The sequence below is a fragment of the Hyphomonas sp. genome (assembly GCF_041398385.1).
GTDB lineage: Bacteria > Pseudomonadota > Alphaproteobacteria > Caulobacterales > Hyphomonadaceae > Hyphomonas.
This window is the reverse complement of record NZ_JAWKUW010000002.1, coordinates 216727-326529: the sequence shown is the minus strand read 5'-3', so window position 1 is coordinate 326529 and position 109803 is coordinate 216727. Positions and strand designations below refer to the sequence as shown.

Genomic DNA, 109803 nt, shown 5'->3' with positions numbered 1-109803 from the left:
TGCGCCCACCAGGCATAGCCCGCCGGCGCCGCAACGATCAGCACCAGCGGCAGGAGATTACCCCACGGTCGCGGGCCCTTCCCGGGAAAACGGGACACTCAAGACGCTACTTCTGAACGCACTCGCCGCCGACCCGCGTATACGGCCGATTACATTCCCAATCCGTCTGCATGTAGTTGATATGCGCGTTGTCCGGCACCGCCAGTTCATGACACTTCATGCTCGACGCGACATAGCCGCGCTCACACTTCCATCCGGGTCCGGAAGATTCGTCGGACAAATAGGCGTTTTCGGGCAGGTCGATCTTCATGCACACGCTCCCGTCCCGGCGATATCCACGGTCGCACGCCCATCCATCGTCATAGGATCGACCGGTCAGGTAGGCATTTTCCGGCACGATTATCTTGCGGCAGTCACCACCGGAAGACGCGTATCCGCGCGAACAGGACCAATTCGTCCCCGACGCTTCAAGATAGGCGTTGTCCGGGACGAATATCTTGCGGCAGGCCGCGTTCACGACTTCATATCCATAATGACAGTCCCACCCCCGGCCGAAATCGCGCCCATTCAGGAAGGCGTTTTCAGGTACCCGGATCGGTTGGCATGTTCCGTCCTTCTCCTGATAACCTGCATCACAGGTCCAGCGGGAACCATATTGGCTCATGGTTGCGTTCTCAGGCGTAACGCTCTGGGCGAACGCGGCCGGGGCCAGGGTCAGCAGGATCGCGCAAAGGCGCAAACGAGCGCCTCCGCGGGCGGGGCGCGGGCCACCAGATGGATAACGAAGCATGGGATTTCTTTCAAGGCGTGGCCAGAATCCGCCACTCCAGCAACCGTGCCATTACAATAGTGTTCAAATTAAGTTTCGCGCGTCCTGTGGCGTGGTTTGGGCGTCTATTCGCCGATATCCTCGCTCCAGAGGATCCGGTTTGCTGCGATGAAACCGCCCATCATCCGAATGCAGTCAGGATCGTCCATGTCCCGCACCTCGACGCCGGCCAGGGTCAGCACGTCCTGGAAGCCCTTGAAGTTGCGGCTCTCGCCGACCACGACGCGCGGCACGCCGAACTGGATGATGGTTCCCGTACACATCATGCAGGGCGACAGGGTCGTATACATCACCGTGTCGCGATAGCTGCGCTGGCGACCGGCATTGCGCATGCAGTCCATCTCTCCATGCAGGATCGGATCGCCCTTCTGCACACGCTGATTGTGCCCGCGCCCGATAATCTCGCCGCCGCGCACCAGCACGGCGCCGATGGGCAGCCCGCCTGCCGCCAGCCCCTTCTGTGCCTCGGCATAGGCTTCACGCAGGAAGTCTTCGTCGCTGGCGCTCATCCGGGTCTCCCTGATTTCCCGCTGTAAACCTAGCTGTTCCGGGGGGACCGGGGCAATCGCACATCCCCTTTGACAACCTTGTCGCGCCGCGCCAATCATAACCGGAAGACCGTGACGAGGGAGGAAAACCATGACGCGCGCCCGTGTCGCTGCAGGCCTGTCGGCCCTGCTTCTGGCCATTGTGCCGGCCGCTTCGGCGAAGGAGCTCACCCAGGAAGAGCAGGACTATCTCGCCGCGCTCCAGGCGGCCCTGCCCGGCCCCCTGATGAACAATCCGCTCGAATCCCCGCTCACCACCTATGGCGAAGGCTTCAGCGCCAAAATGGTGCGCGACAAGACCGTGCCGGGCGGTGCAGCCTATCGGGTCAGCATCAAGCAGGCCCATCCGAATGCCTGGGACGTGTCCACAGTCGGCACGCTGACCGGCGGCATCTCAGCGGGCGAAGGGGTCAGCGTCACCTTCTGGGCGCGCGCCGAGAAGACCGACAAGTCCGGCGCCGGCCACCTCACCGTGCGCCTTCAGGAAGCAACGGCGCCTTACACGGCCGTCGTCGAATCGCAACTGGACATCAGCAAGGACTGGCAGCTTTATGAGGTGAAGGGCGTCTCGCCGCTGACGCTGGCGGCCCAAGACATGACGCTCGCCTTCAACTTCGCGGACCGCAAGCAGACGCTGGACTTCGGCGAATATTTCATCGTCAATCTGGATGCGGAGTAATCCGCCTACCCTATTTCTCGCCGAAAAGGCCTGACTGCTGGCCTCCCGGTGACGGCAGGCCGAGCCGCTCATAGGCAAGCGGCGCCGCAACACGGCCGCGCGGCGTGCGGGCGACATAGCCCTTCTGCATGAGGTAGGGCTCGATTACGTCTTCCACCGCATCGCGCGCCTCTGACAGCGCGGCCGCCAGCGTCTCGACCCCCACCGGCCCGCCGGCATAGGTGTTGACCAGCGCGTGCAGATAGCGCCGATCCAGCGCATCGAGCCCGTCAGCATCGATCTCCAGCCGCTTCAAAGCGCTTGCCGCCGCCGCCCGGTCGATCGCCGCTCCCTCGGCCTCGGCAAAGTCCCTCACCCGGCGCAGGAGACGCAGCGCAATCCGCGGCGTGCCACGCGCCCGGCCGGCGATTTCTACCGCGCCCTCTTCCGTGATCGGAGCGTTCAACTTGCGCGCCGCCGCCATCACGATCCGGCCCAGCTCCTCCGGCTCATAGAAGTCGAGCCGCACCGGAATCCCGAACCGGTCCCGCAGCGGCGTCGCCAGCAATCCCGCCCGCGTCGTCGCCCCCACCAGCGTGAACGGCGACAGGTCCAGCCGAACAGACCGGGCCGACGGCCCCTCCCCGATCACAATGTCGAGGGCGTAGTCTTCCATCGCGGGATAGAGGATTTCCTCCACGACCGGTGGCAGGCGGTGGATCTCGTCAATGAACAGAACATCGTTCGGCTCAAGATTGGTGAGGATCGCGGCGAGGTCGCCGGCCTTGGCGATCACCGGGCCGGAGGTCGCGCGGAACCCGACTCCCATTTCGCGCGCAAGGATCTGCGCCAGTGTCGTCTTGCCGAGGCCCGGCGGGCCGAACAACAGCACATGGTCCAGCGCCTCGGCCCGCTTCCGCGCCGCCTCGACATAGACCTTGAGGTTCGCCTTCGCCTTGCGCTGGCCGACATAGTCGTCGAACGTCTGGGGGCGGAGCGCCCGGTCGAGCGCATCGCCACCCTGCGCATTGGGATCGGAGAGGCTGCCCTCGCGGCTCACTTCGCAAGCTCCTTCAGCGCCGCCTTCACCAGCCCGCCGACTTCATCGCCCGCCGTCTTCGCTGCGGCCGCCACGGCGCGGGCCGCATCGGATTGGGAATAGCCGAGATTGACCAGCGCCGAGATCGCTTCGCCGCGTGGGCCGGTCGTTGCGGCCACCGGCGCGCTCGCCATTCCGGCGGCGCTCGCGGCGTCGAAGCGTCCGAACCGGCCCATCGGCGGCGCCTTCCCGGCAAGCTCGCCGACGATCCGCTCCGCCAGTTTCTTGCCGACGCCCTTGGCGCGGGTCAGCACATTCGCATCGCCCAGCGCAATGGCGTCCATCAGTTCCGCCGGCGTCAGCGCATCGAGAATGGCCATCGCCGCCTTGCCGGCCACGCCATGCACATCCTGCAGGCGCACGAACCAGGAGCGCTCTTCATCCGTGCCGAAGCCGAACAGCGTGATCGAGTTTTCCGTCACCCGCGTCTCGACATGAACCGTCACCTTCTCGCCGGCATGCACCCGCGACAAAAGCCGTGTCCCGCTCATGCAGACATAGCCGACGCCGTTCACATCGATCAGCACATGGTCGAGCCCGAGGGCTGCCACCTCGCCTGTCAGCCGTCCGATGATCATGCCGCGCCCCGCTTCATCTCAGTCGGCAGATGATGCGCCGCACAGATCGCGCAGGCCAGCGCGTCGGCGGAGTCGGACTTCAAGTCGGTCACCTTCGGCAGCAGGCGCTTCACCATGAACATCACCTGTTCCTTGTCGGCCGTGCCGGTGCCGACCACGGCGAGCTTGATCTTGCGCGGGGCGAATTCGGCCACCGGCAGGCCGGCCATGGCGAGCGCCGCCATCGCCGCGCCGCGCGCTTGTCCGAGCTTCAACGCTGCGCGCGGATTGGCATTCACCAGCGTCTCCTCGACGCCCGCCGCCATAGGCTCGTGATAGCGCGCAAGTTCACCCACCGCCTCAAAGATGCCGCCCAGCCGTTCGGACATCTCCAGCTTCGGATCAATCGAGATCACGCCATGGGCAATATGTGTCAGGCGCATCCCGGTCAGCTCGATCACGCCCCAGCCAGTATGGCGAAGGCCGGGGTCGATCCCGAGAATCCGAATCGTGCTTGTCATCCCGCCACGTTTGAAGGGTCGTCGTTAAGGAACTCCTACTATATTCCCGATTTGTTCGCGCGGTCCAGCCGCCCTCACCGCAAGCCGCAGATGTCCGCATTGCCGGGCATGCACGCCTTCTGATGAAAGCGCACGACGAGGTCATGGGTCGGGGCGACGGCGAAGCAGAACGAGACCTTCGTGTTCACATCATTCTCGATGGTGATCCGATTGCCGGAGACCTTCCAGCGGCCGCCAGCACGATCCGCATGAATGTCTCCAGGGGAAATGAGGATCGACTTCGCTCTGCGCCGCCTGGCTTTTCAATGGGCCTTGGGAGGCCCGATCCGCCCGATATGGCTGGGTGAACGGGGCAGCGACGGCCGGGGCCTTCAGGGCCGGCAATGGCAGATGCAGGCCGTCGCGGCTTCCGCAGCCTCAGAATGCCGGCCGCGCCACCATAAGCCACAGGATCGCGAGTACGGCGAAAAAAGCGGGAAAGCCGCAGATGAACCAGATGCGATAGAGCCTGAAATACCGCTCCGGCAATGGCACGCCGTTCGCCTCGGCCTGCCGGGCGAGGTCTCTCAGCTTGTGCTGGATCCACACGACGGGCAGCCAGAACGCACCCGTAAAGACATACAGCGCCAGCGCCGCGAGGATCCAGCCCTCCGTCAGGCGCCAACCCATTTCGAGCGCCAGCAACGTGCCCGTCACCGGCTGGGCGATCACCGCGGAAGCGGTGAAGATCCAGTCCGCGATGACGACGATGGAGGCCGTGTGCGCGATGAGGCGTGCGTCCCGTGTCCGGTGCGCCATCACCATGAAAAAGGCGATCCCCGCCCCGGTGCCGAGCAGGACGGTCGCCCCGATAATGTGCGTCCACCGCAGGAAGTGCATCCAGTCCATCAGCGCGACTCCGTCAGCCCCCAGACAATGAGCGCCAGCGCCATCGCCGGGAAGACCTTGACCATCGGCCCCAGCGGGTCCGCCCAGAGATAAGGCACCAGTAGCGCGCCACCGGCCAGGTAGGCCGCACTCACAAGAATCGAAAACAGCGCCGCCGGCCGGGTCAGCGGCCTGACGAGCAGTGCCACGCCAATCGCAACATCCACCATGGCCCCACCAAGGACAGACACCCTCGCCGCTGCCGCCGGCATCGACCCGTCAAGCACCGCCATCGCCACATCCTGCCGCAGCCAGCCGATCACGCCTGATAAGACCCAGAAGACTGACAGGACCTGCAGCAGGACCGGATAGAGCAGCGCCGCCCGCGCATAGGTTCGTTCCTGTACGGTCGATGGCAGGGCCTGCAGTGCTTCCGTCAACGACCGCACCGGCGAGGCGGCGGGATCGCCGTCAACGCCTTTCGCCAGCACGCGGAGCGAGGTTGTCCGCAAGGCCGGGCGCCAGCCGAGCCATCCGGCCAGGTCGCCCAGCCGCGCCACCATTCCGCCCAGGAAAAGAGGTGCACGGATTATGACAACCGGTGGAGGGAAACCCAGCCATTTCCGGATTGCAAGGATCAGGTCTTCAAGGCGGGTTGCGTCCGGCGACACAAGATCGGCATCGACGCCCGTGATCTTCTCATCCACCGCCCGCACGATGGCTGCGGCGACATCATCAACATGCACGGTACGGATCCTCGCGTCCGCCAGCATGACCGGCTGGACCAGCGGCACGGCGGCCAGCTGGCGCAGGAGCGCGGTGCCGCCATAGGCCTGTGGCGAGAGGACGAGCCCCGGCCGGAAGATGACCCAGCCGGTCCCACTGGCCTTCACCGCCGCATCGCCCTCGGCCTTGGACCGGTAAAACACCGTATCCGCACTTTCCGAAACGCCGGGCGCGGAAATCTGGATGATCTGGCGCACGCCTGCGCCCTTGCAGGCCGCCACCATGGCCCGGACCGCATCCCGCTGCACGGCCATGACGCGGTCATTCATTCCGTCCTGCAGCACACCGGCCGCGTTGACGACCACATCCACGCCCGCCACCACATCCGCCCATGCGGATTCATCCGTCATCTGAGAAAGATCGCGCGAAACCCAGTCGGCCTCGGGTGCAGCCGCGCGGCCCTTACCGGCAGACCGGCCAAGCCCGGTCACCTCATGCCCGGCGGCCAGAAGCGCCTTCGTGATCGCAAGGCCAATCAGGCCGTATCCACCGAGAACCAGAACCCTCACGCCACCCCCTGCGCCCGGCCCTTGAGGCCTCAGCTCATCCAGCGCAGCGTGCGCGGTTCGATCGGGTTGACGAAGTCGCGCTCTTCGGTGCGGGCCTCGGTCCATTCCCGTTTCAGGCGCTGGTACCATTTGGCCTGCACGTCGATATCGTCGATCCAGAGCATCGCCTTCTGGTGCGCCATGCCGACATTCTGCAAATTCACCATCGTGCCGTCCTGGTCGAGGAACTTGCGGCCCGCGGGCTTTGCAATCGGAATGGCGAGGTTCAGCAGCGGCGCGCCGGTCCACCAGGTGAACTGGGTGATGCGCGTCTTCTTCGGCGCTTCGGGGGTAAGACAGGTCAGCGTCAGCAGGCGCGCGGTGTCGTTCGACACGATTTCCCAGCGATAGCCCGGCAGCTGGAAGCGAATCTCGGTCTGAACATCGCCGCCGAAGACCCAGCGATAAAGCTTGGAATTCGTCGAAGGCGAGTGCCGGTCGATGGCCCAGCCGCGATCCGTCGGAACGAACGGCTTTTCTTTCAGCTTCAGGCCAGCCGATGGCGGGCGCCACCACCACTGATTGTGCACGAAGGGCACATGCGCCGGGTCCATCAGCCCGACGACGGCGTCATCCATATGCGCGTTGAACACGTCATGGATGATGAATTTGGGCTTTGCGGGAAGCGGTCCGAAATCCGGCGGCGGCACAGCCGGTGTCCCGTCGAAGCGCGGATTGTGCGACACATAGAGATACACTGCCCCGTTCGCCTCATGCGTCGGATAGCGCCGCACCTTCACCTTCGACGCGTCATAGGGCGAATCCGGCGTAAGGCTCGGCATCAGCTTGCACACGCCGTCCCCTGCCCCGAAGCGCCAGCCATGATAGGGGCACTGCAGCGTCCACTCGCCGTCCGTCTCGACCTGGCGGCCAGCCGACAGCGGCACCAGCCGATGCGGGCAGATATCCCGCAAGGCAAAGGCTTCGCCTGCCGGCGTGCGGCCCACCACGACCGGCTCGCCCAGCACCATGATGTGCTGGTGCTTGCCCGCCTTCAGCTCCGCCGACGGCGCTGCGAGATACCAGCAATCCGTCAGCCAGCCTTCTTCGGTGATACCGGTCTTTTCCTGCGGAGGGATCTGCGTGTCAGCCATCTGCCTCCTTTACCGGCACCAGCCCGTTGTAACAATAAGCGGGACCACGTAGCAGGCCTCCATGACAAGCACCCAGGCGGGGACCGGTTTTGATTGCCAAGCGGGATTGCGGGGCTAATCTGCCCCTTTTTACGGGCAATCAGGGCAGGATTCATGTCGGGAACACCAGCAGTCGTGCCGCAACAGAAGGGCTTTCTTGCCTGGGTCGAACGGACAGGCAATCGCCTGCCGGATCCGGTCTTCATCTTCTTCTACCTCATTGTGGCTCTCGTCCTGATCTCCGTCGTCTGCGCCATGCTGGGTGTGTCGGCCCTGCACCCCACCCGGCTGAATGCCGATGGTACGCCGGTCGTCGAGCGTGCTGTCAGCCTGCTCGCGCCTGAAAACATCCAGCGCCTCTGGGTCGAGATGCCCGCAACCTTCACCCACTTCCATCCGCTGGGCTATGTCCTGGTCGTGATGCTTGGCGCCGGTGTGGCGGAACGGTCCGGCCTGTTCGCCAGCTCCATCCGTGCGGCCGTCCGCAATGCACCGAAATTCCTGCTCACCCCGGCCGTCGCGCTCGTCGCCATGCTGTCGAACCATGCCGCCGATGCCGGCTATGTCGTGATGATCCCGCTCGCCGCGATCCTCTTCGCTTCCGCCGGGCGGCACCCGCTGGCGGGCATCGCTGCGGCGTTTGCCGGCGTCTCGGGCGGCTTCTCGGCCAATATCGCCCCCGGCCAGCTCGACGCACTCCTCTTCGGCATCACCGAGACGGCCGCGCGCGGCGCTCAGATCGGCGGCGGCTGGACCGTGAACTTCGCCGGCAACTGGTACTTCATCTCAGCGCTCCTCTTCCTCTATCTGCCGATCATCTGGTGGGTGACGGACAAGATCATCGAACCGCGCCTCGGCAAATGGAAACCGGACGCCGAACAGGCGAAATCCTATGGCGACGAAGACAAGCCCCTGACGCCGGGGCAAAGGAAGGGCATGCGCAATGCGGGTCTCGCCTGCCTCGCCGTGATCGCCCTCTGGACCTTCATGACCATCGGGCCCGGCACGCCGCTCTATCTCACCAATGCCGACTTCGCCGCCCTCGGCCAGAGCCCGGAACAGATTGCGGGCAAGGAATGGTATGATCGGCTCGCCCCGTTCTTCCGTTCGCTGGTCGCCGCCTTTCTCATTCTCTTTCTGGCCGCCGGCTGGGCCTATGGCGCAGCGGCCGGCACGATCAGGAACCATCGCGAACTCGTTGGCATGATGGCCGAAGCGATGAAGGACATGGGCTATTATCTCGTGCTCGCCTTCGCGGCTGCGCATTTCGTCGCCATGTTCAACTGGTCGAACCTCGGCCTCATCACCGCCGTGCATGGCGCCGATGCGATCAGGGGCAGCGGCCTGCCGCTCCCGCTGGTCCTCGGCCTGATCGTGCTGTTCTCGGCGCTCCTGAACCTGTTTGTCGGGTCGGCCAGCGCCAAATGGGCACTGATGGCACCTGTCCTCGTCCCGATGTTCATGCTGCTCGGCGTCAGCCCGGAGGGCGCGACCGCCGCCTATCGCGTCGGTGACGGGGCGACCAATATCATCACCCCCCTGATGGTCTACTTCCCGCTCATCCTCATCTTTGCCCAGCGCTGGCAAAAGGATTTCGGCCTCGGCAGCCTCACGGCAATGATGCTGCCCTATTCGCTCTGGCTGCTGGTTTCCGGCACGGTGCTGATGGTGCTGTGGATCTATCTCGGCATCGATCTCGGCCCCGGCGCACCGGTCCACTTCGCCCTTCCCGAGGCAACCGGCTGAGCCCTACTCCTCAGCCGCAACCGAGACCCGGATGGACCATGTGCCCTCCGGGGCCTCGCCGGCCTCCAGTTCCCACGGCCGGCCCTCGACCAGGTCCAGCGTGCCGGTGCCGGGCGCGGTGGCCGTGAAGTCGAACGAAAGATAGTGATTGCCGCCGGTGAAGCCGGGCTGGTTCTGCACCTCGGGATCGGTGGGACGTGTGTTCTCACCGGCCAGCTCCAGGAATTCCGGTTGTGATGTCACAATCCAGAGATAGCCTGCCGTCGGGATGGATTCGAGTTCGACACGGAGTATCTCGCCGACCTTCATGTCGACGGTCTTCCCCGCCATGTCCGCCCCGGCATAGTGCATGGTCACCTCTTCCGTTCGGGTATCAGCCGCCGGCGCGTCGACCTTGCATCCACCGAGCAAGGCCAGTCCCGCAAGACCCAAGACCAGATTGCGCATCCCACCCCTCCATCTGTTTCCCGCGGAAACTACTCCCGCGCATGGCAAAGGGCCAGCCACATCAGTTCTGGATCGTGCCCTCAAACGAGACCGTCGCCCCGCCGGCAGCAAAATACTCCTTCCAGAACGTCCGCACCCGGAAGTCCACATCCGGGTCCAGCGGCGGGCGCCCCGGATCATGCGACCGGCCGAAACCGACAATATGCACGTCGGCGCCCGGCAGGTCCGGTGTCAGGCGGTACTTCTCCACCGTCTCCATCGAGGCTTCCGGCTCGCTCGCCTTGAACTCGCGCCACGGCAACACCTGGCTGTTCTCCAGCATGTCCGAGAAGATGTAGACCGTCGAAAAGGCGCGACCGCCCGGCGGGTTCTGCGTCCACTGGGCCACCGTGCGCACGATGTCGGAAGTCTTTGCCTCTTCCGCATCCGTCGTCACCGGCTCCAGCGCCTTCACCAGCTGGGCCATGAAGACGCGTTCGTCCGCCTTGGCCTGCATGGCGCTGCACTGGCCGAGCATGTAGTCGACGGCACCCTGATTATCCGGACAGCCCGGCTTGCAGGCATTCACCAGCCGCTCGGTCCCCGTATAATGCTCGCCAATCGTCGCCACCACGATCCGGTCACCATGGCCGAGCCCGTCGACCACGGTCGCGAGACTGTCCATCATGACTGACTTGTCCATCGAGTCGGCCGGCGTCGTGCGGTCGATCAGGAACAGCGAGTTGGTCTTGCCCGCGGCGCAATAGTCATAAGGCCCGCCCGCGCCTTCATGCGGCGAACAGGCCGACAGCAGGGCGAGCCCTGCAGCAAGGAAAAGGTATTTCATGGCAGAGCCCCTCAAGCCGGATCAGCCCGCGATGCGACGCAGCTGGTTCGCGTGGCGGCGCTGCTCGGCAGCTTCCGCTTCGGCGATCTGGGTGCGGATGGCGGCAACCGCCTTCTCCGCCTTCTTGCGCTCGACATCCGCCTTCTGGAAGTCCGGATGCCCGTCATGACAGAAGAACGCCGCCGACACGCCGACCAGCACAACCGCGAGGTTGATGAACAGGAAGATCCAGCCTTCCAGCGTCAGCGCCGCATGCAGCGTCAACATTTCCAGGCTGCCGCCGCCGCTCATGGCATCGGCAAAGCCGATGTCCGGCTGCACTGCCGCCGCAAGGAAGCCCTGACGCAACACAGAAAGACCATAGCAAAGCGCCCCGATCAGCGCCGTCACGACCAGAACCTGGCTGAGTTCAACCTTCCAGCCATGGCGCTTGGCGAAATAGCCGAACCGGCAGAACAGCATGCCCACGCGGTGCGACAGGGCCACCAGCACACCGCCCACCAGCAGGGACACGACCAGCGAAATCGCCGGGCTTTCCCGGAAGAACAGTTCGAAGCTGAGGCGGTTGATCGGCACTTCGGCAATCGCCAGCGCCACCATGAAGGGCATATAGAACCAGGGGCTGGAATAGCGCGGCTGGCGGTTCACCTCACCCTGGATCTCGTCCCACAGGGCATTCGCCCGGTAGGCCCGCGACATCGCATGCGTCAGCTTCGCCTCATGGCGCTTGTTGATAGCGGCAATCCGCCGGGAATGGTCCAGTTCGAGGCCAACTTCCTCGGCCGGTTCGTCATAGCCGTCAGGCAGCCGCCGGGCGGTCAGTTCGCCGGGATCTTTCGCTGCGGGAAGGGTCTCGGAATCAGCCGGGGCGGAGGACACAACCGAGAACGTGTCCTTCTTCTGGCCAAGGGTCTCCGTGGTCATAGGGCGCAATTTCTCCAGTCTATCGCCCCTTAACGCCTCATTAACCTCATATTGTGGCCGGAATACGCTCGACCGGGGAAAAATGCACGGGCCCCCGCCCTGCCCGCAGGCCAACCGTTCAATAAGGCTTTCCGCCCTTCGCGCGCGCGGTTATATCGCGCGGATGACCCCACGCGACAAAATCCGCAATTTCTCGATCATTGCCCATATCGACCATGGCAAGTCGACGCTGGCCGACCGCCTGATCCAGACCTGTGGCGGCCTGACCGACCGGGAAATGAAGGAACAGGTGCTCGACTCGATGGATATCGAGAAAGAGCGCGGCATCACCATCAAGGCGCAGACCGTGCGCCTGAACTACACGGCGAAGGACGGGGAAACCTATGTCCTGAACCTGATGGACACGCCCGGACACGTCGACTTCGCCTATGAAGTCTCCCGCTGCCTTGCCGCCTGCGAAGGCGCTCTGCTGGTGGTCGATGCTTCCCAGGGCGTCGAGGCCCAGACCCTCGCCAATGTCTACCAGGCCATCGACCAGGATCTCGAGATCGTTCCCGTGCTGAACAAGGTGGACCTGCCGGCCGCCGATGTCGACCGTGTGAAAGAGCAGATCGAGGAAATCATCGGCCTCGACGCCTCGGACGCCATCGAGACCTCCGCCAAGACAGGCCTCGGCATTCCGGACGTGCTGGAAGCCATCGTGAAGCGCCTGCCCCCGCCGAAGACGGGCGACGCCGCCGCCCCGCTCAAGGCCGCGCTCGTCGATGCCTATTACGACCCCTATCTCGGCGTCGTGGTCATCGTGCGCGTGCATGACGGCGTGCTGAAGCCGAAGCAGAAGATCCGCATGATGCGGACCGGCGGCACCTACGAAATCGACAAGGTCGGCACCTTCAACCCGAAGCTCACCGAAGTCGCCGAGCTCGGGCCGGGCGAGGTCGGCTATTTCGTCGCCTCCATCAAGGAAGTCGGCGACACCGCCATCGGTGACACGATCACGGAGGAACGCCGCCCGGCCGAAAAAGCCCTGCCCGGCTATAAGGATGCAGCCAGTCGTCTTCTGCGGCCTCTTCCCGATGGATGCGCCACTTCGACGATCTGCGCGCCGCGATGGGCAAGCCAGCCTGGAACGACGCCTCCTTCACCTGGGAGATGGAAACCAGCGCGGCGCTCGGCATGGGCTCGCTGCGGCTTCCTTGGCCTCCTCCACCTCGAAATCATCCAGGAGCGCCTCAGCCGCGAGTTCGACCTCGACCTGATCGCGACGGCCCCCTCCGTGGTCTACGAATGACCATGACCGACGGCACCGAGATCGAGCTGCACAACTGGCCGACATGCCGGAAGTGACCAAGATCAAGGAAATCCGTGAGCCGTGGATCAACGCCACCATCTACACGCCGGACGAATATCTGGCGCCATCCTGAAACTCTGCCAGACCGCCGCGGCATCCAGACCGAGCTTTCCATGTCGGCGGGCGCGCCATGGTGAAATACGAACTGCCGCTGAACGAAGTGGTGTTCGATTTCTATGACCGCCTGAAATCCATCAGCCGCGGCTATGCCAGCTTCGACTATGAGATCGTCGGCCACCGCGCGGAAACCTCGTAAAGCTGCAGATCCTCGTGAACGACGAGCCGGCTGGACGCGCTCGCCATGCTCGTCCACCGCGACCGCGCCGAAAGCCGCGGCCGCCAGATGTGCGAACGGCTGAAGGAGCTGATCCCGCGCCAGATGTTCAAGATCCCGATCCAGGCGGCCATCGGCGGCAAGGTCATCGCGCGCGAAACCCTCAGCGCCCTGAGGAAAGACGTGACCGCCAAATGCTATGGCGGCGACGCGACCCGGAAACGCAAACTGCTCGACAAGCAAAAGGCCGGCAAGGCCCGCATGCGCCAGTTCGGCAAGGTCGAAATCCCTCAGGAAGCCTTCGTCGCGGCCCTCCGGATGGACGGGGATTGATCCGGACAGGCTGACCCGGCGTCCGGTCTGTTCGGCCTATGCCCAATCCGCTAGGCTTGCCGTCTAAAAAGACGGGAGGCGCGCCATGTCCAACGAACAAATCATCCGGGACTTCATCGCAGCCTGGTCGCGGCTCGATGTGGACGAACTGGTCGCCTATTTCACCGAGGACGGCATCTATCACAACATGCCGATCGCGCCGGTTCAGGGCCACGCGGCCCTCAAACCCTTCATCGCGAATTTCCTCAACGGCTGGAGCCAGACGGATTGGGAAATCCTCACCCTGATCGCCCGTGACGATACGGTGATCGCCGAACGCGTCGACCGCACGGTCGTATACGGAAAGAAAGTCGACCTGCCCTGCTGCGGCGTGTTCGAGCTGCGCGACGGAAAGATCGCCGCGTGGCGCGACTATTTCGACATGGGCACTTATCTGAAAGCGCTGGGCGGGTGAGCCATGTCTGATCCGCTCCGCGCCATCGCTGCGCAGGCTGAACTGCATCACCAGTATTTGCTGGGCCTCGAACTGATGGTGGCGACGCGCGAAGGCCCCGCGGTGGTCGGCGACTGGATGTTCCGCCTCTTCCGCGCCCAGCACGAAGAGAAATTCCTTTCCTCCTTCCGCAAGCTCGGCCTCGACGGCCTGCCGGATGCGGTGGCCTGCGCGAAATACCATGTCCTGTCCAACGGCATGGGCGGCGTCCGCGTCGAATACATGGAGGAGAGCGACATCAAGGCGTGGGTACGCTTTCGCTATCCGCGCTGGATGTATGACGGCGCCGCGATCTGCGGCGTACCGGTCGAGGCAAGCCGGGGCTTCCTGCGCGGCTGGTACGCGCAGAATGGCGTCTCCCTCGGCAATCCCCGCCTCGGCTTCGTCTGCGTCTCGGAGGACATGACCGGCCAGTTCGGCCTTTGCGGCTATTTCCGCGAATATAATCATGAATTGTCAGAGGACGAACGGCTTGTCTTTGCACCGGATGAGCGCCCGCCGCCTTTCGACCCGGCAAAGCAACCCGCCCCGCCCGATGCAGAATGGAGCGAGGAACGCCTCGCCAAGGCCAGCCGCAACTATGCCGTCGACTATATCCGCAACGGCATCCGCGAACTGGCCAACGTCATCGGCGAGGCCCGCACCCTGGAACTCGGCAAGCTGGCGGCCCGCCTCACCGGCCTGCAGCATTATCCCCGCATGGCGGCGGAAATCGGCGCGGTCGATGGCGGGCCGGACGATGCAGCCGCCTTCCTCGCCACCCTGTTCGCCGGCATGGGCGACGAGGCCGGCCTTCAGCATGACGGCGACAGGATCACGCTGACCCAGTCCGGGCTGCGCATCGTGCGCGGCCTTGAAGGCGACGAACGCACGCGCCTGCTTGCCTGCTGGGCCGAACTCTGGCGCGGCGCTATTGCCTCACACCGGCACTTCATGGACCTCACCGTTGTGCCGCAGGCGGACAGCCTCATCTGGACACTGACGGATCGCGCCTGACGCCGGACCGCGACACAATCGTCATTTCCTGGCGGCGTCCAGATCGGCAATCTCCGCATCGAGCTTCTTCGCGGCCTTGTGGTTCAGCCAGGCGATGACGGCAAACATCGCAGCCATCAGGCCGATCATGAAGCCGAACTGGCCGAGCTTCGCCGCCAGCGGAAGCGGATTGTCCGGCGCGAAGGAAATCCCCGCATTGAAAACGAGGAAGCCCGGCAGGAACGGCAACAGATACCAGCGCCACACGGTGGAGAGCGCATGGCGCTGGCGCAGCAATTCGCCGCGATGGAACTCCGCCAGCGTCTCGCTTCCGTCCGGCTCCCACTTCACGGCAGGCGCCTTCCGGTGCAGGGCGATGGCCACGTACAGCGCCGCCGCCGCGATCAGCACGGCCCCCGCCCGTGCCACCGGCAAGGACATGGTTGCCGCCGACCACAGGAACACACCGATCACGATTGCAGCCGCAACATATTCGGTGATGTTCCGCATCCGGACCTTCGACTGGAGGCGCGTGGAGCGGGACTGAATCTCAGCGAGGGACATGGAAAACTCTTCCTGTTGCTGGCTGGTCCAGAGGGTCTGAAGCGGATCCCGGTCAGTCATGGCTCTGCTCCCTGAATTCCTGTGCGAGTTGCGCCTTGAGGCGCGAAATACGGGTGGCGACGGCGCCCGGCGAAAAGCCGGCGATCTCTGCAATCTCCGCCGCCGCGAGGCCTTCGAGGTACAAGGTCAGCACTTGCCGGTCCGGCGGCTTCAGCCTGCGGATCCAGGCGTTCAGCCGGTCGAGGGCGTCTGCCTCTTCGACCGCCGACGCAAGGCTCCGCCCGTCGGCAAGATGCGGCACATCTTCCAGCCCGACCTGGCCGGCATTGTGCCGCCGCTCGCGCCCGGCATGGCTGGCGGCAACATTGTGCGCCACGCGCCAGACCCAGGTGGAGAGGCTGCAGCGCCCGTCGAACAGGGCGAAACTCTGCCACAGGGCGACATGCACATCCTGCAACAGGTCGCGCCGCCGCTCGGGATGGGCCTCGGTCGCCCGCGCAAGGCGCTGCAGCGCGGGCCCGAAGGCCTCCGCCGCCGCAAGGTATTGCGCATCCTGGTCAGATCCCTGTGTCATGAAGGCTATAGTCGGACGCGCCGCGGATTTCTTACAGGAAAAACTGCGCCTTGCCGCAAAAGAGGCCGCGGCCTATGCCGTGGCCCCATGACGACACCTGACATCCAGCGCCTCTCGGCCCCTGACCTGCCGCGCGTGGCCGCACTCGCCCGCACGATCTGGCCGGTCGCCTTCGAAGGCCTGATCCCGGCAGACGAAATCCCGAAAATCGTCGACACGATCTATTCCGATGCCCAGCTCGAAGCGGACATGGAGGCCGGCCATGCCTTCTGGATCGCCCGGATTACCGGCCGCGACATGGGCTTCTGCGCAGCCTTCAGGGAAGGCGAGACCATCTGGCTGAAAAAGCTCTACATCCTGCCGGAAGCGCAGGGCAGCGGCCTCGGCACAGTACTGACCGAAACCGCGATCCGTCAGTTCAGCCCGGCCCGAGAAATCTCCCTCTTCGTCAAGAACGACAATGAGAAGGCCATCGGCTTCTACCAGCGGTCCGGCTTCCGGGTTGCCCGGGAGGTGCCGGTCGTCATGGGCCACATGCACTTCACGGATTTCGTCATGACCCGTCCGCTCTGAGCGGCAGTCAACTTCGCCCGCTCCGGTCCGCTGTTTTGCGGTAAGTCCGGTCAACGCTGTCTACCTGCGCAGTCACGCTATGGTCATGCCCCGGACGGCTTCTGCTGCTGGCTATTCGACGGTATAGGCGGCCCATGACCCGCGCCCTGACCGTCCTCGGCATCGAAACCAGCTGCGACGAAACCGCTGCGGCCGTCGTGCGCCTCCTGCCCGGCGGCACGGTCGAGATCCTGTCGGAAACCGTGCACACCCAGCTTGAGGAACACGCCCCCTATCTCGGCGTCGTGCCGGAAATCGCCGCCCGTGCCCATGCGGAACTGGCCGACGAAACGGTCCGGGCGGCCATGGTGGCTTCTGGCGTAACTTATACAGATCTGGACGCAGTGGCGGCGACCTCCGGGCCCGGCCTGATCGGCGGCGTCCTCGTCGGCATGATGACCGGCAAGGCCATCGCACAGGCGGCGGGAAAGCCCTTTCTGGCCGTGAACCATCTGGAAGGCCACGCCCTCAGCCCCCGCCTCACGCACGACTGCCCCTTCCCTTACCTGCTGCTGCTCGTCTCCGGCGGGCATTGCCAGTTCCTCGAAGTCCGGGGCCTTGGCGACTATCGCCGCCTCGGCTCCACCATCGACGACGCAGCCGGCGAAGCCTTTGATAAGACAGCAAAACTTCTGGGTCTCGGCTTCCCCGGCGGGCCGGCAGTCGAGCGCCTGGCGGCGGCCGGCGATGCAAAGGCGATCGACTTTCCGCGCCCCCTTCTGAACCGGCCCGGCCTCGACATGAGCTTCGCCGGCCTCAAGACCGCTGTCGCCCGCGCTGCCGGCGCCGAGCCCCTGACCGAAACCCGGATGGCCAACATCTGCGCCAGCTTCCAGGCGGCAATAACAGATGTGCTGGCAGAAAAGACGCGCCGCGCGCTCGACGGGTTCGAGCCCGGCGAAGGACAGACAAAACGGCTGGTTGTTGCGGGGGGCGTGGCGGCAAACCGGTCGATCCGGGAAGCGCTCGATTCTGTCGCGGCATCAGCAGGATCGGTGCTTCTCGCTCCGCCGATGCGCCATTGTACGGATAATGCCGCCATGATCGCCCTGGCCGGGGCGGAGCGGTTGGCAGCGGGCCTCGAAGACGAGGCAGGAGACCTTGGCGCCGGTGCAAGACCGCGCTGGCCGCTCGATGAGACGGCGGCGAAGCTTGATCCGGCCTATGTAACGGGCCGTAGGGGTGCCAAGGCCTGAAGAGCCTGATTTTTCGGGGCCACGTCTCAGACCACGAATTCGGTGAGCGACAGGGTCAGCGTGATCAGGGCTGCCGTCAGCGGCAGGGCTGCCATGAAGGCAAACAGCGACTGGCGGGATTCGGTTTTCGAGAGGGTCATCTGAGTAGTCCTTGCTTGCGGGAATGACGACTGCCGCCATTCCATGACCTACATATAGCAAGGCACTGAATAAAAATCAATGAACGATTTTAAAATTATTCAGCGGTCAGTATTTCCACGTATCACGGTACCTTCGCATCCGCCGACAGACCCGCCAGGAGCAGGTCCAGAACCCCGTCCAGCTCCCGCTTCAGCTTCGGCAGGGTGAGGTGCGAAAACAGCTGCGGGAAACGGAATTTCATCAATGCGGCCTGCATGAACTCGGCTGTCTCTTCCGGCCGGTCGAGCCGCCGGAACACCCCGTCCCGCATCCCGTCCTCCAGCACCTGCACCAGGTAAACGCGCTCCTGCGCCATCTGCTCATTGAAGAACAGCGGGCGCTCTTCAGACAGGACTTCCGCCACTTCCAGGATCTTCGCTTCCTGTTCGATGGTGTCGAACGTGTGCCGCATGCTGAAATCGAAGTATTTTCTCAGCCTTTCGGGCGCCGGCGTCTTCTCCCGCGCGATCGCCGCATAGGACTGGTACATCTCGGCGTTGAACTTGCGCGCCATGGCTTCGGCGATATCCAGCTTCGACGCGAAAAAGCGGTAGATGTTGCCGGCCGACATGCCGCAATCCTTGGCAATCTCGGACATGGTTGTCTTGCCGTAACCGTAATGCTTGATCCGCTGCATGGCGGCTTCAAGGATCTGCTGGCGGGTATCGGGTGTGTCGTTCATGGGCTGGCACCTTACTCCCAATAATTGAAGGATCAATGATTCATTCATTCTGCACAAAGCAGGCCACGCCTGCCCCATAGGCAGCGGGCCGGGGCTGTGCGATAGCAGCCGGAACCGAACTGGAGAAGCCGATGCCCCTTTATTGCCTGCACTGCCTCGACAAACCGGAAGGCGGAGCCGAGGCTCGCGCCGCCAACCGTCCGGCACATCTCGCCTGGGCGGCAGGGTTGGGAGAAATTCTCCGCATGGCGGGCCCGCTGCTGAACGAGACCGGCGCCATGGTCGGATCCGTATTCCTGGTAGAGGCCGCAGACATCGGCGCCGCAAAGGCCCTGCATGCGCAGGACCCTTACGTGACCGGCGGCGTGTTCGGCCATGTCCACATCAATGAAACCCGCTGGGCCATCGGCGACGGCAAACCGGCATGAGACAGCTCGTCCTCGGCAATCTCAATTATTCCAGCTGGTCGATCCGGCCGCTCATGGTGGCGCGGAAAGTCGCCTTGCCCGTCGAGGACGTGATTGTCCCGCTCGATTTTCCGGAAACATCCGCCCGCCTGAAAGAGATCAGCCCGACGGCCAAGGTGCCCCTGCTGATCTGGGACGATGTCACGGTCTGGGAAAGCCTCGCCATCACCGAATGGATCGCGGAATGGGCGCCGCCCGGATCGGTCTGGCCGGAAGCGCCCGCCGCCCGCGCCATTGCGCGCGCCGCCGCCAGCGAGATGCACGCCGGTTTCTCCGAACTGCGCAGCAAATGCCCAATGGACATTCGCGCGCGCGAAGCGACGCCCGAAATGACCGAAAAACTGGCGGCCGACATTGCCCGAATTGACGCCCTTTGGAGCAATCTGCGCAGCACATTCGGCAAAGGCGGCCCCTTCCTGTTCGGCAGGTGGAGCGCGGCTGACGCCTTCTACCTGCCGGTCGTCACCCGGTTCCGCACCTATGGCCTGCCTTTGTCCGGCGCCGCCGCAGAGTATGCGGCTGCCGTCCTGGAAGACCCGGATTTCCTGAGACTGGAAGAGCAGGCCAAGGCCGAGCCCTGGTGGATCAGATACGGGCCTGACGGTCGCTCAAGCGGCTTTCTCAAGCCGGAGGCGTAAACAGGTCATAGCCAAGGTCGTGGACGAACAGTTCGCTGACCTTGCGCCGGTAGACTTCCATCGCGTCGCCCGAGAACAGCTCGGAAAGACTGGTCTTTCGGTTCTGAAGGACATTCGGCTCGGCATCCGGATCGACCTTTTCAGCCATGGCCTCCTTGGTGCCGGCCTTTAGCGCCGCATCGATGGCCGCCGGCGCAAGGCTAAGTTGCCAGTGCCGATCGACCGCTTCGAGGATGCGGCGCGGATCTTTCTGCGTCTCTTCATAGTGGACCACGAGGATAGTCTCGCCATGGCGCTTCAGCACCTCGCCCCAGCGGTTCCAGAAGCGCGCGAGCCAGTAGAGGTCGCAGCGGTAGCGTGATCCGGCCGGGTCGCCTTCGAGATAGGTCAGCCAGTCGACCTGGATGTCGTATTCCCACTTGGCATGATGGCTGGCGAGAATTGCCATCGGGTGACGCACCGCCAGGACGTAAGGCGGCAGGCTCGCCATGCTCCTCGCCCACCCCCAATCGGCGAGCCGGTGCGGGATCGTGTGGCTGAAAGCCAGCCGCGGGAGCTCGGCAAAGACCGGCTTGTCCTTCGGCCAGCCGATATAGGGACGCACGGCATTCTCGGAAAAATACTTCGGCGGGTCGATGCCATGCGTTTCGGCCAGCGCGACCGCCAGCATGTATTTCAGCCAGTGCGTGCCGGAATTCTTGGAGGTCACCAGCACGCCATCGAACGCGCCATGCCTGAGGACCGAAAAATTGGTCCAGCTTTCACTCCGCACCTTGGCGCGATAGGCGGATGGCAAAGTCGTCGTCATGGAAAATGCCGTAGGTGCATATTGAGGCCTGTGCAACTCAGGTCTTCAGGCCAGCCTTGTCCCGATACATCTGGAGCAGCGCCAGCTGGTCACGCGTCGGCGTCCCTTCGGCCTCGGACACGGCGACCAGCATCGCATCAAGGTCGATCACTTCCTTGGGCCCGAGGACCGGCGATGACACGATCAGGTTGGACAGGCGCCGGACAGTTTCTGCCGGTGACGGTGCCGTGTTGGTGACCCACGCCGCATGCGCGGCGAGTTCCTCCGCTTCCGCGGGCGTGAACTGGAAATGGTGTACGATCTCGCGTTCGATTGTCTCGCTCTGCCGCTCAGTCAACGTTCCGCCGCGAGCGCGCGCGATTTCCATCAGCAGGATGGCTGCCGCTTCGCGAGGATCCTGGATCAGGCTCAGCCCGTTCTGCGATGCCTTGTACCGGAAGGCCATCTTGCGCGGCAGGTTGGCCGCGCCCTGCGCCAGCTTGAAGGCTTCACGCGCTCCTTCCCGCGCCATGCGGATACGCCACGACCAGATGCCGAACGCGGCGATCAATCCGAGCAGGAAGAGAAGTATGTGCATGACTTGAAATAGTAACGCGGCCCACCGGGCCGCGCCACTTAATTCACGCGAGGCAAAGTGCGTCTATTGTGCGCCGCCGCTGTCTCCTGCCGCTGCATGAGCCTGCGCGAGGACATAGGCCCGGATCGCTTCGACATCGTCTTCACTCAGGTATTCGGAGAAGGACACCATGCCATTGGCGGCGAAGTGCCCGTCGATCACCACACCCTTGAAGGCTTCCGGATCGGCTGAAATGCTGGACCAGCGGAGGTCCGGCAAGACGCCTGAGCTGACCGCCAGCGGGCCGTGGCAGACGGCGCAGTTGCGAGCATAGTCCACGACGCCTGCAGCCACTTGCGCTTCCGTTCCGAAGGACTCAGCCTTCGGCGTGCGATCAATCGGCGGCAGGTCTGCGTCAGCGATTTCGCCGGTCGCACCGAGCTTGAAGGTCACGACCTTCCCGACCGTCGACGGCACCTTGTCGTCGTAGGCAAAGCCCGCCGAGAGGGCAAAGGCGCTCCCCCAGCCGGTGGCGATCGTCACATACTGCTCGCCATCGATCATATAGGTGCCGGGGCCGGCCCCTGCGCCGGATTTGACGTTCTGGCTCCAGAGCTTTTCGCCGGTGGCCGCATCATAGGCCACGAAGTCGCCATTCAGCTTGCCCTGGAAGACCAGGCCGCCGGCCGTCGACAGGACGCCGCCATTCCAGGCATTGCCATGTTCCACCGTCCAGCGCGGCGCCCGGGCCACCGGATCCCAGGCAATCAGACGGCCCTTCAGAGTCGAGCGCAGGAACTTCGCCACTTCCGGGGTGGCAACCGGCGGAACGCCCGCGGAAAAGTCCGCCCCTGTGTTCCACTTGATTTCCTTGCTGAAGAAACGCGGGTCCTCAGCATAGGCCTGCGGAATTTCCTGAGCCGGGATGTAGGCGAGATTCAGGTCCGGATTGAACGCCATCGGGTGCCAGTTGTGCGCGCCCAGAGGGCCCGGCACCTGATTATACGGCACCTTCCCATAGCGCGCTTCCGGCACCTCCATCGGGCGTCCTTTTTCGTCGAGGCCCGTCGCCCAGTTCTGAGGAACGAACGCGTCCCCGGAAAGAAACTCACCCGTCGCGGCATCGATCACATAGAAGAAGCCGTTTTTCGGTGCCTGCATCGCCACGCGGCGCGGCGCCCCGTTCTCGCCGAGCGGCAGGTCCGCAAGGATGATCGTCTGGGTCGCGGTATAGTCCCAGTTGTCGCCCGGCGTCGTCTGGAAGTGCCACTTGTAGGTCCCGGTGTTCGCATCCACTGCGACGATGGAAGACAGGAACAGATTGTCCCCGCCTGCCGGGTCGCGGAACGTGCGGTTCCAGGGCGAGCCATTGCCGACGCCGAAGATGATCTGGTCGTTCACTTCGTCATAGACGATCGAATCCCAGACCGTGCCGCCGCCCCCATCCGTGACCCAGGCGCCTTTATCGCCCCAGGTGACATTGCCGATGGATTCGAAGGCTGCATCCGAGGCCTCGCCATCCGGCTGCTTTGCCGGGTTCGGCACGGTGTAGAAGCGCCAGACCTTGTCGCCGGTCTGGGCATCATAGGCGGTAAGATAGCCGCGCACGCCAAGTTCGGCGCCGCCATTGCCGATCAGCACCTTGCCGTTCACGACACGTGGGGCACCGGTGATCGTATAGGGCTTCGACTGGTCGACCGTGACCGTCTCCCAGACAAGGTCGCCGGTCTTGGCATCCAGCGCCTGCAGGCGGCCATCGATCACCCCGACATAGACCTTGCCGTCATAGACCGCGACGCCGCGGTTCACGACATCGCAACAGGCATTCACGCCGACCGCGCGGTCGACATCCGGATTGTGTTCCCACAGCAGGGCCCCGGTCTTGGCGTCCAGCGCATACACGACCGACCAGGCGGAGGTCACGAACATCACGCCGTCCACGACGATTGGGGTCACTTCCACGCCGCGATTGGTCGCAAGGTCGAACGTCCAGGCAACGCCAAGCTGGTCGACATTGTCCTTGTTGATGGCGGTCAGCGAAGAGTGGCGCTGCTCGTCATAAGTGCCGCCATAGGTAAGCCATTCTTCGCCCGCCGAGGCGGTCTCGATCCGCGCCGAATCGACCGCTGCAAAAGCTGTTTCCTTGCTTGCCGCTGGTTCGCCGGCCTTTTCCTTTGGAGCACAGGCAGCCAGAAGGGCGAGCGCCGTTCCTGCCAATGCGATCTTGCGCCACTGAGCCATCGTGGAAGTCCTCTCCTGATCGTTTCCTCGGGGCGGTCTTTGCGCCGCCTCTCCATCTGTAATGCTAGACGTTCCGATAGGTTTGTCGAGGGATGACCAAGCGGCACTCAGGCCGGGACGGATATCCCCCGCAGGTCCGCTTGTGCCTCTTCGATGGCAGCCGCCACAAGCGCCTGCCATTCGGCCGGATCGTCCGTTTCGCCGGAACCAGCAGGGAAATTGACCGCCCGCGAGGAGCTGACGACCCCACCTTCCAGGCCGCCCGGACCCTGAACGAAGCCCGCCAGGGCCTCTGCGGCCCCTGCCCCTTGTGCACCATAGCCCGGCACCAGAAACAGCGATGTCGGTGCGAGATCCCGGATGGCGCGCGCTTCGCCCGGGCCGGTGGCACCGGTCACCATCATCAGGCCGGACCAGCCGTTCCTTCCCTTCAACCGCTGGATCATCGGGTCCAGCGCCTCGGCCACGCGCGCATAGAGCGGCGCCCCTTCGAGGCTGCGGGACTGGAAGTCGGCGGACCCCGGATTGGAGGTCCGCACCAGTACGATCACGCCGCGCCCATTCAATTCGGCTTCGCGGACGTAAGGCTCGATCGTGTCGAGACCCATATAAGGATTGACTGTCAGGGCGTCGCCTTCGAACGGGGCATCCTTGGCCAGGAACGCAGCGGCATAGCCCTCGGCCGTCGAGCCGATATCGCCCCGCTTGGCATCCATCAGCACGATCAGGCCCGCTTCGCGCGCCGCACGCGTAATCGACTGGAGCGCCTTCAGGCCCTCAGGCCCGTGGCGTTCATAGAGGGCGACTTGCGGCTTGATACAGGCGACCTTGCCGGCACAGGCCTGGACCATGGCAAGGCCCCACGCTTCGACCCCTTCGGGCGTGTCACCGCCAAACAGGGCCGGAATGCGCCCGGCATGCGGGTCGATCCCGACGCACAACGGCCCGTGTTTGCGGGCGGCATCCACCAGTCGGTCAGCAAACAGGGTCATGGCTGCACCTTGCAGGCGACCTTCACCACCTGCAACCGCCGCCGGGCATTGTCCGAACTCGGGCCATAGGACTCGACACTGAACGCTTCGGCCGGGCCATCTTCCTGTTCCACGCCGAGGCTCGTCAGGAAGGCTTCAACAGAATCCGGCGCGGCGGTATAGATCCGGCCCCGGCGCGGGCTTTCAGCCACCACCACACCGCGCACCCGGCCCTGATGGTCGAAGACCGGGCCGCCGGAAATGCCGCCAAGCGTGCCGTCGAGACCCCGCGTGCGACCGATTTCGGCCCAGGCAAGGATCGGCTCGCTGCCATCGCGCATGCCCCGTGTGATGAGTTTCGAGCGCGACATCAGCCGCGTCGCGACTTCGCCGGGACGTCCCTGCGGATAGCCGACATGATAGCCTTCGGTGCCCAGTGTCAGCGGCGTGCCGAGGTCCAGCGTCACCGGGTTGGGGCTGCGCCCCGTCGAAAGAAGGGCCAGGTCATGGTCCGCATCGACCGAGACGGATTCCACGGGAACATACTGGCCCGGCGCCACCAGCAGGCCGACCGAATCGCAGCCATCGACCACATGCCGCGCCGTGATCCACTGGCCTTTCCGGTTGACCGCGAAGGCTGTCCCGATGCCGTCCTTGGGCGCATCGACCTGCACCAGAACCTGCTCATCCAGCGGGGAGGGCGGCGGCAGCATGGGCCCGTCCGATTCGAGCACCGAGGGCGGCGCTTCAGGGGCATCAGCATGGCGGTCCTGCGAATACAGGCTGAAGACCAGGACCCCGAAGACAACGAGGTAGAGAACCCAGTCAAACCTGCGCATGCCGCACTGCCTCCATTCCTAGAACCTCTGCAGTGCCGGATCCCAGAGCCCCGCAGCCAGGATGAGGGCCGACGAAATCTTGGTCCCGGCGAGGAAAATGGCTGCGCCCATTTCCTCATTCTCGATGCGCTTCGGCACGTCGCCCAGAAGCAGGTCGACCAGACGATAGACGATCAATTGTAAAATCAGCGCGATGACGCCCCAGATCAAGAGGTCGAACAGCGAAACGCTGGACGCCAGGGTGGACGAAATCGGGATGGCAAGCCCGCCAATCGCACCGGCAAGGGCCACCCCGGCGGCCGTATTGCCCTGCCGCACCAGCGCCATCTCCTTCCACGGCGTCAGGAGCACATAGATCGTGCTGGCAATGATCAGAAGCACACCCGCGCTGGCCGACCAGATCAGGAACCGCGGAAATGCCTCGACAAAAGCTCCGATTTCACCGCCCATGAAAACCTGCTTATCCTGTTGTTCGACAAATGGACCCGCGGGGGCTCGTCCATATCCCTAGCGACAGCGCGCCCGCCTCTCAAGGAGACACGACATGCTGAAAGGCAAAACTGCACTCGTAACCGGCTCGACGAGCGGGATCGGCAAGGCAATTGCCACGCGTCTGGCCAGCGAGGGCTGCAATATCGTTCTCAACGGATTTGGCGATGCCGGCGAAATCGACACGCTGAAGCGGTCCCTCGCCTCGGAACACGGCGTCATGGCGGGCTATTCGAGTGCCGACCTCACCCGTGTTCCGGCCATTGAAAACATGATGAAATATGTCGAGGACGATTTCGGCGGGGTCGACATTCTCGTCAACAATGCCGGCATGCAGTTCGTCTCGCCGATCGAGGACTTCCCGGTCGACAAGTGGAACCTGATCATCGCCCTCAACCTGTCGGCTGCGTTTCACACGATCCGCCTGTCATTCCCAGGCATGAAACAGAAGGGCTGGGGTCGAATCATCAATATCGCCAGCGCCCATGCCAAGGTCGCCTCGCCCTTCAAATCCGCCTATGTGGCCGCCAAGCACGGTATTTCGGGCCTGACAAAGGTGACGGCCCTCGAAGGCGCGACGCATGGCATCCGCTGCAATTCGATCTGCCCCGGTTACGTGCTGACGCCCCTGGTCGAGAACCAGGTCGCGGATACGGCCAAGGCCCGCGGCATGACCGAAGAACAGGTGAAGCGCGACGTGCTGCTCGCTGCCCAGCCGACCAAGGAATTCGTGACGGTGGAACAGGTCGCGGCCTTTACGGCCTTCCTCTGCTCGCCGGACGGCGACCAGATCAACGGCACCGACCTCTCGGTCGATGGCGGCTGGACGGCGCAGTAGCGTCTATTTCAGCTGTTCCGCGAGGCAGGACGCGATGGTCTCGTCCGTGTCTTCATGCGTGAAGAAGGTCATCAGCTTCCAGTCCTTGTCCATCAGGTACAGCAGGGAAGTGTGATCCATCGAATATTCGCTCTGGCTCTCTGGCTGGTCGATGCGGGAATAATCGGCCAGGAACGCATCGGCTGCCGCGCGGACTTCTTCCGGCGTGCCCGTCAGGCCCTGAAGATTGGCGGGAAACGCCTTGCTGGCGACATACTGGGCGAGCGCTTCCGGTGTATCCCGCTCCGGATCGACTGAAATCAGCAGCGTCTGCGGAGGGTCCACGCCGTCCGGCAGGCGATCATAGGCCCGCTTCACCGTGACGAGCGTCGTCGGGCAGACATCGGGGCAGTAGGTAAAGCCGAAATAGATCAGCGTCGGATGGCCCTTATAGGTCTCTTCCGTGACACGCTCGCCGGCCTGGTTCACCAGAGAAATCGGCCCGCCAATCTCGGGATAGGCGCGTGTCATGCAGCCGGCGACCGCGCCGCCATGATCCGGCGCCTCTCTTCCGGAAGGGCCGCCACAGGCGGCAAGGAGGGTGGAGGCGGCAGCTGCCGCAATTAGCCGAAGGTCTGCCATCCCTTCCGTCTAGCCCGGCAGGTGTCGGCTTGGCGAGGGCGTCACGCTGCCGCATAAGGCCGGAATGGACGAACCTGCACGCACCCCCAACCTCGAATTCGGCGACGCCATCTTCACCCTCGCGCCCGAGGGATTGGGCTCCGCCCAGTCGGCGCTCGGCCGGACGCGCCTGCGTACTTTCATCGCCCTGCGCTGGCTGGCCGTTGCCGGGCAGACGGCCGCGGTCCTGTTCGTGGCCTTTGTCCTGAAATTCGACGTGCCGCTCGCCGCCTGCCTCGCGATCATAGCCGCCTCGGCCTGGCTCAACGTCTTCCTGTCGTTCGCGTTCCAGAGCCAGCGGCTGACCCAGCGCTGGGAGGCGACCGTCCAGCTTGCCTTCGACACGATCCAGCTGGCTGCACTGGTCGCGGTGACGGGCGGCCTCTCCAATCCCTTCCTTCTGCTGCTGGTCGCGCCGGTGACGGTGGCCGCGCTCAGCCTGTCGCGCACGCGCGCCGTCATTATCGCGCTTCTGGCCCTCGGGCTTGCGGCCTTCATGCCGCTCGTCTCAATGCCGCTGCCCTGGTTCTATGGTCAGGTCGCAGAGCTGCCGCCGATGTATCATATTGGCCAGTTCGCGGCGCTCGCCGTCGGCGTCGGCTTCTTCTCCCTGTCCGCAAGCCGCGTCAGCCAGGACGAAGCAAAGCTCGTCCGTGCCCTCGATGCGGCCAGTGTCGTCATGGCGCGTGAGCAGAAGATCTCCGCCATCGGTGCGATGTCGGCGATGACGACGCATGAACTCGGCACGCCGCTCGCCACGATCCATCTCGTGGCGAAGGAACTGCTGGCGGAAATCCCGAAAGACGATCCCAGATACGAGGATATCGCGTTGCTGGCGGAACAGGCCGATCGCTGCCGCGCCATTCTTGCGACGATCCGCAATGCGCGCGAAGCGACGGATATCGTGCACGCGCGCGTCCCTCTGGAAGCGTTGGTCACCGAATCGGCGGCCCCGTTCCGGGGGCTTGGCGTTGCGGTCGAAGTGCTGGTCCGGCCCGGCGACGATGCCGACAGCCGCCCGCCCATCCTTAATCGCAGCCCGGAAATCCTGCACGCGATCAGCGCCTTCGTCGAAAACGCCGTCAGCTTCGCCGAGACGAAAGTGACCGTGCAAGCGAGCTGGACACTCGACCAGATCATGATTTCCGTCACCGATGACGGGCCGGGCTTTGCCCAGGAAGTGCTGCCGAAACTGGGCGAACCTTATGTCTCGCAGCGCAGCGAAGGCCAGCATGGCGGCGGCGACATGGGGCTTGGCTTCTTCATTGCAAAGACGCTGATCGAGCGGACCGGCGGCAGGATCGCTACGCGCAACCAGGCGCCGCCCCGTTCCGGAGCCGTCGTCCAGGCCCTCTGGCCACGTGCAGCTCTTGAAGCATCCGGGTTGGATTAATGGATATGGAAGTCCTATAAAGTCTGATGGGCAATAAAAGGGTAGGAAGGCAATGGACCATTCCGCGCAAATCAATCTTCATGAAAGCCTCCAGGGCGTCGAGGACCGCTCATGCCTGATCATGGATGATGACGGCCCGTTCGCCCAACGCCTTGCCCGTGCCCTGGCCCAGCGCGGCTTTATCGTGTCTGCGGTGAACACCGTGTCCGAGGGCAAGGACATTGCCCGTCTCAACCCGCCGGCTTTCGCCGTTCTGGACCTGCGCCTGGAAGACGGCAGCGGCCTTGAAGTGGTCGAGATGCTGCAGAAGCATCGGCCGGAAGCCCGCGCGGTCATCCTGACCGGTTACGGCGCCATCGCGACTGCTGTCGCCGCCGTAAAGGCCGGCGCGGTCGACTATCTATCGAAGCCTGCCGACGTTGAAGACATTGTCCGCGCCCTGACGGCAACGACGGACGAAAAGCCGGCCCCGCCGGAAAACCCGATGTCGGCTGACCGGGTGCGCTGGGAACACATCCAGCGCGTCTATGAGCTTTGCAATCACAATGTTTCCGAGACGGCCCGCCGCCTCAACATGCACCGGCGCACCCTGCAGCGGATCCTTGCAAAGCGCGCCCCGCGCTAGTTCGGGCAAGCACCGAGATCGAACCGCATCGCGACGAAATTCACCGGATCACCGTTGGAATAGTTCAGCGCGTAATACGGTTCCGATTCGGTCACGCAGTGGCCCATCGCCTCTGCTTCCTTCCGCAGGTGTGATACTTCCTCGGTGATCGGCGGGCTGGCTTTGCGGTCTTCATAATTGATCAGGTAGACGACTGGATAGGCCGACGCTTCTGCCGGCAGGTCGAGCGGCGTTTCCGGTGGGTGAAGGTTCTGCGTTCCAAGCGTCAGCACGTAGGACGGCTCGGCATAACCAAGCGCGAGAATTCTGGCGGGCGCTGTCAGCGCGCACGCCTCCCCCGGCACACCGCAGACTTCTTCGAGCGCAAGCCGCGCCGTCTCCGTCGGCTGTACCCAGACCTGGCTCGGCAGCATGAAGATGCGCACATGCCAGCCGATCACAAAGCTGGCGAGGATGGCGAGCGCGATGGCGCTTGTCTCCCGCGCCCGGTTGAATTCGATCCCTGCAAGGCCCGCCAGCGCAAAACCGGTCCACCAGAGCCAGAGCGGAAACGCGCGATACGCCTGCCACGACTCCATCACCTGCTGCTTTGCGGCGGTCGTGAAATCCCCGGCCGCCTCGGCCATGAAATACTGCGTCACGCCCGGATAGGAGACCGCCAGAAGGAGGCCCGCTCCCAGCGCAAACAGGATCAGCGACAGGGTGCGCGAGACCGGCATTTTTGCGCCCTCGATCAACTTCACAGCTGCATATCCCCCAAGCAGCGCCATCGCCGGATAGGCCGGCAGGATATAATGGCTGAGCAGGGTCGGCATCAGTTCGAAGAAGGCATAGGTCAACGCACCCCAGGCGACGATCAGGCGTAGCCCTTTCGCCTCGTCGCTGATCTCGGCCGCGCCGACCGGCCAGCGCTTAAACCAGGCTTCCTTGCCGGAGAGCCACCAGAAGCCCGCCAATACCAGGGCGGGCCAGGCCGGCAGAGGCTTTAGCCGGGCAAGCGTGGCCAGGCCCTGCGAGACCGCGCCGTCGCCGGCCGGACGCGGCAGGTAAGGCAGAAGGAAACCGAGTGCGAACAGGCCGGCAAACGCCGCGCCCGAAAGGAGCAGCGTGCGCTGCAGCCAGCGGGTGCCGGCAGCTGACTGCGGTTTCAGGGTTTTCCACGCGGCCACGCCACCCGGAACAAGCAGCAGCGTTGCCGGAAAGAACCAGGCCGGAATATGGGTCAGGTGGTAGAAGGGCCAGCCGCCATGCCCCTCGGAGGCGCCGGTGAATTTGTCCCTAAGGTCCTTGCCGAGGGCGCCCTTGATATACTGGCCGTCTGTCGCCGCCTGGATCCAGAGGAACCAGGGCAGGACCAGCGCCACGAAGATCAGCGGCCCCGGCCACCAGAGCAGCACCCGCCACCAGTTGCCGCCCTTGCCGTCTGCCGCCTTCGCCCAGACCCAGGCGCCCATGCCGGCATAGGCCGCCACCATCGGCGTCACCGGGCCCTTGATGAGAAAACTCGTTCCCATGCAAAACCAGAACAGCAGTGCCATGGGTTTCGACTGGTCCCCGCGCATGTAGAGGCGGGCGAGCGCCCCGATGCTGAGCGTGGTGAGGAAAACCAGGACGCCATCGGTCTTCGAAATATGTCCCTCGGACGTAAGCAGCAGGCTGGTACTGAAGATGGCCGCGCCAAGGAAGGCGGCCCGCCGACCGATCAGCGGGATCCCGCACCAGAAGCAGGCCATAGCCGCAAAGGCGGCACCGAGCCAGCTTGGCACGCGATAGGTCCAGATCTGCTTGGCTTCAGGCCCCGTGAAAATGGCCGTCGAGGCTGCCTGAAGCCAATGGATGCCGGCCGGCTTCTTGTTGCGCAGCTCGTCCTGGTACTGGATCCGGATATAGTCGTGTTCCTCCAGCATTTCCTTGGACGCCTGCGCGAAGCGGCTTTCGTCGCGGTCAAGCGCTGGCAGCAGGAATACGCCCGGCGCAGAGGCGCCAAAGGTCAGGACGAAAAGGATGACCCAGGCTTTCCAGCCGGTCGAAAGACGGTCGAGAAATGTCATGAAATCCCTCTACCTGCTTCGGCTTTCCGCGTCTCCCGGTTTTGGACATGCAGCCCGGCGGGCCTGAAGTGACGCTCAGGGCTCGCCATGGCGTCCTGCACTTTGTATGAGGCGGCAAATATGGCTCTGCGCCCGTCAGGGCGCATTCAAGGAAAAAGGCCGGAGCATTGGACTCAGCGCTCGAATTCTCAGTCGTCGTTCCCGTTCACAACGAGACCGGCAATGTCGAAACGCTCGCGGCTGAAATCGCCCGCGCGCTTGATGGCCGTGCCTTCGAGATGATCTTCGTGGACGATGCCTCGAGCGACGATACGCGGGCCGAGCTGAAGGCGCTGAAGGCGAAATACCCGATGCTGCGCGTCCTCGGCCACCGCAAGAATGCCGGCCAGAGCCGCGCCATCCGCACCGGCATCCTTGCCGCCATGGCCCCGGTTGTCGGCACGCTGGACGGGGACGGCCAGAACGACCCGGCCGACCTGCCGGACCTTTACCGGGCCCTCACCCGCGCCGACGCGCCGGAAGGCCTGAAAATGGTCATGGGCCGGAGGGCCAGCCGCAAGGACACCGCCTGGAAGCGGTTTGGCTCGCGCCTTGCCAACCGGGTCCGCAAGCGCCTCCTGCGCGACGATTGCGACGACTCCGGCTGTGGCATCAAGGTGATGAACCGGGCGGCTTTCATCCAGCTCCCCTATTTCGACCACATGCACCGCTACATGCCGGCCCTGATGCGGGCCGAAGGGTTCGGGGTCGAATTCCGGGACGTGAACCACCGTCCCCGCGGCGAAGGCCGGTCAAACTACACCAATTTCGGCCGCCTGAAGGATGCCCTGTCGGATCTGCGCGGTGTCATGTGGCTGATCCGGCGGCGCCGCAATCCCGGCGGCGCGGACGAGATCTGAGCCCCGGAGGCCTGCTCGACGCCCCTCGAAAGGGACGCGACAATGCCATAAACCTCGTGTTAACTCTGTCCGCATGACGGGTAAGGATATGGACAAAGGATCGCGGAGCCTGATTTTCGGGATGTTCGCCGCGAGAAAGAAGCGTCGGGAGCGGCAGAATGGCGCCCATTCCCGCAGCAACACCGAGAAGGGGTCATTGATGCGCGCAATCTTCGGAATCTTCCCGCTGCTGGTCATACCGGTGGCGCTGTACAACCTGCTGGCCTTCGGCTTTGGCGGATCTATTGAAACGGTCAACGAGTTCGGCGAGGCCGTGCGGGCGGATGTCGCCCCGATCCAGAACCTGCTGAACTCGACCTTCTTCAGCCTGCCCATGATCTCGGGCGTGAAATGGGTGCTGACCAAGGGCGATGCGATCCTATTGCTGGCGATCGTGTTCCTGTTCCTGGAAATCCTGAAATCCACCTCGACCGGCACGTCGACCATCTTCAATCACGCCGTCTCGATGATGCTGTTCATCGTCTGCATGATCGAATTCCTGCTGACGCCGAACTTCGCGACCTCGACCTTCTTCATCCTTATGTCGATGACATTGCTGGACGTGCTGGCGGGGGTCGTTGTGACGATCGTGTCGGCACGGCGCGACTTCGGCATGGAAAACGGCTGACGCGGCAAACGCCTCAACCCGATATGAAAAGGCCCGCTGTCCGGCGGGCCTTTTTGCATCCGGGGATCAGTCCTTGCGGTAGAGCTCGGCGAGCTGTTCCTGGATCGCCACCATCTGGGCCTGCATGTTGGCGAGTGCCTCGGCCTGCAGCTCCATCATCGAGGAGGCCGGCGATTGCGTCTCGGAACGGGACGTCTGGGCCGAGCCATAGAGGGTCGGCATAAACATCTTCATCGCCTGTTCGAACATCGCCATGTTCCGCCGGGCCTGCTTTTCGAACATGGTCATCGGATTGGCGGCCTTGCGCCATTCCTTCTGGGCTTCCGCAAAGGAATTCATCGACATGTCGAGAAAGGCCGGCAGGAACGTCTGCGCGCCGCCGCCATAAAAACCGATCAGCTGGCGCAGGAAGTTCAGCGGCAATGCGCCGTCGCCCTTGGTTTCCTGCTCGAAGATGATCTGGGTCAGCACCTGGCGGGTCAGGTCTTCGCCCGTCTTGGCATCGCGGACCTCGAAATCCCGGCCTTCGCGGACAAGCTCGGACAGATGGTCCAGCGTCACGTAGCAGGACGTCGACGTGTCGTAGAGCCGCCGGTTTGCATACTTCTTGATGATGATCGGCTCGCCCGATCCGTTACCCTTGGCCATGTCCTGCCCTCTGCTTCCCTTGGGAGAAGCAATTTTTGTGCTATGCGGCACAATCTCGCACAAAATCCGAATGCGACCAATGCGCTATTGAAGTTTCTGCAGCAGAGGCTGTAGCGTGAGCGGGTGCAAAAATTTCAAGGGAGGGATCTGCATGTCGAAAACGGTTTTGGTTACCGGGGGCACCCGCGGCATTGGCCGGGCGATCAGCGAAACCATGGTAAACAAGGGCTACAAGGTTGCCGCAAACTATGCCGGCAATGATGCTGCCGCCAAGGAATGCGCAGATGCCATCGGCGTGAAGGTCTACAAGTTCGACGTGGCCGATTATGACGCCGTCGGCGCCGGCATCGCGGCCATCGAAAAGGATCTCGGTCCCATCGACATCGTGATCAACAATGCGGGCATCACCCGCGATGCGCCGTTCCACAAGATGTCGAAGGACCACTGGCAGCAGGTGATCGACGTGGACCTCACCTCCGCCTTCAACGTGACCCGCCAGGTGTGGGACGGGATGCGCGACAGGAACTGGGGCCGGGTGATCAACATCTCCTCGATCAACGGCCAGAAGGGACAGTTCACCCAGGCCAACTATTCCGCCGCGAAGGCCGGCCTGATCGGCTTTACCAAGGCACTTGCCTATGAAGGCGCCAAGAAGGGCATCACCTCAAACTGCGTCGCGCCCGGCTATATCGACACCGAGATGCTGGCGGCCGTGAAGCCTGAAGTGCTGGAAGGCATCATCGCCACCATCCCGGTCGGCCGCCTCGGCAAGGCAGAAGAAATCGCCTCCATGTGCGCCTATCTCGCCAGCGACGAAGCCGCCTTCATCAACGGCGCGACGATGACCGTCAACGGCGCGCAATACATCGCGGGCTAGGCCCGCCCCTCTTCCCACGGAGGAATTCCGCAGCACCTGCGGCGCCCGTGAAGGCGCTTGCAGGTGTTGTTGATTTTGGGGCGGTGTCCGCGTCAGGGGTCTGGCAGGGGTAAGCCCCTTCTCCCCCGGGAGAAGGGGTTGGGGATGAGGGGTGAAGTCATTGCGGCAAGAGTCATGCCTGCGGATAGGCCGTGACCCCTCACCCCTCTCCCACGGGAGAGGGGCTTTAATGCCGCATAGCCGGGCTGAAGAAGCTCCCCACTCAGCGCCGCCGCAATCCGCTTGTTCGGATGCGCGGGCGCGATCAGCCAGGCCGGCACCGCCTGCCCCGGCACCCAGTCAATACTGGTGAGATAGACCCGGCCGCAAAGCGTCACGCTCCAGTGATACTGCACGCCCGGCCCGTAAGCCGCGCGCATCTCTGCTCGCAGCAAAAGGATCTGTATCCAGATCATCGGCCAGACCGGCACGAGGAAAACGGGAAACCCGGGAGGCGGCGTGAAGAAGCTCATCGCCCGTGAAGATACGCCCGGTTTCGGAGGTGTTGGATGGATTTATTTCCGCGGGAAGAATTGCGGCAGAATGCGGCGGGCAAAGCGGGGATAAGTCAGGGATTGGCCGCTTCGGCAGAAAATCGCCGGAACCGGACAGGCGCAAACCAGCCAAGAGGCATGCAAATCCCCAGCCAAGCAGACCAAGAGCTTAGTGATGTCCAAGAAGAAATACTCTGGCGCCTTGCTTACGTGACCCGTCTACTAATATTCGTGTTTGGTGGTGGAATATTAGTCGCTGCAAACTTGCCGACGGCTGCCCGCAACTCCCGGATCGACTGTCCAGTAGCAATTCCTTTGGGTCGGTGCGCTGTAGCTTTGAGTTCCAGCGCCATAAGTTTGTTCAAACAATTTCTTTGCCCTCTGTAGGTCAGGCTCTCCCGCTGAATATCCCCAATCCACGGCGGTCTGCATTTTTTCTATCATAAACCTATGACTGCTCTGTGTGCAGCGGTACGTGACTTCACATTCATCGCCCAGAACATAAGCCCAGGTCGCCGTTCCAATAGCGCTACGCTGATTATACGCGTTCCGAGCATAATCCAGGGCACTACTGGTATCGCCTCGTTGACGCGCTTGAACTGCGAGAATGTTGAAAGCGCGTCCATACTTTGTCGGGCTTGCTGGAGGACTCGGGGCTGTACCCTTGTAGATCCTCTTGGCATTAGAAACTGCTGACTGGGCATATTTGGCGGCCGCCGCGCTATCCTTTACTTCGTAATACGCATTATGAAGCGCCAGAGCGACCAGAGTCTGCGCAATGACATCACCGCGATCCGCCGCCGTGCGCAGGCTTGCGCGTTGTTCAGGGTACCGCGCTTTATGCAGCAGGGTGTCCGCCGGCAGGACGCTCAGATCGTTCAGCGTTATACCCCACATGCCGTCCTGCGATGTGCCGCCGGGGGCCGGCTTCGACGCGGCGACGGCCGGGAGTGTCGGCTTCGGCGCGGGTTGAGGCGGTGGCACAGGCTGAGGTTTGGGTTTCGGAAAAAGCTGATCCAGCCGCGCCTGCGCGATCTGGCTGCCGTTCGCCGCGGCCTTGCGATACCATGCCGAGGCACTCTCGCCCTGGCTGCGATAGAGGCCGGTTTCCAGCATGCGGCCGATCTCATACTGCGCCCGGGGCTCCCCGGCACGAGCATAGAGCAGGATCACAGGCCTCAGGTCTTCCGAGTTTCGTTGGTTTCCAAGCCGCAATGAGGATTCGGTCGAAAGTGCAGACTGGATATTGCAGAGGATGTTCGTTCCACCATCTTTGGCGCTGGCTTCCGTCACCTCTGCGCCATTATTGAAAGAGCAGAGAAACAGCGCAATCGTATGACCTGTTCCCTGATCGTCCGGTGTCGAATAGGCATTATACATTTCGTCCACCAGTCGCTGGCTGGACAGTCTGGACCATTCGTCTGCCGTCACTCCGGGCGGATAGACGTCCAGTTTAAACGTCTGCGCTAGCGCCTGCGGCACGATCATCATCAACGCCACAAGCAGCACAATCACGCGCATCCGTTCATCCCGTGCAATCCCCGAATGGTTGCAAGGTTAGTGGGAGATCACTGGATGGCAAGTTCCAAAAACGTGGAAACCTGATCACAAACGGACGGTGCAGATCAAAGGGCAGCATAGGGCCAATAGCCGCCATTCCCTGCTCGGGAATGGCGGTCTTCGCTCAGATCGTCAGGACGATCTTGCCGAAATGCTTCTGGCTGGCCTGGTGGGCGAAGGCGGCGGCGATCTGGTCGAGCGGGAAGGACGAGTCGATCACCGGCCTGATGCCGCTCGCCTCGATGGCGTCGATCATGTCTTCCTGCATGCGGCGGGAGCCCACCGTGATGCCGGAGAGCGTGATGTTGCGAGAGAACAGCGCGGCCGTCGGCACCTCGCCGGAAATGCCCGTCAGTACGCCGATCAATGAGATATGGCCGCCGGGCCGGCAGGCATTGATGGATTGCGCCATGGTGCCGGGGCCGCCGATCTCTACGACCTCGTCGACGCCGCGCCCGCCGGTCAGCTCAAAGGCGGCTTTGCCCCATTCCGGCGTGTCCTTGTAATTGATCACATGGTCGGCGCCGAGCTGCTTCAGGCGCTCCATCTTCTCCGGGGACGACGAGGTGGAGATGACGCAGCAGCCGGCGGCCTTGGCGAATTGCAGCGCGAAGATGGAGACGCCGCCCGTGCCTTGTGTCAGCACCCAGCTGCCCGGCTTGATCTTCGCTTCCTCTACCATGCCGCGCCAGGCGGTCAGCGCCGCGCACGGAAGGGTGGCCGCCTCCTCGTAGGAATAGCCTTCAGGCATGCGCGTGAAGGCCGTTTCCGGGCCGGCATAGAATTCCGCGGCAAAACCGTCCGCACCATCGCCGGGCACGCTCTGGAAGCCGGCGGCCTCGATCTGGCCCGATTGCCAGGCGGGGAAGAACAGCGAGAGCACCCGGTCGCCGACTTTCCATTTCGTCACGCCGTCGCCGACGGCCACGACATCGCCCGCCCCGTCGGACATCGGGATGCGCCCGTCCGGCGTCGGGATGCCGCCGAGGACGACGACGAAGTCGTGATAATTGAGGCTCGACGCACGGACCCGGACAAGGATTTCGCCGGGGCGCGGTTTCGGCTCCGGCCGATCCTCGATGACCAGTTTGTCGAGTCCGCCGGGCTTTTTGACTGCCGCCACTTTCATGTCTTCCTCCTGTTTTGCAGGAGGGGACTTAGGCCGCCGCTGGGGAAGTCAAGCGGGGGCCTTGCCCGTGGCGGCGATGCGTTCCTCGCGCAGCGCCTTGCGGCGGACCTTGCCGGCATCGTCGCGCACCGGCTCGGCCGAATATTCGAAGCTCTTGGGGATCTTGTATTTCACGAGGCGATCGGCGAGGTGGGCAAGCATGTCCGCATCCGCCACGGCGCCCTCCGGCCGGTCGATCACGGCATGCAGGCGCGCGCCCATGTCATCATCCGGCAGGCCGATGACGGCGGAGGAGCGCACGCCCGGATAGGCGTCGATCGCCGCTTCGACTTCGGCCGGGTAGATGTTGGCGCCGCCGACGAGGATCATGTCGGACATCCGGTCGGTCAGGTAGAGATAGCCCTCCGCATCCATCCAGCCCATGTCGCCGAGGCTTTCCCAACCGCCCTCGATGGCGCGCGCTTCAGCGCCAAGGTAATGATAGGTGGTGCCCGGCCCGCTCAGGGGCCGGATGAACACTTCTCCCACCTCGCCGGCGGGCAGCGTCTCACCGTCCTCGCCGACGATCTTCATTTCGCAGGTCTCGACGGGACGGCCAACCGAGCCTTTATGGGTCAGCCATTCCGTGCCCTGAATGATGGTCGAGCCCTGCCCTTCCGTGCCGCCATAGAGTTCCCAGATGGTCTCGGCGCCAAGCCATTCGATGAAACATTCCTTCAGCCAGGGCGGGCACGGGGCAGCGAGGTGCCAGAGGACGGTGAGGCTGGAGAGATTGTAGCTATTACGCACTTCTTCCGGCAGCGCCCAGACGCGCCGCATCATCGTCGGCACCATATAGGCGACATTCAGCTTCAGCCGCTCGATCGTTGCGAGGGATTGTTCGGGGTCGAACCTTGTGGTGAGGCCGACCGTGCAGCCCTTGAAGAGGGCAATCATCGCCCACATGAAGGGGCCATTATGATAAAGCGGGCCGGGGATCAGCATGCCGCCCTGAAGCGGGATCTCCAGGAAGGGCACGTCCGGATCCCAGGCGCCCGGCACTTTCGACACGATCAGTTTCGGCCGCCCGGTGGAGCCGCCGCTGGTCATCGCCTTGATCGACACGGAGGTGATTTCCGCAAGCGGATCATCCGCGAAATTGCCATCCGGCACGAAGCCGGCGGGAAGCGACGGGGTCGGATCATATTCACCGGGGGCGACGCCGACGACGAGCGATGGTTTGCCAAGCTCCACGATCTGGTCGCGCTCGAATTTCGGCAGGCGCGCGGAGATCGGCTGCGGCGTTGCGCCGAGCTTCCAGGTGGCGAAAACGGATTCGAGGAATTCGATACTGTTGGGCAGTGCGATGGTGACGAAGTCGCCGGGCTTCACGCCCAGGCCAGCATAGGCCCGGGCGAGCCGGTTGGTCCGCGCCTCGAATTCGCGCCAGGTGATGGCGGCGCCTTCATGGTCGATCGCAATGCGGTCCGGCTGCTGGTCGGCCCAGAAGGCAATGATGCGCGACAGCGAAATGATGGCCATGCGTTTCCTCGTTTTTCTATATGTTCGCGCGCTTCAGGAGGCGTTGGAAGCCCTCCCAGAACTCGGCGCGCTTGTCGTCCGTTTCCATCAGGATCTCGTGCATCGCGCCCTGGACGGTGACGTGCTCGCAATCGGGCAGGCGCGCGCAGATGGCATCATGCGAAGCATTGTCGACCAGCTTCTCCTCCGCCGCCGAGGCGACGAAGACCGGGATGTCGACGCCTTTCAGCGTCTTCGGCCGGGTGAAGGTCGCGAGGATGTCGAGCGAGGCGCCGAGCCAGCCCCAGGTGACGGGGCCGAGTTCCAGGTCCGGATGGGCGTCCACCAGGTCGCGCTGCATCTGCCAGCGTTTCTTGTCATGGGTGACGATGTTCGTCTCGAACGTCTCCGGCGGGCCGGGCTGGACGGCATAATCGCCCGACCGGCCGGTCGCGCGCATCGCCCAGACGAGATAGCGCATGCCGAGGAATTTGGACTTCAGCCCCCACATCGGGGCGCAGAAGGCCGCCGCGTCGACTTTCACGAGATCCTGCGTGATGGCCGCCAGCGCGATCGCGCCTCCCATCGAATGGGCGAGCGAGACATACGGCCGGGGCAACCGGTCATCCAGCGCCTCCAGCCCATTGGCGAGCGCGCCCATGAAGGTCTCGAACCGATCGATATGACCCTTTTTCGTGTCGTCGAGCAGCCGGGCCGAGAGGCCCTGCCCCGGCCAGTCGAGGATGACCACGGCAAAGCCCATGGCCTGCAGCTCCCGGCCGACCTCAAAGTATTTTTCGATGAACTCGGTGCGGCCCGGACAGACAATGACGGTGCCGCGGGGATGCTCCGCCGACAGGGCCGGCGCCACGCAGGCGCGCAGGTCGCGGCCGCCGCTGCCCTTGAACCAGACAATCTCGGCGCCCTTTGGCGGATCGTTCCCCGGTATGAGGACGAGACCGGACTCTGTAGCAGCTGCTGCGACCATTGTGGGCGTCCCTGAATGAAAAGGCCGCCCGCAGGGTGTCCCGGGGCGGCCAGAATTGTCAAACCCTGACGGGTCGGAAGCTTAGGCCAGCTTCTTCATCAGGTTCTGTAGCTGCATCGCCACCGACATGTCGCCGGCCACTTTCAGCTTGCCCTGCATGAAGGCCATGGTCGGGTCGAGGGCGCCTTCGGAGATTTTCTTGAAATCGTCCCAGTTGACCGAGATCGTGGCGTCTGCTGCGGCGTCGTCATTGGTCGCCGTGCCGTTGACGCCATCGATCAGCAGCTTGCCGATATCGCCGAAGTCGAACTTCACCTTTTTCTTGAAGTCGCTGCCACCGGCGACAGCTGCAGCGGCCTTGGACGTGAGTTCTGCGAGATCCATGGTGTTACCTCCTTGAATGGATTTGGCGCCGATAAAGCAGACCCTCGGGTAGAAAGGCAAGGAAAAGTGCGTGACAATTCCGCGAGGTCAGACAGCGGTCAGGCGTCGACCATGACGTCGAAGCCGCCAAAAACCATGCGCTTGCCATCAAACAGGTGGCTCGCCTGCAGGCCCATATCCTCGAATTCCTGCATCGCGACGGGGTGGCCCGCGTCCCGCACCGCTCTCGACGGCCAGACAATCCAGGAGAACACGACCGTTTCGCCCGGCGCCAGCTTCACCGCCAGAGGGAAACTCGTCACCACGCCGTCCGGCACATCCTCGCCCCAGCATTCCATGACCTGGGTTGCGCCATGCTTCCGGAAGACAGCGGCGGCCTGTTCGGCCATCGCGCGATAGGCTTCCTTGTTGGCATCGGGCACGGCAAGCAAAAATCCATCGACATAGGCCATTACGCATCCTCCCCGGCCGCCCGGAATGCCGCCTCAAGTGCGGCAACGTCCAATTTCACCATAGGCATCATGGCATCCATGATGGCCTTCGTCTGCGCCGGTGTCCCGGCGCTGCGCAAGTCGAAAAACTGCCGGGGCACGATCTGCCAGGTCACGCCGAACCGGTCCGTCAGCCAGCCGCACTGAAGCGGCGCCCCGCCCTCCGTCAGCGCGGACCAGAGCCGGTCGACCTCCGCCTGCCCGTCGCAGGTCACCATGATCGAGAAGGCCGGGGAAAGCTTGTAGTACGGCCCGCCATTCAGCGCCTTGTAAGGGACGCCGGACAGGGTGAACGACACGACGAATGCCTTTCCGTCCTGCCTCTCGACGTCGGTGATCTCCGAATCCGGCAGCAGCGACACATAAAAGCGGGCGGCCTCTTCGGCCTGGTCTTCAATCCAGAGAAACGGCTGGGCCGACATCACACGCCTGCCTGCATCATCGCGTCCTGCAGGGCTTCGCTGGTGCGCGGCGCATCGGCGCCCGGCGTCGCAATCGACCATTTGTGTCCGAATGGATCTTCGACCATGCCATAGAGGTCGCCCCAGAACTGAAGTTCGACCGGCATGATGAGCTTGGCGCCGGCCCTGACGGCGCGGTCGACGACGCCTTTCGCATCGGTGACCGAGAGATGGATGGTCACTGGCGTACCGCCGAGCGATTCCGGGCTCTGCACAACCATGTCCGGAAGCTCGTCGACCAGCATGACCATGCTGCCATTGATCCTCACGGAGGCATGCGCGAGGCGGCCGTCCGGGCCTGGAAGTCGGATCATTTCTTCCGCGCCGAAGGCGGCCTTGTAGAAATCGATGGCCTTCGCAGCATCCTTGCAGACGAGGTGCGGCACGACGGAATGTCCGTCGGCGGAGGCTGGCAGGAGACGCGCTCCGGTTTCAGGCGGGAGGGATTTGGCGAGGTCCTCGAGCTGGTCGGCGGCCTTGCCCCAGCCTTCATGGAAGCCCATGGATTCGTGGCCTTTCATGGCCTCTTCCGACCAGTGCCGTGCGACCGCGCGGTAGAGCGCGGTGCCGTCGCCCAGATCCCGGAAGGTGATGATACTGGTCATGAAGGGGGGATTTTCGGACAGCACCCAGTCCCCGACATAGGCATCCGTGCCGACAAGGCGGCGGCCGGGCACAACCTCCAGATATTGCCCGCGGACATGATTCACTTCGCCATTCGGGCCATCCATGCGGTGATAGCTGGCGCCGCCAGGGCGAACGTCCAGTTTCGCTTCGGTCACCTTCCACGGCTTCGGACAGAACCATTGGCAGACGAGGTCCGGCTCGGTATAGCAGCGATAGAGCGTGTACGCCGGCGCGGCGATCGTCCGTTCGAGGACAAGATCGAACGGATGCGACGCTTCCGGAGCGGTCGGGTCTTGCATGGCTCAGGCTTCCTTTTCAGGTGGAAGGTTAAACAGCATACGGACGTAGCGGATAAGATGGTCTGCCGTGTCGCGGGCGGCTTTCGCGCCATGATCGGCCTTAGCGAGGATGAAGGCGCCCTGCAGCACCGCCTGGAAATGGAGGGCAAGGCTTTCCGAGGTCCAGTCGCCGTTGATGCCATGGCGTTTGCGGGCCGCTTCGATGTCCGGCACCAATGTCAGGCCATGGCCCCAAATCGAGTCGTGGCAGGCATCGCGCAGCGCCGGCAGGGTCTCATAGGATTCCTGCACCATGGTGCCGGCAAGGCAGGTGAATTCGGGGACAGGCCCCTCCAGCATGTCCCGCCGGAATTCGAGATAGCCGAGCACCCGATCCAGCGGGTCTTCATGCGCCATGTAGGGCGCAGAGCCGAACAGGCCATTGGCGTGCAGCTTCCAGGCTTCGGCGGCGGCGACGCCGAGGTCCGTTTTCGTGGGAAAATGGTGGAAGAACGCGCCCTTGGTCACGCCGGCCTCGCGGCAGAGATCGTCCACGGAGGTCGCATTGAATCCCTTTTCGCGGACCACTTTGACGGCGGCGCCGATCAGTTTCTCGCGGGCGGATTCCTTTGCCGGGGCCATGTTTCACTCCTTACGTTAAACATACCAACCGGTTGGTATGTGTCAATATGATTCTTTTCTTCTGGAGGTGCGCGCCCGCTTGACCTTGCGTGGCGGAAGCGTGGAACCTGCCGTGCATGAGCTGGGAAAAGTCGATCGAGGAACTCCGCCGCCGTGAACGGCTGGCCGAGAAAATGGGCGGGGAAGAACCCGTCGAGCGCCAGCGCGGGCGCGGCAAGCTGACGGTGCGCGAGCGCGTCGCCTTCCTGGTGGACCCCGGCAGCTTCCACGAGATCGGCAAGATTGCCGGCCGCGCCAGCTATACCGCCGAAGACGAGCTTGAAAGCTTCCTGCCGGCGAGTTCCGTCACCGGACGCGCCACGATCGATCACCGTCCGGTCGTGGTGATCGCCGATGATTTCACCGTCCGCGGCGGCGCTTCGGACGCCTCGATCTGGCAGAAAATGGTCCAGATGATCAAAATGGCGACCGAATACCGGATGCCGCTGGTCCAGATGATCGACGGCACCGGCGGTGGCGGATCGGTCAAGGCGCTGGAAAAGGATCCGCGCACCTATATTCCCGAAACGCCGGGCTGGAACGAGATCGTGCACGGCCTCAGCGAAGTGCCGTTCGTCTCGCTCGCCCTGGGCCCCTGCGCGGGCATGGGCGCCGGCCGGGTCGCGGCAAGCCACTTCTCCGTCATGGTGAAAGAGCTGAGCCAGGTGTTCGTGGCCGGCCCGCCGGTGGCGATCGCGCTGGGGGAGAATGTCACCAAGGAAGAGCTCGGCGGCTGGAAGATCCAGGCGCAGAACGGCACCGTCGACAATGTGGTCGACAGCGAGGCCGACGCCTTCATCGCGGCGCGCAAATTCCTCTCTTACCTGCCCCCCTCGGTGCACCACTTGCCGGAACGCACTCAGCCTGCGGACGATCCGAAACGGCGCGAGGAAAGCCTGCTCTCGCTCGTCCCGACGGATGGCAAGACGCCGTACAAACCGCGCAAGATCATTGAGGCCGCTGTCGATCGCGGCAGCTTTTTCGAGATCGGCAAGGAATGGGGCCGCGGCATCGTCTGCGGCCTTGCGCGGATCGACGGCTATCCTGTCGGCATCATGGCAGGCGACCCGTTCTTCCTGGATGGCGCGTGGACGGCGGATGTCTGCGACAAGGTCTGCCGGCACATGGATCTTTGCTCCATGTTCCACCTGCCGGTCATCCACTTCGTCGACTGCCCCGGCTTTGCGGTCGGCGTGAAGGCGGAAACGGCCGGCGTCACCCGTGCCGGCGTGCGGGCCATGACCGCCGTCTACCAGGCCGATGTGCCGGTTTGCTCCGTGGTCATCCGGAAAGCCTATGGCCTTGCCGGCTCGGCCATGATGAACCAGTCGAAGACCAAATGGCGCTATTGCTGGCCAAGCGGCGACTGGGGCAGCCTGCCCATGGCGGGCGGTATCGAGGCCGCCTTCCGCAAGGAGCTCGCCGAAGCCGAAGACCCTGAGGCCCTGAAGGCGCATCTCTACCGCAAGTTCGACGCGATCCGTTCACCCTTCCGGACGGCGGAAAGTTTCCTTGCGGAGGAAATCATCGATCCGCGCGACACCCGCCCGCTGCTCGTGGATTTCATCCATCACGCCTGGCGCACGCTGGAACCCGGCACCCGCTCGACCGGCTTCAGACCCTGAGGAGCATCCCTTGCCCGTACCGCCGGAATACCTGCGTGTGGGAGAATTCTTCAGCGACTTCCTGCTCGCCGTCCGGGAAGAGACCTCGCTGGCAACGCGCCACCAGTCCTATACCTGCCTGCAGGGCGTGCTGATCGTTTTCCGCCGCCGCCTGACGCCCGAACAGATCCTGACGTTCGCGCAGATCCTGCCGCCGGCGGTCGCCTCCATCTTCATCGACGGCTGGAGCCCTGAAGAGTTCACGCCCGAATGGGGCACGCGCGACACGCTGACCCGCGAAGTCCGGCATTTGCGCCAGCACCACAATTTCGCGCCGGATACCGCCATCGCCGATGTCGCCCGCGCCCTGCGGCGGACGATCGGCGCCGAAACGCTCGACGCGGCACTCGAACGCCTCGGCCCGGAAGCGGCGGCCTATTGGGCGGGATCGTGACGCCGCCGCAATTTTCCCGAATCCCAGCCTCTTCTTGCCTTTTTCCGCATTTCATGTGGGAAGTCTGTCCACTGGAGGGACATTTGATGAAGTTTCGTAGACTGATACTTGGCGCTTCGGCGCTTGTGCTGGCCGCCTGCGGCCGCGCCGAATACGCGCCTTCCATCGAGTCGGGCCCGGCCATGGCGCCCGCTCCCGCAAAAATGGCCATGCGCGAGGAGGCGCCGTATTATGACGAGGCGGCACCGTCGGAGGGCGCTGGCGGCGGCGCGCCGGAAGTACAGCAATATATCGCCTATTCCCATTCCCTCGGCATGCGCCTGCCGGTCGCCGCGATCGAGCCGACCATGCAGACCCATATCGACGCCTGCAACACGGCCGGCCCGACCATCTGCATGGTGACGAATTCCTGGCTGAACGCCTATTCTGAGGATGAAGCCAGCGGCTCGCTGCAGATCCGTGCGACACCCGCCTGGATCGACACGTTCCTGAAAGGCGTCGACGCCGAGGCCAAGGCGGCAAAAGGCGAAGTCTTCAACCGCCAGACCACAGCGGAAGATCTGACCGTCTCCATTATCGATACGGATGCTCGCCTCAAATCACTTCAGACCCTGCAGGCAAGGCTTGAGCAATTGCTGGCCGACCGGCCGGGCAAGCTGGGCGAACTGCTGGAAACCGAGCGGGAACTCGCCCGCGTCAATGGCGAGATCGACTCCCTGAAGTCGACCCTCGCTGCGCTGCGACAGCGCGTCGACATGAGCCAGCTCTCGGTCAGCTATGAGACGAAACGCAATCCCGTTTCCCGCGGCGCGCTCCAGCCGCTGGCGCATGCCTTCGGCGATTTCTTCTACAATCTGTCGAGCGCGCTTGCCGCCGTGATCACGGCTTTTGCCGTCGGCCTGCCCTGGTTGCTCCTGATCGGCGTCTTCCTGTGGGTCTGGCTGAAGCTGATCTGGCCGCGCATCCGCCGCAAGAAGAAAGCCTGACCGGGCCGGAAACTGAAAAGCCCCGCGGATCGCTCCGCGGGGCTTGTTCCATCAGGCCTTCTCGGAGACGGCCTTCTTCTTGGATTTCGGCTTGGTCCGCACGAGCAGCAGCGAAGCCACTTCCTTCGGCACGATCATCAGCATGTCGTGGATCGAGCGTTCCCAGTCATCGAGGATTTCCTTCGCCCGGATCGAACCAGTGCGCCTTGCATGTTCCTCGATCAGGGCATGGGCCTCGCCGATATGCTCGGCCGGCATTTCCGACAGCGCATACCAGTCGATGGAATCCGGGTTAACCACCCGCTCGAACCGGTTGGCCGGATCCCAGATATAGGCGGCACCGCCAGTCATGCCGGCGCCGAAATTGTCGCCCACCGGCCCGAGGATCACGGCGCGGCCATTGGTCATGTATTCGCAGCCATTGGCCCCGCAACCTTCGACCACGGTCTTCGCACCTGAGTTCCGGACGGCAAAGCGCACGCCGGCCGTGCCGGACGCAAACAGCTTACCGCTGGTCGCGCCATAGAGGCAGGTATTGCCAATGATCGCATCGCCCGAAGCAGAGCGGCGATCCTTCGGCCGCGGCGCAACCACGATGGTCGCCCCGGAGAGGCCCTTGCCGACATAGTCGTTGGCGTCGCCGATCACTTCCAGCAGCAGGCCCTGCACCGCAAAGGCGCCGAGCGACTGGCCAGCGGAGCCTTCCAGCCGGATATGCAGGCGGCCTTCCGGCAGGGCATGCATGCCGAACTTGCGCGTGATGGCCGAACTAGACCGTGTACCGATGGCCCGCATCGTGTTCTGCACGCCGTATTCGAGCTGCATCTTCTCGCCGCGCTCGAAGAAGGGCTCGGCATCGCGCATGATCTGCGCATCCAGCGTCTCCGGCACTTCCTCGCGCCGGTTCGGCTGGTAGACGAGCGGTTTGTCGGAATCGACCTGCACCAGCAGCGGGTTGAGGTCGAGGTCGTCGAGATGGGTCGCCCCGCGGCTGACCTGTACCAGCAGGTCGGTCCGTCCGATCGCTTCGTCCAGCGAGCGCAGGCCCAGCGAGGCAAGGATTTCGCGCACGTCTTCGGCAATGAAGCTCATCAGGTTGACGACTTTCTCCGGCGTGCCGGTGAAGTGCGCCCGCAGCGCCTCATCCTGCACGCAGACGCCGACCGGGCAGGTGTTCGAATGGCACTGGCGCACCATGATACAGCCCATCGCCACCAGCGCCGCCGTGCCGATGCCGTACTCTTCCGCCCCCAGCATCGCCGCAATGACGATGTCACGCCCCGTGCGGAGCCCGCCATCGGTGCGCAGGGTCAGCTTGTTGCGCAGATTGTTCAGCGACAGGATCTGGTGCGCCTCGGCAAGGCCGAGTTCCCAGGGCAGGCCTGCATACTTGATCGAGGTTTGCGGGCTGGCGCCCGTGCCGCCGACGCCGCCGGCGATCAGGATGATGTCCGCCTTCGCCTTGGCGACACCGGCCGCAACCGTTCCGACCCCGGACTGTGCGACCAGCTTCACGCAGACGCGCGCCTCGGGATTGATCTGTTTCAGGTCGTAGATCAGCTGGGCCAGGTCTTCGATCGAATAGATGTCGTGATGCGGCGGCGGCGAGATCAGCGTCACGCCGGGCGTTGCATGGCGCAGCTTTGCGATCAGCTCCGTTACCTTGAAGCCCGGCAGCTGTCCGCCCTCGCCGGGCTTTGCGCCCTGCGCGATCTTGATTTCGATTTCGCGGCACTGATTCAGGTATTCCGCCGTCACACCAAAGCGGCCGGAAGCGACCTGCTTGACGGCGGAGTTCATATTGTCGCCATTCGGCAACGGGCGGTAACGGGCCCGGTCTTCCCCGCCCTCGCCCGAGACCGACTTCGCGCCGATCCGGTTCATCGCGATGTTGAGCGTTCCGTGTGCCTCAGGGCTCAGTGCGCCGAGCGACATGCCGGGCGTCACGAAGCGCTTGCGGATTTCGTTGATCGACTGGACCTCCGACAGAGGCACCGGCGGACTCAGCTTCTTGAAGTCCAGGAGGTCACGCAGCTGGATCGGATCGCGTTCGTGAATGGCATCGGCGAATTTCCGGTACACGGAATAATCGCCCGTGTTGCAGGCCATCTGCAACGTATGGATCAGGTTGCCGTCGAGCGCGTGCGGTTCGCTGCTGGCGCGCAGGCGATAGAAGCCGCCGACGGGCAGCGCCACGACGTCCTCATCGAAGGCCATTTCGTGGCGCACCAGCGCATTCTCTTCGAGACCTGCAAGGCCAAGGCCCGAAATGCGGCTGCTCATGCCGGGGAAATAGTCCGCCACCAGCGCACGCGAGAGGCCGAGCGCCTCGAAATTGTAGCCGCCGCGATAGGACGAGATGACCGAGATGCCCATCTTCGAAATGATCTTCAGAAGGCCGGCTTCGATCGCCTCCTTGAAGTTCTTGACGCATTCGCCGAGCGTCAGGTCTCCGTAGAGACCCCGTGCATGGCGGTCAGCAATCACGTCCTGTGCGAGATAGGCGTTTACGCAGGTCGCCCCGACGCCCACCAGCACCGCGAAATAATGCGTGTCGAGACATTCGGCAGACCGCACCGTAATGGAGCAGAACGTCCGCAGCCCCTGCATGACAAGGTACGAATGCACGGCGCCCGTTGCGAGGATCATCGGAATCGCAATCCGGCTGGCGGACTGATACTGGTCCGTGAGCACAATGTGTTCGCGGCCTTCGCGCACCGCATCTTCGGCTTCGCGGCGGATGCGCGCGAGAGCATTCTTGAGGGCGCTGCCGTCACGATTCGCGTCTTCCTCGGCGAAGGTGCAGTCGATCTCGGCATAGCCGCCCCCGAGGCGGGTCTGCAGCCGCTCGAACATGCCCGTCGTCAGCACAGGGCTTTCCAGAACGAAGACTTCCTGTTGTGACTTGTCCGTCTCCAGAACGTTACCGAGGTTCTTGAACCGGGTCTTGAGACTCATTACGCGGGCTTCGCGCAGCGGGTCGACCGGCGGGTTCGTCACCTGGCTGAAATTCTGCCGGAAGAAATGGCTCATCGGACGGTAGTGGAAGGACAGCACGGCCGGCGCGGTGTCGTCTCCCATGGAACCGATGGCTTCCTTGCCGCTCTCCACCATGGGCGAGAGGATCAGTTCCAGCGTCTCCATCGTATAGCCGGCAGCCGTCTGACGGCGGAGCAGCTCTTCCTTCGAGAACAGGGACGGTTCCGGCCCCGGACCGATTTCCGGCTCCAGCTCCGTCACCGCCGACAGCCATTCTTCGTAAGGCGCCTGCGCGGCGAGGAAGTCGACGATGTCCTTGTGGTCGTAGAACTTGCCGGTCTTGAGGTCGGCCGCGATCATCCCGCCGGCCGGGATAGAGCCGCGGCGGGCAACTTCATGGTCGCCCAGCGGGCACATGCCCGTCTCGGAACCGACGGCGAGGATACCATCCGTCGTCAGAGCATAGCGCAGCGGGCGCAGGCCGTTGCGGTCAAGTCCCGCAATCGCCCAGCGCCCGTCATAGGCGGCGATGCCTGCCGGGCCATCCCACGGCTCCATGACGGAGTTGCAGTAGTCGTAGAGCGCGCGATGCGCGAGCGGCATGACCGAGTCGCGCTTCGACCAGGCTTCCGGGATCAGCATGGCCTTCGCCATCGGCGCCGGGCGGCCGGACTTGCAAAGCAGTTCCCACACCGCGTCGAGCGCGCCGGAGTCGGACGACCCATCCGGGATCACCGGCTTCACATCGTCGACATGCTCGCCATAGGCTTCCGACACCATGCGGATCTCATGGCTCTTCATCCAGTTCTTGTTGCCGCGCAGCGTGTTGATCTCGCCATTGTGCGCGATCATGCGGAAGGGCTGGGCCAGCGACCATTGCGGGAAGGTGTTGGTGGAATAGCGCTGGTGATAGATCGCAAAGGCCGACACGAAGCGCTCGTCCTGCAGGTCGAGGTAGAACCGGTCGATGTCCTGCGCCAGGAACATGCCCTTGTAGATCAGCGAGGCATTGCTCAGCGAACAGATGTAGAAGCCAGGGATCGAGGCTTCGCGGGCGCGGCGCTCGATGCGGCGGCGGCAGATATAGAGGGCGCGCTCCAGCTCCTCGCGCGTACGGCCACGGGCGTCCCGGAACATGATTTGTTCGATCGCGGGCCGCGTGTCCTTCGCCTTCTGCCCGATCACGGACACGTCCACCGGTGGCTGGCGCCAGCCATAAATATAGAAGCCGAAGTGCAGCACTTCGGTCTCGACCAGTGTCCGCGCGGCTTCCTGCGCGGCAAAATCCGTGCGCGGCAGGAAAATCTGGCCGACGCAGATCGGGTCGTCCGTCGGCTTGTGGCCGGTGCGGGTCACATGCTCACGGAAGAAATCCTGCGGCACTTCAACGCGGATGCCCGCGCCATCTCCGGTCTTGCCGTCCGCATCGACGGCACCCCGGTGCCAGACATTCTTGAGCGCCTTGATGCCCATTTCCACGATCTCGCGGCGGGGCTTTCCATCGAGCGCGGCGACAAGGCCGACTCCGCAGGCATCGTGTTCGTCAGCGGGATCGTAGGCATGCGCCTCGATCAGGCGCTGGCGGTTGGCTTCGTACTGTTTCACATAATCGGACATCTGATTACTCCGCCGCCACTTTTGCCGCGGCTTCAGCCGCTTTCATTGCCTTGTGCATGGCTTCTGCCGCATCGCGTCCATCCTTGATGGCCCAGACGACGAGCGAAGCGCCGCGCACAATATCGCCCGCCGCATAGACGCCCGGCAGGCTGGTCTCCATCGTCCTGTAGTCGACCTTGATCGCGCCCCAGCGATTGACCGCCAGCGCAGGTTCCTCGAACAAGGCGGGCAGGTCTTCCGGGTCGAAGCCCAGCGCCTTGATCACCATGTCGGCCTTCACGTCGAACGTCTCGCCGGTCTTGACCGGGCTCTGGCGGCCGGAGGCATCCGGTTCGCCGAGCTTCATCTTCCCGGCACGGACAGCTTTCGCCTTGCCCTTGGAATCGAGGATCGCATCGGGATTGGCGAGCCATTCGAAGACGACGCCCTCTTCTTCAGCGTTCTGCACTTCCCGCTGGCTGCCCGGCATGTTGGCCCGGTCGCGGCGGTAGAGGCAGGTGACGGATTTCGCACCCTGACGGATCGCCGTGCGCACACAGTCCATCGCCGTGTCGCCGCCGCCGATCACGACCACCTTCTTGTCCTTCGCGTCCAGAGCGCCGGAGTCGAAGTCCGGCACCGCATCGCCGAAGCTCTTGCGGTTGGAAGCGGTCAGGTAGTCGAGCGCCGCGAAGACACCTTCGGAGCCGACGCCCGGACATTTCAGGTCTTTCGCCGCATAGACGCCGGTTGCAATCAGCACGCTGTCATGGCTGTCGCGCAGCTTCTGCAGCGTCACCTTCTCGCCGATACGCGTCTTGAACTTGAACTTCACGCCCGAGTCTTCGAGATATCTGATCCGCCGTTCGACGACATCCTTCTCCAGCTTGAAGCCGGGGATGCCATAGACGAGCAGGCCGCCGCCCCGGTCATAGGCGTCATACACGGTGACCTTGTAGCCCTTGCGGCGCAGCTGTTCGGCCGCGGCGAGGCCCGCCGGACCTGCCCCGACAATGCCGGCGGACTGTTTGCGCTCGCGCGGCGGCTTGATCGGCGTGACCCAGCCTTCTTTCCAGGCCGTGTCGGTGATGTATTTCTCGATCGAGCCGATCGTCACCGTGCCGTGGCCGGACTGTTCGATCGTGCAGATGCCTTCGCACAGCCGGTCCTGCGGGCAGATCCGGCCGCAGATTTCCGGCATGTTGTTGGTGGCGGACGACGTGCGCCAGGCTTCTTCCAGCCGGCCGTCCGCCGCAAGGCGCAGCCAGTCCGGAATATTGTTGGCGAGCGGGCAGCCCTGCTGGCAGAACGGCACGCCGCACTGCGAACACCGCGATGCCTGCGAGCGGGCCGCGTCCGGGGAGAAGCCGTCATAGATTTCGTGGAAATCGGAGGCGCGCTGTTTTGCCGGCCGTTTGTCCGGCATCGACCGCGGCACATGCGTGAATTTCAGCATAATTTCGGCCATGAACCGGGCCTCCCTGCACAGAGCCTGTAGCCTTAAAGCCAGAATTTTGCGCCGCCAAGACCGATCTGCATTTTACAATATCATTATGATATCGAAAGACCATATTTTTTCGTTTAGTATTTCTGTCGGTCGCGTGAATTTATTGGGTCAATATCATATTGGTATACAGAGGGGTTCATGCTTCGGACATGAAACCTTATTATTGCTTCCAGCAGAAGTCGCCGAAAGCCGTATCCTTGTCCCTGCTCCAGCTCGCACTCATCTCAACGATCCAGGGCCTGACCGAGTGGCTGCCCATCTCGTCATCAGGCCATGTCCTGCTGGCAGCCGACCTGTTCGGCCTCGCCGGACGGGACGAATTGCTGATCAATGCGGTCTCCAATATCGGCACACTGGCTGCGATGCTGATCTATTTCCGCAAGGATGTTTCGACCGCTTTCATGGGCGGCCTCGAACTGGTGATGAAGCCGGTGTCTAAGATGCCCCTCTCCCCGGCCGGACGTCTTGCGGTCAGCATCATCGTGGCAACACCGATCCCCGTGATTGCTGCGCTCCTCTATGAGACAGTGCTACCCGAGAACATCCAGGACGCGCTGCGCAGCATCTATACGGTTGCCGGCGCCACCATCGTGTTCGGCGCCCTGCTCTGGTGGGCAGACGTGGCCGGGCCGCGCACGCGTAAGGAAGAAGACATCACGCTTGGTCACGCCATGATCATCGGCGCAACGCAGGCCATCGCCGCGATCATCCCGGGCACCAGCCGTTCCGGCATCACCATGACGGCTGCCCGTGCGCTCGGCTATGAGCGGACGGAAGCGGCCCGACTGTCGATGCTCCTCGGTGCGCCGATCCTCGCGATGGCCGGCCTTTACGGCGCGTACGGCCTTTTCACCGCCGAAGCGGAAGCCGGCGCTGCGCTGACCTTTGCGGATGGCCTGATCGTAGCCGTGATCTCTTTCATCACGGGCCTCGCCTCGATCTGGTTCATGATGGAGCTGCTGAAGCGGATGAGCTTCCTGCCCTTTGTCCTCTACCGCTTCATTCTGGGCGCCGTGCTGCTGCTCAGCTCGCCTCTGGTCGGCTGGTTCTAGGCTTCGGACTCGGACGGCCGGCTGAACTGGCCGTAGGGGCGGAAGCGCCAGAGATAGGTCGGCACGATGGCCTCGACCGTTTCCGGCTGCGGCACGCCGAGCTCTTTAAGTCCGGGCATCCCTTCGGCTGCGACATTGTCAGCCTTCAGCATCTCGACCTGGTCGCCGGTGACAGGCACGTCGCCCATGAAGCCCCAGCTGAAGGGCGGAATATAGCGCCAGATCGCGCCGATCATGTAGCCAACCGGCTTCGCAATGAAAACAGGCAGCGGAAACTTGAACCGCTTGCGGCCGGTATGGGTGAAGATGACGTCGTAGATCTCGCTGAAGGAATAGGTCCGCGGACCGCCCAGCTCATAAGTCTTGCCCGCCGTCGAGGCATCATCCACGGCCGTCGCGATCGCCAGCGCCACATCGCCGGCATAGACGGGCTGGAAACGCGTCTTGCCGCCGCCGATCAGCGGCATCACGGGCAGGAAATGCATGACCGGCCATGTCGCCATGGCCGCGAACTTGTTGAAGAATCCGTCTTCCGGGCCGAACACGATGGACGGGCGCAGGATCGTCGCCGCCGGAACCTTCTCGCGCACGGCCGCTTCGGCCTCGGCCTTGGTCTTCCCGTAGTCGGAGGGCGAGTCCGGATCGGCACCGATGGCGGACACCTGCACGAACCGCGTGATGCCCTTTTCCGCCGCGACTTCCGCGATCAGCGCCGCGCCGTCGCGCTGGGTCGATTCAAAGGTCTGCTTTCCCTTTTCGGCAAGGATGCCCACGAGGTTGACGACCGCATCGGCGCCTTCCAGCGCCCGCTCGATCGAGGCGCGGTCGCGGACATTCGCCTGGGCCAGGTCCACCCAGCCCGGCGCACCCGCAAGGCGGACATCCCCGGCGATTCCGACCCGGCGGCAGGCGACACGCACGCGCCAGCCCTTCTTCACCAGCTCGCGCGCCGTGTAGCGCCCGATAAAGCCCGAGCCGCCGAAAATCGTCACCAAGCCCTTGGTCATCGCAAAACCCTGCCTTGCCTGTTGCTTTGCGCCTTTCACCATACGCCGCGGGGCCTGTCCATAAGGGCTGACACGCGATCTGCCCGGTCAGCGGGCGAATGCCCAGGGCGCGGGCCTTGACCTCGCCGCCCCTGTAGGCCTGACTGGCTTTTTACGGATTCGCCGGGATCAAAAATTCAGGAGGGTACGGCTTGCGTATTTCAAAGCCGGTGGCCGCGATCGGTCTGGGAATTTGGGTCGGATTGGCCGGAACCGGTCCGGCGGCCGGTCAGGGAACGGGAAGCGGACTCCAGACCGCCGCATCCGCCTATTCCGTCGAATCGGAAGTTGCCGCCGCCCTTTACGCGGCATCCGCCACGCAAGCCGCGATGGAGCGCCAGTACACGCAGCAGCTCGCTGCCGCCCGCAAGGAGATTGACGCGCTGCGCCTGCAGGTGGCAGCAAGCGGCGCCGACGAAATCCACACGCTGAAGGCAGCCCTCGCAGACAAGGAACGCCGGATCGTCGAACTCCTGTCACAACAGGATGCCGGCTATGCGCGCGAGATTTCGGCCTATGGCGACGCGGTCGAATCGATCGCTGCGACGCCCGAGGGCCTTGCCGCCCTCGCCAAATTCAACAGCGGCGACCAGATGGGGGCCATCGCCATCCTCGATGATCTGCGCAAGGCGCGCGATGCGGCCCGGATGGCGCGGGTCAATGCCGAATCGGCCTCTGAAGCGCGCCAGATCGCGGCGCTCGCCCTCGAAGCCCGCGCCTCAGGCAATCTCACCACGGCGGACCTGATCAGGCGCTTCGAGGAAATCACTCGGCTCGATGGCAGCGAGGCATCCGACTGGATCACGCTGAGCGGCCTCTATCGCGATGCAGGCAAGCTGACCGAGGCGGCGGCCGCCGCCCGGAACGCGCTCGACCTTGCCCCGGATGAAGCCACCAGGGCTGAAGCGCTCAAGACACTCGGCGCCATCGAATTCGATCAGGGCAAGCTGCCGGACGCCGAGGCCCATCTCGGCACGAGCGCAGCCTTGCTCGAGGCGCTTGCTGACGCGGGCCCCGGCACCGCGCGGTATCAGGACGGCCTCGCCGATGTCTACAGGCTTCGCGGAAGCGTCCTTGTGGACAAAGGCAATCTCTCGGCTGTCCTGCCGGTCCTGAAACAGGCCCTCGACGCGGCCGACCGGCTCATCGCGCTTCAGCCTGACAGTAGCAACGCCCAATGGACGCGTGCCACGATCCTGACCGACTTCGGCAGTGTGCGGAAAGAACAGGGCGAACTCGGCGATGCGCTCGATTGGTTCAGGGGCGCGCTCGACATCGAGAGCCGCCTGCTTGAAACGGCCCCCGACACGCTGGCCTGGCAGGAAGACTATTCCCGCCTCCAGTCGCTGATCGCCAGCACGGAATTGCAGGATGGCGGCATCGCCGCGGAGCTGGACCTGTTCCGCCGACGTCAGGCAGACCTCGAAGGCCTGCTGGCCCGCGATCCCGGTCATGCACGCTGGCAGCACGCACTGGCCCTGAACCATCTGGAGATCGGCGACCTGTGTGCGACGCAGTCCGACATGGTCTGCACATCGCAGAACGATCAGAAGGCAAACGAATTGATGGAGACACTCGTCCGCCTCGACCCGACCAATGCGCGCTGGCAACGCGACCTCGCAAGCACTTATTCGGCCGCCGGAAACAGGGCTGGTAACGGGCGCGTCTACGATCTGGCCGAGAAGCGATACCGAAAGGCCGCGGACATTCTGGAGCGTCTCGCGAAGACGGATGCGCGCAGCGCCGGAATCGATTTCGAACTCGCCAAGACGCGCATGGCGGTCGCCGGATCCCTGATGGGACAGTTGAAATTTGCAGAAGCCGACAAGGCGTTCGAGGCACCCATTGCAACGCTGCGCCGCCTCGCGGCAGCCGACCCGACGAACGATACGCTGAAATCCCGCATCTCCGCCGGACTCAATACGCAGGCTTTCGCGAAGACCCAGCTGAAACAGGAGGCCCCGGCCCTCGCGCTCTATCAGGAAAGCCTCGCCATCCTCGAAGCGCGGGCCGCAAAGGATCCGCTCAATCTCGGTGTCCAGTCTTCGCTCGGCAGGACGCTGCGATATATTGGCGAAACCTATCTCGCCCGGTCGGATTTCGAGAACGCGAAATCCTACTTTACCCGGAGCTTCCGGATCATCGAGGATCTCGCTGCTACCGACACGACGAACGTCGCCTGGCAACGCGACCTGCAGGACGGGTATGGCAAGTTCGGAGATGCCGCCTACAAGGCCAAGGATTTCGACGCCGCCATCTCGGCCTATTCCAAAGCCCTCAGGATCAATGCCCTCCTGTCGAAGGAAGATCCCGGCAGTCTCGACCTGCTGTACGACAGGAACATGATCGAAATGAATCTCGACCGGGCCCGCACCGACCAGAAAGTCGAACAGGCAATGGAAATCATCCGCCAACGCAACGCCGCCAAGCCGAACTGACACGAACGGGGGAACGCATATGTCCGAATCGAAAAAGAAGTCAGGTGGCCTGATCCTCTTCGGTGCGCCTCTGCTCGTGGCGATCGGTACGGCAATTTCATTCGGCGCGAATGTCATGTCGTTCCAGAATATGGTTTGCTCCATCGACATCGCCCAGCCGGGCATCTCCGATGCCTGCGGTGCGATGGGCTTCGGCGGCAAGCCATCGAAGACCGAGCGCCTCGCCTGGGCCAATCGCGAAACCGCCAGCTGCGAAGCCCTGCGCCGGCATATCGACCTGTTCCCGGAGGGCGCCTTCCGGGACGATGCGGCGGACATGCTCGCCGCGATGCGCACGGAAGCGACGGAAGTCTGGGAACCGACGGAAAAGCGCCTCGTCCTGTTCCTCGCCGGAGACGGCAAATCCTATCCCGGCGAAGCCGACGCGCGCGCAGCAGCAATGAGCCAGGCGGAAGCGAAGGCCGCGCAGATGTGCAAAAGCTTTGCGGCGACCGCCTCCTATCGGTTCACCGCCGCCAGCGCAGCCGCAACGGACTGGCCCTGCGAAGCGACCGGGTCCGGCTATGCCTGCTCTTTCGATGGCGAGGCCGTATGCGACCTCAGTGTTCGGCATGTTCAGGAGACGGAAGTCTGCGGCCCGGCTTAAAGGCGATCAGGGCGCCGAATAGCTCGCATTGAACCACGCCGTGAATTCTGCCTGTTCTGCCGCCGTCATGTGCAGGTAGAGTTTCGAGCGTCGCTTCAGGATGTCTTCGGGCGTGCGGGCGAATTCATGCTCGACCAGATAGCTGACCTCCGCCTCGGTCAGCCCGCCGCCAAAGTCGCGGCCAAGATCGGCAAGCGTCTTCTTCCCCTTCAGCAGTACTTTCAGCCGTGTGCCATAGGCACGGGCAAGCCGCCCGACGAGTGGTGCCGGAAGTTCGGAATAGACAAGGCCGAGTGTGCCGACGAAGGATTCGAAATCGGCAAGCAGGATGTCGCCGCCCGGCAGCTTCGCGTCCCGCGTCCACGGCTCCGCCATTTTCGGGAAGTCCGGCGCCATTTCCTCCAGCACATGTTCGGCGAGTTCGCGATAGGTCGTGATCTTGCCGCCGAACACCGAGAGAATCGGCGCGCCGCCATCCGCATCGCGCTTCAGCACATAATCGCGCGTGACCTTCGAGGCCGACGCCGCATGGTCATCATACAGCGGACGCACCCCGGAATAGGTCGCCACCACATCCGACGGGGAAAGCGGCTTCTGGTAATATTCGCTCGCCCCGGCGCAGAGATACTCGATCTCATCCTGGCTGATCTCCACCTTGTCCTTGTCGGCGGTATACGGAATATCCGTCGTACCGATCAGGGTGAACTCGCCCCGCTCGTAGGGGATGGCGAACATGATGCGCCCGTCGCCGTTCTGGAAGAAGTAAGCGTGCCGGCCCTCATGCCATTTCGGCACGATGATGTGGCTGCCTTTGACAAGGCGAAGGTGGCGTTCCTTTTCCCCCGCCCCCGCCAGCCCCAGAACCTCATCCACCCAGCCGCCGGCGGAATTGACCACGGCACGGAACTGGCGCGTCTCTGTCTTCCCGCCGGACGTAAATTCCGCCTCCCAGTGCGCCGGGTGCCGGGTGAGCTTTGTACACGCGGTGCGCGTCAGCACCTCCGCACCGCGCTCTTTCGCATCGACCGCATTCAGCACGACAAGACGCGAATCCTCCACCCAGCAATCGGAATATTCGAAGGCGAGGCGGAATTCCTCCTTGAGCGGATCGAGCCGGTTGGTCGTCTTGCGCTTCAGGGTCCGGGTCGGGGGCAGCATCTCCCGCCCGCCGAGATGATCGTAAAGGAAGAGGCCCAGCCTGATCAGCCAGGCAGGCCTCAGATCCTTGTCATGGGGCAGCACGAACCGCATCGGCCAGATGATGTGCGGCGCCGCGCGCAGCAGGATTTCCCGCTCGATCAGCGCCTTTCGAACCAGCGCGAAATCGTACATCTCCAGATAGCGCAGGCCGCCATGGATCAGCTTCGTGCTGGCCGAAGACGTGTGCTGGGCCAGGTCGTCCTTCTCGACGAGCACGACATCCAGCCCGCGCCCGGCCGCGTCGCGCGCGATGCCGACGCCGTTGATCCCGCCCCCGATGACCAGAAGATCGTGCACGCGAGGGCGCCTCAGCCCTTCATCAGGCCGGCGGCCTTCAGCAGTTTGCCCGCCCGCAGCACGCGCTGTAGCTTGTCCTCCGACGACCGGTCGCCCTGGTTCGAATCCGGATGGAACCGACGCACATATTCGGCATAGCGGGCGCGGATCTCGACCGCCGTCGCGTCGCCTTCGAGGTCGAGTTCCCTCAGCGCCCGCATCTGCAGGGTCGAACGCTTGCCGGAGGTGGCGCTGCCGCCGGTCGCCTCGGCAATATCGTCCATGTCGAAGAAGCGCCGGCCGGCCCAGCGGCGCGGGTCGAACTGGTCGGTCGCCTTGCGCCCGCCCATCGGCCCGGTGCCGAACCGCCAGGTGCGCTTGTGGCCGAACTGTTCGTTGCGCACGAAGGAGGCCGCCTCGGCTTCCGACATGCCTTCAAAGAAATTGAAGCTGCGATTGTATTCAGCCGCGTGCTGGAAGCAGAAATAGAATTTGCCCTTGCCCTTGCGTTTCGGCGCCGGATGCGTGCCTTCGAGGTCGCAGCTGGCATGGTCGCAGACCCTTGTGGTGCGCGCACGTGCCCGCGACGCCTCGTCGGGCGGCGGGTTCACCCTTATATCGGTGAACTTGACGCGATAGGTGAAGGGTTCGCCGTCGGACATGACGCGGTATAATAGGGAGCGCTTGTTAAAGATGCCACAACCGACTGACAGGCTGTCGCGAATTCATGAAAAGTTGACAGAGGCCTTCGACCCGGTCGAGCTTTCCGTGACCGACGACAGCGCCAAACATGCAGGCCATGCGGGCGCCCAGCCCGGGGGCGAAACGCATTATTCCGTGAAAATCGTCTCGACGGCCTTCGAAGGCCTCTCAAGGGTCCAGATCCAGCGCAGCGTGATGATGGTTCTGCAACCGGAATTCGACACCGGGCTGCACGCGCTCGCCATCAAGGCCGCCGCACCGTGAACCGCAAATCAGGCTGATTCGATCTCTGAGATATTGAGACCCGTCACCTGGTTGCGCTGGCGCCGCAGCACGTTGAAGCGGTAGCCGTGGAACACGAAACTCTGCCCGGATTCCGGAATCGTCTGCGCCTCGTGAATGACGAGGCCCGCCACGGTGACGGCCTCCTCGTCCGGCAGGTTCCAATTCATCGCGCGGTTCACATCGCGGATCGGCACCCAACCATCGACATTGACCGAGCCGTCCGGCTGCGGGCGCACGCCCTGCACGGCGACATCGTGTTCGTCATGAATGTGGCCGACAATCTCTTCCAGGATGTCTTCCAGCGTGATCAGGCCCTGCAGTTCGCCATATTCGTCGACGACCAGGGCAAAGTGCGTGCGGGTCTGGAGGAAGGCGTCCAGCTGGTCCTGCACCGGCGTCGTTTCCGGCACGAACCAGGGCTTGCGCATGATCGCGTCGAGGTCGAGCTTCGACAGGTCGCCCCCCAGAGGAATGATCGCCCTCAGCAGATCCTTGGCATGCAGGATGCCGACGATCTCTTCCTTTTCGCCGCGATACAGCGGAATGCGCGTATGGGGACTGGCCAGCGCCTTCATCACCAGCTGGCGCGGATCGAGTTCCACGTTCAGCATCTTGATGTTCTTGCGGTGGATCATCACGTCTTCGACGGTGAGTTCCTTGAGGTCGAGCGCGCCGACGAGGCGTAGCCGGTCTGCCGCCTCGACGCTGCCTTCGAAGGCGTGAAGGTCGATGGCGCCCCGGATTTCCTGATCCGCAGACACCGCTTCTGCCGGCGCACCAAGGCCCAGCAGTTTCAGCGTACCGCTGACCACCATCTGGATTGCCTTCACGATCCAGGACGCCGCCCAGACCAGCGCCGAAATCGGCCGCGCCACACGCATGGCCGTCGAATCCGGCCGTCCGATCGCATAGGTCTTCGGCATCACTTCGGCGAAAACCAGCACCAGCAGCGTCATGACCCCCGTCGCCATGGCAAGGGCAAGCCCGCCCGGTCCGAACAGCTGGGTAAACAGCGAGGTTGCCAGCACCGAGGCGAGAATGTTGACCACGTTGTTGCCGAGCAGGATCGAGCCGATCAGCCCCTCGCGATTCGAAATCAGGCGATTCACGGCGGCGGCACGTTTGTCGCCATCCTTTTCCAGCTGGTGCATCCGGGCCCGCGACGCGGCCGTCAGCGCCGTCTCGGACCCCGAGAAGAATCCCGACATGGCCAGCAGAACCATGATGGCAATGGCATATCCGGCAATCATTTCAGCCCCATAAGTTCCTATGCTTCCAGCAGTTCGGCCCGCAGGAAGGCTCTGACAGAGTCAAGGTCCGCATCCGGATGGATGTAGGACTTGCCGATCCCGCGCGCGAGGATGAGCGGCACCTTGCCGCCGCTCGCCTTCTTGTCCTGCTGCATCAGCTCCACGAGGCGCACTGCCGTGTACGGCCCGCCCTGCCGGCCCGGAATGGCAGCCTGCAGGCCCGCGCTTTCCAGCGCTGTGCGGACACGTTCAGCATCGCTGGCCGGCGTGATGCCCTGTTCGGCGCCATAGCGGAAGGCAAGCGCCATGCCGATGGCGACCGCCTCGCCGTGCAACAGGTCCGGCCGGAATTCGTTGGCCGCTTCCAGCGCATGGCCGAAGGTGTGGCCAAGGTTCAGCAGTGCGCGCACGCCGGTTTCTGTCTCGTCCTCTGCGACGATGGCCGCCTTGGCCCGGCAGCTGACCGCGACCGCATAGGTGATGGCGTCTGGTTTCAGCGCCATGACGCGGGCGCCGTTCTCTTCCAGCCACTCGAAAAAATCGGGATCGTTGATCAGGCCGTATTTGACGATTTCGGCATAGCCCGCCCGCAGCTCGCGCGGCGGCAGCGTCGCCAGCAGTTCCGTATCCGCAATGACAAGGCGCGGCTGGTAGAATGCGCCGATAAGGTTCTTGCCGTGCGGGCTGTTGACCGCCGTCTTTCCGCCGACGGAGGAATCAACCTGCGCCAAAAGGGTCGTCGGCACCTGCACGAAACCCATGCCGCGCTTCATCAGGCTGGCCGACAGGCCGGCAATATCACCGATCACGCCGCCGCCGAGGGCGACGAGAATATCGCTGCGCTCCGCCCCGCCCTCGAGCAGCCAGCCGAGAATGGCATCGAGATTGGCAAAGCTCTTGGTCTTCTCGCCGGGCGTCAGCGCCAGCCAGTTCGACGCAATCTCGGAGGCATTGAGCGCGGCCTCTACCTTTGCCCGGTGCGCGGCCGCAACATGGTCATCCGTCAGCACAAAGACGCGCGGCCGCTTCAGCATCGCCGCCAGGCGGGGTCCAAGCTGCGACAGGGCCCCGTGCCCGACCAGGATATCATAGCTGCGGGGGCCGAGTTCGACCCGCACGGTTTCCAGCGACGGCGCGGTCACGCTCATGTCGGTCCCCATGTCTTCAGCGCCTTCAGGATGGCGTTCACCGTATTCGTATGCGGACCGTCCTTGGACCGCACGACGAGATCCGCCTGAGAATAGATTGGCTCACGCTCTGCCAGCAGATTGGTCAGCACGCTCTTGGCGTCTTCCCGCTGCAGCAGGGGGCGCGTGTCGCGCTTCTGCACGCGGCGCCACAGCGTCTCGAGGTCGGCATTCAGCCAGACCGTGACCGCCCGCTCGCGCATCATGGCGCGGGTATCGGCATTCAGATACGCCCCGCCCCCGGTCGCCAGCACATGCGGCGGCAGGGTCAGCAGGCGCTTCAGCACCTGATGCTCGCCCCGCCGGAAGTCCGCCTCGCCGTGCAGGGCAAAAATGTCCGACACCGACAGGCCAGCCGCCTTTTCGATTTCCGAATCGCTGTCATAAAACGCGCGGCCCAGTTTTTCGGCGAGGCGCCGCCCCACCGTGGACTTGCCTGCCCCCATCAGGCCGACAAGCGCAATCGTCCGGGACTCATAGGGCAATGCCCCTGAGGTCTCTTCGGGTCGACTGTCACTGTCAGATGGCATTCTGGACTTTCATGGCCGGTTCGGTTCATCGTGTATAGAGACGGGGGTCCGTTCGCAATGCGTGAACGTTGGCCCGCAGATGTTAGAATACAACCCAGGGAAGCCAAGACATGCGCAAATTCCTCATCCTGCTCGCAATCGTAGCCGTTCTTGCGGTTGCGGGCCTGTGGTGGCTGGGAACCCAGGCAGAAAAAGGCAAGCCTGCGCCGGGCGAAATCAGGATCGAGGTGGAAGATGTGGTCTAGGCAGGGGCTTTGCGCAGCGCTGCTGGCGGCCTGCCTCGCCGGGCCGGCTGGCGCACAGATCGAGGACAGCGCCCTCGGACAGGTCGACCCCTGGGGCCTCGGCTTCCTGGAGCAGAGCGACACCCCCTTCCAGACCGCCATGTGGCGCGGCGCGCGCACGGAAGACCTGTTGCCAATGCTGCGGGAGGTCCGCACCAAGGGCCTCACGCCCGCCGAGCGCGCCTTGCTGCGCCGCATGGTTCTCTCCCCGGCCCTGGCCCCGGCGGGCGAGGAAAAAGATGAAATGCTGGCCGAACGGGCCCGCATTGCGTTCGAGCTTGGCGAAGCCTCGGCCGCCGCCGCCCTGATGGGCCGGCTGGAAACCCCTCCCCCCGGTCTCGACCCTGCCGAAACCGCCGCGGACCTCAACCTTGCCATGGGCAATCAGGCGACCGCCTGTGCCGGCGTCGGCCAGGACGGGCATGACAGCGCCTATTGGGCAAAGCTGCGCGCCGTCTGCGCCGCCCTGGCCGGCAACACGTCCGGGGCCGAACTCGCGATCGAAATGGCCCGGTCGCAGGGCGTCGAGGACAGCTGGCTGCTGAACGCCGTGTTCGCCGCCTCCGGCGAGATGCCGAATCCGCCGACAGCCAAATTCGATTCCGGGATCGACCTCGCCATGTCCTTCCGGGCAAACCTTGCCGCTCCGGCCAAGGGCGGCGACCCCGGACGCCCGGATGTCGCCGCCGCGATGGCCCGGCAGAAGCTGACCCCGCCGGTCCTGCGCGTGAAGGCAGCCAACATCGCCGCCGCGGCCGGACTGCTGACGGCCGACGAACACCGCACCGCCTATAATTCCGCGCTCGCCGCCGACGGCTATGTGCAGGCAACCGCGCTCGACAAGGCCTATTTCACCTCAGCCGATGCGTTCCGCGAAACGCCGGAAAAGGCCGCCGCGCTGGCCGCCGCCCTGAAAGATGCCTCTGGCGACGCAGCCCGCTTTGCCGCCATTTCCCGCCTGCTCGCCCCCGACCTTGCCCGCCTGCAGGTCGAGCCGGACACGGCGCCCTTTGCCCTGACCTTCGCACGCGCCTGCATCGCCGCCGGCAATGCCCGTGAAGCCAATCGCTGGACCAGCGCCATCAAGCTGGAAGAGTCGGGCCTGCCCGCCTTCGAAACCGCCTGGATCGACGCGCTTGTGGTTCTGGCCGGTTCAAATACCGGCAACCGGTCGGTTGCGGCGGTCACCGAACGCCTGATGGAGACAGCAAAGACCGCGAGCGAGAAGCGCGCCGCCGCGCGGGTCATGATGCTCTGGTCGGCCTTCTACACGACGGCGCCCTCCGATGGCCGCGCCTTTATCGCGAAGGAAAGCGAAGCACCGGGCAAGGCGCTCGCCCCCGGCAAGGTCATGTCGGTCCTCGCTGCCACACGTTCCGGCGCGACGGCCGAAACCATCCTCTCCACGCTGGAACTGACCGCGGGCGACCCGTCGAAATTCGATCCGGCAGACCTTGCCATCCTCGTCGAGGCATTGCGGCGTGTCGGGGCGGAGGATCTCGCCCGGACGCTGGCCCTTGAGGCGACCGGCTACTGGAAGACCCAGAAATAAATTCCCCTGCCGCTTGATCTCTGCTGCCGGGAGGCCGATGCTCCCTGAAAATATTACAGGGGAGGAAAATCCATGAAACATCTCGCACTGGCGAGCGCTTCACTGTTTGTGCTGGCAGCCTGCGGCACGGACACCAGCACCGACGCAGCAAAAGAGACCCTCGCGGCTGCGGAACCGGCCGTCACAATGGACGCGCCTGCCGACCCTTCGGCCCGTGTCGCGCTGTTTGGCGACCTGCACGTCCACACCGGGCAGTCCTTCGACGCCTTCATCGCGAACGTCCGCGCGACGCCGGACGATGCCTACCGCTTCGCCAAGGGCGAAAAGCTCCACATCGAAGCGGGCTATGACATCCAGCTTGAAAGCGGCCCGCTCGATTTCCTCGCCGTCACCGACCATGGCGAATACATGGGCATCCTGCCCGTGATGGCGACGCCGGGCTCAGCCCTGTCCCAGACCGACTTTGCGAAATCCGTATTCGGCCCGGACGCCGTCAATCCGGGACAATCCTTCCAGAATGTCGGCATCACCATCGTTACCGGCGAAGAGGTCGAGGAAATCTACGATCGCGATGTGATCGATTCCGCCTGGGGCCGGGCCATCGACGCGGCCAACCGGCACTACGAACCGGGCAAGTTCACGACTTTTGCCGGCTATGAATTCACCGCAATGACCCAGGTGGTCGAGGCGAAGACCCCGGCGGCGGCGAACCTCCACCGTAATGTCATCTTCCGCGGCGAGGCGCCGGACCGGCTTTTCTCGACGCTCGACTCGACCAATCCCGAAGACCTCTGGGACTGGATGGATGGCCAGCGCGCGGATGGCCGCGACGTCATGTCCATTCCGCACAATTCCAACGCGTCCAATGGCGAAATGTTCGCCATGGAGACCTATGAAGGCGGCGCGCTGACAGCGGACTATGCCACCACCCGGATGCGCAACGAGCCGGTCATGGAGATCACCCAGATCAAGGGCACCTCGGAAACTCACCCTTCCCTGTCCCCGAACGATGAATGGGCCGGCTTCGAACTCTACGAGTCCTTTATCGGCAGTGCCGAGAAGTCTTCTCCGCATACGGGCGATTTCGCCCGAACCGCCCTCGGCCGCGGTCTCGCCCTGCAAGGCGTGGGTGGCTTCAACCCGTACAAGTTCGGCTTCATCGGATCGTCCGACACGCATATCGCCGCCGGGCCGTTCATCGAGGAGAAATTCTGGGGCAAGTTCCCGGCCGATGGGGCGAGCCCCGAAGCGCGCCACTCGGTTCCGCCGGACGGCGCAAAGACCTGGGACGTCGCGGAGGTTGAAGTCAACGGACCCATCCCGGTCGGGCCGAACGACATGCGCCGCCTGCTGGCCGCCAGCCAGTACAGCGCCTCCGGCCTTGCCGGTGTGTGGGCGGATGAAAACACCCGCGAAGCCATCTTCGACGCGATCCGCCGCAAGGAAACCTTCGGCACCTCCGGCCCCCGCATCAAGGCCCGCATGTTCGCAGGCTTCGGCTTCGATGCGTCGCTCCTGTCGGACCCGGACCTTGTTGCGAAAGCCTATGCCGCGGGCGTGCCGCAGGGCGGTGAGCTGTCCGGCGGCGACGGCACCGCGCCCGGCATCCTCGCCTGGGCGATGCGGGACTCCTACTCCTATCCGCTCCAGCGCCTGCAGGTCGTGAAGGTGTGGACCGACGCCGCAAACGAAGCGCACGAAACGGTCTATGATGCGGCCTGCTCCGGCGGTGCCCTGCCCGACCCCGAAACCCATCGGTGCCCGGACAATGGCGCAAGCGTCAACCTCGCCGACTGCTCCACGAATGACGGCACCGGCGTCGGCGAACTGAAGGCGCTCTGGCACGATCCCGCCTTCGACCCATCGCAGCGCGCCGCCTATTATGTCCGCGTTCTGGAAAACCCGTCCTGCCGCTGGTCCAGCTGGGACGCGGCCCGCAACGGCACACCGCCCAATCCGGACATGCCCTCCACCATCCAGGAGCGCGCCTGGACCAGCCCTGTCTGGTACAATCCGGAATAAGCGCAACGGCGGGGCGACGAATCAGCGGGCATGGTCTAAGCGGGAGCGTTCACACCCTACGGACGCAAGACCATGCCTGACGTCGCCATCCCCGAAGACATCGCCCATGTCATCCAGATCGCCATTGCGCCGGTCTTCCTGCTGGCCGGCATCGGCGCCTTCCTGAATGTGATGGCCAACCGCCTTGCCCGCGTCGTCGACCGCTGGCGCGCGCTGGAGGCAGACCTCGCAACCTGCGACGCGGACGCGCGCAAGATTCGTGTCGAAGAACTCAGCGGGCTCGACCGGCGCATGGCCAACATCAACCGGGCGATTGCCCTCTCGACGCTCGCCGCCCTGCTCGTCTGTGTGGTGATCATCCTCCTGTTCACCGGCCAGCTGCTGCACATGCCGGTGACCCAGGCCGTCTCGATCCTGTTCATCGCCGCGATGAGCGTGCTCGTCGCAGGCCTGATCTATTTCCTCCTGGAAATCCGGATCGCGAGCCGCACGCTGAGGGTCGCCCGCGTCCTGCTGAAGCGCGACGCCTAGGCCGTCACCCAGGCTTTCCAGCTTTCAAGGAATTCGGCTTCCGTCAGGCCGAGCCGGCCGAGAAGCTCCGCCTCGCTTGTCGCGGGCAACAGGGCGGTCAGTGCGTCCCGCCCGAAACGGTCATCGATAAAGGCCACCATCGAGCCGCTGACGCCATAGCGGTACTTTCCGCCCCAGGCCGCTTCCAGTTCGGCAGGCGCCTGCCCTGCAGCAATCGCCGCCGCCGCATCGCTTGCATGGTCGCCGTCCAGCTGGCCGGAGACATAGGTCGCCAGCCCTTCGACGAACCAGCCCATATCGTCCATGCCGGTAAAGTCCCGGGTCGGATTGTTCTGCCCGTGATAGGAATGGGTCAGCTCATGGGCGATCAGTTCGCGGACTGCCTCTGCATCGCGGCCATCATGCTCGCAGGCCTCGCCGGCCCACGCCGCAGGGGAGAGAACGGCAAACCAGTCCGCGACGCCCACACCCACCATCCAGCATTGGGTCGGCGTCATGCCCCACTCTGCCGGCATCACCGCATCGAAGGCGGCACGATCCGCGGCGATGGTCACGCGCACCGGCTCGGCAAACGGACGGCCGAAGAAGGCTTCGATCTGCGCCTTCGCGGCGGCAACATCTGCGTCCGCTTCGACAAAGCCGGGATCGGCCTGCAATCCCGTGACGTCGAAAGGAACACCTGCGGGGGCCGGCGGCGCCGTCGTGCAGGCGGCCAGCAGGCAGGCGAACGGAAACAGGATCGGGCGCGGGAACATGAACTCTCCTCCGGGCAGGGCACACGCGGCCTTCCGGTGAGGATGCAGCAGAAACCGTGTTTGGATGCAGGCCTGGAAGATTTTTTGAGGCCCTACATGCCCCGCAATTCCGGCAGGTGGAACGGATAGTCCGACACCGCCTCCGCCGCCGCCCGCGCCTCGGGATCGTTGGAGTAGAGCCCGCGCTGGCTGTCCGGCAGGCCCATGGCGATCATCGACATGATCTTGCTGCCATAGGCATCGAGCGCATGGCGCCGCTCGATCCCGGTTTCGGCAATCTGCGGCGCAGCGACCGGCGGATGGAAGATGACTTTGACGGGCTGTTTCTTGCCGCCCAGCAGGTTTTCCGCCCCGGCAATGCTGACCGGCACCACCTGCGCGCCGCTATGCAGCGCAAGAAAGGCAAGGCCCGGCCGCGCGGGCCGCAGCAGGGTCGCCCAGCTGCCGCCTTCCGGGAAAATGCCAAGAACGCCCCCCTGCTCCAGCACGCCGAGGGAATGCTTCAGCGTCGAGCGGCTGAACCCGCCCCGATAGGCGCGGATGAAGCCCCACATTTTCGGGATCATCTGGGCCCAGGGCGGCGAGTTCGGCCGTTCCGCCCCGCCGATGAACTCCACCATGCGCGGACTGGTATAAAGGATCAGCGGCGGATCGACGAAATTGAAGTGGTTGGCCGCAAGGATCACCGGGCCCGTTTTCGGCACATTCTCGATCCCCTGCACGTCGAGATGGCCGAAATGGTGGATCAGCCGTCCGGTCATCCATCGAAGGACGGCACGCACCGGCCGGCGGCGCGGATAGCGGATCAGATATGGCCCTACCATTCGGTAAGGATTAAGCGAAAACGCCCGGTCCCAAAAGCGCGTAAACTGTCTTTCCCTCGACTTGTGATTGTGCGCCGCAGCAATCCCTCCCCGTCTTCACGCGCTTTCAACTTCCCTGCGGCAGAGTCCGGCCATGTCAGACCGCGCCCGCATCGAAGCCTTCCTTGAAATGATGTCCGCCGAGCGCGGTGCAGCGGCCAATACGCTCGACGCCTATGGCCGCGACCTGCTCGACGCCTCCGAATTCTGCGGCGGCAACCTTTCCGATGCGACGGGGCGCGAGCTGGCCGGATGGCTGGCGGACCTGTCCGCCCGTGGCCTAGCGCCGTCGTCTCAGGCCCGCAAGCTGTCGGCCGTGCGCCGCTTTTTCAGGTTCCTGTTCGAGGAAGGCGACCGCAAGGACGACCCGACCGCCAAGCTGGACGGCCCGAAACCCGGCCGCGACGTGCCTGATGTGCTCTCGCGCGAGGAAATGAAGCGCCTGATCGAGACCTGCGGCGAAGACCTGCGCCTGAAGTGCCTCGTCGAACTTCTCTACGGCGCAGGCCTGCGCGCGACGGAGCTTGTGTCGCTGACGCTCGGCAGCCTGCCACGGCGCAAGGGCAGCCGCTGGGTGACGCGCGACATCATCATCCGCGGCAAGGGCGGCAAGGAACGGCTCTGCCCGCTCGGCAAGCCGGCACTCACGGCCCTGTCCGACTGGCTCGCCGTGCGTGAGGCCACCCTTCCGGAGGGCAGCCTTGCCCGTGGCCGCTCGGAAGCCTTTGTTTTCCCGTCGCGCGGCAAGGCGGGCCACCTGACCCGCCGGCGGCTGGCGCAATTGCTGGAAGAACTCGCCGCCACCGCCGGCATCCGGCCGGACCGCGTACACCCGCACGCCCTGCGCCATGCCTATGCGACGCACCTCCTGATGGGCGGCGCGGACCTGCGCAGCGTGCAGACCCTGCTCGGCCATGCCGACATCGCCACGACCCAGATCTACACCCACGTCCTGACCGACGAACTGGCGGAACTTCTCGAAACCGCACATCCATTGGCGCAGCGCGTACGTATCTGATCCTGAAGGATCGGAGACGCCCATGAAACATTCCCTCATCTGCGTCGCACTACTGTCAGCCGCCAGCCTGCCCGCCTGCACCACGCTCGCTCCTCTGGACGCGCCCCGCGTCACCACGGCAGATCTTGAACGGATTGCGGGCGATGACTGGGCCGGAACGCTCACCTATCGCGACTACAGCCCGCCTTTCGGGGATGTGACTTTGTCAGTTGAGGCAAAGCTGGCGCCGGTTCCCGGCGGCCTGTCCCTCAGCCTGCACTATCCGAAAGAACCCTCAGCCGACGGCAGCAGCGAAATCCTCATCACCGATGAGGGCCGCACCCTTGACGGCGCGACGGTCACTGCCCGGACGGAAACCGCGGACCTGCTAGTCATCGTGACGGAAGAGGCCTGCCAGGACGATGACCGCCCGGCCACCTGCAAGCATGTCTACACGTTCTCCCCTGACTGGATGAACTGGACCAAGCTCGTCACCTTCGACGAGGGCGGCGAAACCATCCGGCGCAACGCCTACACCTTCTCGCGCTGATCTGTGATTTCGCGATTGCGCAAAAACCCGGCCGGCGCGATATAAAACGCTGCGAACACAGAAGGCTTCACCCATGAACCGTGTCCTCAAAGCGCTCGTTCCGACGGTCCTGCTGACCGAGATTGCCGGCCTCACCTTCTTCACGGCCACCTGGTCGATCCTCGCGGAACTGCACTTCCCGAATTCCGTCATCCTTGGCGGCGAGGCCGTGACGGCGCTGGGTGTTGCGGCCATTGCGGTTGCGATCTACCGCCGCGCCTACCAGGCTGAGGGCCGCATCGCCGCGAACGAGACCAGCGAAGGCTGAGCCGGTCCTGCGCCAAAACGGCGTTTGACGCGCTGCAGCATTGGTCCTAACCCTTCCTGCAAAGAATTGCAGGGACGGATACATGTCGCAGAAAACGCCGCGAAATTTCTTCAAGCCGCTCGCCATCGGCGCGCCGGAGCCGATGCGGGACCTGCCCGTCAAGCTCGAGCGGATGATCCATTTCGTGCCGCCGCACCTGGACAAGGTGCGCGCCAAGGTACCGGACATGGCCCCCGGCGTGGACGTGATCCTCGCAAACCTTGAAGACGCCATCCCCGCCGACGCGAAAGACGCCGCCCGTGCCGGTGCCGTGGAAATGGCAAAGATGTATGACTGGCAGGGCAAGGGCACCGGCTTCTGGAGCCGCGTGAACTGCCTGAACTCCCCCTGGTTCCAGGAAGACGTCTCACAATTGGTGCTGAATGCCGGCCACCAGCTGGACGTGATCATGCTGCCCAAGGTCGAAGGCCCGTGGGACATCCACTTCGCCGACCAGTATGTCGCCCAGCTTGAGGCCAAGGCCGGCCTCACCCGCCCGATCCTGTTCCACGCCATTCTCGAAACCGCCGAAGGCATGGCGCGCGTGGAAGACATCGCCCTCGCCTCCCCGCGCATGCAGGGCATCTCGCTCGGCCCGGCGGACCTCGCCGCGAACCGCAAGATGAAGACCACCCGCGTCGGCGGCGGCCACCCCTTCTATCGCGTCATCGACGACCCGACCGAAGACGGCAGCCCCCGCGCCAGCGCCCAGCAGGACCCGTGGCACTACACCATCGCCCGTATGGTCGACGCCTGCCGCATGGCCGGGATCAACGCCTTCTACGGCCCGTTCGGCGACATTGCCGACCTCGACGCCTGCGAACAGCAGTTCCGCAACGCCTTCCTGCTCGGCTGCGCCGGTACGTGGAGCCTGCACCCGAACCAGATCGCCATCGCCAAGCGCGTGTTCAGCCCGGACCCGAATGAGGTGAAATTCGCCCGCAAGATCCTCGCCGCCATGCCGGACGGCACGGGCGTCGCCATGATCGACGGCAAGATGCAGGACGATGCAACCTGGAAACAGGCCAAGGTCATCTCAGACCTCGCCGACCTCGTCGCCGCGAAGGATCCGGACCTCGCTGCCGCCTACGAGGCTTAATCAGGCCCTTTTCCTGCCTCCCCTGCGTGCTAGGCTCCCGACAGCCGCAAAAGGCAGAGGAGACCGGACCCATGCGCGCAGCGCTCCTTACCCTTGCCTTGGCCGCCTGCCTTTCGGCCTGCGGCCTTGCGCCTGCACCTGAAGACGGAGGAACCGACATGGCAGCCGAGTTCGACAAACCCGCCGCCCCCGCCTCGTTCGAGGATGCCGAAAAGGCAAAGACCGACGCCATGCGCAGCGGGCAGAACACTTACGCCGACACCTGCGGCCCCCTGCGGGCTCGGCTGGACGCAACGCCCCTGCCCGCCAGTATGCAGGCGCGCGTCGATGAAAGCGATGTCGCCAAGCTGGGCGGCCCGAAACATCCCGCCATCGTGTCGGCCGGAACCGTATCTATGCCGGCCCAGCTTTCCGCCCGCAACAAGAGCGCCGTCTGCGACCTCGTCTTCGACATCGACGAGACCGGCACACCGCAAACACCTGAAGCCCGCTGTTCCGATCCCGACTTCGAGCCCCACGCCCTCGCCACGCTCGCCAGCATTCGGTTCCAGCCCTACACGCTCAACGGCAAGGCGCTGCCCGTCTCCGGCATTCTCATGCCGATGGAGTTCTGCGTCAGCGACTGAGCGCGGAACGCCGCGCCCACTCACCTTGCGGAAAGATTGCCGCCCTTCCCTCGCCCGCCTAGGATGGCCGCAGGAGGAAGCGACATGGCACGACAGCACCTGATCCCGATGACCGGCTATACCCCGCACCTGCAGCGCTGGTTCGACTGGATGGAGAGCGATCATTCGCCGGAAGGCCTTGCCGGGCAGCTGGCCGAGACGGTCGTCTTCCGCAGCCCCGTGGTGCACACGCCGCAGGAAGGCAAGATGATCACGCTCGCCTACCTCACGGCAGCGGGCCAGACCCTCGGCGGCGACACCTTCCGCTACACGCGCGCCTTCGACTGCGGCGACAAGGCCGTGCTCGAATTCGAATGCGAGATGGACGGCGTCCACGTCAACGGCGTCGACATGATCGAATGGAACGACGATGGTCAGATCACGGACTTCAAGGTCATGGTACGCCCGCTGAAAGCGATCCAGCAGGTCCACGCCGCCATGGGCGCCATGCTCGCGAAAATGAAGACTGGCGCTTGAAGTCCCCGGCCACGCTGATTTTCGGCCTCCTGGCCGTGACCGGCTGGATCGTGGCCGCGGGCATCTATTTTCTGTACCAGTCACACCTCGCCGATGACCGGCTGACCGGACCCGGCAGCATCGTCCAGTGCGGGCATCCAAATGGCGATGTTGCTCTCATCACCTATCCCGACGACTGGGATCAGCAATTCGCCGCCGATCCGGCAATAATGGAAATTGACTGGTCAACAGGACTCGAGCGCGACGGAGAAATCCATCTTCCTGATGGGCGCATCATGATCGATGCGGTTCCGCTTGCACCGCCCCGGCCCGCCTATCCGGCATGGGCTATGGCAACAGCGACGGAAGGCATCTGTGAGATCAAGTTCACTGTTCTGAGCAGCGGAACCGCGGGCAATATCCGCGCTGCGTGCAGCAATCCGATCTTTATCCAGCCTGCCCGCAATGCCGTCGCAGCCTCCCGGTTCAAGCCGCGAACACTGGATGGCACGCCCTATGACCGGCACAATGTTGTCTATCCGATGCAGTTCTGCCTGTCCTCATGACCCCGCCCACATTGACAACGGAACGCCTGGTCCTGCGCCCGGCACAGGAAAGCGACTTTGCGCCGCTTGCCGAGATGTGGGGCGATAACGAGGTCGTCCGCTTTATCGGCGGCCAGACGCGCGGCCCGCAGGATGTCTGGTTCACCCTCGCGCGCGGCCGCGGCATGTGGGACATCAAGGGCTTCGGTAACTGGACCGTGACAGACCGCGCCAGCGGCGAGGTGTTTGGCGAAGCCGGCTTTGCCGATTTCCGGCGCGGCATCACACCGGACCTCTCGCAATGGCCTGAGGCCGGCTGGGCCTTTTCGAAAGCGACCTGGGGCCGGGGCATCGCCAGCGAAACGGTCGGCGCAATCCATGCCTGGCTCGACGAGGCCCGGCCGGGAATGTCCGTATGCATCGTGGATGAAGGCAATCTCGCCTCTCGGCGCGTTGCGGAGAAATGCGGCTACCGGTTCTGGCGTCCGTCAGAGCTGCGCGGCGCAGCCATCAACGTCTTCCAGCGCGTTCCGGCCTAGCTTGCGCGGCGCTCGCCGACGCTGCTGGCGTCCCATTTGCGCAGGAAGTCCATGAATGCGTCGAAGGGCAGGCCCGGCGAATACAGGAAGCCCTGCGCCATGCTGCAGCCGCGGCGCCACAGGAACTCTGCCTGCCGCTCGGTTTCGACACCCTCGGCGACCGTCTTCAGGCCAAGCGTCTCGGCCATGGCAAGGATCATCTCGACAATGGCCGGGGCCTGACGATCGGATTCAAGCGCCGACACGAACTGGCGGTCGATCTTGAACACATCGAAGGGCAGCTGGGTCAGCATGGACAGGTTCGAATGGCCCGTCCCGAAATCGTCAATCGCGAGCTTTGTGCCAAGCGCGCGCAGCGGCCGCATCACGCGCGCGACCTTCGCCGGATCGGCGACCGCCATGCTCTCGGTGATTTCCAGCTCCAGCATGTCCGGCGGCAGGCCGGTGCGCTTCAGCACATCCAGCACCAGCTCGGTCACATCGACGCTGATGAACTGGCGCGGCGAGACGTTGACGGCGACGGACACGTCATAGCCTTCGCGCATCCAGCGGACAGCGGAGTAGCAGGCAGATTCGAGGATCTGCTCGCCGATCTGGTTGACGAGACCGGTTTCCTCCGCCAGCGGAATAAAGGCGGCCGGAGAGATCACCTTGCCATTGGCGCGCTGCCAGCGGGCGAGCGCCTCGGCGCCCACGATGCGGCCGGTGGCAAAGTCGATCTTCGGCTGGAACACCGCCTTGAACTCGCGATTGGTGACAGCTTCGCGCAGTTCCGCTTCCAGCATGTACTTGCCGCGCGCGACGCGTGTGAGGCGCGGCGAGAAATAGCGGAAGCCGGACGCCGACTCCGTCCGCACCTGGCGCAGCGCCAGTTCGGCATGGCGAAACAGTTTCTGAACGGAATCTGCATCTTCCGGTGCGTTCACGATCCCGCCCGACATGCCCAGCACGACGACCTGGCCGTTGATCTCGAACGGATGGGAGAAAGCAATCCGGATCGCCCGCGCGATCGAGGACACGTTCTCGCGCGAAATCGCCGACGGCAGGAAGATCGCGAACTGGTCGGAATGCAATGCCGCCACAACCGAACCTTCGACACTGGCCGAGACCGGCGCCTCGAGCCGCGCCAGCGCTTGGGTCAGCCGCGCCCCCGCCGCGCGCAGCAGCGTATCAGTCGCATGCGTGCCGAGGCGCTCGGCCGCACGCGAGAACTGGTCGAGATCCAGCAGGAAGAACGCGGCCGGCGCCTCATAGGTTGCGGCCGGCAGGCGCGCTTCGATTTCCCGCTCCAGCGAAATCCGGTTGGGCAGGCCCGTGCGCGTGTCGACAAAGGCGATCCGGCGCAGCGACTCATTCTCCCGGCGCAGGCGGCGCACGGTGCGCGTCACGGCGATGCGCAGATGGCGCAGTTCGGACAGCGAAACCATTTCCATGCCCTTGGGCGACACGCTGTCGGCATCTTCGAGATAGGCAAGGAACCGCTTCAGGATGCGCTGGAATGTCTGCGTCATCGCGAAGGTGGCGATGCCGGCGAGCACCACCGTCACGCCGCAGAAGGCCGCCATGACCAGTCCCGGCAGCCACAGTTCGCCCCATGACGCCATGCCCGTCAGGACGCGGTAAGTCTGCGCCAGAAGGATGAATCCGCCCGTCAGGACTGCAGAGAGCAAGCCCCCGAACACGCCTGCAAAAGCAGGCAGCGACATCGTGCCGAGCGTGCGGCGAATGATGTTCGGCTTGCGCAATGCTTCCTCGCTCGACTAACGCCTCAGGCGAAATCCCGTCGGAAACATCGGGCAATATGTTTAGAAATCAGTGAACAAAGTGCGCTAGCTGTAGCAGGCTTTACACACTATATGGGCCCCCATGAGCCAGAACCGCACCGCCACAGTCACCCGCAAGACGAAGGAAACGGACATCACCGTCACCGTCGGTCTCGACGGCACCGGCAAATCCGACATCGCCACCGGCATCGGCTTCTTCGACCACATGCTGGAGAGCTTCTCCAAGCATTCGGCCATCGACCTCACGGTGAGCTGCAAGGGCGACCTGCATATCGACATGCACCACAGTGTCGAGGATACGGGCATCGTCATCGGCCAGGCCATCCTCAAGGCGCTTGGCGACTTTGCCGGCATCACCCGCTTCGGCCATGCCTATGTGCCCATGGACGAGACGCTGAGCCGCGCCGCCGTGGACCTCTGCAAACGCCCGTATCTGGTGTGGCATGTACAGTTTACGCGCGACAAGATCGGCGAGATGGACACCGAGCTCTTCAAGGAGTTCTTCCATGCCCTGGCCGGCAATGGCGGCATGTGCCTGCACATCGAGAACCTGTACGGCGAGAACTGCCACCACATTGCCGAGTCGTGCTTCAAGGCCACCGCCCGCGCCCTGCGCGCCGCCATCGCGGTGGACCCGAAACTCGGCGGAAAGCCCGCCTCGACAAAGGGCTCGCTTTAGGCCAAGAGCGCGGCCATGAAACGGGTCGCGCTGATCGATTATGGCTCCGGAAACCTGCACTCGGCGGGCCGCGCCCTGCGCGCGGCGGCCGACCATGCCGGCACCGGCCATGACATCCTGATCACCGCAGACCCGGCCGACATTGCCGCCGCAGACCGTATCGTGCTGCCCGGCGTCGGCCATTTTGCCGACTGCGCGGCGGGCCTTCGCGCCGTTCCGGGCGTCGTGGACGCGCTGAATTCGGCCGTGATCGACGCAAAAACCCCGTTTTTCGGCATCTGTGTCGGCCTCCAGCTGCTGGCGACCGCGGGCCTCGAAGACGGCCGCACGCCGGGCCTCGACTGGATCGGCGGCGAGGTGGACCTGATCCGGCCCGGCCCCGGCTATCGCATCCCCCATATGGGCTGGAACGGCCTCACCCTGCCCCGCCCCCACCCGGTCTTCGCGGGGCTGGGCGACGACCCGCACGTCTACTTCACCCATTCCTACGCCCTGACGCCCAACGACCCGGCCGACATCGCCGCCACGGCGGACTATGGCCGCCCGCTCGTCGCCGCTGTCGCGCGCGGCAATATCTTCGGCACCCAGTTCCACCCGGAGAAAAGCCAGGGCGTGGGCCTCACCATCCTCGCGAACTTCCTGAAGTGGCTGCCGTGACGCCTCCATCCTCCCCCGCTTGCGGGGGAGGTGGCCGCGAAGCGGACGGAGGGGGGCTTCGAGCAAAAGGCCCCCTTCGACCTTTGGCGCCGAGCGCCAAAGCCCACTTCCCCCGCAAGCGGGGGAAGACTAAGAGGCCCGCATGACCAGTTTCACCCTCTACCCCGCCATCGACCTGAAAGACGGCCAGTGCGTCCGCCTCCTGCGTGGCGAGATGGACCAGGCGACCGTCTTCAATGACAGCCCCGCCGCCCAGGCCGCCGCCTTCCGCGCCGCGGGTTTCACCCATCTTCACGTGGTAGACCTGAACGGCGCCTTCGAGGGCCGGGCCGTCAACCGCGAGGCCGTGGAAGCCATCCTCAAGGCCACCGATGCGCCGGTCCAGCTTGGCGGCGGCATCCGCACGCGCGCCCAGATCGATGCCTGGCTGGAGGCCGGCGTCTCCCGCGTCATCCTCGGCACCGTGGCCCTGCGCGATCCGGAACTGGTGAAAGCCGCCGCCCGCGCCCTGCCCGGCCGCATCGTCGTCGGCATCGACGCGAAGAACGGCATGGTGGCGGTCGAAGGCTGGGCCGAGACCAGCGACATGAAGGCGACCGAGCTGGCCAGGGCCTTCGAAGGCTGCGGCGTCGCCGGCATCGTCGCCACCGACATCGGCCGCGATGGCCTGAAGACCGGCGTCAACGTTCCGTTCACGGCAGAGCTGGCCAACACCGTCCGTATCCCGATCATCGCCTCCGGCGGCGTCGCCAGCGTGGACGACATAAGCGCCCTCAGGGCCTCGGGCGCCCCCATCGCCGGCTGCATCCTCGGCCGCGCACTTTATGATGGGGATATTGTGGCGAGCGAGGCGATTGAGGTGGCGGGGTAGGACGGGCACACACGTACCCGCCCTCGTCTCATCACGGACAATCGGGCAAACTGAGAAGATTATTCGGTGGGAATCCGTCGCCCTCAGTTGTAAGATATTTGCGACCCGATGTGGGATGCACTTTCACCACAATCCACACAGAGCGACCATTTACCGAGGTGTAAAATCGCCCTTTGCCAGTCTCGATCCACTGGATTGCGTCATCGATGAGTAGCAGCCACCGTATTTGGTATCGATTCCCCAAATACTGCATTTCCCATAATCGAGTCCAGCCGCCCCTGCAATCTTTTCCCGATTTGTTCTTGTGACCAGCCACGTCCCTCGCGTCATCCCCGACGGCGAAGCCGTCTGGGGATCCATCTCTGGACGGAACGGCCGGGTGCGTCATCTACTGGCGCGAACCGGGTTCGCGGCGGGACGTGACGCAACTTGCGGAGTCTTTCAGCGATGGGTGCCCAGATGGCCTGTGGCCATCGGGCATGACGCATCGCTGAGAATGTGTCGCTAGCCGGTAATCTCGAACCAGAGGTCTTTCCAGTGCGGGTTTTTCGCTTCGATCAGGTTGATCTTGTTTTGCCGCCGGTAAGACTTCAATGACTTCTCGCGCGCAATCGCCGCCTCGATCCAGTCGTGCACCTCATACCAGACGAGTGTCTTGCAGCCATATTTCTTCGTGAAACCGCCGAACACTTCCTCTTTGTGCTGCCACACACGCTGCACGAGATGTGACGTCACCCCGGTATAGATCGCGCCATTCTTCCGGTTCGCCATGAAATAGACGGCAATGATCCGGTCTTCGTTTGCCATGCCCCGATGCCCCTCCACCCGGTCAACATATGCGTGTGCGCCCGGCGTTCTCCCACGCGTCATCGTCGAGGTTGCACGGAGTACGCCTCGAAGCAAAGCGCGTGCGCATGGATTCTTTCGGAGATGGGTGCCCAGGTGGCCTGCGGCCGTCGCGCATGACGGCGGTGTGTGTGGCGGGGCGGCCAAGGTAACGGGGATAGCGAGCGCAAAGTCCCCCTCCTCTCCTACATTCCCGCTCACCGGAGCCTTCCCGGAGCCTCTGCGTAGGATTCTCCGGAGTGCCGGGGGCCGCGTCTCTCCCACACCTGGTGTTGGATAAGGTGTGGCATTGCTTTGCGTGGCGGGGCCGTTAAACCCGTGCGGCATGAGCCTCAAGACCCGCATCATTCCCTGCCTCGACGTGAAAGACGGGCGCACCGTGAAGGGCGTCAATTTCGTCGGCCTGAAAGACGCGGGCGATCCCGTCGCGCTGGCCAGGGCCTATGACGCCCAGGGCGCGGACGAGCTGTGCTTCCTCGACATCACCGCCAGCCATGAGGGCCGCGGCACCCTGCTGGACATCGTCTCGGCCACGGCCGAGCAGTGCTTCATGCCGCTCACCGTGGGCGGGGGCGTGCGCAGCGCGGAAGACCTTGTGGCCCTGCTGCGCGCCGGGGCCGACAAGGTGGCGATCAATTCCGCCGCCGTGGCAGACCCGTCCGTCATCTCCCGCTGCGCCGCCAAGGCAGGCCGCCAGGCCGTCGTCGTCGCCATCGATGCGAGGCGCGTGGACGACCATTGGGAGATCTTCACCCATGGCGGCCGCAAGGCCACCGGCATCGATGCCGTCGCCTTCGCGAAAGAGGCCGAAAAGCGCGGCGCGGGCGAGATATTGCTCACCTCGATGGACAAGGACGGCACCAAATCCGGCTATGACATCCCCCTCCTCAAAGCCGTGACTTCTGTAGTGAACATTCCGGTTGTGGCCAGCGGCGGGGCCGGCAGCGTGGCCGACATGCCGGCCGCTGTGATCGAAGGCGGGGCCACCGCCGTGCTCGCCGCCTCGATCTTCCATTTCGGCGAGGCGACCGTGGCCGACGCCCGCAAGGCGCTGGCCGAAGCCGGCGCGCCGGTGCGGCCGCTCTGAACCCCTCTCCCGCCTGCGGGAGAGGAGGGGCCCGCGCCCAAAGGGCGTGGGAGGTGAGGGTCTAATCCGCAAACACCGGCTTGCGCTTCTGCATCTCGGCCATCACCGCTTCCATCTGGTTCGGCGTGCGGATCACCTTCAACTGCTCGTCGCTTTCCATCTGCAACAGGGCCGCATCGGGCACGTCGTGCATCGCATTGCACAGGCGCTTGGACCCGCGCATCGCCTGCGGGTGCTTGTTGGCGATCACGGCGGCGAGTTTCAGCGCGTCCTCATGCGGCGTGTCGGAAATATGCGTCGCAAAGCCGAGGCGCTGGGCCTCGTGGCCGCTGAACTCCCGGTTGGTATAGGTCAGCTCCCGGATCACGTCCTCCCGCACATTGCCCCGCCACAGCGGGAAACCCGCCATGTCGGGCACAAGACCCCATTTCATCTCCATGATCGCACAGCGCGTATCGGGATGGATAAACCGCACATCCGCCCCCGACATGATCTGGAACCCGCCGCCAAACGCCACCCCATGAACCGCAGCAATCACTGGCACTTCCAGCCGGCGCCAGCCCCAGGCGACGTATTGCGCGAGGTTCGCCTCCCCGTGAGTACGCGTGCCCAGATCCCCGGTCACGCCGCCCTTTTTTCCCCCCTCTTCCTTCGCCGCATTGGCTGCCATGGCCGTCAGGTCCAGCCCCGCACAGAAGGCCCGGCCCTCGCCCGACAAAACCACACAGCGCAGGCCCGCTTTGCCGTGCAATTCCTCGATTGTGTCGGCGATGGCCTTGAACTGCGCCGTATCGAGGGCGTTCATCTTGTCGGCGCGTGTCATGCGCACGTCTGCGATGCCGTCTTCGAGATAGGTGATGCTGACGCGGTCGTTCATGGCCCTGCCCTTTTGTCTGGTCTCTTGCCGGAAAAGTGTGCCGGGCGCGGGGGTGCGTCAAGCGGGCGGGCTTCCTCCCCCCGCGTCACGGCGCTAAGGAAGGGCATGTCGATCCTTGGCCCTGCTGACCGTCTTGCCGCCGCCCTTGCCTATCTGGGGCAGACCATTGATGCCCGCGCCGAAATCGGGGATGCGTCTTCCTCGTGGACGGCAAAGCTGCTGGCCAAGGGCGTCGGCGCCTGCGCCGACAAGGCTGAAGAGGAAGCCGGCGAGTTCATCGCAGCCCTCCGAAGCGAGACGGACGACCGCGTCGCCAGCGAAGCTGCGGATATGCTTTACCATGCCCTGGTGGCACTGCGCGTGCGAGGCGTCAGCCTCGACGATGTGGCGGCAGCGCTTGAGAAGCGGCAGGGCACCAGCGGCATTGTCGAAAAGGCAAGCCGCAACGTTCCGGACTGATCCGGCCCTATTTCACATCCTTCGGTGCCTGCAGGCGGCGCTTGGTCTGGTGGGCATCGGCCTTGTCGCCGGTCGGCTTCTGGCCCTTCATGTAGTGGCGCTGCCAGCGCTCGCGCATGGCATTTTCCTCGCCGCCTTTCAGGCGCTCGTTGAAATCCGCCCGGCTGTCGCGCCAGGCCTCATATTCCTTCACCAACTCGGCATTGGAGCGCATGGGCTTCCGCTCGGGCACGATCTCTTCCAGCTTGCGGTGCTCCATCAAAGTGATGAAAGCAAACGGCTCGCCCTTCTCGAAGACGACGCTGCCGGGCCGGGTCATCTGCCAGTTCATGGTGAAGGGAAAGGGCAGCCAGTCCGTCTCGACGAGGCCCGTCAACGGATAGATGCCATCCTTCGGCCAGTTGGGCGGCCCGGTCACCCAGACGCCCCAGCCAGGCGGCGTGCGAAACAGATGGCCGGTATGGAAGGTCACGATGCCCCGCATGAAATGCGCATCGGCAAAGCTCGCGATTGCCCGCGGGTCGCCGCGGGTCAGAAGGCGGATATCCTCATTGCGCGGCCCGCCATTCCACTCGATCTTGATGTCCATCGGGCAGAGCAGTTCCCAGCCCGTGGCGTTCGCCATGGTCAGCGGCAGGCAGCGGTAGGGATGCCGGTCGACGAAGGCATCCATCCAGTCCCGATTGGAGCGGGCCGGCACCAGTTCGGGCGCGACATCGTAGATCTTGTAGCAATCGAGGTGCATGAACGGGCCTGAAATGCTTGACGGTGGCCCCAAGTCTTGGCCCAAAGGGCGTCATGACTGCAAGCCCCGACGACCTCTTCGCTTATCTTGACCAGCTCGGCATTGCCCACACGACACACTGGCATGACGCCGTGTTCACCGTGGGCGAAAGCACGGAGCTCAAAGCCTCCCTGCCCGGTGGGCACACCAAGAACCTGTTTCTGAAAGACAAGGACGGCGCAATCGTGCTGATCGCGGCGGAGGCGCACTCCGAGCTGAAGCTGAACCATCTCCACAAGCTGATCGGCACGAAGCGCATGTCCTTCGGCACGCCGGACCTGATGCAAGAGGTGCTGGGCGTCACGCCCGGTTCGGTCACGGCCTTTGCCCTGATGAACGACACGGGCCGCCGCGTCCGCTTCCTGGTCGATGCGGCCCTGATGGAGCATGACCCGGTGAATTTCCACCCGCTGACCAATACCGGCACCACCGCCATCTCCCGCGCCGATTTCGAAAAATTCATCGTCGCGACGGGGCACGGATTCGAAGTCGTCGACTTCACCCAGCTGCTCTCTGCTCCGGAATAAAAAAGGCCGCCCCGAAGGGCGGCCTTCCTGTCAGATAAGATGAGCGCCTAGCCCACGTTCAGGACGAACCGCACACCGATCGTCCGCGGCGCGGCGACGTTGGTGTAGAAGCTGCGCACATAGACCGGATCGCCATTCCAGTCCGGCACGACCTGGTTGGACAGCTGCGTACTGCGGGCGCCGGTCTCGATATATTCATCGAACAGATTGTTCGCGAACAGGGTCGCAGACCAGTTGGCCGCATTGTAGACGACCGACGCATTGGTCATGCCAAACCCGTCGACCGTATAGGCACCGCCGCGATTGCCCGTGCGGGTGAGAACGTCGCTCTGGTAGGAATACCCCGCATTGAAGGTCAGATCCCGGCCAGACGCGACCGGCATCACGTAAGACGTGAAGACCGAGAACTGGGTCTCGGGCGAGCCGGGCAGACGGTCACCGGCTTTGCCATCCTCAAACACCGTGCCGAAGCCCGGAGGCGAGATCGAGCGCACCAGCGATGGCACATCGTCGGTCAGCTCTGCCTTCACATGGCTGAAGCTGCCACGAAGGCTCCAGGCCTCCGTCGCCTGCCAGTTGGCAGACAGTTCGACACCCTTGGATTCCGCGCCGCCTGCGTTGACCGTGATCGGCTGGCTGCCATTGATGGTGGCAGACGAAACCTGCGGATCGGACCATTCGACGAAGTAGACGGCACCATTGAGCAGGAGCCGGCCGTTGAGCAGCGTCGTCTTCCCGCCAATTTCATAATTGGTGGTCTTGTCGGGGCCGTAGGCCCGCTCGTCGAGCTGGGCCACATCGCCCGGATTGGGCCCGAACTGCACGCCCGGCGCGTAGGCACAGACGTTCTGCTGCAGGTTCGGATCATACGGCAAGCAATCGGTGAGGCCGTTGGAATTGCCGATCCGGTAGCCTTCCGACACTGTTGCATAGACGAGAATATCGTCCGTCACATCATAGGATGTGTTGAACTTGAACAGCGTGCCGTTGTCCGACTGGCTTGGCGTCAATGCCTGATCGCCAATCTGATTGAGGGTCATCGGCGAGCCGAAATCCGGGTCGATCAGCGGGAACCAGGTGGCCGAATACTCTTTCAGTTCGTACTCGTAGTAGCGAGCACCGACTGTGACCGTCCACTTGTCCGTCAGGTCATAACCGAGCTCTCCGAAGATGGCTTTCTCGGTCAGATCGCCCGCGTACACGGAGTAATATTCGAGATCATCTCCGCGCAGCACGACATAACAGTCATCCGGGAAGGCCGGGCTGGACGTGTCACAGAAGTTCTGCTGGGCAAAGTCATCGAAGAAAGGCGTGAACTCGGACGAGGAATTGGCCGATTCCAACTTGTTATAATAACCGCCGACGATCCAGTTGAACGGGCCATCCGTCGTCGAAACAAGGCGGATTTCCTGGTTGAAACGGTCTTCCTCGCCAATTTCCTTCGTAAAGGCCGTAAAGGTCGGGAAGGCTTCGTAGCTGTATTCCAGACCGATCAGCAGGTCCGTCTGGTCACGCTGGCCGTCGTCTTCGAAATGCGACCAGCCCGATGCAGACGTCAGTTCGGCAAAGCCGAGATCGGCTACGACTTCCAGCGCCAGGAGATTGTTGGAAATCTTGTTCGGCTCCGGAACGCGCAGGGCATTCTCATAGTCGCCCACCGGAACCGGGAGGCCCGCCTTCTTGCTGGAAATCCGGCGGCCGCCAATGTCGGCCTGCTGGAAATAGTAGGTCAGTGTACCGTCAAGCCAGCTGACCGGCTCCCACCGCGCCGCGATGCGTCCGGACGTCGTCTTTTCCCAGTCGACATCTTCGGCCCGGTGCAGGTTGGCTGCCACGTCGGCCGGATCGGTGAAGTCCGGATCGGCTTTTGACACACCGATCTGGTTCACCAGGAAGGGCTGGTCGATAAAGCCCGAATCGTCTTCGTAATCGATCGAGCCGCGGATCGCGAAATTCTTGGCAATCGGGATGTTGAAGGTGACGCCGGTTTCGTAGCTGAGGCTGTCGGCTTCCGAATATTGCGACAGTTCTGCGCGATACTGGAATTCCTCGGTGTCGAATTTCGGCTTGGTCGGGATGTAGCGGATTGCGCCGCCCAGCGTACCGGCGCCGTAGAGCGTGCCCTGCGGTCCCAGCAGCACTTCGACCCGCTCGAGGTCGTTGAGCTTCAGGTCGACAAAGACCGGAATTTCACCAAGGTAGGTCGCGACGGTGCCGCCACCATCATTGTTGCCATCACCGGGCCCGATCGGGTCGGCATTGAGGCCGCGGACGATGATCGGGTTGCCCTGACGGCCCCCGCGGTCGACGACGTTGATGCCCGGCACGAAGGCCAGCACATCGGACAATTCGTCAAAACCCTGTTCCTCGATCTGCGAGGCGCCGACAGCGGCAATATTGAGAGGGATGTCCTGCACGTCGCCGGCACGGCGGGTTGCCGTTACGGTGATCGTCTGGGCCCTGAGTTCGGTATCTTCGGTCGTGGTCGCATCCTGCGCGGCGGCGGCAAAGACCGCTCCGCCGGCCAGGGCGACCAGACTGACATGTTTCATGAGAGAGGTTTTCATCTGTGGTTACTCCTTTTCTCCCACCTGATTTTGCAAGTAGGTGCCAAGGGCAAATGCGGCGCAAGCGTCGTAACTCCGTCGCGTCACATTTCTGGCAAAGAGAAGCAAAAAGAGCACACCTGAGACCAATTCCTGCGCAGGAGCGCCCGATCCGATGAAAGATTTGCACACCTCCGCCACCGAAGCGCGTCAACTGGACGAGGCCGGGCGGCTGCTCGAGGCAAAATCCTACCAGGAGGCGCATGCGCTCTGCCTTGCGGTTCTGAATGCAAACCCCGGCTCGGCGCGGGCCTACTACCTGCTGGGCGTGATGGCGGCCGATCATGGCGGCCACCGGAAAGCCATCGAATTATTCGACAGGGCGCTTGCCATCGACGGCCAGCATTCCGGGGCGCTCACCCAGAAAGCCCGAAGCCTAATCGCCCGGCTCGAACGGTCGCAGGCAGTGGACATGGCCAATCGGGCGGCGGCCCTTCAACCCGAAGACCCGTTCACGCTGGTCACGCTCGGCGTGGTGTTCAGCCGGGCGGGCCTGCATGAGCGTGCCGTGCCGTTTTATGCCGCCGCAACGGCAGCGCGGCCGGACGATCCCGCGTTTCACTACAATCACGGCGCCGCCCTGCAATTCATCGGCAGGATGGACGAGGCCCGCAAAGCCTATGAAGCCTGCGTGGCGCTGGCGCCAAACAATACCTGGGCGCTGTCTGCCCTGACCCAGATCCGCAAACAGACGCCGGACGACAATGAACTGCCCCGGCTGGAAGCCGCCTTTGAGGCAACGTCCGCGGATGCCGACGACGCCCTGCGTGTCGGCCATGCGCTGGCCAAGGCGCATGAGGATCTGGGCAATGCCGACGACGCGCTCGACTGGCTGAAGAAAGCGAAAGCCGCCAAATGGGCGGCGATTCGCTATGATCCGGCAGCGGACGAGGCCTTGTTCGCAACCGCCCGGCACCTCGCCGGAGCCCTGAGGGGAAAATCCGGACAGGCCGGGCCAGCGCCGATCTTTATCGTCGGCATGCCCCGCACCGGCACAACCCTCATCGACCGCATCCTGTCGAGCCACAGCCTGGTGACATCGGGCGGCGAACTTGCCGATTTCGGCATGGCGCTGAAGCGGCTGTCGGGCACGCAATCGAACAAGGTTCTGGACCAGGAAACCCTCGCCGCCGCAGAGCGCGTCGACCTTTCAGCGCTCGGCCGGACCTATGCCGAAAGCGTCCGGTCAACGCTCGGCCTGGAAGGCCGGTTCATCGACAAGCTGCCGCTCAACATTCTCTACGCACCGGCGATTCTTGCGGCCCTGCCAGATGCGCGCGTCATCTGCCTGCGGCGTCATCCGGCCGACACCGTGCTCAGCAATTACCGCCAGCTGTTTGCGACGCGGTTTCCCTATTACGACTATGCCTACGATCTCGAAGCGTGCGCCCGCTACTATGTCGGCTTCGACCGGATGGTGGCGCACTATTCCGAAGTTTTACCTCCCGACAGGTTCCGGCAGGTCCGGTATGAGCAGGTTGTCGGCGACATAGAAACCGAAACGCGCGCCTTGCTTGACTTCTGCGGGCTGGAATTCGAGCCCGCCTGCGTTTCCTTCCATGAAAATACCGCGCCCGTGGCGACCGCGAGTTCCGCACAGGTTCGCGAGCCGCTCTACACGCGCTCGCTCGCCCGCTGGAAGCGCTATGAAGCGGGGCTGAAGCCGGCGCTGGACATTCTGGAAGCGGCCGGCTGTCTCGACCCTGACGAGCGTAGCCCAAAATAGTTGGCGCCCGCCTCTGGCCATCGCGCTTGAGAGCGCTAGTCTCCCGCCGGTCCGCAACAAGGGGAGAAACGCCATGCAACACCGCCGCCTGGGCCGCAGCGCCATCTATGTATCCGACATCTGCATGGGCACCATGACCTTCGGCTCGCAGGCCGACGAGGCCGAATCCCTGCGCATCCTCGATGCCAGCTTCGATGCCGGAATCAATTTCTACGACACGGCCGAAAACTATCCCGTGCCCCCGGATTTCAAATGGGCCGGGCGCACGGAGGAAATCGTCGGCAAATGGCTGAAAACCAAGGACCGCGATTCCATCATCCTCGCCACCAAGGTCTGCGGGCCATCGCATGGCTGGATCAAGGGCAGCCAGCGCGCTGGCATGACGGCGCTCGACCGGCACAATATCCGCAAGGCGATCGAAGCGAGCCTGCAACGTCTAGGCACGGATTATGTGGACCTCTACCAGACGCACTGGCCAGACCATGGCACTGCCTATGACGAGACGATGGAAACGCTCGATGACCTCGCACGGGAAGGCAAGATCCGCATTGCCGGCTGCTCCAACGAGGATGCGTGGGGCCTGATGAAGAGTCTCGAAGCCTCAGCCCGGCTCGGCGTGCTGCGCTATGAGACCATTCAAAACAATTTCAGCCTGAACAATCGCCGCTTCGAAGATGCGCTTTCCAAAGTGTGCAAGCAGGAAGGTGTCAGCCTCATCCCCTATTCCCCGATTGGTGGCGGCGTGCTGGCCGGCAAATACCAGGACGGCGCCCGGCCGGAAGGCGCGCGCTTCTCCCGCTATCTCGAAATCGGCGGACGGCAGGCGACGATGGCGCACCGCTTCGTCAACGACAAGACACTCGCTTCCACAGCCCGCTTCATGGAGATCGCGAAGGAAGCGGGCATCAGCGCGGTGACGCTCGCAACGGCCTGGTCGAAGCAACATGACTTCGTCGCGTCCACCATTGTCGGCGTGTCGAAATTCGATCAGCTGGCGGACATCTTCGCTGCTGCCGACCTCACCCTGTCCGACGATGTCATGAAGGCCTGCAATGCAGTGACGAAAGACATTCAGTACCCGATGGGCTGAGCCTTAAAATTGAAACCCCCGGCCCGCTTCTTGCGGCAGGCCGGGGGTGCCCCTATTCGCCCCACCAAACTGGTTGTGCGTCAGTCCGCGGATGGCCGCCCGGTCGCCAGCACCTCACGCTTGCCGGCATGGTTTGGCGCGGAAATGATGCCGTCTTCTTCCAGCCGGTCGATCAGGCCCGCGGCCTTGTTGTAGCCGATCTTCAGGCGGCGCTGCAGATAAGAGGTCGATGCCCGCTGGTCGCGCACGACAATGGCGATGGCCTGCGCGAAGAGATCCTCGTCTTCGTCGCCCGTCGAGGTGCCGAGCATGGCATCCATCACGGCCGATCCCGTGGATCCGTCTTCCGGCGACTCCAGAATGTCCATCACATAGTCCGGCTCGCCCTGGTCTCGCAGCCAGTCGGTGACGGCGCCGACATCTTCGTCGGAGACGAAGGGGCCGTGCAGGCGCGTCGATTTCTGGCCGGGTGCCTGATACAGCAAGTCGCCCATGCCGAGCAGCTGTTCGGCGCCCTGCTCGTTGAGAATGGTGCGGGAGTCGATCTTCGTCGTCACCATGTAGGAAATACGGGTCGGGAAGTTCGCCTTGATCGTGCCGGTGATGACGTCCACGGACGGACGCTGCGTGGCCGTGATCAGGTGAATACCGGCGGCACGGGCCATCTGGGCAAGACGCTGGACGCAGCCTTCCACTTCCTTGCCGGCAACAAGCATCAGGTCCGCCATCTCGTCGATCACGACAACAATGTTCGGAATGTGATCGATCGGCAGGATCTCGGTCTCGTAGATCGGCTTGCCGCGATCGTCGAAGCCGGTCTGCACCTTGCGCACCAGATTCTCGCCGGCGTTACGATACTTTGCGGCCTTCTCGTTGAAGCCGGCCAGGTTCCGCACGCCCGCTTTCGACATCAGCTCGTAGCGGCCTTCCATTTCGCGCACCGTCCACTGTAGCGCGTTCACCGCCTTCTTCGGATCGGTCACGACCGGGGCGAGCAGGTGCGGAATGCCCTCATAGACCGAGAGTTCGAGCATCTTCGGGTCGATCATGATGAAGCGGCACTGTTCCGGCGTATGACGGAAGATCAGTGACAGGATCATCGCATTGACGCCCACCGACTTGCCCGAACCCGTCGTACCGGCGATCAGCAGGTGAGGCATCTTGGCGAGGTCGACGACCGTCGGCACGCCGCCAATGTCTTCGCCGAGGGCCATCGGCAGGCTGGCGCGCGAGCCGGTATAGGCATCCGACTGCAGCAGCGAGCGGAGGTAGACCGTCTCACGCTCTTCATTCGGCAGTTCGATACCGATGGCGTTCTTGCCCGGCACAACCGCGACGCGGGCAGACTTGGCGCTCATCGAGCGGGCGATATCGTCGGCAAGCGAGATGACGCGGGAAGACTTCACGCCCGGCGCCGGCTCCATCTCGAACAGGGTGATGACCGGACCCGGACGCACTTCCTTCACGCGGCCGCGCACGCCGAATTCCTTGAGGACTTCGGAGAGGCGTGCCGCCTTGGCGAGCAGGGCTTCCTCGTCGATCGAATCGGCGCGCTCCTCGGTCAGTTCCAGCAGGTCGATGGAGGGCAGGCGGCCGGCCTTGCGGCGGCGCTCGACAGGCTTGGCCACTTTCGGCTCAACCGGCGCCTTGGGACGGGCGGAGGGCAGGGTGAACAGCGGCTTGCGCACCGGCTCATCGGCCTCGTCTTCATCATCGAGGTCTTCGTCGTCATAGTCTTCGTCGTCGAGGTCGTCATAGTCGTCGGCCTCGTCGTCGACATAGTCCTCATCCTCGTAGTCGAGGTCGTCTTCCTCTTCCTCGATCTCGATCTTCTTGCGGCCGCGCAGGAAACGCGACGCAGACGCGTCGTCGTCGGTCAGTACGACGCGGGCACGTTCTTCACGCTCCACCTCAACTTCGTCGACGCGCTCTTTCTTCTTCGGCGCGAGGAATTTGAGCACCGCAAACAGGGCGCCGCCCACGCCATGCGCTTGGCGCGCCGCCCGGATGCTGGAACTCGCTGCCGCATCCTTGAGGAGGAGCGCATCGCCGCGGCGGAAGCCGAGAGCCGACAGGCCTGCCCAGAGCGCCAGCATGCCAAGCGCGATACCGGCCCAGGTGTCTGGCGAGGGCAGCATCAGCGCGCGGAACGGCATGGAGGCAAAATGATAAAGGCCGTCGCCGACCACACCGCCGAGCCCGGCGCTGAGCGGCCAGGATTGCGGCACCGGCCAGGCTGCGAAGAATGCCGCCGACAGGGGCACGAACAGGAAACCCTGGAACCACCGGCGGATGCGCGGTGCGCCGATCAGCACCGTGCGCATCGCGCCGCCGATCATCAGCGCAAGACCTGCCGTCCACGCGGACCAGCCGAGCGTCTGGCGCGCAAGGTCTGCGAAGACAGCGCCCGAGCCGCCAAACAGGTTTTGCACGTCTGCATCGGTCGCCGCATTCCAGGACGGATCGGTCGCGACATAAGACCCCACACTGCCGCAGATGAACACGCCAATGGCGAAGGCGGCTGCCCCCGTCAGGATGCGCCAGACCGGATCGCTTACGCTGAGGCTGGGGGCGTCATCATCGTCATAGGCATAATCGGTCATGGGGTGGGGAGGCCTCCGCGTTGTCGGTGGAGGCCGCAATCTGCCCTATCAGCCTTAACACCGGGAAAATGCGCCTGCCCAAGACGCAGTGCCCGCTTTAACAATTTGACGCGAAGAGATTTACGGCAATGCGGGGTCGCCGGCACACTTCTGTGGCGGCCTGCGAGACGACGCGCAGGCGCACCAAGTCCCGTGAAACAGGAAGGAATCGGCGCTCCCGGAGCTGGGGGCCTGAGAGCAAGCTTGACATATGTCTGCCGTATGCGGACGGGTTTGCGAGCCCCATCCGTTAACACCTTCCATGTTTCCGGCAGGGGTTCCTAATGTGGCGGTGTGTAAAATTAACGGCTCCGGCGGCTGCGAGCCCTAAAAAGAAAAGTCCCGGCAGGAGACCTGCCGGGACTGATCAGGAAGGTGTCGAGGCTCAGCCTGCGGTGAAGTCCGGATAGGCTTCCAGACCGACTTCCGCCTTGTCCATGCCCATCATTTCTTCTTCCTCGGTCGCGCGGACACCGATGGTGAACTTCAGCGCGAGCCAGACGACAAGCGAAGCAGCCGACACGAACACCGCCGTGAGCGCCACGCCGACGAACTGGCCGACGAAGTTCGGGTCGCCGGCTTCGTTCGGCACAATCGCCATGCCGTGCGTTGCCGGAACGATCATTGTGCCCCAGATGCCGCAGACGAGGTGCACAGGGATGGCGCCGACCACGTCGTCGATCTTGACCTTGTCGAGCAGCGGAACCGTCAGCACGGCGAGCACGCCGCCCACGCCGCCGATGAGGACGGCCTGGCCCATGGTCGGGGTCAGCGGCTCAGCGGTGATCGAGACGAGGCCGCCAAGTGCACCGTTGAACACCATGGTCGCGTCGACTTTGCCCTTATAGAGGATCGCCGTCATGATCATCGCACCAAGCGTGCCGCCGACAGCGCCCATATTGGTGTTGGCGAAGATCTGGGCGACGGAGTTGATGTCGGGAACCGTGCCGGCAGCGAGCTGCGAGGCGCCGTTAAAGCCGAACCAGCCGAACCACAGGATGAAGGTACCAAGGCCCGCCAGCGGGATGTTGGAACCCGGCATCGCGTGAACCTGCTTGCCGAAATACTTGCCGGTCCGCGGTCCGATGATGATGGCACCGACGAGCGCCGCCCAGCCACCGACCGAGTGGACCAGCGTCGAGCCAGCAAAGTCGGAGAAGGCCCATGCGGAGTCGAGATAGCCGCCACCCCATTCCCAGGAGACGACAACCGGATAGATGAAGGCCGTCAGGACTGCAGTGAAGGCGAGGAAGCCCCACAGCTTGACGCGCTCAGCGACGGTCCCGGAGACGATCGAGGCAGCGGTTGCCACGAACACCATCTGGAAGAACCAGTCGGAAGCAGGCGCGTAGCCGGCATCACTTTCGACACCAAGGTCGCCGCCGCTCCAGATGCCCGGCGTGGTGCCAAGCAGGCCGCCGAGGATCGTGCTGCCCGGATAGGCCATGTTGTAGCCGACAACCCAGAACATGAGGCCGGCAACGGCGTACAGCAGGACGTTCTTCATCGACTGCATGGCGGCGTTCTTCGAACGCACCAGGCCGACTTCAAGACACATGAACCCGGCCGCCATGAACATGACGATCAGGCCGCCGATCAGGAAGAGGTAGGAATTGTCGACATAGGAGCTGGCGCTTCCGCTGACGGATTCCTCAAGCGCGGAAAGACGTGCTTCGAGATCGGCATCCTGTGCGTATGCGAGCGCCCCCGTAAGTGCAAAGGCTGGCAGCAATGCCACCCCGCGCACCCATCTTTTCAATGTCTGGCCCATTCGGCCCCTCCATGTCGCTGGTTCCGGAGCTCGGGACCCCCCGCGCTCTCCCACCCCCGATATGATTTAGGGTCCGCCCGAATGTCGCTCGGGCGGCAGACTCAACACCCCAATCTGGAGACTCGTGGTCAAAGGCTGGGCAGGGATGCGGCCAATCGCCCAAATCTACGCCATCGCTGGACGCGGGGCGGGCGGCTCGCTATCTCGAAACCATGACGAAACCATACGAAGTGCCGGAAGGAATAGTGGACCTTGTCGTGATCGGGGCAGGGCCGGTCGGCACCTCGCTTTCGATCCTCGCCACCCAGCGCGGTTTCACCACGATCCTCGTCGATGGACGCGACCCTTCTGCAATACCTGCAATGGATACGCGGAATTTCGCCATCGTCCGCGGCAGCTGGCGCCTGCTCGGCGCAACCGGCGTTCATCCCCTGCTGGAAGGCGTGACCGAGCCCCTCAACGGCCTCGAAGCCGTGGATGGCGGCACCCATGCTTTCGGCGCGCCCTTTGTCCTCTTCGGCAATGAAGACCTGCCGGACGATGAAGACGGCCAGCCGCTGGGCCAGATGATCCCTTCGGCCGATCTTCAGGCCGCGCTGGACCGGATCACCGGCGAAACGGAAGGCCTGACCTGGCTCCGCGGCGCCCGGTTTGCCGGTCTTGAGACCAATCCGGCCGGCGCCACAGTCCGCCTGGAAGACGGAACCGAGATCCGGGCGCGGCTGGTCGCCGCCTGCGACGGGGTCAACTCCTCGGTCCGCGCCGCACTCGGCATCGGCACGGAAGAGCACGACTATGGCAAATCCGTCTTCGCCGCGAATGTGAAGCTGGACCGGCCGCATGGCGGCATCGCGCGCCAGCTGTTCATGCCGGAGGGGCCGTTTGCGACCCTGCCCATGCCCGACAATCGCGCCAACCTTGCCTGGTACATGAAGCGCGGCGCCGCCGAGGCGCTGGCAAAACTGCCGAAGGAAGACCAGGAAGCCGAACTTAACGCCCGGTTCGCGGACTTTGCCGGGCGCATGGAAATCGACGGTCCCGTCGTTTCCTATCCGCTGCGCATGAAACTCGCCCAGCGCATGACCGGCCCCCGCACCGCCCTGCTGGGCGACGCTGCCCACCGGATCAATCCGCTGGCGGGCCAGGGCCTCAATCTCGGCATCAAGGATGTCGCCGCGCTGATCGACGTGATGGTCGAAGCGCGTGAAGTCGGTCTCGATCATGGGGCCGATGCCGCCGTGGAACGCTACCAGCAATGGCGGCGCTTCGACTCCGCCAGTGTCGCCATGTTCATGGACGTGATCGACCGGGCCTTTTCAAACGACAATGCGGTGATGAAGCCGCTGCGGGGCCTTGCCATGACGGCGGCCAACAAGATCGGCCCCTTGCGCCGGGCCATGGCCCGCCAGGCCAGCGCCGACCAGAAGCACCTGCCCAGCCTGATGCGCTGAGCGCTCAGGCGCCGACTGTCAGATCCCGGAGCAGCGACCAGTTATAGAGCCCGCTGTCATGGCCATCACTGAAAAAGATGCGCAGGGCATAGCGCCCGACCGGCTCGGCGTTCACGACGGAAATATTCTCCGGCACCGGCTTTTGCGGCGGCGGCGGACCGCCGCCATGGCCGCGCACTTCAGCGGAGGGCGACTGTTCCCGCAGGCGCTTGTAGCCGACGGTGCCGGACGTGCCGTCGTCGAATTCGGCAAACAATTCCTGCGCCCCTTTGCGGAAAGTCAGGCGGATGGGCCAGGCTTCGGCGTTCATTCGGTCTCTCCATGGGGCGGATCGGGTTGTGTCAGGTCGCGGGCTTCCTCGACCAGCATGATCGGGATTCCGCCGCGGATCGGATAGGCAAGGCGCGCGCGCGGTGACACAAGCTCGTTATGTTCGGCGTCATAGCTGAGCGGCTGACGCGTCTGCGGGCAGATCAGGATTTCAAGAAGCCGCGGATCGACGCCCGAATGGGGTTTGCGCGGCGGGGACTGGTCGGTACTCATGGGTTTTCTATTGCAGGCTTCCGCGGTCCGGGCCAGCGGAATCCATTTTGAGAAGAATGCCGAGCCGCTCCGCCCTTTGCTGCAGCGACACGGCTTCCAGCAAGGCCTGTTTTTCCATCACGGAAAAAGGACATCCGGCGCAGAGGGCATTGATCAGGCCTTCAAGGTCCGCCTTGCCGACGGCATCCCAGTCGACCGACATGTCCTTTGCGTCGGAATAGATGTTGAGCGCAGCGATCAGGCCTGCGCGGGTTCCGGGCGGTTCGACGTCCGGTTCATGGAAGTCATCCGCGAACTCTGTCCAGTCTGCCCGCACCTGGCGATAGGGCGTGCGCACATCCAGTTCCTCCGCGACCCGGAACCGGGCAAGCCCCGTCAGCGTGATCAGATAGCGCCCGTCCTCGGTCTCGGAATAGCTCGTGATCCGTCCGACACAGCCGATGGCGGCAAGGTCCGGCGCCTGACGCTCGCCTCCGGTGGACTGGATCATGCCGATCAGCCGGTTTCCGGCCATCGCATCGTCCACCATGTTCAGGTAGCGCGGCTCGAAAATGTTGAGCGGCAGCGGCCAGCGCGGGAACAACAGAACGCCCGGCAGCGGAAACACGGCCAGCGTGTCCGGCAGGTCCCTGATGGAATGAAACGGCGCTCCACTCATAACTCTATAAGTGGGGCGCCGGCCGCCTCAGGCAAACATCAGTGAGGCAAGACGCCGCCGTCCCTCGACCGTGACCGGGTCGGTCGCGCCGGCCGCTTCGAACACCTGCAGCAGTTTCTGCTTCGCCTTGCCCTCGGCCCAATCCATCTTGGCACCAAGAATGATCAGCAAATGGTCCACCGCGTCGGCATAGCGCCCGGCACCGGCATAGGCTTCGGCCAGCTCGAACCGCTTGTCGTGGTCCGCCGGGCTCGCCATCACCGCATCCAGCAACGCATCGAATTCGTCGGCCGCCGGCGAATCGCCCATCATCTCGATGGCCATGCGCACGCCCTTGACGGTGGAGTCGTTCTTCTTGTCGTCCGGGATCATGTCGAGCGTTGCGCTCGCGCGTTCCTTGTCGCCATTGGCGAGGTAGCAGCGTGCGAGGCCTGCAATGGCGGTGACGTTTTCCGGCTCTTCATTGATGATGGCGGCATAGATCTGCGCCGCCGTGGCAATGTCACCCTGCTGGCTTGCGGCCTCGGCCTGGGCCAGCGCTTCGGCGATCGCCTGCGCGGAATCCGTGCCGGACAGCAGCTTGTCGATGAAACCGCGCACCTGGCCTTCAGGCAGGGCACCGAGGAAAGCATCGACCGGACGACCCTTGTCGAACGCATAGACCGCCGGGATCGACCGCACGCCGAGCTGGCCGGCAAAGGCCGGGTTCTCGTCGATATTGATCTTGACCAGCTTCACCGCGCCCTTGTGGCCTTCGACCACGCGCTCGATGATCGGGCCCAGCTGGCGGCATGGGCCGCACCAGGGCGCCCAGAAATCGACGATTACGGGCTGGGTGTTAGAGGCTTCCACGACATCGGTCATGAACTCCTGGTCGGTGCTGTCTTTCGTGTGCAGCGCGGCGGCGTCAGCCATGGCATTGATCCCTTGCAAGCTGGCGCGAAGATGGGCGTTTGCGGGCGCTTTCGCAAGCGGAACGCTGCCGCGGCTTTTGCGTTCATCTCTGGTCCATCCGGAGTGCGTTTTTGCCGCCGGCTGAACAGCGGCCAACGAAAATCGGCCAAAATACCTTAATCCGGCCCTGTTTAGGCAGGGTTCAGGCGATTAAGTGTAAGTCCAAGGTCACCAAAGGAGACCCTCCATGAAGATCCGCCTCGCCACCCTGGTTGCCGCCACCGCGCTTGTCGCTGCGCCTTTCGCCGTGGCAAAGCAGGCGGGCGCCGCCCCGGCCGTGACCGCGCCGGCCGACGCCGCCAGCACGGCGCTGACCCCGGCCCAGCGCGACACGCTGCTGAAGGAAGTCGCCGCCTCGATGGAGAAGGTGAAAACCGCCAGCGGCCGTTTCGAACAGCTCTCGCCCGACTTCACCGTCGTGACCGGCCGCTTTGCCCTGTCGCGCCCCGGCAAGGTCCGGTTCGAATATGACGACCCGTCCCCGCTGCTGATCGTCAGCAACGGCACCACGGTCGCCATGCAGGATTCCGAACTCGAGACCACAGACCGCGTGCCGCTCGGCTCGACGCCACTCGCCCTGCTGCTCGACGACCAGCTCGACTTCAAGACCGAGGCCGAGATCGTCGACGTCATCCAGACTGGCGACCGCGTCGGCGTCACCCTGCGCGACAAGTCCGGTGAAATGGACGGCACGCTGACCCTGATCTTTGCGGGCGCAAAGCGTGACCTGGTCGGCTGGCGCGCCGTCGATGGCGCCGGCAACATGACCTCAGTCGAACTCAGCGACGTCCAGACCGGCAAAAAGCTCAGTCCGCGCCTCTTCACGGTCAAGGATTTCGAGGACGAATAGCTCCGGCGTCCGCTGCTGAAAAACATACAGGTCCGCCCCGGCCGGTCACGTCCGGGGCGAATGCTGTTGCGGAAAACACAAGCTGTTAACACATAATTTACTTGAAGTTTTCGCCTGTAGTGACATCTTTGCAACTGTCGACACACGGCATACCCCGCGCAGCACCCGACCCCCCGCTGTGAACCACCGTGATGTCGCTGCCGGAGCCTTCCCCTCCCGGCGAGACGTTGGAAACCGCGTCAGGCGCGCCCGAGCTCCCCCCGCGCTCGGGCGCGTTGACGTTTCGGGGAACAATGCTACCCAGCGCGGATGCCAAAGACCCTCAAGATCGTCAGCTGGAACATCAACTCGGTCCGCCTGCGCGCCCCGAATGTCGAGGCCTTCGTGGCCGAGCAGAAGCCTGACGTCGTCTGCCTGCAGGAAACCAAGTGCCAGGACGGCGAATTCCCCGAAAAGATCTTCCGCGAAATGGGGTTGAAGCACCTTGTGCTGAACGGCCAGAAGGGCGGCCATCACGGCGTCGCCATCGCTTCGCGCCTGCCGCTGGAGCGGATCGAGGCGCCGGATCTCTGCCGCGAGGGCCATTCCCGCGTCATCGCCGCGAAAGTTGCCGGCATGGAGGTCCACAACATCTACCTGCCCGCCGGCGGCGATGAGCCCGACCCCGCAACGAACGACAAGTTCGCGCACAAGCTCGACTTTCTTGAGCGCCTGGGGCCCGCCTACAAGAAGCAGACGAAAACCCCGCGCGTGCTCGTCGGTGACCTCAATGTCGCCCCGCACGAAAACGACGTCTGGTCGCACAAACAGCTCTTGAAGATCGTCTCGCACACGCCGGAAGAAACCGAACGGCTCGAATCCTCCCGCAATCTTGCGAAATTCGCCGACGTCGCGCGACTCGCCGTGCCGGATGAGCAGAAGCTCTACACCTGGTGGAGCTATCGCGCGAAGGACTGGGCCGAGAGCAATCGCGGCCGCCGCCTCGATCATATCTGGGTCAATCCCGCGGCGCTTCCGGACACGAAGGTCGATTCCTACAGGATTCATCTCGGCTGGCGCGGCGGATGGAAACCGTCCGACCACGCACCGGTCAGTATCGAGATTAAAGTCTGATCAGGGCTGGAGACGGTAGCCGCCGGCATCGGTCAGCAACAGGCGCGCATTCGCCGGATCCGGCTCCACCTTCTGGCGCAGGCGATAGATGTGCGTTTCCAGAGTGTGCGTTGTCACCGCCGCGTTATAGCCCCAGACTTCCGACAACAGCTCATCCCGCGCGACCGGCTTGCCGCCGGCCCGGTAGAGATATTTCAGGATGTTGGTCTCCTTCTCGGTGAGGCGCACCTTGCGACCATCCGAGGTGAGCAGCTGTTTCATCGACGGGCGGAATTCATACGGGCCGATCTTGAAGGTCGCATCTTCCGACTGTTCGAAGCTGCGCAGGTGCGCGCGGATCCGCGCCAGCAGGACGGAGAACTTGAACGGCTTGGTGACATAGTCATTGGCGCCGGATTCGAGGCCAAGAATCGTATCGGCGTCGCCATCCTGACCGGTCAGCATAATGATCGGCGTGCGCACACCCTTCTGCCTCATGATCTTGCATGCCTCGCGGCCATCCATGTCCGGCATGTCGACATCGAGCAGGATGAGATCCAGCCGCTCCGTCGTTGCCCTGAGGATTCCGGCATTGGCATTTTCGGCCTGCAGGATCTCGAACCCGTCATGCAGCTCGAACTGTTCAGCCAGCGCCTCACGCAGGTCCTGATCATCGTCCACCAGCAGGATTGTCTTCTTGGCCGCCATGGGCTGCCTCCTTCGCGTTTCGCGCCCGCTCTTATCCGAACAGCGTGAAGATGCCATAAGAAAACAGGGATTAGTCGATCACAAGAGCGGGAGAGGTGCGTGAGCGCAGACTTCATTGCCAATGCGGACGGGCGCTTTTGCTTCGAAGGCCGCAGTGTGCGCTGCGTTCTTGGCAAGAGCGGCGTGGTGGCGGCTGCGGACAAGCGGGAAGGCGACGGCGCCTCGCCTGCCGGCATCTGGCCCCTGCGCCGGGTTTTCTACCGGCCTGACCGGGTCGCCCCGCCTGAAACCGGGCTGACCGTCGTCGCGCTGACACCAGGTGACGGCTGGTGTGACGCACCGGACGACCCGAACTACAACCGGCTTGTCCGCCTGCCTTATGCGGCCAGCCACGAAAAAATGTGGCGGGACGACCATGCCTACGACCTGGTGGTCGAGCTTGGATACAATGACGACCCTCCCGTGCCGGGACGGGGCAGCGCCATTTTCATGCATCTCGCTCAGCCGGACTGGCGCGGTACGGAGGGCTGCATCGCGATGGCAGTCCAGGATTTGCTTGGTGTACTCAGAACGGCAAAATCCGGTTCTGAAATCGAAATCCGAACTTAGCTGCGTGCGCCGAACAGCGCCGTCCCGACGCGCACATGCGTCGCGCCGAACCGCGCCGCGGTCGCATAATCGCCGCTCATGCCCATGGAGAGAACCGGAAGCCCGGCCTCCCGGGCGAGCTTTGCCAGAAGGGCGAAATGGGGGCCCGCCGGCTCATCCACCGGCGGAATGCACATCAGGCCGCGCACCTCCAGCCCGGCATCGCGCGCTTCCTGTAGCAGCGCCGGCAGGTCGCGCGGTGCAACACCGGCCTTTTGCGGTTCCTCGCCCGTATTGACCTGGACCAGGACCGGGACGCGGCGCCCGGCCTTCTCCATGGCTTTCGCCAGTGCGTGGACCAGTTTCGGCCTGTCCAGCGTCTCGATCAGGTCGAACAGGCGCACCGCCTCGTCCGCCTTGTTCGTCTGCAAGGGGCCGATGAGGTGCAGCTCAAGGTCCGGATAGGCAGCGCGCCGGTGGGCCCAGTGCGCTTCGGCCTCCTGCACCCGGTTTTCGCCGAAAACCCGCTGGCCCGTGTCCAGAATGGCGTCGATTGCCTCATCCGGCTGCGTTTTCGTCACTGCGACGAGCGTCGGGGCCGGGGTCGCGGCAGCGGAAAGTTCCGCCAGCACCGCCTCGCGGCGCTTGGCAATGGAGAGCGTGTCGGTATCAGTCATGTGTATGCAGCAGGAAGACCGGAATCGCGCAGAACGCAAGCTTCGCAGCGCCGCGCGTGCCGCTGCGGCGCATTTGCCCACCGGGCTCCCGCCGGTCTTCTTCCTCACCGATCCGAAGCGGACGCCCGACCCGGCCGAGACGGCCTCGCGCCTTCCGGCCGGCTGGGGCATCATTTACCGCCATTTTGGCGCGGCTGACCGGTATGAAATGGCACGCAGGATCATCGCTGTCGCACGCCAAAGTCATGTTTTGGTGCTGATTGCCAACGATCCCGGCCTTGCCGCCGACGTCGGAGCAGACGGGGTGCACTGGCCCTTTGCTGCTCGGTCCGGGGCGCGGAAATGGCGCACCCGCTTCCCCCTCATGACGGCCAGCGCTCATTCTCCGGAACAGGTGCGATTGCTGCAGGATACGCCGGTTGATGCGGCACTGCTTTCAACCGTCTTTGCGTCGGACAGCCCCAGCGCCGGAACCCCCATGGGCCCACTTCGCCTCAGGGCATTCGCCCGATGCACACAAACGCCCCTCTACGCCCTCGGCGGCCTCACAGCCGAAACGGCAAGCAAGATAGCCCCTGTAGCAGGCATTGCAGGAATCGAAGGAATTGAACGGGTTTTCGGCCCTAGAACTTGAACGCCGATTTCAGCCGGATCCCAGCCTCGACATTCCGCTCTTCCCACTGGGTCACATCATTCAGCTTGTCAGCCCCAACACTGACTTCACCGCCGACCGACAGGCGCGGAGTGATCTTGAACGTTGCACCGGCCTGCATTTCTTCGCGCGGCAGCGGCGAAACAGCAGAGTCAGGACGCGAAAGCTTGTCCAGGCTGAATTCCCAGCGCGTGTTGCCGCCAAACTGCATGGACACATCTTCGGAAGGCTCAGCCTGCCAGACGGGACGTGCTTCTGTCGGCTTTGCCAGAGCGAACTGGCGATACCAATCGACCGAACCGGCCCGTGTGTCTGAAATCTGCGGCGAATCGAGTTGAGTGCTGGGTGCAGGCGCGGCTTCCTGAGCAGCCGCCGGCAATGCCAGCGCCGTCATGGCAACCGTTGCAGTGATTAACAGCCCTAGCCGCATTGTCCGCACCTTATCTGCCTAAAGATTAAGCGCCCGAGTGCGTAAACAGAAGATTAAAATACTGACACAGATACAATTCTAACGGGATAGTGTGATTTCTAACACAATCCCTTCGCTGTCCGGCAGATAGAGGCTGTGTGCGCCTGTCAGCAGGTCCACCGTGTCAGACCGGTAGCCCAATGCGACCGCCGCGTGATCGCCAAACGCCTTCGCTCCCCCGAATCGCCAGGATTTGCCGTCGATTTGGACAGTATCGTCCTCTGCCTCTCCATATTCGAAGCCCCAGCGGATCCCAAAAAGTTCCCGGCTGAGTCCCGCAGTCCAGGCTGTGTAATCGCCCGGCGTGTCGGCCAGCCCGTTATCGCTGTCGAGCATGCTGCCACCCAGAACGAAACCCTCCCATTCGAGAGAGCCGCCCGCTGACAAAGTGGTGACGCTGTCATAATCGACCGGTGAGGTGGGGGCCGCATCCACGTCAGCGTGGCTGTAAGCAACTGAAGCGCGCGTGCGGAGCCCGGTTGCGCGGAACCGGTGGTTGAAGCTGAGCGAAGCCTCGGCCGCATTGCGGATCGAGACGGCCGGGGCACCGGGAAAGATCCGGGCCGGATCGCGGTCCAGACCGCGTGTGGACGCTTCAGGCGTGAACGACAGGCCACCACGCAACCCGATTATGCGGGGCGTCGCAACAGATACTTTTGCCGAGGGGCCGGTAAGGTCATGATCGGTCCGGACGAGGGCCACACCACCCGGATCCAGCTGAGGCGCATGCAGGGAAAGGGTGCGAAACACAGAAGGCGCGCCCTCGCTGAACCGCTTTGCGATCCCTTCGTCGCGACCGAGCCGGATCTCGCCATACCCACCTTCCGCATAGACATAGGCAGTCTCGATGGCCCCGCGGGCCCCCGCATCTTCCACAACCGCCGCAGCCGCGAGGCCGCTGAACGCCCCAATCACTGGCGGTTGCTGACCTGCAGGTGCCGCGAGGATGCCCGAAAAGCCGGCGCGCGCCGGATGGTCGCGCTCGAACCTCACCCCGGTGACGACACCAATCTCGAGCCCATTGTCGAGCACCCTGTTCGCAAAGGCACCAATGCCGAAACGCAGGAGGGTTTCGTCGTCTTCACCCGGCGAAGCCACGAGCGCCGCTTCGCCGGTGACGCCGGTTTCCCAGAGGCTTTCTTCTTCCCACACGTCCTGCGCGGCTGCGGGTAAGGCCACAACACCCAGAAACGCCAGTGAAATGGCCAGACGATCCATGATTCTCTCCCGGCCCTATCCAGCGCACATCGGCACTGGCGAGCCCTGACTCGTGTTGTTATACAAACGCCCGTGAACAAGGTCTTGCGCTTGGGAATCCTTCTTATGAACAAATTTGTCCTCGCTGCGGCAGCCGCTGCCCTTATCGGGCTCACCGGGTGCCAGTCAGTCAAGCGCGTCAGCGCCGACTCCCGCGTCGCATCCGAGAATATCGGCACGGTGAACCCTTATCTCTGGCGTGCCGCGCTGGACACGTTCGACAAGATGCCGGTCCAGAGCGCAGATCCGATCGGTGGGCTGATCGTTTATGACTGGATGAGCTTCCCGTCGGCAAAGGATGAGCGGATCAAGGCGACGGTCTACATCCTCGACACGCGGCTGCGTGCGGACGGCGTCAAAGTCTCGGTTTTCCGGCAGGTCAATGAAGGCGGCCAATGGAGCGATGCAGACGTGGACCCGGAAACTGCCATCCAGCTTGAGAATGCCATTCTTGACCGGGCGCGGACGCTGAAGAACGCTCAACTCGGCTAGAAGGCCGGTCTGCAACCAGACGACAATCAGGGGGTGTGGGCCGATGGCCACCCGATACGATCCGCAAGCCGCGGAACCGAAATGGCGTGAAGCCTGGGACAAGGCCCAGCTGTTCAGGACAAAATCGCCGAAGGAAGCGCCTGGCGCGCCGAAGGCCTACGTCCTCGAGATGTTTCCCTATCCCTCGGGACGCCTGCACATGGGCCATGTGCGCAATTATGCGATGGGTGATGTGGTCGCCCGTCATAAGCGGGCCAAGGGCTACAACGTTTTGCATCCGATGGGCTGGGACGCATTCGGCATGCCGGCCGAGAACGCTGCCATGGAGCGCGGCGTCCACCCCGGTGAATGGACCTATCAGAATATCGCCGCGATGAAGGCCCAGTTTGCGAAACTTGGCCTTTCCCTAGACTGGAGCCGCGAATTCGCGACCTGCGACCCCGAATATTACGGCGCCCAGCAGGCCCTGTTCCTGAAGCTGATGGACGAGGGGCTCGTCTATCGCAAGGCGTCCAAGGTCAACTGGGACCCGGTGGACAACACGGTTCTAGCGAACGAGCAGGTGATCGACGGCAAGGGCTGGCGGTCCGGCGCGCCGGTAGAGCAGCGCGAGCTGACCCAATGGTTCTTCCGCATCACGCAGTATGCGGAAGACCTGCTGGACCAGGTGCAGAAGCTTGAGCGCTGGCCTGAGAAAGTTCGCATCATGCAGGCGAACTGGATCGGCAAGAGCACCGGCGCAACGTTCCGGTGGCTGTTTGAGGGCCCGGCGCCGGCCGGACACCAAGACGGGATCGAGGTCTTTACGACCCGTCCCGACACGCTGTTCGGCGCGAGCTTTGTGGCACTGGCGCCTGATCATCCGATCACCAAGGCTCTGGCCGAAACCAATCCCGCGGTAAAGGCATTCATCAGGGAAGCGGCGCAGATCGGCACCTCCGAAGAGGCGATCGAAAAGGCTCCCAAGCTCGGCGTCGACCTTGGCCTGCGCGTGAAACACCCATTCGATCCGGAGTGGACCATACCGGTCTGGGCCGCGAACTTCGTGCTGTCGTCTTACGGCACCGGCGCGATCTTCGGGTCGCCTGCGGGTGACCAGCGCGATCTCGACTTCGCACGCAAATATGGCCTGCCGGTGCAGCCGGTTGTCCTGCCACCGGGCACGAAGCCCGAAGATCACGAGATCACCGATGAGGCCTATGTCGGCCCCGGCACGATCTACAATTCAAAGTTTCTGGACGGGCTCAGCACCGAGGAGGCCATCAAGGCAGCGATCGCCAGGCTGGAAACCCTCGGCCAAGGCACCGCAACGACCACATATCGCCTGCGCGACTGGGGCGTTTCGCGCCAGCGCTATTGGGGCTGTCCGATCCCGGTCATCCATTGTGAAGGCTGCGGTGTCGTGCCGGTACCGGAAAGCCAGTTGCCCGTGCGCCTGCCCGATGATGTCACGTTCGACAAGCCGGGCAACCCGCTGGAGCGCCATCCGACCTGGAAGCATGTCGACTGCCCGGCCTGCGGAAAACTGGCCCGGCGTGAAACCGACACGCTGGATACGTTCGTGGATTCGTCCTGGTATTATGCCCGCTTCGCCAGCCCGGATGACATGGAAGAACGCGCCTACTGGCTGCCGGTCGACCAGTATGTCGGCGGTATTGAGCATGCCGTGCTGCATCTGCTGTATTCGCGCTTCTTTGCGCGGGCGATGCGGGATGTCGGCGAGCTGGACCTGCCGAGCGGCGAACCCTTCGCGGGCCTGTTTACTCAGGGCATGGTCACGCACGAGACCTACAAATCTGCCGGCGGACAGTGGCTGCAGCCCTCCGAAGTCGAGCAGAAGGACGGCACCTGGATTGAGATCGGCAGCGGCAAGGCCGTAACGCCGGGCCCGATCGAAAAGATGTCGAAGTCGAAGAAGAACACGGTCGACCCAGACGCGATCATTGCGCAGTTCGGGGCGGACGTGGCGCGCTGGTTTGTGCTGTCCGACTCGCCGCCGGAGCGAGATGTCGAGTGGACGCAGGCCGGCGTCGAGGGTTCCGCGCGGTTCGCCCAGCGCCTGTGGAGCGTGTTCGATGAGCTGTCGGGCCTCGAAAAGGCGCCGCCGGCCAGCGATGCCGAATCCCTTGCCGTCCGAAAGGCGAGCCATAAGGCAGCCGCATCGATCGACAAAGCCATCCAGGAATTCCGGTTCAACTCGGCTGTCGCGACGATTCATGAATGGGTCACCGCGCTGAAGAAATCTGAATCTGCCGGCGAATCGGCCATTGGGGCGCGTTTTGAGGGAGCGTCCATGCTGGCGCGTTGTCTGACACCTTTCATGCCGCATCTTGCTGAAAGCTGCTGGGAGCGGATCGGTGGCGAAGGGTTTGTCTCCGCTGCGCCCTGGCCCGAGGCCGACGCGGCTCTCACCGAGGATGATACAGTGACGATGGCTGTCCAGGTCAATGGCAAGCGCCGTGCTGAAATCACCGTTCCGAAGGGTGAAGCAAACGAGGCGGTCGAAGCCGTCGCGCATGCGCATCCGGATGTTGCATCATTCCTCGCCGGCAAGTCGGTGAAGAAAACGATTGTTGTGCCGGGCCGCATCGTGAATATCGTGGTCGCATGAAACGGCTCCTGATCGCGCTCACTCTTGGTCTCGCCGGTTGCGGCTTCCAGCCTGTTTATGCGCCGGGTGGAAGCGCGGCCTATACGTCGGGCTTTATTACAGTTGAGCCGATCCGCGGACGTTCCGGATACGTGTTGCGACAGGCCCTCCAGAAAGAACTCGCCATCGGACTGCCGAATGTGACGAGCTCTGCATCGCTCAACATCGTGCTCGACGAGAACCTGACGCGACTCGCTTTCAAGCCCGACGGCGCGGCCGCACGGTCGAGCATCGGGGCGCGCGCGAAATATGTGCTGGCGAGCGAAAACGGCGTGATTTCCGATACGGTCTCAGTACAGACCGATTTTGCTGTGCCGGATGCACCCTATGGCGACATCTCTGCGCAAACGAGTGCATCGGACAGGGCAATGCGCCAGCTCGCCTCGCGGATCGTGGACGATTTGCGCCTGAAATTGTCGACGGAAGACTGACATGCTTCTTCAGGGCAAGCAGGCCATCGCCTTTGCCCGCAAGCCGGACCCGAAAATCTGGGCTGTGCTCGCATTCAGCGAAGACGAAGGCCTTGCCAGCGATACGGGGCAAAGCGTGCTGGCGGCCTGGGTCGGTAAGGGCCCGCCTGCCGATGTCACCCTGCTGGATGACGAAGCGATCAAAAAGGATCCCGCGCTGCTGTTCGACGCGCTGGAAGCAGTATCGCTGCTGGGCGACATGAGGATCGTCCGGATCCGGACAAGCGGCGACAAGATTGCCGGCCTTCTCAGCGATGCATTTGCCGAAGGTGACAAAGTACAGGACCGCTTCGGAGCTCGCCTGCTGATAGAGGCCGGCTCGCTCCAGAAAAAATCCAAACTGCGCGCGGCGGCCGAAGCAGCCGGCACAGTTGCTGCACTTCACTTGTTCGCGGACGAGGCTGTGGACATCGAAGGCAAGGTCAAACAGGCCCTGCTGGAGGCTGGTGCGACGATCGATGCCGATGCGCTGCATGCCTTCGTCGGCGACCTTCCAGGGCACCGGCTGGCTGCAAATTCCGAAATTGAAAAGCTGTCGCTGTATGCCCGCGGACTCGGTCGGGCCCTGTCGATGGCGGATATCCGCGCCCTCAGCGCAACCGAGCTTGAGCAGACGGTGACGGCCGCAATCGATGCCACGCTCGACGGTCGGCCAGGCGATGCAAACCATGCATTTGACAGGCTCGCCATGGCAGGTACCGCAGGAATCGGCCTTTTGCGCTCGCTCCAGTTCGAGGTCCGGCGCATGCTGGATGCGCATATGCGGATCGCCGAAGGCCAGCCCAGCCCGAACATGAAGCTGAGACCGCCGGTCTGGCAGAGCGCCTGGCCGTCCTATCGTGCGCGATTGAACAAGTGGCCGGTCCGGCGCCTCACACGTGTTCTGGAACGCATCTATGACGCCGAAGAGCAGGCAAAACGCGCTGGCGGCAGCGCAGACGCGGTCGTCCGTATGCTGATGAATGAGCTCGCCCGAGCGGCAGAAGCCGCGCGCTAGCTCAGCCCTTCTTGCGGGTCAGGCGGCGGCAAACATCATCAAGCTGTTCAAGATCCCGGTATTTGATACGCAGTTCGCCCCCATTCGCGCCATGGCGGATATCCACCTGCAGGCCGAGCTGCCGCATAAGGTCTGCCTCAAGCGCTTCGGTGTCGACATCTTTCTCGGCTGCCGGACTACGGCTGCCCGGGCTGTTACCAGTTGCGCCACCGTCTCTTCCGCCTTTCGCAAGCGCTTCAACTTCGCGCACGCTCAGGCCCTTGGCGACCGCGGTCTCGATCAGCGCTTCAGGGTCCGGTGAACCAAGTGCAGCGCGGGCATGGCCCGCACTGATCCGCCCTGCACGAATATGGTCCCTTGCCGCTTCCGGCAGTTGCAGCAGACGGAGCGTGTTGGTGATGTGCACCCGGCTCTTGCCGACGCTGGAGGCGAGACTTTCCTGCGTTCGGCCAAAACGCTTCATCAGCGCGTCGTAGGCCTCGGCCTCCTCAATCGGATTGAGATCCTGGCGTTGGACGTTTTCGATTATGCCGACTTCGAGCAATTCAAGTTCATCGAGCCTGCGCACGACGGCGGGTATCGCGGCAAGACCAGCCAGCTTGGCGGCGCGCCAGCGGCGTTCACCCGCGATAATCTGGTAACGCCCCGCTTCCTTGGGATCCGGACGAACAAGGATTGCCTGCAGAATGCCCTTGGTGCGGATCGAGTCCGCCAGCTCCTGTAGCGTGGCTTCATCGAACGTGCGGCGCGGCTGAGCAGGATTGCGGCGGATATGATCAATCGGGATTTCCGACACACCGGTCGCCATCGGTGCGCCCGGAATGGCTGTCGCCGGCGTCGCCGCCTCGACCTCTCCGATCAGGGCTGACAGCCCTCGGCCCAATCGGCTCGGCTTGCTCTTGGAATCCTCGACCATACCGTTCAGGCCGCCCGTGCCTTTTCGCGCTGCAGGACTTCCGAAGCGAGCCGGATATAGGCTTCGCTCCCGGGGCAGCGGTAGTCATACAGCAGGGCCGGCTTGCCGAAGGACGGCGCCTCGGACAGGCGGACATTGCGCGGAATCACTGTGTTGTAGACCTTGGCGCCAAAGAAAGCGCGCACCTCGTCCGCCACCTGGTCGGAAAGGTTATTGCGCCGGTCGTACATGGTGAGCACCACGCCCTGGATTTCGAGATCCGGGTTCAGCCCCTGCCGCACGACGTCCACCGTTCGAAGCAGCTGGCTGAGGCCTTCCAGCGCCAGGAATTCGCACTGGAGCGGTACAAGCAGCGCATCGGCCGCGGTCATCGCATTGATGGTCAGGGCAGACAGCGACGGCGGACAGTCGATGAGAATATAGTCGTACTGAACCAGACCGCCGGCCGTCGCGCGCTCGATATAGGAATGCAGCGCATCGCGCAGCCGGTATGACCGGTGATTGTCGGTTGCCAGCGCAGTTTCAACACCCGACAGGTTCTCGTCGCCCGTGACGATGTCCAGACGCGGAACGATGGTCGAAACTACCGCCTGTTCCATCGGGATGTTGTCGACAACCACATCATAGGACGTGGTTTCGCGCTCCGTGCGCCCGATTCCGAGCCCCGTAGACGCATTTCCCTGGGCATCGAAATCGATGATCAGGACGCGCCGGCCTACGGCGGCGAGGGCTGTGCCGAGATTGATCGACGTCGTTGTCTTTCCGACGCCGCCTTTCTGGTTCACCACAGCAAAGATTCTGGGCTTACTGCCTGCCACGACGTAGCTCCCTGATGCTCATTAGTTTGCCTGACCCACCAACCCGGCTTGGAATCGCCTCATAAGCGAAGTTCCACCTTTGGCCAGCCTCCGTCAATTCCTCTTTCCAGCGTTCGCCCTTCAGGAAAAGCCCTGTTGCGCCTTTGGTGAGCCAGGGTGCGGCGTAGTCGAGCAGCTTCGGGAGCGGGGCAAATGCGCGGGCCGTGACGAAATCTGCCGCAAAATGCGGTACGGATTCGACCCGTTCCTGCCGCACAGTCGCCGGAAGCCCGGCCGCATCGATGGCCGCCCGCAAGAATGCGCACTTCTTCCCAACGCTTTCGATCATAGTCACATGCCCAGTCGGCCGCGCCGCCGCGATGATCAGGCCGGGGAATCCGGCGCCGGAGCCCAGATCGACCACCTTCGCGTCTTCCGGGATCAGGTCCAGGAGCTGGTAGCAATCGGCGACATGGCGCGTCCAGATGACCGACCATTCGCGGGGCCCTATCAGATTGCTCTTCTTCCGCCAGACGCCAAGCGTATCGATCACGCGGTCCAGACGCTCCAGTGTTTCACGTGAAACATCCGCTGCGGCCAGAAAGGCCGCCCGATCCTCATTTACCATCACTTAGCCCGTCTTCCGGCGGCGTTTGACGTGACCGAGAAGCGCCGTGAGGGCGCCCGGCGTCACGCCCTCGATGCGGGAAGCCTGTCCGAGGGTCGCCGGACGGATCGCTTCGAGTTTCTGGCGGACTTCATTCGAGAGACCGCCAATGGAAGCATAGTCTATGGAGTCAGGGATCTGGAGCGCCTCGTCCCGGCGAAGCGATGCCACGTCGGTGGCCTGGCGTTCGATGTATCCGGAATAGAGAGCCTCGATTTCCAATTGTGCGCCGATGGCCGGATCGATCTCTGAAAGCTCCGGCCAGACATCCGCGAGGGTCGCAAGCGTGATGTCCTTGTATCCGAGATATTCCCAGGCGGTCCGGACGCGGCCGTCCTGATTAACGTTCCAACCGGCTTCGCGGGCCTTGGCGGGGGAAAGTGACAGGGTTTGAAGCGTTTTCCGCGTTTCGGAGAGCGCCAAATGTTTCACGTGAAACATCGCCGCCCGCTCCGGACCGACGCATCCGGCCTCAATGCCTTTTCCCGTCAGCCGCTGATCCGCATTGTCCGCCCGAAGCGCGAGGCGGTATTCCGCGCGCGAGG

114 protein-coding genes and 1 pseudogene (2 of these 115 cut by a window edge) are annotated in these 109803 nt (G+C 63.8%); 51 read left to right on the top strand and 64 right to left on the bottom strand.

Going from position 1 to position 109803, the window contains the following annotated elements:
• The 3 genes from R3C13_RS06415 to R3C13_RS06405 all read right to left on the bottom strand — a co-directional run.
• On the bottom strand, window positions 1-98 hold the start of the coding sequence (locus R3C13_RS06415) for a hypothetical protein (RefSeq protein WP_371309992.1). 118 nt of this gene lie to the left of the window's left edge; the window shows 98 of its 216 coding nt (coding positions 1-98); the start codon lies at window positions 96-98; its stop codon lies beyond the left edge, outside the window.
• A gap of 8 nt (window positions 99-106) precedes the next feature.
• Window positions 107-790: a hypothetical protein gene (locus tag R3C13_RS06410; RefSeq protein ID WP_371309991.1), complete on the bottom strand. Its 684-nt coding sequence runs from the start codon at window positions 788-790 to the stop codon at window positions 107-109.
• A gap of 104 nt (window positions 791-894) precedes the next feature.
• Window positions 895-1338: a nucleoside deaminase gene (locus R3C13_RS06405; protein ID WP_371309990.1), complete on the bottom strand. Its 444-nt coding sequence runs from the start codon at window positions 1336-1338 to the stop codon at window positions 895-897.
• Between the two features lie 130 nt (window positions 1339-1468).
• Between R3C13_RS06405 and R3C13_RS06400 the strand changes: the two genes are divergently transcribed.
• A complete protein-coding gene (locus R3C13_RS06400) occupies window positions 1469-2056 on the top strand; it encodes a hypothetical protein (protein ID WP_371309989.1) in 588 nt (195 codons plus the stop codon).
• 10 nt (window positions 2057-2066) lie between these two features.
• On the opposite strand, the gene ruvB is transcribed toward R3C13_RS06400, so the two are convergent.
• The 6 genes from ruvB to R3C13_RS06370 all read right to left on the bottom strand — a co-directional run bounded on the left by ruvB (window position 2067) and on the right by R3C13_RS06370 (window position 7507).
• Window positions 2067-3095, bottom strand: a complete 1029-nt coding sequence (gene ruvB / locus R3C13_RS06395) for a Holliday junction branch migration DNA helicase RuvB (protein WP_371309988.1) — start codon at window positions 3093-3095, stop codon at window positions 2067-2069.
• Window positions 3092-3712 carry a Holliday junction branch migration protein RuvA gene (gene ruvA / locus R3C13_RS06390; RefSeq protein WP_371309987.1) on the bottom strand — a complete coding sequence of 207 codons (621 nt, stop codon included), beginning with the start codon at window positions 3710-3712 and terminating at the stop codon, window positions 3092-3094. Before ruvA ends, ruvB begins: the two co-directional genes overlap by 4 nt.
• Window positions 3709-4212 carry a crossover junction endodeoxyribonuclease RuvC gene (gene ruvC / locus R3C13_RS06385; protein WP_371309986.1) on the bottom strand — a complete coding sequence of 168 codons (504 nt, stop codon included), beginning with the start codon at window positions 4210-4212 and terminating at the stop codon, window positions 3709-3711. The genes ruvA and ruvC overlap by 4 nt, the downstream gene beginning before the upstream one ends.
• A gap of 417 nt (window positions 4213-4629) precedes the next feature.
• Window positions 4630-5100 carry a DUF2269 family protein gene (locus R3C13_RS06380; protein ID WP_371309985.1) on the bottom strand — a complete coding sequence of 157 codons (471 nt, stop codon included), beginning with the start codon at window positions 5098-5100 and terminating at the stop codon, window positions 4630-4632.
• Window positions 5100-6374 (bottom strand): SDR family oxidoreductase, encoded by a 1275-nt coding sequence (locus R3C13_RS06375; protein ID WP_371309984.1) that lies wholly within the window; start codon window positions 6372-6374, stop codon window positions 5100-5102. Before R3C13_RS06375 ends, R3C13_RS06380 begins: the two co-directional genes overlap by 1 nt.
• 29 nt (window positions 6375-6403) lie before the next feature.
• Window positions 6404-7507: a Rieske 2Fe-2S domain-containing protein gene (locus tag R3C13_RS06370; protein ID WP_371309983.1), complete on the bottom strand. Its 1104-nt coding sequence runs from the start codon at window positions 7505-7507 to the stop codon at window positions 6404-6406.
• Window positions 7508-7660: 153 nt separating this feature from the next.
• Between R3C13_RS06370 and R3C13_RS06365 the strand changes: the two genes are divergently transcribed.
• Entirely contained in the window at window positions 7661-9292 is a 1632-nt protein-coding gene (locus tag R3C13_RS06365; protein WP_371309982.1) for an AbgT family transporter, read from the top strand.
• 3 nt (window positions 9293-9295) lie between these two features.
• Here the strand turns inward: R3C13_RS06365 and R3C13_RS06360 are convergent, their stop codons facing one another.
• The 3 genes from R3C13_RS06360 to R3C13_RS06350 form a co-directional block, all read right to left on the bottom strand.
• The gene (locus tag R3C13_RS06360; protein ID WP_371309981.1) at window positions 9296-9739 is read right to left on the bottom strand and encodes a protease inhibitor I42 family protein; all 444 of its coding nucleotides are present in this window, start codon (window positions 9737-9739) and stop codon (window positions 9296-9298) included.
• 61 nt (window positions 9740-9800) lie between these two features.
• Complete coding sequence (locus tag R3C13_RS06355) at window positions 9801-10565, bottom strand: hypothetical protein (protein WP_371309980.1); 765 nt, start codon at window positions 10563-10565, stop codon at window positions 9801-9803.
• A gap of 21 nt (window positions 10566-10586) precedes the next feature.
• A complete protein-coding gene (locus R3C13_RS06350; RefSeq protein WP_371309979.1) occupies window positions 10587-11489 on the bottom strand; it encodes a hypothetical protein in 903 nt (300 codons plus the stop codon).
• A 163-nt stretch (window positions 11490-11652) separates the two neighbouring features.
• On the opposite strand from R3C13_RS06350, the pseudogene lepA reads away from it, so the two are divergent.
• The 3 genes and pseudogenes from lepA to R3C13_RS06335 all read left to right on the top strand — a co-directional run bounded on the left by lepA (window position 11653) and on the right by R3C13_RS06335 (window position 14936).
• Window positions 11653-13447, top strand: a pseudogene (gene lepA, locus R3C13_RS06345) (translation elongation factor 4).
• Window positions 13448-13532: 85 nt separating this feature from the next.
• Complete coding sequence (locus R3C13_RS06340) at window positions 13533-13901, top strand: limonene-1,2-epoxide hydrolase family protein (RefSeq protein WP_371309978.1); 369 nt, start codon at window positions 13533-13535, stop codon at window positions 13899-13901.
• A 3-nt stretch (window positions 13902-13904) separates the two neighbouring features.
• Entirely contained in the window at window positions 13905-14936 is a 1032-nt protein-coding gene (locus R3C13_RS06335) for a hypothetical protein (protein ID WP_371309977.1), read from the top strand.
• A 21-nt stretch (window positions 14937-14957) separates the two neighbouring features.
• Here R3C13_RS06335 and R3C13_RS06330 read toward each other — a convergent pair whose 3' ends face one another.
• Both R3C13_RS06330 and R3C13_RS06325 read right to left on the bottom strand, forming a co-directional pair.
• Complete coding sequence (locus R3C13_RS06330; protein ID WP_371309976.1) at window positions 14958-15539, bottom strand: hypothetical protein; 582 nt, start codon at window positions 15537-15539, stop codon at window positions 14958-14960.
• A complete protein-coding gene (locus tag R3C13_RS06325; protein WP_371309975.1) occupies window positions 15532-16053 on the bottom strand; it encodes an RNA polymerase sigma factor in 522 nt (173 codons plus the stop codon). The genes R3C13_RS06330 and R3C13_RS06325 overlap by 8 nt, the downstream gene beginning before the upstream one ends.
• A gap of 87 nt (window positions 16054-16140) precedes the next feature.
• On the opposite strand from R3C13_RS06325, the gene R3C13_RS06320 reads away from it, so the two are divergent.
• The gene (locus tag R3C13_RS06320; RefSeq protein ID WP_371309974.1) at window positions 16141-16626 is read left to right on the top strand and encodes a GNAT family N-acetyltransferase; all 486 of its coding nucleotides are present in this window, start codon (window positions 16141-16143) and stop codon (window positions 16624-16626) included.
• Between the two features lie 134 nt (window positions 16627-16760).
• The gene (gene tsaD, locus R3C13_RS06315) at window positions 16761-17861 is read left to right on the top strand and encodes a tRNA (adenosine(37)-N6)-threonylcarbamoyltransferase complex transferase subunit TsaD (RefSeq protein ID WP_371309973.1); all 1101 of its coding nucleotides are present in this window, start codon (window positions 16761-16763) and stop codon (window positions 17859-17861) included.
• Window positions 17862-18123: 262 nt separating this feature from the next.
• On the opposite strand, the gene R3C13_RS06310 is transcribed toward tsaD, so the two are convergent.
• On the bottom strand, window positions 18124-18723 hold the full coding sequence (locus R3C13_RS06310; RefSeq protein WP_371309972.1) for a TetR/AcrR family transcriptional regulator: 600 nt from the start codon (window positions 18721-18723) through the stop codon (window positions 18124-18126).
• A gap of 131 nt (window positions 18724-18854) precedes the next feature.
• Here R3C13_RS06310 and R3C13_RS06305 point away from each other — a divergent pair, with 131 nt between their 5' ends.
• Both R3C13_RS06305 and R3C13_RS06300 read left to right on the top strand, forming a co-directional pair.
• Window positions 18855-19151, top strand: a complete 297-nt coding sequence (locus tag R3C13_RS06305) for a YciI family protein (protein WP_371309971.1) — start codon at window positions 18855-18857, stop codon at window positions 19149-19151.
• Window positions 19148-19828, top strand: a complete 681-nt coding sequence (locus R3C13_RS06300) for a glutathione S-transferase (RefSeq protein WP_371309970.1) — start codon at window positions 19148-19150, stop codon at window positions 19826-19828. Before R3C13_RS06305 ends, R3C13_RS06300 begins: the two co-directional genes overlap by 4 nt.
• Here the strand turns inward: R3C13_RS06300 and R3C13_RS06295 are convergent.
• The 6 genes from R3C13_RS06295 to R3C13_RS06270 all read right to left on the bottom strand — a co-directional run bounded on the left by R3C13_RS06295 (window position 19812) and on the right by R3C13_RS06270 (window position 25693).
• Window positions 19812-20636 carry a sulfotransferase domain-containing protein gene (locus R3C13_RS06295; protein WP_371309969.1) on the bottom strand — a complete coding sequence of 275 codons (825 nt, stop codon included), beginning with the start codon at window positions 20634-20636 and terminating at the stop codon, window positions 19812-19814. The genes R3C13_RS06300 and R3C13_RS06295 overlap by 17 nt on opposite strands.
• A 37-nt stretch (window positions 20637-20673) precedes the next feature.
• A complete protein-coding gene (locus tag R3C13_RS06290) occupies window positions 20674-21213 on the bottom strand; it encodes a hypothetical protein (protein ID WP_371309968.1) in 540 nt (179 codons plus the stop codon).
• A 63-nt stretch (window positions 21214-21276) separates the two neighbouring features.
• On the bottom strand, window positions 21277-23433 hold the full coding sequence (locus R3C13_RS06285) for a PQQ-dependent dehydrogenase, methanol/ethanol family (RefSeq protein WP_371309967.1): 2157 nt from the start codon (window positions 23431-23433) through the stop codon (window positions 21277-21279).
• A 107-nt stretch (window positions 23434-23540) separates the two neighbouring features.
• A complete protein-coding gene (gene pyrF, locus R3C13_RS06280; RefSeq protein ID WP_371309966.1) occupies window positions 23541-24425 on the bottom strand; it encodes an orotidine-5'-phosphate decarboxylase in 885 nt (294 codons plus the stop codon).
• Window positions 24422-25243, bottom strand: coding sequence for a serine protease (locus tag R3C13_RS06275; RefSeq protein ID WP_371309965.1), 822 nt, complete (start codon window positions 25241-25243; stop codon window positions 24422-24424). The genes pyrF and R3C13_RS06275 overlap by 4 nt, the downstream gene beginning before the upstream one ends.
• Window positions 25244-25261: 18 nt before the next feature.
• Window positions 25262-25693, bottom strand: coding sequence for a DUF350 domain-containing protein (locus tag R3C13_RS06270; RefSeq protein WP_371309964.1), 432 nt, complete (start codon window positions 25691-25693; stop codon window positions 25262-25264).
• Between the two features lie 94 nt (window positions 25694-25787).
• Between R3C13_RS06270 and R3C13_RS06265 the strand changes: the two genes are divergently transcribed.
• A complete protein-coding gene (locus R3C13_RS06265) occupies window positions 25788-26570 on the top strand; it encodes a 3-hydroxybutyrate dehydrogenase (RefSeq protein WP_371309963.1) in 783 nt (260 codons plus the stop codon).
• 3 nt (window positions 26571-26573) lie between these two features.
• Here R3C13_RS06265 and R3C13_RS06260 read toward each other — a convergent pair whose 3' ends face one another.
• On the bottom strand, window positions 26574-27191 hold the full coding sequence (locus tag R3C13_RS06260) for an SCO family protein (RefSeq protein ID WP_371309962.1): 618 nt from the start codon (window positions 27189-27191) through the stop codon (window positions 26574-26576).
• Window positions 27192-27255: 64 nt separating this feature from the next.
• On the opposite strand from R3C13_RS06260, the gene R3C13_RS06255 reads away from it, so the two are divergent.
• Both R3C13_RS06255 and R3C13_RS06250 read left to right on the top strand, forming a co-directional pair.
• On the top strand, window positions 27256-28623 hold the full coding sequence (locus R3C13_RS06255) for an ActS/PrrB/RegB family redox-sensitive histidine kinase (RefSeq protein WP_371309961.1): 1368 nt from the start codon (window positions 27256-27258) through the stop codon (window positions 28621-28623).
• Between the two features lie 52 nt (window positions 28624-28675).
• On the top strand, window positions 28676-29248 hold the full coding sequence (locus R3C13_RS06250) for an ActR/PrrA/RegA family redox response regulator transcription factor (protein WP_371309960.1): 573 nt from the start codon (window positions 28676-28678) through the stop codon (window positions 29246-29248).
• Here R3C13_RS06250 and R3C13_RS06245 read toward each other — a convergent pair.
• A complete protein-coding gene (locus tag R3C13_RS06245) occupies window positions 29245-31299 on the bottom strand; it encodes an ArnT family glycosyltransferase (protein ID WP_371309959.1) in 2055 nt (684 codons plus the stop codon). The two genes, R3C13_RS06250 and R3C13_RS06245, sit on opposite strands and share 4 nt — an antisense overlap.
• Window positions 31300-31466: 167 nt before the next feature.
• Between R3C13_RS06245 and R3C13_RS06240 the strand changes: the two genes are divergently transcribed.
• Together R3C13_RS06240 and R3C13_RS06235 are read left to right on the top strand one after the other, a co-directional pair.
• Entirely contained in the window at window positions 31467-32198 is a 732-nt protein-coding gene (locus R3C13_RS06240) for a glycosyltransferase family 2 protein (RefSeq protein WP_371309958.1), read from the top strand.
• A 199-nt stretch (window positions 32199-32397) separates the two neighbouring features.
• Window positions 32398-32865: a hypothetical protein gene (locus R3C13_RS06235; RefSeq protein ID WP_371309957.1), complete on the top strand. Its 468-nt coding sequence runs from the start codon at window positions 32398-32400 to the stop codon at window positions 32863-32865.
• A 66-nt stretch (window positions 32866-32931) separates the two neighbouring features.
• Here R3C13_RS06235 and phaR read toward each other — a convergent pair whose 3' ends face one another.
• Entirely contained in the window at window positions 32932-33513 is a 582-nt protein-coding gene (phaR, locus tag R3C13_RS06230) for a polyhydroxyalkanoate synthesis repressor PhaR (protein ID WP_371309956.1), read from the bottom strand.
• Between the two features lie 151 nt (window positions 33514-33664).
• Here phaR and phbB point away from each other — a divergent pair, with 151 nt between their 5' ends.
• Entirely contained in the window at window positions 33665-34390 is a 726-nt protein-coding gene (gene phbB, locus R3C13_RS06225) for an acetoacetyl-CoA reductase (RefSeq protein ID WP_371309955.1), read from the top strand.
• 92 nt (window positions 34391-34482) lie between these two features.
• Here phbB and R3C13_RS06220 read toward each other — a convergent pair whose 3' ends face one another.
• From R3C13_RS06220 to R3C13_RS06175, 10 genes are all read right to left on the bottom strand, one after another.
• Window positions 34483-34902, bottom strand: coding sequence for a hypothetical protein (locus R3C13_RS06220; protein ID WP_371309954.1), 420 nt, complete (start codon window positions 34900-34902; stop codon window positions 34483-34485).
• A 270-nt stretch (window positions 34903-35172) separates the two neighbouring features.
• Window positions 35173-36444 carry a hypothetical protein gene (locus R3C13_RS06215; protein ID WP_371309953.1) on the bottom strand — a complete coding sequence of 424 codons (1272 nt, stop codon included), beginning with the start codon at window positions 36442-36444 and terminating at the stop codon, window positions 35173-35175.
• 163 nt (window positions 36445-36607) lie between these two features.
• The gene (locus tag R3C13_RS06210) at window positions 36608-37612 is read right to left on the bottom strand and encodes an NAD(P)-dependent alcohol dehydrogenase (RefSeq protein ID WP_371309952.1); all 1005 of its coding nucleotides are present in this window, start codon (window positions 37610-37612) and stop codon (window positions 36608-36610) included.
• Window positions 37613-37660: 48 nt separating this feature from the next.
• The gene (locus R3C13_RS06205; protein WP_371309951.1) at window positions 37661-39133 is read right to left on the bottom strand and encodes an AMP-binding protein; all 1473 of its coding nucleotides are present in this window, start codon (window positions 39131-39133) and stop codon (window positions 37661-37663) included.
• Window positions 39134-39149: 16 nt separating this feature from the next.
• On the bottom strand, window positions 39150-40100 hold the full coding sequence (locus R3C13_RS06200; RefSeq protein ID WP_371309950.1) for an alpha/beta fold hydrolase: 951 nt from the start codon (window positions 40098-40100) through the stop codon (window positions 39150-39152).
• A gap of 81 nt (window positions 40101-40181) precedes the next feature.
• On the bottom strand, window positions 40182-40484 hold the full coding sequence (locus tag R3C13_RS06195; protein WP_371309949.1) for an SCP2 sterol-binding domain-containing protein: 303 nt from the start codon (window positions 40482-40484) through the stop codon (window positions 40182-40184).
• A 98-nt stretch (window positions 40485-40582) separates the two neighbouring features.
• Window positions 40583-40936 carry a DUF1428 domain-containing protein gene (locus R3C13_RS06190; protein ID WP_371309948.1) on the bottom strand — a complete coding sequence of 118 codons (354 nt, stop codon included), beginning with the start codon at window positions 40934-40936 and terminating at the stop codon, window positions 40583-40585.
• Window positions 40936-41397 carry a VOC family protein gene (locus R3C13_RS06185; RefSeq protein ID WP_371309947.1) on the bottom strand — a complete coding sequence of 154 codons (462 nt, stop codon included), beginning with the start codon at window positions 41395-41397 and terminating at the stop codon, window positions 40936-40938. The genes R3C13_RS06190 and R3C13_RS06185 overlap by 1 nt, the downstream gene beginning before the upstream one ends.
• Window positions 41397-42362, bottom strand: a complete 966-nt coding sequence (locus R3C13_RS06180; protein WP_371309946.1) for an SRPBCC domain-containing protein — start codon at window positions 42360-42362, stop codon at window positions 41397-41399. The genes R3C13_RS06185 and R3C13_RS06180 overlap by 1 nt, the downstream gene beginning before the upstream one ends.
• Before the next feature lie 3 nt (window positions 42363-42365).
• Entirely contained in the window at window positions 42366-42983 is a 618-nt protein-coding gene (locus R3C13_RS06175; protein WP_371309945.1) for a TetR/AcrR family transcriptional regulator, read from the bottom strand.
• 116 nt (window positions 42984-43099) lie between these two features.
• Here R3C13_RS06175 and R3C13_RS06170 point away from each other — a divergent pair, with 116 nt between their 5' ends.
• From R3C13_RS06170 to R3C13_RS06160, 3 genes are all read left to right on the top strand, one after another.
• Window positions 43100-44647 (top strand): acyl-CoA carboxylase subunit beta, encoded by a 1548-nt coding sequence (locus tag R3C13_RS06170; RefSeq protein ID WP_371309944.1) that lies wholly within the window; start codon window positions 43100-43102, stop codon window positions 44645-44647.
• A gap of 10 nt (window positions 44648-44657) precedes the next feature.
• Window positions 44658-45080, top strand: a complete 423-nt coding sequence (locus R3C13_RS06165; protein ID WP_371309943.1) for a DUF2267 domain-containing protein — start codon at window positions 44658-44660, stop codon at window positions 45078-45080.
• Between the two features lie 86 nt (window positions 45081-45166).
• On the top strand, window positions 45167-46066 hold the full coding sequence (locus R3C13_RS06160; protein WP_371309942.1) for a DUF4349 domain-containing protein: 900 nt from the start codon (window positions 45167-45169) through the stop codon (window positions 46064-46066).
• A gap of 51 nt (window positions 46067-46117) precedes the next feature.
• Here the strand turns inward: R3C13_RS06160 and gltB are convergent, their stop codons facing one another.
• Window positions 46118-50662: a glutamate synthase large subunit gene (gltB, locus tag R3C13_RS06155; protein WP_371309941.1), complete on the bottom strand. Its 4545-nt coding sequence runs from the start codon at window positions 50660-50662 to the stop codon at window positions 46118-46120.
• A gap of 4 nt (window positions 50663-50666) precedes the next feature.
• Window positions 50667-52109 carry an NAD(P)-dependent oxidoreductase gene (locus R3C13_RS06150; protein WP_371309940.1) on the bottom strand — a complete coding sequence of 481 codons (1443 nt, stop codon included), beginning with the start codon at window positions 52107-52109 and terminating at the stop codon, window positions 50667-50669.
• Window positions 52110-52297: 188 nt separating this feature from the next.
• On the opposite strand from R3C13_RS06150, the gene R3C13_RS06145 reads away from it, so the two are divergent.
• On the top strand, window positions 52298-53200 hold the full coding sequence (locus R3C13_RS06145; protein WP_371309939.1) for an undecaprenyl-diphosphate phosphatase: 903 nt from the start codon (window positions 52298-52300) through the stop codon (window positions 53198-53200).
• Here R3C13_RS06145 and R3C13_RS06140 read toward each other — a convergent pair.
• Window positions 53197-54207 (bottom strand): complex I NDUFA9 subunit family protein, encoded by a 1011-nt coding sequence (locus tag R3C13_RS06140; protein WP_371309938.1) that lies wholly within the window; start codon window positions 54205-54207, stop codon window positions 53197-53199. The two genes, R3C13_RS06145 and R3C13_RS06140, sit on opposite strands and share 4 nt — an antisense overlap.
• A 191-nt stretch (window positions 54208-54398) precedes the next feature.
• On the opposite strand from R3C13_RS06140, the gene R3C13_RS06135 reads away from it, so the two are divergent.
• Both R3C13_RS06135 and R3C13_RS06130 read left to right on the top strand, forming a co-directional pair.
• A complete protein-coding gene (locus tag R3C13_RS06135) occupies window positions 54399-56684 on the top strand; it encodes a hypothetical protein (protein WP_371309937.1) in 2286 nt (761 codons plus the stop codon).
• A 19-nt stretch (window positions 56685-56703) separates the two neighbouring features.
• The gene (locus R3C13_RS06130; RefSeq protein WP_371309936.1) at window positions 56704-57330 is read left to right on the top strand and encodes a hypothetical protein; all 627 of its coding nucleotides are present in this window, start codon (window positions 56704-56706) and stop codon (window positions 57328-57330) included.
• A 6-nt stretch (window positions 57331-57336) separates the two neighbouring features.
• Here R3C13_RS06130 and R3C13_RS06125 read toward each other — a convergent pair whose 3' ends face one another.
• Both R3C13_RS06125 and R3C13_RS06120 read right to left on the bottom strand, forming a co-directional pair.
• Window positions 57337-58827 (bottom strand): glycerol-3-phosphate dehydrogenase, encoded by a 1491-nt coding sequence (locus R3C13_RS06125; protein ID WP_371309935.1) that lies wholly within the window; start codon window positions 58825-58827, stop codon window positions 57337-57339.
• 11 nt (window positions 58828-58838) lie between these two features.
• On the bottom strand, window positions 58839-59468 hold the full coding sequence (locus tag R3C13_RS06120; RefSeq protein WP_371309934.1) for a J domain-containing protein: 630 nt from the start codon (window positions 59466-59468) through the stop codon (window positions 58839-58841).
• Between the two features lie 31 nt (window positions 59469-59499).
• Between R3C13_RS06120 and R3C13_RS06115 the strand changes: the two genes are divergently transcribed.
• Entirely contained in the window at window positions 59500-59772 is a 273-nt protein-coding gene (locus tag R3C13_RS06115) for a BolA family protein (RefSeq protein WP_371309933.1), read from the top strand.
• 8 nt (window positions 59773-59780) lie between these two features.
• Here the strand turns inward: R3C13_RS06115 and R3C13_RS06110 are convergent, their stop codons facing one another.
• The 3 genes from R3C13_RS06110 to R3C13_RS06100 are packed head-to-tail and all read right to left on the bottom strand — an operon-like array spanning window position 59781 to window position 62760.
• A complete protein-coding gene (locus R3C13_RS06110) occupies window positions 59781-61043 on the bottom strand; it encodes an HlyC/CorC family transporter (RefSeq protein ID WP_371309932.1) in 1263 nt (420 codons plus the stop codon).
• A gap of 17 nt (window positions 61044-61060) precedes the next feature.
• On the bottom strand, window positions 61061-62191 hold the full coding sequence (gene aroB / locus R3C13_RS06105; RefSeq protein WP_371309931.1) for a 3-dehydroquinate synthase: 1131 nt from the start codon (window positions 62189-62191) through the stop codon (window positions 61061-61063).
• Window positions 62188-62760, bottom strand: coding sequence for a shikimate kinase (locus tag R3C13_RS06100; protein ID WP_371309930.1), 573 nt, complete (start codon window positions 62758-62760; stop codon window positions 62188-62190). The genes aroB and R3C13_RS06100 overlap by 4 nt, the downstream gene beginning before the upstream one ends.
• Window positions 62761-62870: 110 nt before the next feature.
• On the opposite strand from R3C13_RS06100, the gene R3C13_RS06095 reads away from it, so the two are divergent.
• The 4 genes from R3C13_RS06095 to R3C13_RS06080 all read left to right on the top strand — a co-directional run bounded on the left by R3C13_RS06095 (window position 62871) and on the right by R3C13_RS06080 (window position 67149).
• Window positions 62871-63005: a hypothetical protein gene (locus R3C13_RS06095; protein ID WP_371309929.1), complete on the top strand. Its 135-nt coding sequence runs from the start codon at window positions 62871-62873 to the stop codon at window positions 63003-63005.
• Window positions 62995-64596: a hypothetical protein gene (locus R3C13_RS06090; protein ID WP_371309928.1), complete on the top strand. Its 1602-nt coding sequence runs from the start codon at window positions 62995-62997 to the stop codon at window positions 64594-64596. Before R3C13_RS06095 ends, R3C13_RS06090 begins: the two co-directional genes overlap by 11 nt.
• A 72-nt stretch (window positions 64597-64668) precedes the next feature.
• Entirely contained in the window at window positions 64669-66618 is a 1950-nt protein-coding gene (locus R3C13_RS06085; protein WP_371309927.1) for a DUF3604 domain-containing protein, read from the top strand.
• A 72-nt stretch (window positions 66619-66690) separates the two neighbouring features.
• The gene (locus tag R3C13_RS06080; protein ID WP_371309926.1) at window positions 66691-67149 is read left to right on the top strand and encodes a DUF2721 domain-containing protein; all 459 of its coding nucleotides are present in this window, start codon (window positions 66691-66693) and stop codon (window positions 67147-67149) included.
• On the opposite strand, the gene R3C13_RS06075 is transcribed toward R3C13_RS06080, so the two are convergent.
• Both R3C13_RS06075 and R3C13_RS06070 read right to left on the bottom strand, forming a co-directional pair.
• The gene (locus tag R3C13_RS06075; protein WP_371309925.1) at window positions 67146-67904 is read right to left on the bottom strand and encodes a hypothetical protein; all 759 of its coding nucleotides are present in this window, start codon (window positions 67902-67904) and stop codon (window positions 67146-67148) included. The two genes, R3C13_RS06080 and R3C13_RS06075, sit on opposite strands and share 4 nt — an antisense overlap.
• 92 nt (window positions 67905-67996) lie before the next feature.
• On the bottom strand, window positions 67997-68728 hold the full coding sequence (locus R3C13_RS06070; protein ID WP_371309924.1) for a lysophospholipid acyltransferase family protein: 732 nt from the start codon (window positions 68726-68728) through the stop codon (window positions 67997-67999).
• A 133-nt stretch (window positions 68729-68861) separates the two neighbouring features.
• On the opposite strand from R3C13_RS06070, the gene R3C13_RS06065 reads away from it, so the two are divergent.
• The 8 genes from R3C13_RS06065 (at window position 68862) to R3C13_RS06030 (ending at window position 73964) form a co-directional block, all read left to right on the top strand.
• Entirely contained in the window at window positions 68862-69785 is a 924-nt protein-coding gene (locus tag R3C13_RS06065; RefSeq protein ID WP_371309923.1) for a tyrosine recombinase, read from the top strand.
• Between the two features lie 22 nt (window positions 69786-69807).
• The gene (locus R3C13_RS06060; RefSeq protein WP_371309922.1) at window positions 69808-70314 is read left to right on the top strand and encodes a hypothetical protein; all 507 of its coding nucleotides are present in this window, start codon (window positions 69808-69810) and stop codon (window positions 70312-70314) included.
• 73 nt (window positions 70315-70387) lie between these two features.
• Window positions 70388-70621 carry a hypothetical protein gene (locus tag R3C13_RS06055; RefSeq protein ID WP_371309921.1) on the top strand — a complete coding sequence of 78 codons (234 nt, stop codon included), beginning with the start codon at window positions 70388-70390 and terminating at the stop codon, window positions 70619-70621.
• 82 nt (window positions 70622-70703) lie between these two features.
• Complete coding sequence (locus R3C13_RS06050) at window positions 70704-71759, top strand: CoA ester lyase (protein ID WP_371309920.1); 1056 nt, start codon at window positions 70704-70706, stop codon at window positions 71757-71759.
• Window positions 71760-71830: 71 nt separating this feature from the next.
• Window positions 71831-72385 (top strand): energy transducer TonB, encoded by a 555-nt coding sequence (locus R3C13_RS06045; protein ID WP_371309919.1) that lies wholly within the window; start codon window positions 71831-71833, stop codon window positions 72383-72385.
• 84 nt (window positions 72386-72469) lie between these two features.
• Window positions 72470-72901 (top strand): nuclear transport factor 2 family protein, encoded by a 432-nt coding sequence (locus tag R3C13_RS06040; RefSeq protein ID WP_371309918.1) that lies wholly within the window; start codon window positions 72470-72472, stop codon window positions 72899-72901.
• A gap of 35 nt (window positions 72902-72936) precedes the next feature.
• Window positions 72937-73446: an energy transducer TonB gene (locus R3C13_RS06035; protein WP_371309917.1), complete on the top strand. Its 510-nt coding sequence runs from the start codon at window positions 72937-72939 to the stop codon at window positions 73444-73446.
• An 11-nt stretch (window positions 73447-73457) separates the two neighbouring features.
• Entirely contained in the window at window positions 73458-73964 is a 507-nt protein-coding gene (locus tag R3C13_RS06030) for a GNAT family N-acetyltransferase (protein ID WP_371309916.1), read from the top strand.
• On the opposite strand, the gene R3C13_RS06025 is transcribed toward R3C13_RS06030, so the two are convergent.
• A complete protein-coding gene (locus tag R3C13_RS06025) occupies window positions 73961-75709 on the bottom strand; it encodes a putative bifunctional diguanylate cyclase/phosphodiesterase (RefSeq protein ID WP_371309915.1) in 1749 nt (582 codons plus the stop codon). The genes R3C13_RS06030 and R3C13_RS06025 overlap by 4 nt on opposite strands.
• Before the next feature lie 121 nt (window positions 75710-75830).
• Between R3C13_RS06025 and hisB the strand changes: the two genes are divergently transcribed.
• From hisB to hisA, 3 genes are all read left to right on the top strand, one after another.
• Window positions 75831-76427: an imidazoleglycerol-phosphate dehydratase HisB gene (gene hisB, locus R3C13_RS06020; protein ID WP_371309914.1), complete on the top strand. Its 597-nt coding sequence runs from the start codon at window positions 75831-75833 to the stop codon at window positions 76425-76427.
• A 15-nt stretch (window positions 76428-76442) separates the two neighbouring features.
• Window positions 76443-77084 (top strand): imidazole glycerol phosphate synthase subunit HisH, encoded by a 642-nt coding sequence (gene hisH, locus R3C13_RS06015; protein WP_371309913.1) that lies wholly within the window; start codon window positions 76443-76445, stop codon window positions 77082-77084.
• Between the two features lie 142 nt (window positions 77085-77226).
• Window positions 77227-77955 (top strand): 1-(5-phosphoribosyl)-5-[(5-phosphoribosylamino)methylideneamino]imidazole-4-carboxamide isomerase, encoded by a 729-nt coding sequence (gene hisA, locus R3C13_RS06010; RefSeq protein WP_371309912.1) that lies wholly within the window; start codon window positions 77227-77229, stop codon window positions 77953-77955.
• 31 nt (window positions 77956-77986) lie between these two features.
• Here the strand turns inward: hisA and R3C13_RS06005 are convergent, their stop codons facing one another.
• A complete protein-coding gene (locus R3C13_RS06005) occupies window positions 77987-78208 on the bottom strand; it encodes a DUF3892 domain-containing protein (protein ID WP_371310118.1) in 222 nt (73 codons plus the stop codon).
• A gap of 251 nt (window positions 78209-78459) precedes the next feature.
• Complete coding sequence (locus R3C13_RS06000; RefSeq protein ID WP_371309911.1) at window positions 78460-78762, bottom strand: GIY-YIG nuclease family protein; 303 nt, start codon at window positions 78760-78762, stop codon at window positions 78460-78462.
• 364 nt (window positions 78763-79126) lie between these two features.
• On the opposite strand from R3C13_RS06000, the gene hisF reads away from it, so the two are divergent.
• Window positions 79127-79888 carry an imidazole glycerol phosphate synthase subunit HisF gene (gene hisF, locus R3C13_RS05995; protein WP_371309910.1) on the top strand — a complete coding sequence of 254 codons (762 nt, stop codon included), beginning with the start codon at window positions 79127-79129 and terminating at the stop codon, window positions 79886-79888.
• 61 nt (window positions 79889-79949) lie between these two features.
• Here hisF and R3C13_RS05990 read toward each other — a convergent pair whose 3' ends face one another.
• Window positions 79950-80765, bottom strand: coding sequence for a crotonase/enoyl-CoA hydratase family protein (locus R3C13_RS05990; protein WP_371309909.1), 816 nt, complete (start codon window positions 80763-80765; stop codon window positions 79950-79952).
• Between the two features lie 105 nt (window positions 80766-80870).
• On the opposite strand from R3C13_RS05990, the gene hisE reads away from it, so the two are divergent.
• Entirely contained in the window at window positions 80871-81224 is a 354-nt protein-coding gene (gene hisE, locus R3C13_RS05985) for a phosphoribosyl-ATP diphosphatase (protein ID WP_371309908.1), read from the top strand.
• Window positions 81225-81231: 7 nt separating this feature from the next.
• Here hisE and R3C13_RS05980 read toward each other — a convergent pair whose 3' ends face one another.
• On the bottom strand, window positions 81232-81969 hold the full coding sequence (locus tag R3C13_RS05980; protein ID WP_371309907.1) for a DUF6065 family protein: 738 nt from the start codon (window positions 81967-81969) through the stop codon (window positions 81232-81234).
• Between the two features lie 53 nt (window positions 81970-82022).
• Between R3C13_RS05980 and R3C13_RS05975 the strand changes: the two genes are divergently transcribed.
• Window positions 82023-82535, top strand: coding sequence for a prolyl-tRNA synthetase associated domain-containing protein (locus R3C13_RS05975; protein ID WP_371309906.1), 513 nt, complete (start codon window positions 82023-82025; stop codon window positions 82533-82535).
• Between the two features lie 47 nt (window positions 82536-82582).
• Here R3C13_RS05975 and R3C13_RS05970 read toward each other — a convergent pair whose 3' ends face one another.
• Entirely contained in the window at window positions 82583-85102 is a 2520-nt protein-coding gene (locus R3C13_RS05970; RefSeq protein WP_371309905.1) for a TonB-dependent receptor, read from the bottom strand.
• Window positions 85103-85256: 154 nt separating this feature from the next.
• On the opposite strand from R3C13_RS05970, the gene R3C13_RS05965 reads away from it, so the two are divergent.
• Entirely contained in the window at window positions 85257-86867 is a 1611-nt protein-coding gene (locus R3C13_RS05965; RefSeq protein WP_371309904.1) for a sulfotransferase, read from the top strand.
• 73 nt (window positions 86868-86940) lie between these two features.
• Complete coding sequence (locus tag R3C13_RS05960; RefSeq protein WP_371309903.1) at window positions 86941-87957, top strand: aldo/keto reductase; 1017 nt, start codon at window positions 86941-86943, stop codon at window positions 87955-87957.
• A gap of 80 nt (window positions 87958-88037) precedes the next feature.
• Here the strand turns inward: R3C13_RS05960 and R3C13_RS05955 are convergent, their stop codons facing one another.
• Window positions 88038-90560, bottom strand: a complete 2523-nt coding sequence (locus tag R3C13_RS05955; protein ID WP_371309902.1) for a DNA translocase FtsK 4TM domain-containing protein — start codon at window positions 90558-90560, stop codon at window positions 88038-88040.
• Between the two features lie 424 nt (window positions 90561-90984).
• Window positions 90985-92370: an ammonium transporter gene (locus tag R3C13_RS05950; RefSeq protein ID WP_371309901.1), complete on the bottom strand. Its 1386-nt coding sequence runs from the start codon at window positions 92368-92370 to the stop codon at window positions 90985-90987.
• A 212-nt stretch (window positions 92371-92582) separates the two neighbouring features.
• On the opposite strand from R3C13_RS05950, the gene R3C13_RS05945 reads away from it, so the two are divergent.
• The gene (locus R3C13_RS05945; protein WP_371309900.1) at window positions 92583-93821 is read left to right on the top strand and encodes an FAD-dependent monooxygenase; all 1239 of its coding nucleotides are present in this window, start codon (window positions 92583-92585) and stop codon (window positions 93819-93821) included.
• Window positions 93822-93825: 4 nt separating this feature from the next.
• Here the strand turns inward: R3C13_RS05945 and R3C13_RS05940 are convergent, their stop codons facing one another.
• Genes R3C13_RS05940 through R3C13_RS05925 form a run of 4 tightly spaced genes read right to left on the bottom strand, consistent with a single transcriptional unit; the run spans window position 93826 to window position 95937 of the window.
• Entirely contained in the window at window positions 93826-94131 is a 306-nt protein-coding gene (locus R3C13_RS05940; RefSeq protein ID WP_371309899.1) for a gamma-butyrobetaine hydroxylase-like domain-containing protein, read from the bottom strand.
• Window positions 94128-94364, bottom strand: coding sequence for a Trm112 family protein (locus R3C13_RS05935; RefSeq protein ID WP_371309898.1), 237 nt, complete (start codon window positions 94362-94364; stop codon window positions 94128-94130). The genes R3C13_RS05940 and R3C13_RS05935 overlap by 4 nt, the downstream gene beginning before the upstream one ends.
• A 7-nt stretch (window positions 94365-94371) precedes the next feature.
• A complete protein-coding gene (locus tag R3C13_RS05930; RefSeq protein WP_371309897.1) occupies window positions 94372-95022 on the bottom strand; it encodes an LON peptidase substrate-binding domain-containing protein in 651 nt (216 codons plus the stop codon).
• A 27-nt stretch (window positions 95023-95049) separates the two neighbouring features.
• Window positions 95050-95937, bottom strand: a complete 888-nt coding sequence (locus tag R3C13_RS05925; RefSeq protein WP_371309896.1) for a tetratricopeptide repeat protein — start codon at window positions 95935-95937, stop codon at window positions 95050-95052.
• Between the two features lie 226 nt (window positions 95938-96163).
• On the opposite strand from R3C13_RS05925, the gene R3C13_RS05920 reads away from it, so the two are divergent.
• Window positions 96164-96826 carry an outer membrane lipoprotein carrier protein LolA gene (locus R3C13_RS05920; protein ID WP_371309895.1) on the top strand — a complete coding sequence of 221 codons (663 nt, stop codon included), beginning with the start codon at window positions 96164-96166 and terminating at the stop codon, window positions 96824-96826.
• Between the two features lie 309 nt (window positions 96827-97135).
• Window positions 97136-97939 carry an exodeoxyribonuclease III gene (locus R3C13_RS05915; RefSeq protein ID WP_371309894.1) on the top strand — a complete coding sequence of 268 codons (804 nt, stop codon included), beginning with the start codon at window positions 97136-97138 and terminating at the stop codon, window positions 97937-97939.
• Here R3C13_RS05915 and R3C13_RS05910 read toward each other — a convergent pair whose 3' ends face one another.
• Window positions 97940-98626, bottom strand: a complete 687-nt coding sequence (locus R3C13_RS05910) for a response regulator transcription factor (RefSeq protein ID WP_371309893.1) — start codon at window positions 98624-98626, stop codon at window positions 97940-97942.
• 99 nt (window positions 98627-98725) lie between these two features.
• Here R3C13_RS05910 and R3C13_RS05905 point away from each other — a divergent pair, with 99 nt between their 5' ends.
• Window positions 98726-99235 (top strand): L,D-transpeptidase, encoded by a 510-nt coding sequence (locus R3C13_RS05905; RefSeq protein WP_371309892.1) that lies wholly within the window; start codon window positions 98726-98728, stop codon window positions 99233-99235.
• Here R3C13_RS05905 and R3C13_RS05900 read toward each other — a convergent pair.
• A complete protein-coding gene (locus tag R3C13_RS05900) occupies window positions 99232-99891 on the bottom strand; it encodes a YggS family pyridoxal phosphate-dependent enzyme (protein WP_371309891.1) in 660 nt (219 codons plus the stop codon). The genes R3C13_RS05905 and R3C13_RS05900 overlap by 4 nt on opposite strands.
• Between R3C13_RS05900 and R3C13_RS05895 the strand changes: the two genes are divergently transcribed.
• Window positions 99890-100525 (top strand): thiamine phosphate synthase, encoded by a 636-nt coding sequence (locus tag R3C13_RS05895; protein ID WP_371309890.1) that lies wholly within the window; start codon window positions 99890-99892, stop codon window positions 100523-100525. The two genes, R3C13_RS05900 and R3C13_RS05895, sit on opposite strands and share 2 nt — an antisense overlap.
• Here the strand turns inward: R3C13_RS05895 and R3C13_RS05890 are convergent.
• The gene (locus tag R3C13_RS05890) at window positions 100515-100937 is read right to left on the bottom strand and encodes an NtrZ family periplasmic regulatory protein (protein WP_371309889.1); all 423 of its coding nucleotides are present in this window, start codon (window positions 100935-100937) and stop codon (window positions 100515-100517) included. The two genes, R3C13_RS05895 and R3C13_RS05890, sit on opposite strands and share 11 nt — an antisense overlap.
• Before the next feature lie 114 nt (window positions 100938-101051).
• The gene (locus R3C13_RS05885; RefSeq protein WP_371309888.1) at window positions 101052-102230 is read right to left on the bottom strand and encodes a porin; all 1179 of its coding nucleotides are present in this window, start codon (window positions 102228-102230) and stop codon (window positions 101052-101054) included.
• A 105-nt stretch (window positions 102231-102335) separates the two neighbouring features.
• On the opposite strand from R3C13_RS05885, the gene R3C13_RS05880 reads away from it, so the two are divergent.
• From R3C13_RS05880 to holA, 4 genes are read left to right on the top strand one after another with little or no spacing between them, the layout of a single operon-like run.
• Window positions 102336-102761 (top strand): DUF3576 domain-containing protein, encoded by a 426-nt coding sequence (locus R3C13_RS05880; protein WP_371309887.1) that lies wholly within the window; start codon window positions 102336-102338, stop codon window positions 102759-102761.
• Window positions 102762-102804: 43 nt separating this feature from the next.
• On the top strand, window positions 102805-105372 hold the full coding sequence (gene leuS / locus R3C13_RS05875) for a leucine--tRNA ligase (RefSeq protein ID WP_371309886.1): 2568 nt from the start codon (window positions 102805-102807) through the stop codon (window positions 105370-105372).
• Entirely contained in the window at window positions 105369-105842 is a 474-nt protein-coding gene (lptE, locus tag R3C13_RS05870) for an LPS assembly lipoprotein LptE (protein WP_371309885.1), read from the top strand. Before leuS ends, lptE begins: the two co-directional genes overlap by 4 nt.
• A 1-nt stretch (window position 105843) precedes the next feature.
• Window positions 105844-106878, top strand: coding sequence for a DNA polymerase III subunit delta (holA, locus tag R3C13_RS05865; RefSeq protein WP_371309884.1), 1035 nt, complete (start codon window positions 105844-105846; stop codon window positions 106876-106878).
• A gap of 1 nt (window position 106879) precedes the next feature.
• On the opposite strand, the gene R3C13_RS05860 is transcribed toward holA, so the two are convergent.
• The 4 genes in view from R3C13_RS05860 to mnmG are tightly spaced (at most 5 nt apart) and all read right to left on the bottom strand, a layout consistent with a single transcriptional unit that may run on beyond the window.
• Window positions 106880-107794 (bottom strand): ParB/RepB/Spo0J family partition protein, encoded by a 915-nt coding sequence (locus tag R3C13_RS05860; RefSeq protein WP_371309883.1) that lies wholly within the window; start codon window positions 107792-107794, stop codon window positions 106880-106882.
• 5 nt (window positions 107795-107799) lie between these two features.
• Entirely contained in the window at window positions 107800-108612 is an 813-nt protein-coding gene (locus tag R3C13_RS05855; RefSeq protein ID WP_371309882.1) for a ParA family protein, read from the bottom strand.
• On the bottom strand, window positions 108599-109219 hold the full coding sequence (gene rsmG / locus R3C13_RS05850) for a 16S rRNA (guanine(527)-N(7))-methyltransferase RsmG (RefSeq protein ID WP_371309881.1): 621 nt from the start codon (window positions 109217-109219) through the stop codon (window positions 108599-108601). The genes R3C13_RS05855 and rsmG overlap by 14 nt, the downstream gene beginning before the upstream one ends.
• Before the next feature lie 3 nt (window positions 109220-109222).
• A protein-coding gene (gene mnmG / locus R3C13_RS05845; RefSeq protein ID WP_371309880.1) for a tRNA uridine-5-carboxymethylaminomethyl(34) synthesis enzyme MnmG crosses the window boundary here: on the bottom strand, window positions 109223-109803 show its end. 1285 nt of this gene lie beyond the right edge of the window; only the last 581 of its 1866 coding nucleotides appear in the window; its start codon lies beyond the right edge, outside the window; it ends in the stop codon at window positions 109223-109225.

Excerpts from the sequence above, each read along its gene's own strand:
- R3C13_RS06110 (WP_371309932.1), bottom strand. The coding sequence starts at position 61,043 with ATGATTGCCGGATATGCCATTGCCATCATGGTTCTGCTGGCCATGTCG.
- R3C13_RS06005 (WP_371310118.1), bottom strand. The coding sequence starts at position 78,208 with ATGCAGTATTTGGGGAATCGATACCAAATACGGTGGCTGCTACTCATC.
- R3C13_RS06195 (WP_371309949.1), bottom strand. The coding sequence starts at position 40,484 with ATGGATCTCGCAGAACTCACGTCCAAGGCCGCTGCAGCTGTCGCCGGT.
- R3C13_RS06045 (WP_371309919.1), top strand. The coding sequence starts at position 71,831 with ATGCGCGCAGCGCTCCTTACCCTTGCCTTGGCCGCCTGCCTTTCGGCC.
- R3C13_RS05880 (WP_371309887.1), top strand. The coding sequence starts at position 102,336 with ATGAACAAATTTGTCCTCGCTGCGGCAGCCGCTGCCCTTATCGGGCTC.
- R3C13_RS05940 (WP_371309899.1), bottom strand. The coding sequence starts at position 94,131 with ATGAACGCCGAAGCCTGGCCCATCCGCCTGACTTTCCGCAAAGGGGCG.
- R3C13_RS05980 (WP_371309907.1), bottom strand. The coding sequence starts at position 81,969 with ATGCACCTCGATTGCTACAAGATCTACGATGTCGCGCCCGAACTGGTG.
- R3C13_RS06185 (WP_371309947.1), bottom strand. The coding sequence starts at position 41,397 with ATGTCGGCCCAGCCGTTTCTCTGGATTGAAGACCAGGCCGAAGAGGCC.
- R3C13_RS06380 (WP_371309985.1), bottom strand. The coding sequence starts at position 5,100 with ATGGACTGGATGCACTTCCTGCGGTGGACGCACATTATCGGGGCGACC.
- phbB (WP_371309955.1), top strand. The coding sequence starts at position 33,665 with ATGTCGAAAACGGTTTTGGTTACCGGGGGCACCCGCGGCATTGGCCGG.
- R3C13_RS06075 (WP_371309925.1), bottom strand. The coding sequence starts at position 67,904 with ATGTTCCCGCGCCCGATCCTGTTTCCGTTCGCCTGCCTGCTGGCCGCC.
- hisA (WP_371309912.1), top strand. The coding sequence starts at position 77,227 with ATGACCAGTTTCACCCTCTACCCCGCCATCGACCTGAAAGACGGCCAG.
- R3C13_RS06145 (WP_371309939.1), top strand. The coding sequence starts at position 52,298 with ATGAAACCTTATTATTGCTTCCAGCAGAAGTCGCCGAAAGCCGTATCC.
- R3C13_RS06080 (WP_371309926.1), top strand. The coding sequence starts at position 66,691 with ATGCCTGACGTCGCCATCCCCGAAGACATCGCCCATGTCATCCAGATC.
- R3C13_RS06120 (WP_371309934.1), bottom strand. The coding sequence starts at position 59,468 with ATGTCCGACGGCGAACCCTTCACCTATCGCGTCAAGTTCACCGATATA.
- R3C13_RS06360 (WP_371309981.1), bottom strand. The coding sequence starts at position 9,739 with ATGCGCAATCTGGTCTTGGGTCTTGCGGGACTGGCCTTGCTCGGTGGA.
- lptE (WP_371309885.1), top strand. The coding sequence starts at position 105,369 with ATGAAACGGCTCCTGATCGCGCTCACTCTTGGTCTCGCCGGTTGCGGC.
- R3C13_RS06040 (WP_371309918.1), top strand. The coding sequence starts at position 72,470 with ATGGCACGACAGCACCTGATCCCGATGACCGGCTATACCCCGCACCTG.
- R3C13_RS06245 (WP_371309959.1), bottom strand. The coding sequence starts at position 31,299 with ATGACATTTCTCGACCGTCTTTCGACCGGCTGGAAAGCCTGGGTCATC.
- R3C13_RS06400 (WP_371309989.1), top strand. The coding sequence starts at position 1,469 with ATGACGCGCGCCCGTGTCGCTGCAGGCCTGTCGGCCCTGCTTCTGGCC.
- R3C13_RS05920 (WP_371309895.1), top strand. The coding sequence starts at position 96,164 with ATGAAGATCCGCCTCGCCACCCTGGTTGCCGCCACCGCGCTTGTCGCT.
- R3C13_RS06325 (WP_371309975.1), bottom strand. The coding sequence starts at position 16,053 with ATGACACAGGGATCTGACCAGGATGCGCAATACCTTGCGGCGGCGGAG.
- tsaD (WP_371309973.1), top strand. The coding sequence starts at position 16,761 with ATGACCCGCGCCCTGACCGTCCTCGGCATCGAAACCAGCTGCGACGAA.
- ruvC (WP_371309986.1), bottom strand. The coding sequence starts at position 4,212 with ATGACAAGCACGATTCGGATTCTCGGGATCGACCCCGGCCTTCGCCAT.
- R3C13_RS06175 (WP_371309945.1), bottom strand. The coding sequence starts at position 42,983 with ATGGCCCCGGCAAAGGAATCCGCCCGCGAGAAACTGATCGGCGCCGCC.
- R3C13_RS05935 (WP_371309898.1), bottom strand. The coding sequence starts at position 94,364 with ATGAGTACCGACCAGTCCCCGCCGCGCAAACCCCATTCGGGCGTCGAT.
- R3C13_RS06355 (WP_371309980.1), bottom strand. The coding sequence starts at position 10,565 with ATGAAATACCTTTTCCTTGCTGCAGGGCTCGCCCTGCTGTCGGCCTGT.
- R3C13_RS06330 (WP_371309976.1), bottom strand. The coding sequence starts at position 15,539 with ATGACTGACCGGGATCCGCTTCAGACCCTCTGGACCAGCCAGCAACAG.
- hisF (WP_371309910.1), top strand. The coding sequence starts at position 79,127 with ATGAGCCTCAAGACCCGCATCATTCCCTGCCTCGACGTGAAAGACGGG.
- R3C13_RS06235 (WP_371309957.1), top strand. The coding sequence starts at position 32,398 with ATGCGCGCAATCTTCGGAATCTTCCCGCTGCTGGTCATACCGGTGGCG.
- R3C13_RS06290 (WP_371309968.1), bottom strand. The coding sequence starts at position 21,213 with ATGCACATACTTCTCTTCCTGCTCGGATTGATCGCCGCGTTCGGCATC.
- R3C13_RS06140 (WP_371309938.1), bottom strand. The coding sequence starts at position 54,207 with ATGACCAAGGGCTTGGTGACGATTTTCGGCGGCTCGGGCTTTATCGGG.
- R3C13_RS05965 (WP_371309904.1), top strand. The coding sequence starts at position 85,257 with ATGAAAGATTTGCACACCTCCGCCACCGAAGCGCGTCAACTGGACGAG.
- R3C13_RS05860 (WP_371309883.1), bottom strand. The coding sequence starts at position 107,794 with ATGGTCGAGGATTCCAAGAGCAAGCCGAGCCGATTGGGCCGAGGGCTG.
- hisH (WP_371309913.1), top strand. The coding sequence starts at position 76,443 with ATGAAACGGGTCGCGCTGATCGATTATGGCTCCGGAAACCTGCACTCG.
- R3C13_RS06170 (WP_371309944.1), top strand. The coding sequence starts at position 43,100 with ATGAGCTGGGAAAAGTCGATCGAGGAACTCCGCCGCCGTGAACGGCTG.
- R3C13_RS06200 (WP_371309950.1), bottom strand. The coding sequence starts at position 40,100 with ATGGTCGCAGCAGCTGCTACAGAGTCCGGTCTCGTCCTCATACCGGGG.
- R3C13_RS06320 (WP_371309974.1), top strand. The coding sequence starts at position 16,141 with ATGACGACACCTGACATCCAGCGCCTCTCGGCCCCTGACCTGCCGCGC.
- R3C13_RS06070 (WP_371309924.1), bottom strand. The coding sequence starts at position 68,728 with ATGGTAGGGCCATATCTGATCCGCTATCCGCGCCGCCGGCCGGTGCGT.
- R3C13_RS05885 (WP_371309888.1), bottom strand. The coding sequence starts at position 102,230 with ATGGATCGTCTGGCCATTTCACTGGCGTTTCTGGGTGTTGTGGCCTTA.
- R3C13_RS06410 (WP_371309991.1), bottom strand. The coding sequence starts at position 790 with ATGCTTCGTTATCCATCTGGTGGCCCGCGCCCCGCCCGCGGAGGCGCT.
- R3C13_RS05930 (WP_371309897.1), bottom strand. The coding sequence starts at position 95,022 with ATGAGTGGAGCGCCGTTTCATTCCATCAGGGACCTGCCGGACACGCTG.
- R3C13_RS05960 (WP_371309903.1), top strand. The coding sequence starts at position 86,941 with ATGCAACACCGCCGCCTGGGCCGCAGCGCCATCTATGTATCCGACATC.
- R3C13_RS06085 (WP_371309927.1), top strand. The coding sequence starts at position 64,669 with ATGAAACATCTCGCACTGGCGAGCGCTTCACTGTTTGTGCTGGCAGCC.
- R3C13_RS06270 (WP_371309964.1), bottom strand. The coding sequence starts at position 25,693 with ATGGGCGGTGAAATCGGAGCTTTTGTCGAGGCATTTCCGCGGTTCCTG.
- R3C13_RS05890 (WP_371309889.1), bottom strand. The coding sequence starts at position 100,937 with ATGACGGCGCTGGCATTGCCGGCGGCTGCTCAGGAAGCCGCGCCTGCA.
- rsmG (WP_371309881.1), bottom strand. The coding sequence starts at position 109,219 with ATGGTAAATGAGGATCGGGCGGCCTTTCTGGCCGCAGCGGATGTTTCA.
- phaR (WP_371309956.1), bottom strand. The coding sequence starts at position 33,513 with ATGGCCAAGGGTAACGGATCGGGCGAGCCGATCATCATCAAGAAGTAT.
- R3C13_RS06190 (WP_371309948.1), bottom strand. The coding sequence starts at position 40,936 with ATGGCCTATGTCGATGGATTTTTGCTTGCCGTGCCCGATGCCAACAAG.
- R3C13_RS05975 (WP_371309906.1), top strand. The coding sequence starts at position 82,023 with ATGACTGCAAGCCCCGACGACCTCTTCGCTTATCTTGACCAGCTCGGC.
- holA (WP_371309884.1), top strand. The coding sequence starts at position 105,844 with ATGCTTCTTCAGGGCAAGCAGGCCATCGCCTTTGCCCGCAAGCCGGAC.
- R3C13_RS05925 (WP_371309896.1), bottom strand. The coding sequence starts at position 95,937 with ATGGCTGACGCCGCCGCGCTGCACACGAAAGACAGCACCGACCAGGAG.
- R3C13_RS05990 (WP_371309909.1), bottom strand. The coding sequence starts at position 80,765 with ATGAACGACCGCGTCAGCATCACCTATCTCGAAGACGGCATCGCAGAC.
- R3C13_RS06295 (WP_371309969.1), bottom strand. The coding sequence starts at position 20,636 with ATGACGACGACTTTGCCATCCGCCTATCGCGCCAAGGTGCGGAGTGAA.
- R3C13_RS06130 (WP_371309936.1), top strand. The coding sequence starts at position 56,704 with ATGTCCGAATCGAAAAAGAAGTCAGGTGGCCTGATCCTCTTCGGTGCG.
- R3C13_RS06265 (WP_371309963.1), top strand. The coding sequence starts at position 25,788 with ATGCTGAAAGGCAAAACTGCACTCGTAACCGGCTCGACGAGCGGGATC.
- R3C13_RS06340 (WP_371309978.1), top strand. The coding sequence starts at position 13,533 with ATGTCCAACGAACAAATCATCCGGGACTTCATCGCAGCCTGGTCGCGG.
- R3C13_RS06250 (WP_371309960.1), top strand. The coding sequence starts at position 28,676 with ATGGACCATTCCGCGCAAATCAATCTTCATGAAAGCCTCCAGGGCGTC.
- R3C13_RS06205 (WP_371309951.1), bottom strand. The coding sequence starts at position 39,133 with ATGGCCATCATTTCGCTGTCGCGCATCATTGCCTTCTGGGCCGACCAG.
- R3C13_RS06305 (WP_371309971.1), top strand. The coding sequence starts at position 18,855 with ATGCCCCTTTATTGCCTGCACTGCCTCGACAAACCGGAAGGCGGAGCC.
- R3C13_RS06255 (WP_371309961.1), top strand. The coding sequence starts at position 27,256 with ATGGACGAACCTGCACGCACCCCCAACCTCGAATTCGGCGACGCCATC.
- R3C13_RS06100 (WP_371309930.1), bottom strand. The coding sequence starts at position 62,760 with ATGCCATCTGACAGTGACAGTCGACCCGAAGAGACCTCAGGGGCATTG.
- R3C13_RS06275 (WP_371309965.1), bottom strand. The coding sequence starts at position 25,243 with ATGCGCAGGTTTGACTGGGTTCTCTACCTCGTTGTCTTCGGGGTCCTG.
- R3C13_RS06220 (WP_371309954.1), bottom strand. The coding sequence starts at position 34,902 with ATGAGCTTCTTCACGCCGCCTCCCGGGTTTCCCGTTTTCCTCGTGCCG.
- ruvA (WP_371309987.1), bottom strand. The coding sequence starts at position 3,712 with ATGATCATCGGACGGCTGACAGGCGAGGTGGCAGCCCTCGGGCTCGAC.
- hisB (WP_371309914.1), top strand. The coding sequence starts at position 75,831 with ATGAGCCAGAACCGCACCGCCACAGTCACCCGCAAGACGAAGGAAACG.
- R3C13_RS05910 (WP_371309893.1), bottom strand. The coding sequence starts at position 98,626 with ATGGCGGCCAAGAAGACAATCCTGCTGGTGGACGATGATCAGGACCTG.
- R3C13_RS05895 (WP_371309890.1), top strand. The coding sequence starts at position 99,890 with ATGTGTATGCAGCAGGAAGACCGGAATCGCGCAGAACGCAAGCTTCGC.
- R3C13_RS05970 (WP_371309905.1), bottom strand. The coding sequence starts at position 85,102 with ATGAAAACCTCTCTCATGAAACATGTCAGTCTGGTCGCCCTGGCCGGC.
- R3C13_RS06180 (WP_371309946.1), bottom strand. The coding sequence starts at position 42,362 with ATGCAAGACCCGACCGCTCCGGAAGCGTCGCATCCGTTCGATCTTGTC.
- R3C13_RS06065 (WP_371309923.1), top strand. The coding sequence starts at position 68,862 with ATGTCAGACCGCGCCCGCATCGAAGCCTTCCTTGAAATGATGTCCGCC.
- R3C13_RS06335 (WP_371309977.1), top strand. The coding sequence starts at position 13,905 with ATGTCTGATCCGCTCCGCGCCATCGCTGCGCAGGCTGAACTGCATCAC.
- R3C13_RS05945 (WP_371309900.1), top strand. The coding sequence starts at position 92,583 with ATGACGAAACCATACGAAGTGCCGGAAGGAATAGTGGACCTTGTCGTG.
- R3C13_RS05915 (WP_371309894.1), top strand. The coding sequence starts at position 97,136 with ATGCCAAAGACCCTCAAGATCGTCAGCTGGAACATCAACTCGGTCCGC.
- R3C13_RS06215 (WP_371309953.1), bottom strand. The coding sequence starts at position 36,444 with ATGCGCGTGATTGTGCTGCTTGTGGCGTTGATGATGATCGTGCCGCAG.
- R3C13_RS06405 (WP_371309990.1), bottom strand. The coding sequence starts at position 1,338 with ATGAGCGCCAGCGACGAAGACTTCCTGCGTGAAGCCTATGCCGAGGCA.
- aroB (WP_371309931.1), bottom strand. The coding sequence starts at position 62,191 with ATGAGCGTGACCGCGCCGTCGCTGGAAACCGTGCGGGTCGAACTCGGC.
- R3C13_RS06350 (WP_371309979.1), bottom strand. The coding sequence starts at position 11,489 with ATGACCACGGAGACCCTTGGCCAGAAGAAGGACACGTTCTCGGTTGTG.
- pyrF (WP_371309966.1), bottom strand. The coding sequence starts at position 24,425 with ATGACCCTGTTTGCTGACCGACTGGTGGATGCCGCCCGCAAACACGGG.
- R3C13_RS06365 (WP_371309982.1), top strand. The coding sequence starts at position 7,661 with ATGTCGGGAACACCAGCAGTCGTGCCGCAACAGAAGGGCTTTCTTGCC.
- R3C13_RS06095 (WP_371309929.1), top strand. The coding sequence starts at position 62,871 with ATGCGCAAATTCCTCATCCTGCTCGCAATCGTAGCCGTTCTTGCGGTT.
- R3C13_RS06060 (WP_371309922.1), top strand. The coding sequence starts at position 69,808 with ATGAAACATTCCCTCATCTGCGTCGCACTACTGTCAGCCGCCAGCCTG.
- R3C13_RS06000 (WP_371309911.1), bottom strand. The coding sequence starts at position 78,762 with ATGGCAAACGAAGACCGGATCATTGCCGTCTATTTCATGGCGAACCGG.
- R3C13_RS05955 (WP_371309902.1), bottom strand. The coding sequence starts at position 90,560 with ATGACCGATTATGCCTATGACGATGATGACGCCCCCAGCCTCAGCGTA.
- R3C13_RS06310 (WP_371309972.1), bottom strand. The coding sequence starts at position 18,723 with ATGAACGACACACCCGATACCCGCCAGCAGATCCTTGAAGCCGCCATG.
- R3C13_RS06090 (WP_371309928.1), top strand. The coding sequence starts at position 62,995 with ATGTGGTCTAGGCAGGGGCTTTGCGCAGCGCTGCTGGCGGCCTGCCTC.
- R3C13_RS05900 (WP_371309891.1), bottom strand. The coding sequence starts at position 99,891 with ATGACTGATACCGACACGCTCTCCATTGCCAAGCGCCGCGAGGCGGTG.
- R3C13_RS06050 (WP_371309920.1), top strand. The coding sequence starts at position 70,704 with ATGTCGCAGAAAACGCCGCGAAATTTCTTCAAGCCGCTCGCCATCGGC.
- R3C13_RS06370 (WP_371309983.1), bottom strand. The coding sequence starts at position 7,507 with ATGGCTGACACGCAGATCCCTCCGCAGGAAAAGACCGGTATCACCGAA.
- leuS (WP_371309886.1), top strand. The coding sequence starts at position 102,805 with ATGGCCACCCGATACGATCCGCAAGCCGCGGAACCGAAATGGCGTGAA.
- R3C13_RS06285 (WP_371309967.1), bottom strand. The coding sequence starts at position 23,433 with ATGGCTCAGTGGCGCAAGATCGCATTGGCAGGAACGGCGCTCGCCCTT.
- R3C13_RS06115 (WP_371309933.1), top strand. The coding sequence starts at position 59,500 with ATGCCACAACCGACTGACAGGCTGTCGCGAATTCATGAAAAGTTGACA.
- R3C13_RS06260 (WP_371309962.1), bottom strand. The coding sequence starts at position 27,191 with ATGGCAGACCTTCGGCTAATTGCGGCAGCTGCCGCCTCCACCCTCCTT.
- hisE (WP_371309908.1), top strand. The coding sequence starts at position 80,871 with ATGTCGATCCTTGGCCCTGCTGACCGTCTTGCCGCCGCCCTTGCCTAT.
- R3C13_RS06300 (WP_371309970.1), top strand. The coding sequence starts at position 19,148 with ATGAGACAGCTCGTCCTCGGCAATCTCAATTATTCCAGCTGGTCGATC.
- R3C13_RS06150 (WP_371309940.1), bottom strand. The coding sequence starts at position 52,109 with ATGGCCGAAATTATGCTGAAATTCACGCATGTGCCGCGGTCGATGCCG.
- R3C13_RS05950 (WP_371309901.1), bottom strand. The coding sequence starts at position 92,370 with ATGGGCCAGACATTGAAAAGATGGGTGCGCGGGGTGGCATTGCTGCCA.
- R3C13_RS06210 (WP_371309952.1), bottom strand. The coding sequence starts at position 37,612 with ATGAAAGTGGCGGCAGTCAAAAAGCCCGGCGGACTCGACAAACTGGTC.
- R3C13_RS06160 (WP_371309942.1), top strand. The coding sequence starts at position 45,167 with ATGAAGTTTCGTAGACTGATACTTGGCGCTTCGGCGCTTGTGCTGGCC.
- gltB (WP_371309941.1), bottom strand. The coding sequence starts at position 50,662 with ATGTCCGATTATGTGAAACAGTACGAAGCCAACCGCCAGCGCCTGATC.
- R3C13_RS06055 (WP_371309921.1), top strand. The coding sequence starts at position 70,388 with ATGAACCGTGTCCTCAAAGCGCTCGTTCCGACGGTCCTGCTGACCGAG.